Here is an 87,649-nt window from a genome sequence, read left to right as displayed (position 1 = left end):
GCCCAGCAAAGCCGCCGCACACGCCGCGATCTTCGAATGGGTCGAGAGCTGGTACAACCTCAAACGCCTGCACAGCAGCCTCGGCTACCGAACCCCCGCCGACTACGAAGCCGCCGCCACAACGGCCTGACCACCACACCGACGGTGTCCGTCAAAGCGGAACAAGCTCACACAGGTTCCACAAGGCCAGAAGCCACGCCTCGTGCCTGATGAAATAGCCTTGCTCGCACCACAGCTTGTCAGGGGCTGCGCTCAAGTGCTGGATTCCTGCTGCCGTCACCTCCAGGTGCCGATGTCGTCGCCCTCGAAGGTGATGCCCGGCACGATGCAGGGAAGGACGCCGTCGGTGTCGACCAGGTCGGCGAGCACTCGGTAGTGCCGTTGCCAGCTCAGCGGCCACAGGCAGCCCCTGTCCGGGTCGATCGCCGCCAGCTGCTCCGTACGATGTTGCGCACGCTTCGGGTCCTTCCCAGGTCCGCCCTTCCTACCACGGAGAGTGAGCCGTCAGGCCGAGCTTGTCGGCGAGCTCACGAGAAGCGACGGGAACACTGGCTCGGTATCCAGCGGCTCCGAATACAACCGCGGCGACGGACCGTCGCCGAAGCACACGCTCATATCGTGATCGATGTCAGCGAGCTCCGGTTCGGAGTCGAAGGTGGTGAGGTGTAGGCCCGTCGGTGCGACCGCGGCCTGCATGTTCCCCAGGCGCGGCACAAACCAGCTCTCGGCGACCGACGGCTGTACCGCGAAGCACACAGCACAACTGGTCGGCCCCCGCAGCCGGGACAACCGGGCCTCCAGGATGTCGAACATCTCGGTGACGCTCTGTTTCAAGAGCGGCCCGTCCCGCGTCGTCTGCGGTCGTTTGGTCTCCCGATCGCGGAGCGCGGTCCGCCACCAGCTTTCCAGGGCCTTCATCTGCTGGTACCACTGGTTGGGCATGCGGACCTCGGTAGTAGTGGCGGCGAAGCACCCGAGGCGGTCCACCAGTTCGAGAACGACAAAGCCCGCGGCCTGGCGCGCGGCCGCGAACAGGGTGCTTCACGTCGCAGAGGAGGGGCCCCACTCTGGAACGCTGGCATAATTCTCACTGCTCTCCGTGGATCTTCCCAAGACCAAGAGCTGGGTGGGAGCAGGACAGTGGAGGGTTTGTCGAGGCGAAGAGAGCGTGGCCAGTGGCCAACGGGGGCTTGTGTCCGGTGTGATGACCGCCTTACAAGGTTGCTGTACGGTGTGGAACCGTGGCTATAGGTATTCATGGCCCTTCGTACGGGGGGCCGCCGCCTCCGCCGAAGGTCCAGGCAAAGGACGTGCGGCCCCGGCGCATCTGGTACGTGATCGCCGCTGTGCTGGCGCTCGTGCTAGCCGGTATCGGGGCTTCCATCATCGTGATGACAGTAAAGAGCACGGTTCTTGAAACCAACCGTCGCTTTCCCAGCGGCGGCTCGCAGACGTTCAGCTTCACTCAGGGGGAAGCGAGGGCGATTTACGTCTCCCAGGCCGGTGAGGGTCGGATCAATTGCGAGATCCCGCAGATGCGGGCTGGGACGATGACCCGGCCGGACAGCACCTTTCAAATCACCGCTGGTTCCCGTGCATGGGCACGCGTCTTCGAGGTGAAGCCGGGCAGTAGCGGCGACTTCACGCTCACCTGCACTTCGGAGCGGCAGGCCGAGTTCACGGTAGGAGACAAACCACACGTGGGGGTCGCGGTGGGCGCTGTCCTCGCAGCGATTGCTTGCTTTGTCGGGGCACTGGCCTCAGCGGTGACTATCAGCGTGGTGACTGCCATCCGCCGCAGCCGCCACCGCCGCCGGCTTTCCGCCATGTGGGCTACTCAGCCGCAGTGGGGCCCTTCCTCTCCTCGCCCACGTCAAGGCCCCCCGACCGGTTCACTTCCATAGAAGTGTGGGTGCTCCGCTATCCGTGCGGGATGTTCATTGTGAGACTCCCACTACACGCTTGTCCTTGCATGTCAGCGCTTTGCTAGGGCGACGCTGTCTGAGTATCTGGCCGCACAGTGCGTACGAACTCTTGGAAATCGCCTAGAACTGCATCGTGCTGAGTTGCGGTGGCGGTCAAGACCAACCGGAGCACCATCCGCTCGCGCGGATCATTGATGTCATTCAGAGATAGGTACACCTGGGTTTGCATTAGTTCGCGTAGGCGGTCGTCAATGGCGGCGGCGAAGGCGAGCTTTTGGGTCAGGCCGGGCGCCGTGGGAGAACCGACCTCGCGGCGCGAGGAAACCACCAACGTCGAGTCAACCTCACGCAGTCGGTGCACTGATTCGTCTGCGATCTTCGTCAGCGGCGCTGAATCCGGCCGGTATCCACCGTCGACAGCGATGTTGGCGGTGTATCCCGCATCCGGCTGAGGGTGCAAGGCGAGAAAGACGACGCCCGACGCGGTCGCCTCTCTGCGGGACACCGGGCGCCAGCCTTCCGGCAACTGGAACTCGATGGGTACGGGAAGATTTGCGGTGATCTCGTCCGCCCTCCTTGAAAACAGCGAATCAGAACATGCCTGTGAATCCATCCTTGATGGACCCAACACCCTTTACTACGCCGTCGACCGTGTCGCCCGCCACATCGGCCGCGTCGTGTGCGGTATCGGTGACCTTCTGAGGATCAACCGTTATCTCGAGTCCAGCGCCACCGCCGATCCCCAACGTGCCATGCGCATCGGTGCCGAGGTGGAACTTCCCATCTTCTCCCACCCCGTAAATCACTTTCCCGTCAGCGCCCATACCGGCGGACACCTCGCCCGTCACACCAAAGCCGATCCCGCCGACATCCGCGCCTTGAGCAAAATTGGCTTTGGCCCCGGCGAACGCTGACGCGCCAGCATAGATTCCCTCTGGGCCAGCTCCGAAGTTGGCCGTACCCTCAACACCGACAAACCCGCCGGCGCGTTCGTAGTAACTCGCCGGACCTACACTGACACGTCCCTCGGCCAATGCCCTCAAACCCGAGGAGGCTTCGGCATCGAAAGCAGCCCCTTTGTCTGTTATTCCAGCGCTGCCCGCTAGACGGGAGCCCCCGTAAGCGTCCGTTACGCCGGAAAGCTCCAACGACCCTTTAGAGACCGTGCCATCCGCCTTCAAGTGGAAAGTCTCTGCGTAGGCTTTCAGCATGCCGAGCTTCCCGAAGCCCGGAGACACGTATTCCTTCGCCTTTTTCGGTCCGTTTGCGCTTGCATGGCCATCGGTCTCCCACCCGGTGACCGCCTCGAACATGATGCTCGCAGCATCTTTCCCAAGGGTTTTTGCACCAGTTACTGCGTGGGAGGTGACGGCATCCGGTCCCGCAATCGTCTTCACCGCGTCCTCGGCCGCCTCGGCAAGCTGAGTACGCGCCTCGTTGAGAAGGTGCTGGGCCAGTTCCCGTTGCTTTTCCCCGGGGTCAGAGAATGACGGGACTGCTGCGTCGTCAGGGAGGCCCGCGACAACTGTTGCGTGTGCCAATTTAGCGTCGCCCGTGGCTCTGTCACCCTCCTTCCACACTTCAATCGCCTCTCGAGCCTGAGCCTGAGCCCAGCGCAGCGTCGCGGCGTAGCGATCCAAAGCCCCGGCTGCGATGGTGATTGCGGCACTTGCTTTGATCCACTTCAGCGGCTGCTCAAAGAAACTTTCCGAGAATGCACTGCTCGCGGCACCGAACCAGGTGCCGACGTCCACGCGTTTGAGTCCTTCACCGATGCCTGCCATGCTTGAGCTCCACGTCGCCAGCGACTGGGCATCGGTCTCGACCGCTTCCGCAGAGCCGGGAATCAGCTGCTTCGGATCTGAGCTCTCACCGAGTTGCTTTGCCATCAGCGCTCTTCCCCAACGATGGATCCGAACCCCCGCCGCGTATCATCTTCCTGCACCTCGAAGAGTCCGGCCGTGTTGCCTACGCCGATGCCGTGTTCCTCGGCATTGCGGGTCAGTGCGCGCCTGGCAAGGTGAACCGCATCGGCGAACTCGGCTGCTACGCGTTGCAGTTGATGATGACCATAATCGGACGAGCCCACTCCGGCGGGGCTCCCCTCGCCCGCTTTGTTGAGCTCACGACCAATCATTGACTCAGTGGTACGCAGTCCGTCACTGTCAACGTTCAGCCCGAAGCCGTCCTTCACGTGACCCCCCTCTTTAGCGCCATCCGTAATATGCGTGTTGCTCAGCCCAGGTACCTCCCCGATACCTCAATAGCTGTTTAGCTTTTCAGTGGGACGCCGCGCCATGTCCAGCCATGTGCGAGAACAGCGTTCTGCAGAGGGCGTTTCAAATCCGAAGCCGAATAACGGAAGGTCTCCGTCGCCTTGAACCCTAGCTTTCCCTTTCGCTCGATCGTCCAGCGTCGAGAAGCGCTTTTTCTCACCTGGCCCTTGGTGTACTGTGATGACAAGGTGAGCCTGGGTGTCCCTCCGAACCAGTTGACCACCCACTGTCGATCCATCGAGTGGACCTCGGAATTCACGGCGTCGAAGCGCATCAGGACCTGGAGAGCGTGATGCACCTGGCTTCTCCCGAAGAGGGTTTGCCAAGCGGGCTCAAGAATGCGCCACTCCGCTACAACATCCACCCCCTCGGCAGCACCACCACGCACGAGGAACGGGACATGCGGTTGGTTAAGCGCAAGCAGCGCCGCTCGGACATCCTCGGCAGGGTATGCAGCCATGCCACTGGGGGGACGCCTTGTGCCAGTGAACTTGTCGAACAGACGCATTATTTCAGCCTATGCACTTCTTGCCGTCAGAGACAAGGAGACGAGACGCCACATCGGACAAGCAGTACCCGGACAAGCACGCCCAGCTATCGTCTCTCGCCTCAGCCGACGCTCCAGAACCGCGCGCCACTCTGCGCTCGTGCTCTGACCGCATAGACACCTCACGACCTCAAGTCGTCAAGCCGCAGCCGTCAAAGCTGTTGGGAATGCGGTGTTCTCATCGAACAGTTTGCGTCGCTGGAGGCAGTGGAACATCTGTCCAAGCATGCGGTTGAAGAGGTTGCGCTGGGCGGCAGCGTGCCAGTCGTCGTGCTCGTCGCGGCGGCGACGGTAGTGGGCCATGGCTCCGGGCGAGGCCCGGAGGGCGGAGAAGGCCCAGAGGTAGCCGGCGTGGTTGAGGCGGTCGTTCTTGACCCAGCGACGGGTGATGCTGGACTTCTTGCCGGAGGCCCGGGTGATGGGCGAGGCGCCGGCGTATGCCTTCAGGCCGCGGACGTCGGCGAAGCGGCTGCGGTCGTCCCCGATCTCAGCGAGCACCCGTGCGCCGAGCTGGACGCCGAGGCCGGGAAAGCTGAGGATGATCTCAGCGTCCGGATGCTGAGGGAAAGCTTCCTCCACTGCCTGGGCGAGGTCGTCGGCAGCCGTGCAGGCGGCCTGGAGCTGGACCAGGAGGGCGAGCATCTGCTTGCCGAGCGCGTCGTCGACGAGGGCAGGTTGGTGGGTGTAGTCGTCGCGGAAGACCTCACGGAGGCGTTCGGCCTCGGCTTCGATGCCGCGCTGGCGGCCGGCCCGCTTGAGGGCGGCTTGGAGCTGGGCCCGAGTCAGTCGAGCAGCTCGCGTGGGAGTTGGAGCCAGCTTGAGGACTTCGTGGGCTTCAGAGCGGCAGAGACCGTTCTTTCAGGATTCGAACGCCGTCAGGGCGGCTGGGTAGTACTCGCGCAGCAGGGAGCGAAGCTGGTTGGAAATCTGCTGGCGATTCCAGGTGGCGTCCTGCTGGGCGCGGGCGAGGACAGCGATGGCGCGGGCCAGGTCGCTGTCGTCGGGCATGACCCGGTGGGCGTGCATGTCGGTGCGCAGGATGTTCGCGAGCACCAGGGCGTCGCCCGGGTCGGACTTCTTGCGGGAGACGCTGTGCCGGTCGCGGTAGCGGGCGGCGGCCATCGGGTTGATCGCGAAGACCTTCCGCTTGCCCTGCCGCAGCACGGCGACCAGCAGACCCCGGGAGGTCTCGATCGCCACCGGGATCGGGTGTTCCTCGGTGTCGCCGTACTCGGCGAGCAGGTCTAACAAGACCTTGTAGCCGGCCGCATCATCCGTGATGTGGCGTTTGGCCAGCAGCTGGCCCGAGTCGTCGACCAGGGCGACGTCATGCGTCCTCTCGGCCCAGTCGATTCCGCAGTAGATCAAGGCATCCTCCCCATGACGTGGGTGTTCGCGCTGGTCACGAGCGCATGCGGGCCACGCAGCGACCTAATTCCAGGACTCGGCGACAGGCCGGTCCGCCACCTCACTAGCCGTTCGTGGCACCAGTACGTCACACGGGCCTCGGTCTCGACGGGAGCTCGCAAAGCTCAGGCATATCGAGAGGTCACCATGCAGCGGGCTCGCACCACCAACGTCAACGAGCAATCAAGACCCGGTGTGGCGGCGGTCACGCGGGCGCAAACGTTTCGCTCTTCACTCAAGGCTTCACAAGCCAGGCTTCGTGTAGGAATCCGTCCGACGCCCACGCAACCGCCATCACGAGCACGGGGACTGCACGCCGCTCTATGCGGAGGTCTCAATGAACCCGGTTCACCGGAGGCGTCGCAGCCCCGTACTCGAACAGCCCACTGGAGCGACAACCGCTCTGTATGGGCTGTTGAGAACGAATTAGGTTCGCCGGTTGGTAGTCGTGGCGGTTGGATGTGCGGTGACGTCCGATCCGACCGGCGGAGGTGCGGTCGCCGAGCCTGTCCGTGCGGGCAGACTGACCGACCAGGAGCGGCAGAAGCTGCAGCAGATCGTCCGCCGCTGCAGTAGCAACTCGGTGCGCTACCGGCGCGCGATGATGCTGCTGGAGTCGGCCGGCGGGAACAGCGTGCTGGTGATCGCCCCCCCTGTTGCAGGCCGACGAGGACACGGTGCGCGATGTGATCCACCGGTTCAACGAGATCGGCCTGACCTCCCTGGCCCCTCAGTGGGCGGGAGGCCGTCCCCAGCTGCTCAGTCGTGACGACGAGGACTTCGTCGTCCAGGCGGCCACCACCCGCCCCGCCAAGTTGGGCCAGCCCTTCACCCACTGGTCACTGCGCAAACTCGTCGCCTAGGGTGTGTCCGGTCGATCATGTGCGGAGCCAGATGACCAGGGTTGCTGCTATGGCTGTGCCGAGGAAGACGTATCCGCGCTTGTCGTAGCGTGTGGCGACTGCCCGGGACTGCTTCAGTCTGTTGATTGCCCGTTCGACGGTGTTGCGCTTCTTGTAGCGGTCTTCGTCGAAGCCGGGCGGTCGACCGCCGCGTGTGCCTTTGCGCAGGCGGGCGGCCTCGCTGTCGGCCTTCTCCGGGATCGTGTGGCGAATGCCCCTCCGTCGCAGGTATTCGCGGCAGGGTCCATTGCTGTAAGCCTTGTCGGCGGCCAGGCTGTCGGGCTTGTTGCGGGGTCTTCCCGAACCGGGCCTGGGGACGCGGATCTTCTCCAGGACCGGGCTGAACTGGGTGCAGTCCGCCCGCTGTCCACCGGTGACCACCAGGGACAGCGGACGGCAGCGGCCGTCCGCGCTCAGGTGGAGCTTGCTGGTGAACCCGCCCCGCGAACGCCCCAGGCCCTCACTTCCAGCACCACCTCCACCAGGCGGTCCACCAGGCTCTGCCACGGGGTTTCGTCCTGGTGTTCCACTTCTTCGGCCCCCTTTGACGCGGGTGCCGGCGGCGGCTCCGTCCGAGCGCCGGCCGCGTGCTGATGGGCGCGCACGATGGTGGAATCGACCGCGATGTCCCAGTCGATCTCGGATGCCGCGTCGGCCCCGGCCTGGACCTGCTGGAGCAGACGCTCCCATGTCCCATCGCCCGACCACAGTCGGTGGCGTTCATAGACGGTCTTCCACGGCCCGAACTGTTCGGGCAGGTCACGCCACTGCACGCCGGTCCGCACCCGGTGCAGAATCCCGTCGATCACCTGCCGGCGATCCCGCCACCGGCCACAACGTCCGTTGCTGACCGGCAGGAACGGCCGCAGCCGCTCCCACTCCGCATCAGTCAGATCACCCCGCCCCATGTCCACATCAACGACACGACCGCGAAGTAGTCACATGATCGCCCGGACAAGTCCTAGCCGGCGAGGAAGAGGTTGTCTCCTCTGACAGGCGGTGTTCGGCGTGAGCCTGCCTCGCGGCTACTGGTGCCGCATAGACCACTCCAACCCCGACGGTGCCCCTGTGTGTCTCCGCGGGACGACAACGCTTGATCCTGAGCAGGCGGTCGGCTGGATACGGGAGGCTGCGCGGGACGTCGCATGGATGCTCGATCGCCGCGTTTTCGCCAAGGTCTGGGCCTGGCTGGGGGACCACCCTGGTGCCGCCGCAGCCGTAGCGGAGCTTGGCTCCGGCAGGCCGTTCGACTTCCAGTTCGGCGCGGGCCAGTACTGGTGGACGCTTCTGGCCCGCCCCGTCTCTCTGCTTCATCTCACCGCCAGGTGCCACTGCTTAGAGCAGGTCGAAGAGGCTCCGATCAGGGGCTACCGCGCTGGCCTATGAGAAGCCCCCGCCACCGTCTCTCATGACGCCTTCGATTCGGAGAGATCATGACTGATCCACACATCAGCACCGAAGCTGCCCCCACCGCGCAGGTGGGTAACGAAGACCGCCTCACAGCAGTGCACGATTTGCGCGAAGCCATGCGACAGGCCGGCATCGGTAAAGCAGACCTGCTCGTTGATGGGAAGACGTGCGCGATCAGTGCTGACGACGCTGCGGGCCTGGCCGGGCTGGTCCGCAAAGGCATTGCGGAGACCTTCGAGGCGTGCACCGAACTGGCCACCTGTCTTCGCACCCACGGTCTCGAAATGGACGAACCGTACGTCACCGGCGACAAGATCAACCTTGGCACGGTCACCGTGCCCGTGGCCGCTGCGCTCGCGCTTCTGCTCGGCGCACCGCGAGAGGAGATCGAAGCCGAGTACGACGAATGTAAGGACTTGAGCCGCTGGGGCCTACGCCGGCCGTGTTGGTGATCTGCTCAGCGACGCGTTCCACCGCACCACCGGCGGAGTGCTGGTGGATCAGCTCTTCCACCCGGACTGCCTGCGGTGCAGGTCAGAGACCGCTATCGAACTGGGCCGTATCGAGGTGGAGGCTGCGCTACGCATGGCGAGCGTTCTCCAGTCCGGCCCGTGAGCCGGTCGCCGTTGCCGACGCGATCGCTGGGGCAACGGCGACCCCTCCAAGTGGGTCCTCTCTGTCTCCGCACGGCTGCCCCTACGGCCCCGGGACACCCCCGTGGAGAGGACGCGCCGCCACTCCCGGGTCCCGCGCGGGAGCAGGCGCCCCGGCTGCCGCCCGCCGCCCCGGACTTCGGCGAGCGGCAGCCGGCCACGCCCCCTCCCCTCTTTCACGAGCCGACCGCCGAGGAGACCGCTCCATGCCTCGCCCGTACAACCGCATTGCCCCCGCCGTCCGCGGCGTCCCCTGGATCGCCACGTGGGAGAGCGAGCGCGGCAGCACCGCCCTGCTGGAGAGCGTGCCAGGCAAGGGTCTGCGCTGGTTCAACGAAGGCCCCGACGACCGCGACACACGAGGCGGGCTGTGGGCGAGGAAGTCCCAGCGCATCGGACAGGGCAAGCCCGAGTACGCCGGAGTCCACCCCATGCGACAACGGCTTGCGATGGAGCTGCTGATGTGCCAGGTCTGCAGCAGTCCGTCTTCGGTAAGCCACCGCAAAGGCGTCTTGTGGATGGAGCCGGTGACGCCCGGGAAAACCCTGGTGCCGTACACCACCCACCCGCCGGTCTGCCTGCCCTGCGCCATAGTGTCCCGCGACCGCTGCAAGCGCATCCTGCGCACTGGCGCACATGCGCTTCGGGTCGCCAATCCGCGTCCCTGGGGCGTGGTCGGCATGCTCTATGAGCTCGGCCAGGGCGGGGTGCTCGCGCCCAAGCGGCCCGTCCAGGTCGGTTACGACGACCCGCAGGTCCGCTGGGTCCTGGCCAACCAGATGATCGCCCACCTCGACGGTGTGTGCCTGGTGGATCTGGACGAGGAGTACGCCCACTACCTCGCGACCGATCCGGATGCCCGCCCCGCGGCCTCACGCTCTTCCTCGCCGCGGCGCCGCCAAGCCGACGCCACTATCTCTGTCCGCCCCCCGGCGCCGTCCGGGTCCGAGTGCCCCGCAGCAAGGACTGCCATGTGCTCCCACACCCCGAAATGCCCGCCTGCCAACGCCTCGGACGCCGACGCCGCACGACCGACTGCCGTCTGCTTCGAGCAGGGCTGGAGCCTTCTTTGCAATGGCGTACCCCTGTTCGAAGACACTGGTGAGCTGCGCCCCGACCTACCGGTCGTTCCTCCACGCCGAGCCCATGACGCAACGGCAGGGCAGGTGGCAGCGTGAACTCCGCGAGTCTCCTTGAAGACCAGTCACTGGGGCTTGAGCACTTCGCCTACGCCCGATCGCCACGGGTATATGACCTGCTCCTCGGTGGCATTGAGAACTATCAGTGCGACCGAGAGGCCGCTTTCGCCGTCTACCAGGTCGCCGAGTGGCTCAGGACGGCTGCCGTCATCAACCGCGACTTCGCCCTTCGCTCGGTTCAGGCGTCCTCCGGTCTTGGCGTGCGCCAGTTCCTCGACCTGGGCTGCGGTCTGCCGAGCGAGTCCAACGTGCACGAGGTCGTCCGGGAGCTGCATCCGGCCTGTCCGACCGTGTACGTGGACCGAGACCCCGAGGTGTACGCGCACGCCAGGTGCCGTCTTGACGAATCCGCATCGCAGACCGTCATCCACGCCGACCTTCTCGCCATGGATCGACTCCTGGGCAGCGAAGCGGTGGTCGCGGCCTTCGACCTCACCAAGCCGGTAGCCGTCCTGGTCCACGACACGCTGCCGTGGTGCCACGATGACGTCGCTGTTCACAGCGCGATGGCCACCCTCCGCGCGTGGCTGCCGAGCGGAAGCACCCTTTCGATCACACATCTGACCGATCACTGGCACCGAGCCACGATGCCCGACGCCGTCAACGCCTACGCCGAGCGTGGACTGCGCGTGCGCCCCCGATGCCGCGAGGAGATCGAGGAGTTCTTCGGCGACTTCATACAGCAAGGCCCCGGCCTGACCGCGGCCGGCCGGTGGCACGAGCAGGGCCCCTACCTCCCCCACCCGGACGAGCACTCCGCCGCCTTCGCGGGCATCGCCGTAAAACCGCCGCACCGTTCAACAACCGGACCAACCTCGCACAAGTACTCACTGCTCTGAGTGCACCCCCGACCGCGCAACACCTCTGGCCCGCAGCTCTCACCTTCGGAGTGACACGTGAACCACGACGAGGTACGCCTCGGCTTGAAGCGCCTGGCTCAAGAGTTCCGCCACAAGAAGCACCACCGCATGAGCCCAAAAGAGCGAGCCGTCTTGGCCGGGGAGGTGGCGCCGCTCTACACAGCGGGTGCCACCATCCGAGAACTCAGCTCTGCCACGGCGTGTTCTTTCGGCTCTATACACCGCCTTCTGTCCACCACAGAAGGCGTCATGATGCGCGGTCGCGGCGGCACCAGGCGGCGCGACCGTCGGTAGGCGAGAACGAACCAGTCACCCGAACACGGCCGCGTCCGGTCCCCGAAACCAACGGAGAAAACATGGCACACGCCGACACCGACCTCACCAATCCGCCGCCCGTCCGGAACGGCTGTCTTGGCCTGCTCATCAACTACGCCGACGCGGTGCTCATGGTGCGCCCCACTTACAAGGACGACGGCCTCTACCAGTTGCCGGGCGGCGGTGCCAGGGAAAATGAGCCGCCGTGGGAGGCGGGCGACACGTCGAGAGGTACTGGAAGAAACTGGCCTGCACGTTCAGCCCCGTCGACTGTTGGTCCTCGATTGGATATCGGCCAAGCCGGAGAAAAACATCGCGGCCGGTGCAAACTACGTTTACTGGTGCGGGCGCGTACCAGACCACACGGCCGTCACCCTGCCTGAGCCCCGCAACGACCACGAGGACCCGGAGCTCGACCACTACCGCTGGCTTCGAGGGGCTGAGCTGGAGGGGTACTGCGCGCCGTACCAGGCCCGCAGGGTCCGAGCCGCCCTCCAGGCCCGAGTCCACGGCACCCTCATGGAGCTCCGCCACGGGCACCCGCTTTACGAGGAAGCTGTCTGATGCGCTTCGACTTCACTCGCCCATGGCAGAGCGAACACCACCAGGCAGAAGGGTCGACGAGTACGCCCCCGGCCGGAGGTGGCCCGGGCCGGCACCTGTCCGCTTGCACCCGCACGCTGCCCCACATCAACGACGCGTGCCGCACGCGGGTTCGCTGCAGGCTCCGGCCGGGAGTGGGTCGGGACGCCGCCTATACCGGGTCACGACGTCGGCGCCTACAACCGCCGGGGACCCGGAAGAGACTCCTGGGTCGGCGCCCCGCCGAAGGCAGGTTGGCACACCCTATCCATCTCATATTGGAGGTATCGGCATGGCCCCGACGAGCAACAGCACCGACCTTGACACCACCCAGCTGCGTTCACTGAGCGAGCAGTCGCCGACCCCGGTCGGCTTCGAGCTCGACGCGAGCCTGCTGGAGGTGGCCGACTCGGCAAGCCTGGTCAACATCACCAACGACAACTGTGGCAGCACCTGCGGTGCCTGCACCACCGGCGTCGCCTGAGCAGACCGCCTACGCCTGCTCAGCTCCCGAGTGCTGGTGCTGCCGCACGCCCCGCATGCGGCAGCACCAGCCCCGCCAGGCCCCTCGACCTTCTTGGAGGAGAGCGATGGCCGCTCCCGCTCGCGCCTTTCGATCCGGCAACACCGCCCTCGTCCGCGCGGTGGCACGTCCGACGCTGCCCATCCCCCCTGGCCCGACCTGACGACAGAACCCTCCATGCACACCGATCAAGCCCAGACAGGGTGGCTGCGGACCGTCCTCAGCATCGCTGACATAGAGGAAGGACTACAGCAGGCCAGCCCCGTCCTCGCAGCTCGGGCCCGAGCCCTGGGCGAATCCGCCCGGCCCCGCCGGCGCGACGTGAGGCGGGCGGTATTATCCGTCGCCCGCTACCTCTTGCGCGCCGCACACCGGCCGACTCCGTTCGGCCTGTTCGCCGGGGTCACAACCGCAGAGTTCGGCCCACGAGTACAGGCGTGTTGGGGCAGCGAGCCGGTGGCGGTCGTACGCGCGAGCGCTCCCTGGCTGGCAGACGTGATCACCTGCCTGGAGAGCTGCCCGGAACTGCTCTCCCATCTGACCGTCATCGCCAACAGCACCATGACGACCCGCGGGGACCGGCTAATCGTGCCGTACCAGCCGCGTCCCACGGGAAACGGGACCCGAGCCGTAGAGGTGTCACTGGCGCACACCGTGCCGGTGTCCACCGTCCTGGCCGCTGCCCGGGGCCCGGCTCGCATCGGGGACGTGAAGGACAAGCTCCTCGCCGACTTCCCCGAGGCCGGGCCAGACCATGTGGACGCCCTGCTCAAGGAACTGGTCGAACGGCATGCGCTGATCACCTGCCTCCACGCGCCGAGCACCGAAACCAACGCTCTGAGGTACCTCCTGGATCAGCTCGCGGCGGTCGAAGCCGACCGCGTGAAACCGGTCGCAGACCTGGTGGAGGCCCTGCGCGAGATCCACGCGAGCCTCCGCCGAGCCAACACGCGCTCACTGGCTCAGGCCCGTTCCGAGCGCGGGAGCGTGACCGAGAGGATGCGCGCCCTGATGCCGGGGCGCAAGCACCCGCTCGCCGTCGATCTACGTCTGACTGACGCGGACCTCACGCTGCCCACGGAGGTGGCGCGCGAAGCCGAGCGTGCGGCCTTCGTCCTGGCGCGCCTGAGCGCCGCGCCGTTCGGGGCAGCTGAGTGGAAGGCGCACCACATGCGGTTCTACGAGCGATTCGGGATTGGCTCGATGGTGCCGCTGAAGGATGTGGTCGCGGACAGCGGGGTCGGCTTCCCCGACGGCTACCCCGGCACCGTGCCGGCGGAGCGGCGGCCAATCTCCGAGCGGGACGAGGCTCTGGTACGTCTCGCGCAAGCTGCGGTGCTGGATGGCCGCGACGAGGTAATCCTCGATGAGTCCGTGATCGCTGACCTCGCTCAGGGGGAGGAGCCGGTCAGGCTCCCGCCGCATCTGGAACTGGCGGTGGGTGTGCACGCGGACAGCGTCAGAGGCCTTGAGCGCGGGGACTTCCGGTTGGAAGTGGTGAGCGTGTCTCGCGGGGCAGGTGTCAGCATGGGCCGCTTCCTCGACACACTTCCTGAACGGGAAGGCAGCCTGATCGCGGCCGAGTTGTCCGACCTACCCACGGCCGATCACAACACGGTGGCGGCGCAGTTGTCGTTCTCGCCGCTCGTCGCGGAGACGGCACACGTCGCCCGTTCCCCGCAGACCCTGCCCCACGTGATCAGCCTGGATGAATACCGCCCCCCGAGCGACACCGTGCTGACCGCCGATGATCTCGCGGTCGGCTGCGACGGTCGCCGCATGTACCTCGCTGTCCCGGACCAGGGGCGGCGCGTCGAAGCCGTTGGCATGCACGCGTTGAATCTCCACACCCACACGCCGCCCCTGGCCCGCTACCTGATCGAGCTGAGTCGCGCCCAGTGCGCCACCGTCACGGTCTTCGACTGGGGAGCAGCCCGGACCATGCCGTTCCTGCCCCGCCTGCGCTACGGGCGCGCCATCCTGGCAGCGGCTCGCTGGCGGCTGGAGCCCACCGAGCTGCCCCGCCAGCCGGCAGCGTGGGGTGCGTGGGACGAAGCGTTCGCTGACTGGCGCACCCGCCGGCGCCTGCCCGCACGGGTCTGCCTGACCGAAGGCGATCGGCGTCTCCTCCTGGACCTGAAACACAGCGGCCACCGCGTGCTGCTGCGCACCCATCTGAACCGCGGCACCCCCGCCGTACTCACCGAGCACCTGGCCGAGACCGGCTGGTGCCAGGGCCGCGCCCACGAGGTCGTCATCCCCCTCAAGGCGACCGAGCCGCCGGCGTGGCCGCGCCTGCCCGCCCCCACCCAGGCGAGGCTCATCGGCCGAGACCGTCACGATGCCCCCGCCGCCTCCGACGTGTTGCTCGCCAGCCTGTACGGGGACATCCGCCGCCAGGACACAATCCTTTCCCGCCATCTTCCCGACCTGCTCGACGGGCTCGACGGACCCCCGTGGTGGTACGTCCGCTTCCGCGACCCCGACCAACACCTGCGGCTACGCATCGCGCTACCCGAGCCGGACGCCTTCGGGGCGGTGGCCGCCAAAGTCAGCGCCTGGGCTGATGACCTGCACCGCGCAGGACTGCTGCGGGAAGTGCGCTACCCGACGTCCTACCCGGAGACCGGCCGGTGGGGCTCCGGGCCCGCGTGGCAGGCCGCCGAAGACGTCTTCCGCACCGACTCGCGCGCCCTGCTCGCCCAGTTGCGTCTGCCCAAGCGTCCTCCGCGCCGGGCCTTGGTCACCGCCCACACCGTGGCCATCGCCTCCGCCTTCCTCGGCAGCGCGTCGGCGGCAATGCAGTGGCTGATCGCCAACATCCCGGCGCGAGCACCCGAGCCCCTTCCCCGGCACGAGCTGACCGAGGCCGTACGACTGGCCGACCCCCGAGACCAGTGGCAGGCGCTGACCGCCGTCCCCGGAGGCACCGCGATCGTGCAAGCGTGGCGGGATCGCGACCGCGCGCTGTCCGTCTACCGCGAGCGTCTACACGGACCGCACGCCCAGGGCATTGGCCTCGACGATGTCCTCAGATCCCTGCTCCATGTGCACTTCGTACGTGCCGTCGCCGTCGACTTCCCCGAGGAAGCGATCTGCCTGTACCTGGCGCGCGCCGCCGCGCAGGCGTGGACGGCCCGCACCACCGGGAGGAAACCGTGACCCAGACCCTCTCGGGCCTCGCCGCACGCGTTGCCGATCTTCTCACCCACCCCGACCTCGCACCGCGCCAGTCGCACAGCGCACCGTGGTGGCGGCAATCTCTCGCGCACGGTATCCCCGGCGTCGCCCTGCTGCACATCGAGCTGGCCGCCGCCGAGGTGCGGCCGTGGCAGCGCGTCCACGACTGGCTGTCGGCCGCCACCAAGGCGCCGATCACCAGCGGCCCCGACAGCCACCCCTTCTACGGGGCCCCTGCCCTTGCTCATCCCCTGGCCTGCGTAGCCGAGCAATTTCCCGGGGCCTACAAGCGGACACTGGACGGCTTCGACCAGAGCATCAGGGCCGAAGCCCACCGCCGGGTCGCCGCCGCGCACCGCCGCATCGACAGCGGCGACCTTCCAGCACTGGCTGAGTTCGATGCCCTCCAAGAACTCACCGGCTACGGGGCCTACCTGCTGCGGCGCGATCCCGACGCGCCAGTGGTGGCTCACATCCTCACCTACCTGGTGCGCCTGACAGCCCCCATCTCCCACGGTGAAGACGAGGCGCCGGGCTGGTGGACCCTCTCGGGACCTTCCGGCAGGCCCGATGACCGTTTCCCAGACGGGCACGCCAACAACTCTCTCGCACACGGAATCGCCGGAGTGCTGAGCCTGCTCTCGCTCGCCGCCCGCCGCCGCCGTCGCGTGCGCGGCCAGCTCCACGCCATCCGTTCCATCTGCGCCTGGCTGGACCGCTGGCACGACGCGAGCGGCCGAGGTAGCGCCTGGCCGTACTGGGTCACCCGCGCTCAACTGCGCTCCGGACACTTGAAATCTGCTGGCGTGTCGCGCCCGTCCTGGTGCTATGGAACGGCGGGCCTGGCCCGAGCCCAGCAGCTCGCCGCCCTCGCTCTCGGCGACAGCGACCGTCAGCTCACCGCCGAGCGTGAACTCCTCGACGCGCTCACCGACCGCCGCCATCTCGCCGCGACCACCGACATCGCTCTGTGCCACGGCTTCGCCGGGCTCGCCCACGTCGCCGCCCGCACCGCCGACGACGCCCTTTCCGCGACCGCCGGTGAGCTGCGTGCGGTTCTCCCCGCTCTCCTCTCGGCCGTGCTGCCGCCCGGCACCGACCCGGAGAACACGGTCACCGAGCTGATGGAGGCGGACGACGGCGGGCCCGGCCTGCTCGACGGCACCGCCGGCGTCGCACTGGCCACACTTGCGCCCTCCACGGGCACCGCACCCCACTGCGCCTGGGACGCCTGCCTGCTGATCTCCTGACCGCCGCCCCACCGTGAGGACCCTGATGCCCGACTTCTGGTGCCAGCACAACATCGTCTTCCACGACCGCGACAGCGGCCAGCGCGTGATCAACAACCTCCTCGGCCCCGTGCTCCTTGCCGCCGACCGGGACGGGACTCTTCGCCGTTGGTGGTTCATGAACAAGCAGCCCTGGCCGCTGCGGTACCGGCACGACACCCGCGCCTGCGACACCGTCACCCGGCTCCTGGACCGACTCGCCGCCGAGGGACACATCAAGGACTGGACCGACGGCATATACGAGCCCGAGACTGCCGCCTTCGGCGGACAGACTGCCCTGCAAATCGCCCACGAGCTGTTCCACCACGACAGCCGACACCTGCTCACCTACCCCGTAGCCCCCGGCCATCTGGGAAGGAGAGAGACCGCCGTCGTACTGTGCAGCACCATGATGCGGGCAGCCGGTCTCGACTGGTACGAGCAGGGAGACGTCTGGGACAAGGTCTCCCACCTGCGTCCGGCCGAGTCGACTCCCGCGCAGACATGGAGCAGGGGCACGACGACTGCGATGCGCCGACTGATGACCGTCAACACCGCGACGCTGAGCAATCCGTCGAACAAGGGGCCGCTCACCGGGCACGCCGCCTGGGTGAGCGCCTTCGAGGGCGCCGGACGCGCTCTGGCCTACCTCGCTCAACGAGGCCAGCTCGAACGCGGTCTGCGGGCGGTCATCGCCCACCACTTCATCTTCCACGCCAACCGCGCTGGTCTCTCGATACAGGACCAAAGCTCCATGTCAGCACTAGCGAAAGAGATCGTCATGAGTTCGAGCGACCGTACTGAGACCACCCCGTCAGCGGCCGGTACGAGCACTAGCGTTACCGAGGTGAGCACCGACACCATCCAAGACAATGACGCCGTCGTCGAGCGCCTCCGCAACGCTCTGGTCGACCAGGTCGTCTCCGAGGGCCGGATCAAGACCCCGCCCATCATCCAGGCAATGCGTACAGTGCCCCGCCACCTGTTCGTACCCGAGGCATCGCTGGACGACGCCTACGCGAACACGACCGTCCACATCAAGTACGACGAGGGCGGCCAGTCGATCAGTTGCGCCTCGCAGCCGGGCATCGTCGGGCTGATGCTGGAACAGCTCCAGCCGCAGCCCGGCGAACGCATCCTGGAACTGGGTGCCGGGACCGGCTACAACGCCGCGCTGCTGGCCCACCTCGTGGGCGAGAACGGTCACGTCACCACCATCGACGTGGACGAGGACCTGGTGGAAGGAGCCCGCGCACACCTGGCTGCGGCAGAGGTCGACAACGTTACCGTCGTCCTCGGTGACGGTGCGGTCGGCTCAGCCGACGGCGCGCCCTACGACCGGATCATCGCGACCGTCAGAGCACACGGCATCCCGCACGCCTGGCTGGAGCAGCTTGCGCAGGGCGGACGCCTCCTCGTCCCCCAGCGACTGCGCGGCCGTCAACCGGTCGATCGCCTTCGAGCGCCGCGAAGACAAGTGCATCTCCGTCAGCAGCCAGATGAACACCTTCATGCCCCTGCGGCGCGGTGTCGCCGACGACGACCGGCCGCTCATCCCGGTCACCGGCACCGGGGCCGTTCACCTCCAGACCAACACGGACCAGGCGATCGACGCCGCCGCCCTGGCCGACGTCCTCGACCAGCCTTCCGTCCAGGAGTGGACCGGTGTCCTGGTACGGGGAGTCCCCGGAGTGGATGGAGCTGTGGCTGACCCTCGCCATGCCCAGCGGTCTGAACTGGATGTCCTTCGACAGGGCAAAGACGGCCGGGACGCTGCTGACTGACGACCCCTACCCGAGCTCTACCGCGGTTTTCGACAAGAGCGCGCTCACCTACCTCGCCCGCCGCGTGTCCGACCAGAAGACTCCAGAAGGCGGCAAGCTCTGGGAGTTCGGCGTCATCGGGCACGGGCCCGGCAGTGACGAGCTGGCCGCCCGCGTCGCTGAAGCGATCCGGGAGTGGGACCGCGGCTACCGGGGGCGCGAAGCGGACTTCGAGCTGCGTCCGCTTGGCGCGGCATCCGCCGAGCCCCAGCCCGGACAGTTCACCGTCGACACGCCGCTCAACCAGATCGTCATCAAGTGGCAGTAGACGGCCGATGGTTGCCTCGTGTTCCCGCCCGTGCCGGGCGGGAACACGCTCCCTCGTCTCTTGGCGGACGCATGGACCGCAACGTCCCGATAGCCCGGCACTTCCCTCTCATCGCACGCTTCAGGCCAGCATGCCTGCCTCTTCCGGAGCGTATCCAGGCTCTCACCGCCCTCGCTGACCAGTGCGAGCAGGACAACGACCAGGGCGTGGCCTCGTCCGTCCACAACTAGGCCGCGCTCCTCGCCTCCGACGTGGGCCTCTCTGACCTCGCCCGCGAGATGTGCCACGCTCACGCAGACGCTTACCTGCAAGCGTGCCCCCTTCCCGCGATGAGCGCCATCCGAGGACTGGAGCCACTGGTCAACCTCGCCCGCCTGGAGATCCGCGCCGGAAACGCCGATGCGGGCCGGGACAGACTCACCGCGCTGTTCGAAGCCGTCACCAACGGAACGAGCCTCGAATACGACGGCATCACCGTCCCGAATGAACTCGTCGCGACCCACCCATGACCGGCTCGAAGTGCGCGGCTGGCTGTGGCGCGTACTCCTCGCAGACGGCACACGAACGCTGACCTCCGCCGGACGCTGGAGCGAGGCTGAAGCCCACATTGAACGGCACCGCGGCGTGGGGAAGCGCATGCTCGACGGACGACAAGTCGCCGTCGTCGCCGCTCTCGTCAACGGCGATCACGAGCGGGCCGCCCGACTCGTTGCCGAAACGGCCCCCGGCGACCAGTGGGAGCACGAAGTCACCATGAGCCTCGCCACGGCGGGCAAGGCGTTGAGCGGGACGGCACGCAGAGCGGACCTCGCGGCGTTGACTACCGCCTACTTCCATTCCAGGCCGGAACCGGGCCGCACGGTCTTTGACACGCGCCTGGGTCTGACCATCCTGGACCTCGCCCAACTGACCGGACACCCTGCGGACGCCGTAGCTCACGAGTTGGCCTCTCGAGCGGTTGATTCCGCTGACGGCTACGCCGCGCGTGAACTTTTCGCCCACGGACCGTGCCTGCACCTCCTCAATGAACAGCAGGTCTCCCGTTGCCACGAACTCGTGGCGGTGTGCGGGCTCGCAGCGCAACGTCTCCCCGACCGCGTACTCGGGGAGCTCAAACACGCACTCCATAAGGCCGACCGTGTACTCCAGCAGGGCTTCGCGTAAGGACCTCTTCGACGGGGCTCGACACGTCCGACATCAGCCCTAGCGTCGGCTGAATGTCCCAGACGAACGACACGGCCGACGCCCGACGAGTGGGCATCTCCGTGCGAGGCGACCGGCCGATATCGCCCTCGATGGCAAGCGCTATCGAGGCGAGCACCACTCGGTCAGCCGCCTCAACCCGCGCGGGGCCGTACGCCTTACCACTGTCGCAGACCACGGGCGCGGCTGTCGGCGCACCCGCGGTCATCGCCAATCCGCAATGAGGCCGCAGGCTCAAGCCTACGGACGCGCCGGACACCGAGCATGGAGAAGAGTGCGCGGCCCTTTCACCGCACCGGGCCATCGGCGGTGGCGCACACCTGACGCGCGGCGGCCACGACGTTGTCGGGCTACTGCGGCGCGGTGGCCGGGATCAGACCTGTGACGCACTAGTAGCGGGAGCTGCCCAGCGAGTTCCCGGCCACCAGGGGCACCTCCCCGCACCCCATCAGGTCCAGCAGGTGCCGTGCGAAGCGAGTCCGTTCACCGTCCACATCGTCGCTGGTCACCGCCAGGGCGAGTTCCGGAACGGCGCGTGCAGCCGGGCCGCGTTGGCACAGCCGGACCCCTGGCCGGAAGACCTCAGCGCGAGCCCGCTGGTCATCGACACCGACATCGGCGGCGATGCAGACGAGGCGATGGCCGTGGCCGCCCCTGACCATTCACAGGACGCCAGACGGATGCTTGTCCGCCGTCACGCGGCTGGGTTCTCGCCGACCGCATCGCGTGGCCGTTGATCGTCGACTGGCGTGTCGTGTGGTGCCGTGGTGGTGTTCCGGCGGAATCGCTTCTTCTCCATGCCCCGTAAGGCAGCCCAGACGAGGAGGGCGACTGCTGTCAGTACCCATAGGCCGATCCAGAGTAGTCGCCACCAGGCTGCGCCCGGGTGGAGGAGTGCGTGCAGGGTGTTGATGAGCATGGCGGTGCCGAGGCTCCAACAGAGCGTTCTCCCTGCGGCGTTGGCGACGGGTGTCAGCTGGTTGGTGGGCTGCGGCGGCATCAGCGTCTCCTTCCGGCCCTGGCGGTCGAATGCGTGTCCGACTCTTGACTCGGAGTGAGCCTGGAAGGTTGTACCCGTTACGCGATGATCCCTGCCGTAGCGCTACTTCCGATCGGATAGCAACTCGTCAGTGACGGTTGTCCTCGCCTGACGGTTGTAGTGCAAGAGCACTCTGTTACCCGTTCGATACGGGTATCTGCCGTTCTCTTGCCAGAGGGAAAGAATTTTCGGACATGACGCGCTCACCCTCTGGATCTTTGTGGTGACCGTGTGAAAACGTGCAGCGGCTGCCGGTCATCGTGACCGGAGTGGTCTCTTCCGAGGGGGAAGATGCGCGACCGTGCCTCGGGCACGCCCGTTCGGCGTGCCCGCACGCAGTCCAGACGTACCGTTACCGCCACACTCGCCGTCCTGGCGGCCACCGCGACCGGAGCAGCCATGCTGCCGGCCACCGCGAGTGCCGCCCCAGCGAAGAAAACACCGTCCTCCGCATGGGGGAAGGGCAAGCCGGACGCAGAGGTTCCGCCGGTGAGGGTGGGGGAGACCAAGCCGGCCACCAGCAAGGAGGAGGCTGAGCCGTCTCCGGAGGTGGCGGCCTGGCGCAAGGCACAGAAGGAACGCGCGGGCAAGACGGCCGACGCCGCGGGGAAGAAGACGCTGCGCTCCGCAGCGGCCTCGACGACGGTGCCGAAGGGGCAGGGCGATGTGCCCTGGCACGAGATATCCGACTTCCGGATCACCGATGCGCTGGTGGCGCGGGTCAACTACTCGACCGGCAACCTGATGCTGGCGGCCACCGACTTCGACATCGCGGGCGTCGGCCAGAAGCTCCAGCTCACCCGTACCTACAACTCGCTCGACGCCCCTTGGGGGAGGGTCTCTCAGCGCTGGTGGCAGGGCTATGAGCGATACCTGCACGTCACCGCGGATGAGGTCGTCCTCTACGACAAGACCGGCGAGAGTCTCCGTTTCACCAAGGACGGCGATTCCTATACGACGCCCGAGGGCTACAGCAAGGATCTGAAGAAGAACTCGGACGGAACCTACACGCTCACCGACCGCAAGTCGGGGGTGAAGGACACCTACAACGAGTACGGCAGCCTGACCAAGGTCACCGACAAGAACCACGGCGCCATCACCGTCACCCAGCATGACAAGGGCGGCGAGAACAAGGGCTTCAAGCTCACCGACAAGCGCTCCGGGCGCTGGATCGACCTGGTCAAGACGGACGCCTCGCAGTGGCAGGCCACCGACCACACCGGCCGCACCGCCGTCTTCGATCTCAACAGCGCAGGCGACCTGGCCAAGACCACGGACACCGAGGGCAAGACCACCACCTTCGGCTACGACTCCTCCCGCCGGTTGACGAAGATCACCACCCCGGAAGGGCGGGTGACGGTCTTCACCTACGACGAGCACAACCGCCTCACCTCCATGCTGCGTGCCACCCACTTCAATGGCGACGAGCACGCGGGCCCCACCTATCGCTACAGCTACAGTGCCGACACTCCGGACACGGCGGGCACCACCACGGTCACCGACCCGCTGGGGGATGCGACCAAGTACGAGCACGACGCGGACGGCGAGGTCTCGAAGGTCACCGATCCGCTCGGACACAAGCGCTCGCGGTCGTACGACGCCAACCGCAACCTGGCCACCGCCACCGACGCCATGGGCACCGGCGGCAACCCCGGCAACGTGACGGCCTACGGGTGGGACGGGCGTAACAATCCGACCTCGGCCAAGCTGCCTACCGGGGCGACCAGCTCCCTGACCGGTTACCAGACCATCGCTGGCGCCGACCTGCCCGGCACGGTGAAGATGCCCGACGGCGAGGAGACGAAGTACTCCTACGACGCCAAGGGCAACACCACCTCGGTTGCGGTCTCCGGTGACGGCGGCGGCAAACGCACCACGGACTACAACGAGGCCGACCCCACCTGTGGTGGCTTCGAGGGCCAGGTGTGCTCGGTCAAGGACGAGCGGGGCAAGGAGACGAAGTTCTCCTACGACGATCACGGCAACCTGACCAAGGTCACCCCGCCCTCCCCGATGGGGAACACGACCTACACCTATGACGAGAAGGGCCGCCCGGCCACCGTCACCGACGGCCGCGGCACCAAGCTCACCTACACCTACGACCAGCGCGACCGCGTCACCAAGGTCGCCAGCCCCTCAAAGACCGTGGCCTACCACTACGACGGGGATGGCAACCTGCGACAGCGCGACGACAGCACCGGCGTGATCAAGTACGCCTTCGACCCGCTCTCCCGGGAGACCGTCCGTACGCTCCATGACGGGTCCCAGACGGTGCTGACCTACACCGCGGACGGCAACGTCGAAACGTACGAGGACCCGGGCGGCAAGACCCAGTACCGCTACGACGAAGCCAACCGGCTCACCGACCTGACCGCGCCAGGCGGCAAGAAGACCACCTACGCGTACAACAACAACGACACCCGCACCTCCACCACCTACCCGGGTGGCACCAAGCAGTCGGTGACGGTCGACAAGTCCGACCGGCCCACCAAGATCAAGGCCACCAACGGCGACACCACTTTGGTTGACCTGGCCTACACCTACAGCTACGCCTCGGGCGGCAAGACCGTTGACGGCACGAAGATTCGCACCGTCACTGACGCGGTCGAGGACCTCAAGCGCACGCACACCTACGACAGCGCGGGCCGCTTCTCCTACGCCAACGAGACCAAGAACGGCAAGCGGAACAACTCCTGGCAGTACTGCTACGACCCGGCCGGCAACCTCACCTCCCAGGGCATCACCGAAGGCTGCCCCCGCGGCACCACCTACGACTACAACGACGCCGGCCAGATCACCCAGAAAAACGACGACTCATCGGGCTGGTCCTACGACAAAGCAGGAAACGAAACCGCCGGCGCACCCACCCCCGAGACCGCCCGCACCAAGAGCACCTGGTCAGACTTCTCCCAGCTCACCTCCACCACCGTGCACGGCAAGACCTATGACGGCCAGTACGCCTCCACCGACAACAGCGAACGCGTCAAGGTCGGCGACACGTTCTTCCACCACGGCCCGCTCGGCCTCTCAGCCACCAGCACCGGCGGCCAGGACACAGGATTCGTCCGCGAAGCCGAGGGCACGCTCAACTCCGTGACACGAGGCGGGAAGAGCTACTACTACCTGACCGACGCACTCGGCTCCACCGTTGCCATGGTCGACGAGTCGGGGAAGAAGACCGCCTCGTACCACTACAGCCCCCGCGGCGTCACCGTCCCCACCGAAGACAACGGCACCAGCCAGCCCTACCGCTTCGCCGGCACCTACCAGGACCCCACGGCGATGTACCACATGGGAGCCCGCTACTACGACTCCCGCAACGGCCGCTTCACCCAACCCGACCCCTCCGGCCGGAAAAGAACCCCTACCTCTACACCGAAGGCGACCCCGTCAACCGCATCGACCCGACAGGGCTTGCCTCGTGCAGTGAGAACGTGGTGATAGGCGTCTTTTCGGCGGGTGGCGCAGTGGCTTCCACGATCGGCCTTTTCACGACTCCTCTCACCGGAGGTGCTTCCACATGGGCTGCTGTGGTGCGGTTTGAGACCTCAATCCCATCTCCGGTATACAGCGTCAGAGGAATCGTGAATGAGTGCTTCTAGAAAAGGGCAGATGGTCTGCCTGGCCGCACAGGCAGCAAAGACGGCCATTCAGCCAGCCCCCTGGAAGCTCGCACTACCTTTGGATGAGCGGGTAAGTCTCTTCGATCGTGACAAGCGCACCAGGCTTGTACGAGCGCTGCTGTTTCCCATCTACGTCGTGCCCTGCCACGGGCCCGGACTTGCGGCTACAGGGTGCGCACTTCCAGCACACCATCCGCCACCAGCGTGTGCGTATGGTTCAATACGCCCTCCCGACACGCACCAGCACCAATACGCACACGCGGCGGCAGCTCGTGGCGCATCCGTCACGGTCTGTCGTCGTTCGTCGTGTGGGAGGAACGGGCCCGCCGATGCGTAGAGCGGGCGCTTGTAATTGCCCGCCCGGCAGCGAGAGCGCGGAACCGTGCGGGTTGTGGGGCAGTCGTCGTTGGCCGGTCGCCTGCCGCCGTTGTCGATCCGGCAACGGCGAAGAAATCGTCGTCAGGCGGGAACCGGTGCCTGCCGCGGGGTCGTATCCTCCAACGAGTCATCGCAGGGAAACGGAAGCCGGACGGGGCGGCTGACCGCTGGTCCCGTCTCCCCGTGTTGCTCCTCTTCCTGGGTGCCCCGTACGAGTAAGGCCGTTTCACGGAGGAGTTCGTGCCTCAGCACCGCATCATGAGCCCGCTCGAAGGAAAGCATAGGAAGTGGGTCGCCGGGGTGGCGGCGGTGGTCGCCGTCGGTGCGGTGTCCACACCGCTGCTCTGGTCCGGTTCCGGCGATCGGGCAGAGGCCAAGGGGACCGCCCTGACCGGCCCCGCCGGGACCCGTCCGCAGGCCGACTTCGACAACGACGGGCGCGCCGATCAGGTGTCCGCCTCCCCGAACGCCGAGGTGTCCGGCACGAGGCAGGCCGGGTATCTCGCCGTCACCTACGGGTCGGACAGGCCCGGCGCGGGCCGCCACCAGTTGGTGGGCCAGGACAGCGAGGGCGTGCCCGGAAAGCCCTCCAGTGGCGCCGGATTCGGAGGAGACTCCACCGCTCGCGACTTCGACGCAGACGGGTACACCGACCTCGCGGTCACCTCCTCCGTCGGCGAGAAGTCCACGGTCATCGTGTTGTGGGGGTCCAAGGCGGGCCTGCACGGTGGGACATATCTCAAGGACGCCGCCGGGGAGGTCACAACGGCGGTCGGCGGTGACTTCGACGGCGACAAGAAAGCCGATCTTGTGACCGGTTTCGGCTCGGAGGGGCTGCTGAAGGGCCCGTTCACCAGGGACGGAACGGCTGCCGGCACCGGCGACGTTCCGGAGCCGCACGTCGACGACAAGGAGGGGGACGAGATTCCGGACCCGTCGCTGGAAGCCGCCGGCGACCTCAACGGCGACCACACCGACGACCTGGTCACCCTCAGCAGCAACGAGACCGACGACAACACCAACCACGTCGTGTGGGCCAGCCGTTACCTCCAGGGCGGCAAGGACGGCTTCGCCAAGCCGGCGAAGTCCCACATACCGGCGAACGGGGCGGCCACGGTCGGCGACGTCGACGACGACGGGTACGGCGACCTCGTCGTCAGCCGCCGCGGTGAGCAGCAGGAATGCGGTGTGCTGACGGTGGTCTACGGCACGTCCGAGGGCCCCGGCCCGCGCCGGACGACGCTCACCAAGGGCAGTGCGGACGTACCGGGCCAGTCGAGCGGGGCCTGCGACTACACCGCGCTCGACGCGGGCGACGTCGACGGCGACGGGCACGCCGACGTTCTCGGCGGCGCCGACTTGGACTCTCCCGGCAAGGAGCAGTCGGGCAGCGCCACGCTGGTGCGCGGTAGCAAGGACGGGCTGACGGGCGAGGGCGCCCAACGCTTCAGGGGGAAGTCGTTCTCCTCCGACGAGGGGTCCGCCGACTCGTTCGGCCTCTCGGTGAACCTGGCCGACCAGGACGGCGACGGCAAGAGCGACCTCGCCATCGGTCACCCTGGCAGGGAGGACAACGCGGGCGCCGTGTACGCGCTGCCGGGGGCCGAGGAGAAGCTCCCGACCGAGGCGGCGGTGACCCTCCGCCCGAAGGACTTCAGGCTGTCCGGCAGCCTCACCAAGCTGGGCTACACCGCCCCGGACCTTCTCAACTGACCAGCCGAGTACGACCGATACGAACGGGTCCACCGCGGTGCGCGCCGGCGCGCTCGCGTGGGGACTCGGCAACTGCCGCGGACACTGTCCGCTGACGAGGGAGGCAATCGTGGGGTTCAAGCGTGCCAAAGTGATCGGCGGTGCCGCCGTCTTGGCGGTGATAGCCGCTGCTGGAAGCGTGACAACCGTGTACGCGACGGAGGACGGGGCGAGCCCGGCAGATGGATCGGTGGGTGAGAAGGCCGGGACACCGGAGAAGATCGACTCTCACGTCGTCGACAAGGACGACAGCCACATACGCATTGAGCTCAAGGACAAGCGGCAGGTGTCCCTGACGTATGCGAAGGACAAAGGGCTGGTCGAGCGGCACAGGCCGGCCGAGGGGGGCACCTGGTCGTCGCCAAAGACGATCTACAAGACGAAGGCCGAGTCCTGCCAGGGCATTGATGCCAGGGCGCACGGCGATACGGTCGCCGTGACGGCCAACTGGGGCCTGTACTGCTCGGACGGGGAGCCGCCACAAGAATCCGTGGCGGCAATGGGGGCGGGTGAATTGACCGAGTGGGACACCGCCGAGAGCGAGAACTCCGACGGGTGGCCGCCCGCGCAGATCTATGACGGCGGTGACCGGGCCGAGTTCGTGGCCAAAGGGCCGCACAGCACCACCACACTGCCGTGGAAGAAGGGCTCCGGGTTCGGTGACGAAGCCACGGTGTATGAGCCGATACCCGGTCGCTTCGTCGGCAGTTGGCGCGCGGAGGACGGCAGTCATCGGGTGACGTTCCAACAGGCCGCCGCGGGGAAGCCGGCGACGGGGACCATCGAAACCCTCACGGGCCAGCGGTGCCTGGGGAGCGGTGTGGTGACCAAGAAGTCCGCCGACGGCGTCGAGTTGGGGAATTTCACGATCAAGGAGGGGAAGCAGGCGAAGAACTGTCCGCCCGAGGTGTTCGAGCACTTCTACCAGGTCGAGACCGCGGACGGTGACATGCAGCTGATGGAGCTGGGCAAGCCCCCGAAGCCCGTCGCCACCTACAAGCGAACGGGCGACTGACGCGCCGAAGGGGTGCGTACGGCGCGGCCTGCCAGGTGGGCAGCGGGGCGGTGACGCTGCTCTCCCCTGCGGTGGCAGGCCCGCCTCTCCCCTGCGGTGGCAGGCCCGCCTCTCCCCTGCGGTGGCAGGCCCGCCTCTCCCCTGCGGTGGCAGGCCCGCCGCTGACCAGGCCCGGTGCGGAGCCTGCTCAGTCCGCCCGGAAGACGGCTCACGACCCTCCCCATCAAAAAGCTCGCTGTCCGGCTCGCCTCCGCCTCTCAGAACCAGGAGGGCCGGAACCGGCGCAGCGCCGGTGGTTGAGAGAGTCGCCCGGCATCCGGAAACACATCCGGCCCCCTCAATGTCGTTGAGGGGGCCGGATTTGGTAGCGGGGACAGGATTTGAACCTGCGACCTCTGGGTTATGAGCCCAGCGAGCTACCGAGCTGCTCCACCCCGCGTCGTGCCGTCCACTCTACGGCATCGCGCAGGACCACGTGACCGGTGGGCAGGTGAGCGCGCTGGACGGCCGTCTGGCGGCCAGTTCACCTCCGGCAGGTGAGCCGGCGCTCTCGCCCACACCTCGCCGCCACGGCTCGATGAGGCACCGGCGTGGAGGCACCGGCGTGGTGGAAGGGGCCCGCGGGCGGCTCTTTCGGCAGGGACGTGTGCCCGGTGGGTACCGGTGCCGGCGAGTGCCAGTGCCCCGGAGGTGCCGGTGCCGCCTGGGCGGGTGCCAGTGCCCGGCGAGTTCCGGCGCCCGGCGGGTTCCGGTGCCCGGTGGGTGCCGGGTGCCGGGGTGCGCCAAGACGTGGAAGGAGTCCATCGCCGCCCCTTTCCGCCAAGTTCCCCTCAAGCGGACGGAACCCTGCGGACGGAACCCTGCGGACGGGGACTTCGAAGACGATCTCTCGACCGTTCTCCTCGTCCCACTGTTCTCCGACCTCGACGAATCCCAAGCCCGAGATCGTCGCCAGGGATGCCACGTTGTCGGGGCTCATCGTCGCCCGCACAGTCGTGACCGCGGTTTCGGCGCTTGCCCGGCGGAGCAGCTCGATCAGCGCGGATCGGGCATATCCCTGGCGCCGGAAGTCCGGAGCGATGCAGTAGCCGATCTCGACCATGCCGACCTCATCAGGCGGCCCGTGGAACCCGGCATGTCCGGCGACGGGACCGCTGTCGTCGACGACCGCTTGTCGCAGCATCCACCGCGCGTGGCCGGGATCGGCGGCCATCTGGGAGAGCCGGTACCGCCACAGCCACCGTGCTTCGTCGGTCACGAAGTATTCGGTCAGCGGTACACCGGCCACCCTGCCGGCTTCGGTCAGGCCGCCCTTGAGCAGAGCGGACATTGTCCCGCCGGACAGCTCGACAAAACGCACACGCTCCGGGCTCCGCATGAGCGGTCCCCAGTCATCGGCTTCACCTGCCACCTGCGGATGGTCGCCGACTCGTCCAAGAGCGTCCATCGTTTTCCAGGGCCCATGGTCCGTGGAGAGGAAGAATAGGCGTTCCGTCCAGCGATTGATCGGCCTCCGGCTCAGGTGCCGGGCCGTTCGACATACGCGCGCAGTATTCCGTTCACAGAGCAATCGCCCGTGGCGCGAGCTGCGCATTCGACTGGTTGACCCCGCAGCCCGCTCCTGCCAATCTTGCCGCCATGCCCACCGGTACGCGCTTTTTCGTACGGCGCCACGTGGACCTGGTCCGCGTGGCCAGCGCGTTGTGTCATCCCGGCCGCGCCTGACGACCGGACTCCACGACACACCCCTGTGAGGTATCGCCATGACCGCACCCCCGCGCGCCGGAACACGCCTGCTGACTGCCCCTCAGTTGGCGCAGACTGTGCGCCACTTCGCTTCGCATTCCTCTTCGCTGTGGACCGCCCTCGTGCGTTTCACCACGCCCGAACGCTTCTACACCCGTCTCGCCCACAGCGACACGCACGAGGTCTGGCTGCTGACCTGGCTGCCCGGCCAGGGCACCGACATCCACGACCACGGCGGCGCCTCCGGCGCCTTCGGCGTGGTCCAAGGAGAGCTCAGCGAGCGGACCTTCGCCCTCGGAGCCGCCGTGCCGCCGAGTCCACGGCGGCTCCCCACCGGCGGTGTCCGCTCCTTCGGCCCCCGCCACATCCACCAGGTGCACAACGACAGCGACAGCCCGGCGGTCAGCATCCACGCCTACTCCCCCGCGCTGGCCGCCATGACCTACTACAGGGAGTCGCCGGGCAGGGGAGGTATCGAGTTGATCCGTACGAGCGCCGTCGAGGGCACCGATGATTTCGACGAACTCGCCGACGCCCCCGGCCTGGTCAGCTCCGACGACCGTGACGGGCGGGCGTGATGGGCATCGACGACAGGCTCGCCGATGTGCGCCGCTCGTTCGAGAGGCTCCATCCCCACCAGGCGCAGGCGGCCGTGGCCGAGGGTGCGGTGCTGGTGGACACCCGCCCGGAATTCCAGCGGCGGGCGGCCGGGGCCATCCCCGGCGCGCTGATCGTGGAGCGCAACCACCTCGAATGGCGCCTCGACCCCGCCAGCTCCGGCGCCCTCCCCGAGGCCACGGACCGCGCAACCCGATGGATCGTGCTGTGCGATGAGGGGTACGCCTCCTCGCTCGCCGCGGCCTCACTGCGGTGGATCGGCCTGCCCCATGCGACGGATCTGATCGGCGGCTTCCAGGCGTGGCGCCGGGCAGGGCTTCCGGTGACGCCGGCGGTCGGCTGACCTCCCACACGGCCGGCCGCGCGAGGTCCCCGTCCCGGCGGGACGGGGACCTCGTTGCCGCGCGTCACGGGGACGGGTGGCTGTCCGCGACCGGGCGCGTAGGTGCAGCAGCTCCGGACGGACACCGCTGCCCCCTGCGCACGGCGGCCGACGTGGAGCCACCCTCGTCACCGCTGGGCGCGGCGAGGCGACGCAGGTCTGTGTCCCGTGGCGTCACCTGCCACCGGACTGTCGGCATCACAGGCTCCCCCGGGAGCCTTCCTCCCCATGAAGAGGAAAACGAAATGGCAGGATCGGACGATCACTACCGGCTGGTAGAGATCAGGGACAACAAGGATGTCCGCCTGATCGAAGGCCGCGTCAAGAATGCTCCTCCGGTCCCGCAGGGGGCCGAGTTCGGCATCTACGACACGAAGAGCAAGAACTTCTACATCACCAATGAGCACGACCAGATCGGCCGTTGGTCGCAGAGCAAGGGTAAGTGGGAGAGCGCCGAAGGCAAGTCCAACGCGGAAGGGGCGAAGAGGGCATTTCGCAGGGCAGCGAAGGCTGCTGCCCCTGTGGCCGAGTCGAGCAACGCGGTTCAGATGAACGACCTCTCCCAGCGGATGAGCAACGTGCGGACGGGCTCTCCGGGATCCCAGGCGAGCAACGAGTCATTCGCCAGCGCCTACAGCGCCGTAGCGCAGGACAAGCGTGGTCGGTACGTGCGAACGTCACAAGACAGCGTTCCGCCCTCTGCCCCGAGCCCCCCGAGGGCGCCATGCGGACTGCGTACGACGCGGAGAGGGGCGAAAACTACGCCGAGGTCCAGGGCAAGCTCACCCGCTTCGGCAACAACGCTTCCGAGTGGGTATCCAGCAAGGCGAGGGGCATGTTGGATGTCTTGCAGAAGCGGGGCAAGACCTTCGGGAAGGCCGGCTACAAGGCGGCTCTCCCCACCGGGACCGGCATGGCGAAGTTGATCTCGGACGACAACCCCGCGGTCAATCAGTGGGCGAACGTCGTATCGGCGGACGCGGGTAGCCTGGAAGCCGGGTATTCCCTGGTCGACAACGCCCGCCAAACGATGCAATCGGGCTCGGGGCAACGGCCGGCTGCCGACGGCGTCTCACCCGTTTTCCGACGTCCTTGGACGGAGGGCCCGTCGGGTCAGTAGCCCGCCCGCCAGCCCGGTTGCGGGCGTGCGCGCCAGGCGGCGGTCGGCGGGGAGGCGGTGGGGCGGGGCCACGGGGCGGGGCGGGGGGCTGTGGTGTCGGTCGGGACGGTGGGGGTGGAGCCGGCCAGGGCCATGAGGACGACGAGCAGGGCTGAGAGTTCCTCGGGGTCCGGCTCACCGCGCAGTATCCGGACGGTGGGGTCGTCGGCGCTCACTGCGGCTGGTTCCCGTGCTTGCGGGTGGGCAGGGAGGCGTGCTTGGCACGCAGCATCGCCAGCGCCGAGATCAGGCGGCCGCGGGTCTCCGCCGGGTCGATGACACTGTCGACGAGGCCACGCTCGGCGGCGTAGTAGGGGTGCATGAGTTCGGCGCGGTACTCCTTCACCAGGCGGGCGCGGGTCGCTTCGGGGTCGGTGGCGGCGGCGATCTCGCGGCGGAAGACGACGTTCGCCGCGCCCTCGGCGCCCATCACCGCGATCTCGTTGGCGGGCCAGGCCAGCGAGAGGTCCGCGCCGATGGAACGGGAGTCCATGACGATGTACGCCCCGCCGTAGGCCTTGCGGAGAATGAGCTGGACGCGTGGCACCGTCGCGTTGCAGTAGGCGTACAGCAGTTTGGCTCCGTGCCGGATGATGCCGCCGTGTTCCTGGTCGACGCCGGGCAGGAAGCCGGGGACGTCCACCAGCGTGACGAGCGGCACGTTGAAGGCGTCGCAGGTCTGGACGAAGCGGGCGGCCTTCTCGGAGGCGTGGATGTCCAGCACCCCGGCGAAGGAGGCGGGCTGGTTGGCGACCAGCCCGACGGTGTGCCCGTCCAGCCGTGCCAGCGCGCAGACGACGTTGGTCGCCCACGCCTCGTGGACCTCGAAGAAGTCGCCGTCGTCGACGATCTCGGCGAGCACCTCCCGCATGTCGTACGCCTGTCCCGGATCGGCCGGAACCATCTCCCACAGCGCTTCGGTGCGGCGGTCGGCCGGGTCGGCGGTGGGCTCGGCGGGCGGCAGCTCCCTGTTGTGCGGGGGCAGCAGGGACAGCAGGTGCCGTACGTCCTCGAGGCAGGCGCTCTCGTCGTCGTACGCGAAGTGGGCGACGCCGGAGAGGGAGGCGTGGGCGTCGGCACCGCCGAGGGCGTCGTGCGTGATGACCTCGCCGGTGACGGCCTGCACCACGTCGGGGCCCGTGATGAACATCTGGGACGTGCCGCGCACCATGAACACGAAGTCGGTCAGGGCCGGCGAGTAGGCGGCGCCGCCCGCGCAGGGGCCCATGATGACGCTGATCTGCGGGATGACGCCGGAGTTGCGGACGTTGCGGGAGAAGATCCCGCCGTAGCCGGCGAGGGCCGTCACACCCTCCTGGATACGGGCGCCCGCACCGTCGCACAGCCCGACCACGGGCCGGCCGGCGGACTCGGCCAGGTCCATCAGCTTGTGGATCTTCTCGGCGTGTGCCTCGCCGAGGGCTCCGCCGAAGATGCGGAAGTCGTGGGCGTAGGCGAAGACGGTGCGGCCGTGCACCTGCCCCCAGCCGGTGACCACACCGTCGGTGTGCGGGCGCCGGTCTTCCAGGCCGAAGCCCGTGGCTCGGTGCCGGCGCAACTCCTCGACCTCCGTGAAGGTCGAGTCGTCGAACAGCAGGGCGAGCCGCTCCCGTGCGGTCAGTTTGCCCTTGGCGTGCTGGGCCTCGGTCGCCCGCTCGCTGGGCCCGCGCCGCACCCTGTCGTGCAGCTCGGCGAGTTCGGCGGCACGGTCCCGCAGCCGGCCGTGAGCGGGAGCGGCCGAGTCCGGCCGCGTCCCCCCGGCGACGTTCACGGTGGCGGTGTCCGGAGGTATCCCTCCGGCGACGCTCACGGTGGCGGTGTCCGGGGACATCCCCCCGGCGACACTCACGGTGGCGGTGTCCGGAGGCGTTTCGTCGACAACGCTCATGACGGGCAGCGTGCGCGCGCCCGCTCAAGGCGGGCTCGACGGCCTCTGAACGCCGCGATGGAGTACCGCTCGACCCGCGGCGTCCACCCTCGCGCCATGACGCGTCCGCAGCACCGCTCCCTCGTTGTGATGTTCCCCGGAACAGGAGCCCAGCACGCACGGATGGCGGCCGGGCTCCACGGGCGTGAGCCGGTCTTCACCGAGGCCGTCGACGCCGTCTTGGACCTGCTCGGTCCCGAGGGCGGGGCCGCGCGGGCCGACTGGCTGTCCGACGCGCCCACCGAGCCGATGGACGCCGACACCCGTGCGGCTCCGCTGCTGTTCGCCGTGGACTACGCCATGGGGCGGCTGATCGAGAGCTGGGGGATACGGGTGTCCGCGTATCTGGGGCACAGCATGGGCGAGTTCGCGGCCGCGGCGCTCGCCGGGGTCTTCCGCCTGGAGGACGCGGTTCGGCTGCTGTGGGAGCGGGTGCGGTTGCAGCGTACGACGCCGGCCGGCGGCATGCTCGCGGTGGCTGCCGCCGAGCGGGAGCTGACCGGGTATCTCGGCGACGGCGTGGTGGTGGGTGCGGTGAACGCCCCGCGCCACACGGTGTTGTCGGGCCCCGAGGGGCCACTGCGGGCGGTCGCGGACGCGCTGGCCGCCGACGGCAGGACCTACCGCAGGTTGCCCTCCCGCACCCCCTACCACAGCCCCGCGCTGGCGCCACTGGTGCCGGCGACCCGGGGCCTGCTGGCTACGATGCCGCTGCGCGCGCCCCGTACGCCCCTCTTCTCCGCCTACACCACGCTGCCCCTGCGCGCGGCGGAGGCGGTCAGTCCGGCCTTCTGGGCGGTGCAGCCGACGGCTCCGGTGCTGTTCTGGCCGACGCTGGAGCGGGTGTTGGGCGAGAGGGACCGGCTGCTGGTCGAGGCGGGGCCCATGCAGTCCCTCACCGTGCTGGCGCGCGGGCATCCGGCGGTGCGCGCGGGGCGCAGCGCCGTGGTGCCCACGCTGCCGCCCCGGGCGCTGGGGCCCGAGGCGGATCTGCGCAGTGTGCGGGCGGCGCGCCAGGAGGTGCTCGCCCGGTCGGGGGCGCTCGAAGCGGTCCGCCCGTGAGCGGCGACGCTCCCTCCCTCCTGAGCGGCGGCTCCCGCGTGCGCGGCCGGCCCTTGTGAGCGGCGGGCCCCTGGTGTGCGGCGGCGGTCCGGCGGGGGCGGTCACTCCGGCTGGTTGCCGGTTTTGCTGCCCGTCTCGTACGGGCTGGTGACACCGTCGTACGCCAGGTGCAGCACCATGCCGTCGCGGGCGTGGTCGAGGTTGTGGCAGTGGTCCATCCACAGACCGGGGTTGTCGGCGCGGAAGGCCACCTCGTAGCGCTCGCCCGGGGCGACGTTGAGCGTGTCGGTCCACCACGGGCTCCCGGTCGCCTTCTTCCCGTCCTTGGACAGCACGAGCATGCGGTGACCGTGCAGGTGCATGGGGTGGTCGTCCAGGCTCCGGTTGAGGAACGTGGTGCGCACCAGGTCGCCCTTGTGTACCAGGAGGGCGGGGATGTCGGGGTAGACGGCGTTGTTGATGGTCCACAGCACCATCGGCCTGCCGTCGAAGAAGCCGAAGCTGTTGCCCAGTACGAGGGAGAAGTCACGGTCGAAGGAGGGCGAGGGGCCGAAGGGGGCGCGGGTGGGGGTGCCGTAGTGCAGCGGGTCGAACACCGGCCCGGTGACGGGTTCCGGGGTCTCCTTGGGGGTGACGGCTCCTGGTGCGAGCAGCAGTGACGCGGTCTCGGGCCGGCCCGCGCCGTAGGCGCCGTCCTCGCCGCAGCCTTCGAAACCGTGGCTCGCGCTGGAGGCGTTGGCGTCTCCGACGACGGTCAGCTGGACGGGCCCGGCGGGCTGGCGGAAGGTGACGTCGTAGCGGCCGCCGCCCGCGACGCGCAGCAGTCTGCCCCGCAGCGCGGTGGGGCGGTGTACGGGGTTGCCGTCGATCGCCGCGACCTCGAACGGGGTTCCGGCCAGCGAGTAGGTGCGAGGGCAGTTGTCGGCGTTGACCAGGCGCAGCCGTACCCGGGTGCCGGCCGGGACCTTCTCCTTCCGGGGTCCGGTGTCGTCGCCGAGTGCCGTGCGCAGCGGTGCGCCGGTTCCGTTGACGCCGCTGAGGGCTCCGCCGGCGCCGCCCGAGTCCCCGCCCGCACCGCCGCGCGGCGGTCCGCCCGCCGACGTGGCGCCGCCCACCGCCCAGGCGTGCGCCACGACGGTACGGTCCACGACGTCGGGGCCCGCTCCCCCGGCGTCCCCGGGTTTCTCAGGTTCCTCCACGATCAGCGCGCCGAACAGTCCGCGGGCCACCGCGGTACTGGACTGCTGGTGCGAGTGGTACCAGAAGGTGCCGGCGCGAGCGGGGCGGAAGCGGTACACGTGGCGCCTGCCGGGGCCGACGGCGTCCTGGGTGACTCCGGCCACGCCGTCCTCCGCGTTGGGCACCTCGACTCCGTGCCAGTGCAGGGTGACCCCGCCCTCGACGTCGCGGTTGACCAGGACGACCTCGACCAGTTCCCCGCGCCGCACCCGCAACTCCGGCCCGGGAAGCCGCCCGTTGAAGGCGAGCGCGGCCACCTTCTCCCCCGAGGCCAGGTGCCGCGTGCGGTCCGTGGCGGTCAGGGTGAAGCGCCGGTCGGGCTTCCCCTCGTGGTCGCCTTTCAGGTCGGCGACGTCGCGCGCGGGGCCGGAACCGGCTGAGGGGCCGCCACCCGTGTCGTAGGCGTGCGTGTGCGAGGAGCCGCCCATCCGGCCGGGCAGTCTGCTGTGTTCGGCCGCCATCGACCAGCCGCCGGCGCCCAGCACGGCCAGGCAGGTGAGCAGCGCCGAGGTCCGCAGCAGCCGCCTCGTTCTGGGGGCGGGCCGAAGGGCGCGGGCGGTCGGTGCGTCCAGGCGGCGCTGGTGGAACAGCGTCAGCGCTCCCGCGGCGAGTGCCAGCAGCGCGCCCTGGAGCAGGAACATGCCGGTGTAGGGGGGCGTGGGCGGGTGCAGCGTACAGGCGGCCCCCAGCAGGGCCGCGACGCAGCAGGCCCGCACGGGGACCACCAGCCGCGTGCGGGCGGCCAGCCCGCGCAGGGCGTCGGACGGCTCCCGCTGTGCCGCTGCCCCGCCAGGTGCCGCCACGGGTTCCGCGGCGGAAGCCGCGTCATACGCCGTACCGGGAGCCGCGTCAGGCACCGCGCCGCGAGCCGCGTCAGGCGCCGTGCCGGAAGCCGCGCCGGAAGCCGCGCCGGAAGCCGTATCAGACGCCGTACCGGAAGCCGCTTCAGGCGCCGCGACAGTAAGCGCACCCGGAGCCGCACCAGAGGCCATATCAAGTGAGCTGTCCGGCGCGGTGTCTCCCCGCGCGCCCCGCGCCGCCCGCGACACCCTCAGGTACGCGGGCAGGGTCAGCGCCGCGACGGCGAGCCCGCCCACGACCACGGGCACCGTGCCGAACAGCAGGTAGTCGGCCCCTCCCAGCCATCCGGCGGCGCCCACCAGGGCGAGCGCCACCGCGGCCCGGACGGCGGTCGCCACCAGTGCGCAGCACAGCAGGACGAGGCCGAGCCGGCTCCTGCGCCGCATCGACACCGCTGTGGGCCGGGCCGCGAGCCGCCGGGCGCCCCGGGCCGCGAAGACCCACAGGACGGCCGTCAGGACGGACCAGAGGACGGTCTGTTCGAAGAGGTTCTCCACCATGGCGGTCAGCCTGGCGTGGTGTCTTCGAGCCTGCCTCGAGGCGGCTGCACGATGCTCGCGCACGGCTGGAGCGACCGCTTTGGCCGTGCCGCGCACGTGGGAGGGACACGAGATGCAGCAGACGCGCAGTGCGCTGGTGACCGGCGGCTCGCGGGGTATCGGCAGGGCGGTCGCCGTCCGGTTGGCCCGCGCCGGGTACGACGTCGGTTTCTGCTCACGCTCCGCCGACGAGGCCGCCCTCGAGACGGCTCGGCTGGTCGGTGAAGCGGGCGGGCGGGCCCACCACGTGGTGTGTGACGTGACCGACGCGGAGGCCGTCGGCGCGTTCGTCGGGGAGGTGGAGGAGAAGCTCGGTCCCGCGTACGCGGTGGTCAACTCGGCCGGTGTGCTGCGGGACAAGCCCATGGCCCTGATGGCCGCGCGGGACTGGCGTGCGGTGGTCGGCACCAGTCTGGACGGCGCGTTCAACGTGTGCCGCGCCGTCACACGCGGGCTGCTGACGCGTCGGGCGGGCGTGCTGGTGAACGTCTCCTCGGTCATCGGTGTGTACGGCAACGCGGGCCAGAGCAACTACGCGGCGGCCAAGGGCGGACTCAACGGCCTCACCCGCGCCCTCGCCAAGGAGGTGGCCCCCTACGGGGTCCGGGTGAACGCCGTGGCGCCCGGGTTCATCGAGACCGACATGCTCGACGGCATGACGGACAAGGCCCGGGAGGCCGCCCTGGGGAAGATCGCCATGGGACGGTTCGGCAGCGCCGAGTCCGTGGCGGAGCTGGTCGCCTTCCTGGTCTCGGACGCCGCCGACTACATCACCGGCCAGGTGGTGCAGATCGACGGCGGCATCGCGCTGTGAGGAGGGCGTCATGACCTCCGCCGGCACCGCGGCCACCGGCCCGGCCATCCCCCAGGGCCCCGGCGCGGAGCGGCCGTTGCGCTCGATGTTCCGCGAGCGCTGGTTCTCCACGCTGTTCATGACCGACATGTGGGAGCGCTTCAGCTTCTACGGCATGCAGGCGCTGCTGTTCCTGTACGCGACGGCGCCGGTCTCCGAGGGGGGCCTGGGGCTCGGCGACGGCACGGCGGGCGCGCTGTTCGGCCTCTACATCTCGGCCTCGTTCCTGGCCGCCATGCCCGGCGGCTGGCTCGGGGACCGGGTGCTGGGCACGCACCGGGCGATGCTGAGCGGCGCTCTGGTCATCATGGCCGGGCATCTGTCGATGGCCGTGCCCGCGCACGCCACCTTCTACCTCGGTCTCGTACTGGTGGCCTGCGGAACCGGGCTGCTGAAGCCGAACCTGCCGGTGATGTTCGACCAGATGAACCCGGGGGCGAGCAGCAGCCGCCGGCAGGCGGCGTTCGCGCTGTTCTACATGAGCATCCAGGTCAGCGCCCTGGCGGGCCCGTTGGTGACCGGGGCGCTGGGAGAGCGCGTCAACTGGCATCTGGGGTTCGGCGCGGCGGCCGTGGGCATGGCCTTCGGCGTGCTGCGGTACCTGCGCGGGGCGCCCGCGCTGCGCGGCGCGGCGACCGGGCCCAGCCGGCCCCTGCCGCCCGGCGCGCTGCGCCGGCTGGTGCGCGGCGCGTGGGTGGCGCTCGGGGTCGCGTCGGCGCTGGGGGCCGCGCTGGCGCTGGCGGGCGGGGTGCCGCTGCGGCCCGCGCTGGCGCTGTGCGGGCTGGCCTCGCTGGTGGCGCCGGTCTGGTACTTCCGGCGGCTGCTGCGTGGCGGGGAGCTGGACGAGGCCGCGCGGGCCCGTGTCCGCGGCTACCTGCGGGTCTTCGTGCCGTCCGTGCTGTTCTGGGCCATGTACGGCCAGCTCGGCTCCGTCTTCAGCCTGTTCGCACGCGAGCACACCGACCGCTCGGTCGCCGGGTTCACCGTGCCCGCGAGCTGGTTCCAGTCCGCGCACCCGCTCTTCCTGCTCGCTCTCGCGCCGCTGTTCGCCTGGGTGCTGGTGCGGCTGGGGTCGCGGGCCGGGGTGGCGGCGAAGTACGTCTGGGGGCTGCTCTGCGCGTCCTGCGGGTTCGCCGTGCTGGGGGCCGGTGCCTGGCTCGCCTCCGGCGCGGGGGCGGGGGTGTCGCCGCTGTGGCTGCTCGCCGCGTTCCTGTGCATGACGTGCGGCGAGCTCGTGTTCGGCCCCGTGGGGCTGAGTACCACGGCCGAGTCGACCCCCGAGGGGCACGGCAGCCGGATGATGGGGCTGTTCTACCTGGGGGCCGCGCTGGGCTCGGGCGTCGGCGGTCAGCTCTCCCAGCTGGTGGGTGTGGTGCCGCTGTGGAGCTACCTGGCGGGGTTCGCCGCGGTCGCGCTCGTCACCGCGCTCGTACTGCGTCCCAGGCTCGCACGAACGTGACGTCGAGTTGGTCTGGACGCGCTCTCAAGCCCGGCGGACCAGCATCGCCTTCGGACAGCCGCCGACGGTCAGCCGACGGTCCGCAGCGCAGGCGCACACCGCCCGCGGGCACCGGCGCGGACCGCACTGGCAGGCCGCTCCGGTCCCTTGACCGAGAAGCTTCGGCCCCTCATCCGAGAAGGAGTTCCCATGGCGCACCGCACGCTCATCGTCGCGCGGATGGACCACGACGACGCGGAGAAGGTCGCCGCGCTCTTCGCCGAGTCCGACGCGACCGAGCTGCCGCACATGATCGGCGTCCAGCGGCGTACGCTCTTCCGCTTCCACGGCCTCTACTTCCACCTCGTCGAGGCCGGTGAGCCGATCAACGGCGAGCTGTACCAGGCCCGCAGCCACCCGCTCTACCAGGACATCAACACGCGGCTGCAGGAGTTCATGACGCCGTACGACCCCTCGTGGCGCGAGCCGAAGGACTCCATGGCCGAGCCCTTCTACAGCTGGACGCCCTGAGTCAGCGCGTCAGCACGTCCGCGAGTCAGCCAGTCCGCCGCGCCCCGTCCCCGGTTTCCGCGCGCAACCTCTGGAGCACCCATGCACACCTTCGACCTGTCCAAGGTCGCCATCGACGACGTGCCGCCCAACACCAAGCGCGGCGGCGACCTGCGCGTCCTGCTCAGCCCGAAGACCTGCGACGCGACCTCCGGCTTCATGGGAGTGGGCACGCTGGAGCCCGGAGAGTTCGTCTCCGAGCACTACCACCCCTTCTCGGAGGAGTTCTTCCACACCGTCCGCGGCCGGATCCTGCTGCGTGTCGAGGGGCAGGAGGTGGTGCTGGAGCCCGGCGAGTCCTTCATGGTTCCGATCGGCGTGCGGCACCGCATCGAGAACCCCGGTACCGAGCAGGCGTTCGTGACGTTCTTCCTCAGCCCCCTGGCGCCCCGCCCCGACCTGGGGCATGTGGACTGCGAACCGCTGCCGGGGGCCGGCACGCTGCCCGAAGTGGGAGACGTGCGATGAACCGCGCGGTGGTCACCGGCATCGGTGTCGTCGCCCCCGGCAGACCCGGCCGCGAGAACTTCTGGGAGATGATCGTCAAGGGGCGTACGGCGACCCGCCGCATCACCCTCTTCGACCCCGCGCCCTTCCGCAGCCGGATCGGCGCCGAATGCGACTTCGACCCCGAGCGGTGCGGCCTGTCGTACCAGGAGATCCGGCGCACCGACCGGGCCGGGCAGTTCGCCATCGCCGCGGCCCGCGAGGCCGTCGCCGACAGCGGCATCGCACTCGCGCAGGAGCGCCCGGAGCGGATCGGGGTCAGCGTCGGCAACGGCGTCGGCAACGCCATCTCCATGGAGCAGGAGTACCGCACCGTCAGCGACAACGGGCGCCGCTGGCTGGTGGACCCGGACTACATGGTGCCGCACCTGTACGGGTACGTGATGTCCAGCTCGCTGGCGACCGAGGTGGCCTGGGCCACCGGCGCGGAGGGTCCCGCGACCGTGGTCAGCTCCGGGTGCTGCGCGGGCATCGACGCGGTCGGGTACGCCGTCGACCTGATCCGCGAGGGTGCGGCCGAGGTGATGGTGGCCGGGGCGACCGACGCGCCGATCTACCCGATCACCGTCTCCTGTTTCGACACCCTGCGGGCCTCCTCCACCAGCAACGACGACCCGGAGCACGCCTGCCGCCCCTTCGACGAGCGGCGCAACGGCCTGGTGCTCGGCGAGGGTTCCGCGGTGTTCGTGATCGAGGAACTGGAGCACGCGCGGCGCCGCGGCGCACCCGTCTACTGCGAGGTGGCCGGCTATGCGGCCCGCGCCAACGGCTACCACATGACCGGACTGCGCCCGGACGGGCGGGAGATGGGCGAGGCGATCACCGCCGCGCTGGACGAGGCCCGGATCAACCCGGACGAGATCGACTACGCCAACGCCCACGGCTCGGGCACCAAGCAGAACGACCGGCACGAGACGGCCGCCTACAAGCGCAGCCTCGGCGAGCACGCCTACGGGCTGCCGGTCAGCTCGATCAAATCCATGGTCGGGCACTCCCTCGGTTCGATCGGGTCCATCGAGATCGCCGCCAGCGCGCTGGCCATCGACCGCGGCACGGTGCCGCCGACCGCCAACTACGAGCACCCCGACCCCGAGTGCGATCTCGACTACGTGCCGGGCACCGCGCGTGAGGGCACCTTGGACGTCGTCCTCAGCGTGGGCAGCGGTTTCGGCGGGTTCCAGAGCGCGGTGGTGCTCACCTCACCGAGGAGGCTGTGATGGAGGCCGTGAGGGAGGCTCAGAAGACAGCGTCCGTCATCACCGGCGTCGGCGTCGTCGCGCCCACAGGGTCCGACCGGGAGGCGTGGTGGCAGGCGACCCTCGACGGGAAGTCGGGGCTGGGCCGGATCAGCCGGTTTGACCCGTCCGGCTATCCGGTGCGGGTCGCGGGCGAGGTCACCGGGTTCGACCCGGCTGACCACGCCCCCCAACGGCTGGTCAGCGAGACCGACGCCATGACGCAGTACGCGTTCGCCGCCACCAACGAGGCGCTGGCCGACGCCGCGGTGGACCCGGCGCGGATGCCGGATCTGGAGCTGGCGGTCATCACCGCCAACTCCTCGGGCGGGGTGGAGTTCGGCCAGCGGGAGTTGCAGAAGCTCTACGCCGAGGGCCCGCAGGCCGTGGGCGCCTACATGTCCATCGCCTGGTTCTACGCGGCGACCACGGGCCAGCTCTCCATCCGGCACGGCATGCGCGGCCCCTGCGGTGTGCTGTGCTCGGAGCAGGCGGGCGGCCTGGACGCGCTGGCGCAGTCCAGGCGGGTCCTGGCGAAGGGCACCAGGCTGGTGGTCTCCGGCGGCACCGACGCCTCGCTGTCCCCCTACGGCCTGGTCTGCCAGCTCTCCAACGGCCGCCTCAGCCAGGTACCGCAGCCGGACGAGGCATATCTGCCCTTCTCCCCCGACGCGGCCGGATACGTGCCGGGAGAGGGCGGCGCGATCCTCGTCATGGAGAGCCTCGCCGCGGCGCGCGCCCGCGGCGCCGAGCGGGTCTACGGTGAGCTGGCGGGGTACGCGGCGACGTTCGATCCGCGTCCGGGATCCGGCCGGCCGCCCACCCTGCGGCGGGCGGCCGAACTGGCGCTGGCCGACGCGGGCGCCGAGCCCGGCGAGGTGGACGTCGTCTTCGCCGACGGGCACGGCGTGCCGGAACTCGACCGGCAGGAGGCGCAGGCCGTGGCGGCGCTGTTCGGGCCGCGCGGCGTTCCGGTCTCCGTCCCCAAGACGATGACCGGCAGGCTCTACGCGGGTGGCGCGCCGCTCGACGTGGCCGCGGCGCTGCTCGCCCTGCGCGACCAGGTGATCCCGCCCTCGGTCAACACCTGCCCTGACCCGGGTCACCTCCTCGACCTGGTCACCGACCGGCCGCGCGCGGCCCGTCTGAGGACCGTCCTGGTCCTGGCGCGGGGCTACGGGGGGTTCAACTCCGCCGTGGTCCTGCGCTCCGTCGACACGCCGGCACCGCTCACGCACCTGTCCGCCGGCACCTCTTCCCACATCCCCAGGAGGAACGGATGAGCAGCATCAGCTTCGACGACCTCAAGGCGATCATGAGCCGTTGCACCGGCGAGCTGGACGGGAGGGAGCTGACCGAGTCCGACCTGTCCACGTCGTTCACCGAGATCGGCTACGACTCCCTCGCCGTGCTGGAGATCGCCAGCCAGCTCCAGCGCGAGTACGGGCTTCAGATCCCGGACGAGGCCATCGAGGAGATGGACTCCCCGCAGGCCGTCATCGACTACGTCAACACCAACCTGGCGGCGGTCTGAGATGGCGGGCGCGACGGACAACGCGATCGTGATCGACGCCCCCATGGACCTGGTGTGGGACATGACGAACGACGTCGAGTCCTGGCCCGGGCTGTTCTCCGAGTACGCCAAGGCGGAGATCCTCAAGAGGGAGGGCGCCACGCTCACCTTCCGGCTCACCCTGCACCCGGACGAGGACGGCGCCGTGTGGTCCTGGGTCTCCGAGCGCACACCCGATCCGGCCACCAGGACCGTGCGGGCGCGGCGGATCGAGACCGGGCCCTTCGAGTTCATGAACCTGCTGTGGACGTACTCCCGCACCGACGCCGGGGTGGAGATGCGCTGGCGGCAGGAGTTCCAGGTCAGGGAGGGGCTGCCGTTCGGGAACGAGCAGATGACCGAACGGCTCAACCGCAACACCCGCAGGGAGATGTCCCGCATCAAGCAGCTGGTGGAAGAGGCGGCGGCCGAGAAGCGGGAGGTGCGCGGGTGACCTGCGGGCTGCGGGTGCTGTTGCGCATCCGCATCAGTCCCGGGCACGAGGCGGAGTTCGAGAAGCTGTGGGCCGAGCACGCCGAGACGGTCCGCGGCTTCCCCGACAACCACGGCCAGCAGCTGCTGCGCACCCGCGGCCGGCCGGGTGACTACACCGTGCTGACGGACTGGACGGACGAGCCGTCCTTCCGGGCCTTCGAACACAGTCCGCAGCAGCAGGCGTACCTGACCAGGCTCTGGGCGATCCGGGCCGGCGGCGAGATGCAGCTGCTCGACGTCGTCCGCGGGCTGTCACCGGCCACCACGAGCGAAGCCTGAGGAAGAGGGAGGACGGACATGAGCACGCAGCAGGACAAGGTGACCGAACTGACCGAGCTGGTCGAGTCGACGCCGCCCAGGGAGCTGGAGGCCGCGGTGGCCCGCCTGGAGGGCGGGGTGGACGCCGCGCTCGTGCTGGTCTTCGAGCTGCTGGTCTCGGAGTTCAACCCGGACAAGGCCAAGGGTCAAAAGGGCGTTTTCCAGTTCGACATCGCCTCGGCCGAGGGGCAGAAGCTCCACTACGTGCACGTCGAGGGCGGGACCTGCCGCACCGACAAGGGCCGGCATGAGAGCCCCGACATCACCATCGGGATCAAGCTCCCCGACATGCTGGCGATGGGCGTCGGCAAGCTCCCGGGCGCCAAGGCGTTCCTGACCGGCAAGCTGAAGCTGCGCGGCAGCCCGCTGATGGGCACGAAGCTCGGCGAGTGGTTCGACCACCCCGAGACCTGAGCCGGAGCCCGCACGAAGCCGCCGTCGCGCCCGGGGCGCGGCGGCGGCTTCGTGGTGTCGGGTTTCGAGGTGTCGGGCTTCGTGGTGCCCGGGCCGGTGGCCCGTCAGGGCCCGTCGCGGGCCCGGGGCGGCTCGCGGTCGCCCCGGGCGCGGATCAGCCGACCCCCAGGACGGACATGTGCGCGAGGGAGAGCATCGCCTGCTCATGGACGAGGGCCAGGTAGGCGTCCGGGTGCGCGGGCCGCTCGGGGGTCTCCAGGTACGGGGCCAGCCACGCCTCCGCGTCCTGCCCGAAGCAGCGGTCCGCGAGGTAGCCCACGACGTCGTAGGGGTGGCCGTCGTACTGCACCGAGCGCACCAGGATGTCGCCGTGCAGGAACAGCGCCGTGCGGACGATCGTCGGGTGCTGGTCCGACAGCCGCAGCGAGGCCTGCTCGTTGGCCGTGGCGCGGGCGGCGGCCAGCTCCTGACCGGCGCCCGCGCGCAGCGGGTAGCGCAGCGCGACCGTGCCGGCGGCGGGCCGCTCGGTCGGGCTGTGCTGCTCCAGCACGGTCATCAGGCTGCGGTGGAAGTGCTCCCTGAACCCCTCGGGGGTCTCGGTGTCCCGAGGTTCGGCGAGGTAGGGCAGGATGGCGCGCTCGGCTTCGTGCACCCCTTTCTGCACCGACATGTGCCGGGCTATCCGGGCGGCGCCCGCACCGTCGTGGTGGATCACCCGGACGACGGTGTCCCCCTGCACGAACAGGCCGGTGCCGAGCAGCATTCCGACGGTCTCGCCCGAACCGTCCTTGATGACCGGGGAATCGACCCGGGAGAAGTTGTGGGGCGAGAAGACCTCGGCCAACTCCTCCTCGTGGCCGGGGACGACACGGTAGGTGACGGCGTCCAGTGGCATGGCTGTCCTCCTTGTCAGCGGGCGGTGAGTACGGCGACGGTCCCCGCGGCCAGGGCCAGCGCGGCCAGCCCCGTACGCAGCCGGTGCCAGGCGCGCCACAGCGGCCGCGGGTCCACCCAGGGGCCGTCGGCGGCCAGGCTGCTCAACGAGCGGTTGATGGGGACGTTGCCGAGGTGGGAGACCGCCTGCACGCCGACGAGCAGCACCGAGACGAGCGGGAACAGCCATGACGCCGGCGGCTCGGCGAGGAAGGCGAGCGCGAACCCGCCGAGCGTGACGACGTTGACCAGTATCGGCATCAGCGGGTGGTAGCCCTTGCCCAGCAGGGCGTGGGCCCGCAGGTACTCGGCGCGCCCCATGGCCGACATGGCGGGCCCCACGCTGACCGCGACGGCCACGAAAACGCCCGTGACGGTCCCCGTACCGGCCAGCACGACCCCGCTCAGCACTTCCTCAAGCATCACGACTCCCGATCGAGAAGTGGGTGTGCCGGCCACCGTGCCGTGCCCGGCTCGACGCCCTGTGGAGGGCTGCTCGACAGCGGGAGCCCCGGGCGTCACGCCCCCCGGGGCGGGCGTGACGGGCACCGCGGCGCCGGGCACTGATCGTCGAGCCGTCTTCGAGTCCGCTTCGACCGGCGGCTTCGAGAGTCGTAGAAGCGGTCCGCCGCAGCAGGCGGCGGCCAGGGCGAGGAAGGTGCCTCGTGGCCGGGACGATCCAGGTACTCATGCCGTTGGCACTGCTCGCCGGCGGTCTCGCGGCCGGCGGGCTGGCGATCTCCGTGCTCGCCGCTCCCCTGTTCACCACGCTGCCCACCGCGATGTACGTGCCGGTGCACAAGGGGCTGGTCACGCGCTTCGACCCGTTCATGCCCGTCTCGCTGCTCAGCTGCCTGCTGTGCGACGTGGCGCTGGTGGTGGCCGCGGACGGCACAGCGCTGCGGCTGCTGGCGGGGGCGGCGGCGCTGCTGCTGGCCTGCGCCATGACGGTCTCACTCACCAAGAACGTGCCGATCAACCGGTGGCTGGAGACGCTCGATCCCCAGGCGCTGCCCCCCGACTTCGAGCAGACGGACCCCCGCGAGCGCTGGATCCGCTGGAACCGCGTGCGGGGGGCGTTCGCCGTCGCGGCGCTCGTGGCCAACGTCAGCGCCGCCGCGCTGCTGATCTGACGTCCTTGTGTCCCCCGTATCCCCTTCTCGGACCAGGAGAGCGTATGGACTCCATGACCGGCGTGGTCGGCCCCGCGATGGCCGCCGCGCTGCCACCCCACGTGCGGCTGTTGCTGCTGACGGACGGCAAACGGATATCCCGGGTGGTGCACGTGCTCGCCGAGTTGGGCATCGCCGACGAGCTCGCCGACGGTCCGCTCGCGGTGCCCGAGCTGGCGGAACGCACCGGCACGCACGCCGACTCGCTGGGGCGTGTGCTGCGTGTGGCGGCCGCGTTCGGCGTCTTCGAGGAGCGCGAGGACGGGCGCTACGCCCTCACCGACCTCAGCGAGGCCCTGCGGTCCGGTGTGCCGGGCAGCCAGCGGGACATGGTGCTCTACAACGGCAGTGAGCTGCTGTGGCGCACCTACGGCTCGCTGATGCACACGGTGCGCACCGGGCAGCCCGCCTTCGAGGAGGCGTACGGGCACGGCTTCTTCACGCATCTGGAGGAGAACCCCGAGGCCGGGGCGCTGTTCGACCGGGCGATGACGGGCATGAGCCGGGCCACCGCACGGATGCTGCTGGACGGCTTCGACTTCTCGCGGTTCGCGCGGATCGCGGATGTGGGCGGCGGGCGTGGCCTGTTCCTGTCCGAGGTGCTCGCACGCCACCCTCAGGTGCGCGGCACGCTCGTCGACCGTCCCGCCGTGATCGAGGAGGCCCCCAAGCTGTTCGACGAGGCCGGTGTCGCCGACCGCGTCGAGATCGTGCCGGGTGACTTCTTCGGGGAACTGCCCCCGGGCCGCGACGCCTACGTGCTCAAGGCCGTGCTGCACGACTGGGACGACGAGCGTGCCGCCGCCGTCCTCGGCCGCGTCCGCGACGCGCTGGCCGAGCGCCCCGACGGGCGCCTGCTGATCTGCGAGTTCCTGGTGGGTCCTGCCAACCAGTGGGACCGCGGCAAGCTGCTCGACCTGGACATGCTGGTCCGCTTCGGGGGGCGCGAGCGCAGCGCGGACCAGTGGCGGACCCTGCTGGCGGCCTCGGGATTCGCGCTGGTGGACGAGCCGGTCCCCGGCCGCTGGGCGGTGCTGGAGTGCCGCCCCGTCGCCACCGCCCGCTGAGGCGCCCGTACCTCACCCCCCGACCGCGCGCCGCGACCGCGACGCGCTCCGAGACGAAGGAGAAGACCATGGATCTGCGTCTGGAGGGCAAAAGCGCCCTCGTCACCGGCGGCACCCGCGGCATCGGCCGGGCCATCGTCCTGGCGCTGGCGGACGCCGGCGCGACGGTGGTCACCTGCTACCGCACCGAGGGCGAGGCGGCCGAGAGCCTGGCCCGTGAGCTCAAGGAGCGGAGCGGCGAGCACGCGGTGGTGCGCGCGGACGTCGGCACGGCGGAGGGCGTCGAGACGGTGCTGGCGGAGTGCCGGGACCGCTTCGAGACGCTCGACGTGCTGGTCAACAACGCGGGCGTGATCAGCCAGGTCCCGTTCGCGCAGCTGCCGTTCGAGGAGTGGGAGCGGATCGTCACCACCAACCTCACGGGGCCCTTCATGGTGATCAGCAAGTCGCTGCCGCTGCTGCGCGAGGGCTCCTCCGTCATCACCATCGGATCGCGCGGCGCGATGGCGGGCATCCCGCTGCGCGGCCACTACACGGCGTCGAAGGCGGGACTCGTCGGCCTGAACCGCACGCTGTGCAAGGAGCTGGGCGGCAAGGGGATCCGGTTCAACGTGGTGGCGCCCGGTGTCATCGACACCTCCGAGCCCGAGGAGCTGTCCGAGGAGCAGCGGGCCGCGTACAACGAGCGGTACCTGCGCATGATGGCCCTGGGCAGGTTCGGGCGCCCCGAGGAGATCGCCGGCGCCGTCCTCTTCCTCGCGTCCGACCTGTCCACGTACGTCACCGGCGAGACACTGCACGTCGACGGGGGTGTCTGAGATGCCGAAGGAGCGGGTGGGGACGTTCCGGGTCCTGCTGACCGTGCAGGTCAAACCCGGCATGGAAGCCGGCTTCGAGCAGGTGTGGAGACAGGGCAGCGCCCAGGTCACCGCGCAGCCGGCGAACCTCGGCCACACGCTGGCGCGCAGCGCGCACGAGGAGTCCGTCTACTACGTGGTGAGCGACTGGACCGACAAGGACTCCTTCCTGGCGTTCGAGTCGAGCCCCGAGCACGTCGCCCACCGCGAGCAGCTGCATCCGTACCGTACGGGCGGCTCGCTGGCGACGATGCACCTGGTGGAGGTGGTCTGATGGGCGGGGGTGCGGGGCGTGTCCGCGTCCTGCTGTACCTGCGGGCCGCGGAATCCGAGGTGGCGGCGGTGGAGGAGGCGTACCACCGCATCAGCAAGGATCTGGCGGGCACCCCGGGGCTGCTGGGCAACGAGCTGCTGCGCGAGACGTCCGACCCCGGCGCGTTCGCGGTGCTCAGCGAGTGGGAGAACCTGGCGGCCTTCCGGACCTGGGAGTCGGGCTCCGCGCACCGGGGGACGACCTCGCCGCTGCGCGCCTACCAGGACGGCGAACGCCCCCGCCCGTTCGCGCTGTACGAAGTGGCAGCGGAGTACTGACGGAGCGCGGACGGCCACGAGGAACGGCCGTGCCGCGGAGAGTGTCCACTCTCCGCGGCACGGCCGTTCGCGTGTCCGGGGGCCGGCGGTTCAGGGCAGCCTGACGACCTGCCCGGCGAAGACGAGCCCCGCGCCGAAGCCGATCAGCAGCGCGAGTCCGCCGCTGGGTGCCTTGCCGGCCGACAGCAGCTCCTCCATGGCCAGCGGGATGGAGGCGGCGGAGCTGTTGCCGCTGGTGACGATGTCCCGGGCGACGGCGGTGTGCGCGCTCAGGCCGAGCTGCTCGACGAGGTGGTCGGTGATGAGCATGTTGGCCTGGTGGGGGATGAACGCGTCGAGGTCGTCGACGGCCACCCCGGCCCGGCTCAGCATCTCCTGGGCGGCCGGCACCAGTTCGTTGGTGGCCCAGCGGTAGACCTTCCAGCCGGACATGGTGATGGCCGGCCGCTCGTCCGGGCGCAGGCCCGTGCCGTCGTGCCAGGGCGCGGTCATCTTCAGCGCCGCGTTCCGCGAGCCGTCCGCGCGCCAGACGACGGGTCCGATCGAGGGCGCGGGCGCGGGGCCGACGACGACGGCTCCGGCGCCGTCGGCGAAGAGGAAGGCGGTGTCACGGTCCTGGTGGTCGAGGATGTCGGTCATCCGTTCCGCGCCGATGACCAGGACGTGTTCGGCGCGTCCCAGCCGTACCTGGTCGCCGGCCAGGGCGACCGCGTGGCAGAACCCGGCGCAGGCGGCCGAGATGTCGAAGGCCGCGGCCCGCCGCGCCCCGAGGCGGTGCGCCACCTCGACGGCGAGGGCGGGCATCTGGTCCATGGAGGTGATCGTGGCGACGATGACCGTGTCGAGCTGGCCGGCGGAGACGCCGGCCGCGGCCAGCGCCTTCTCGGCCGCGGCCGTCGCCATCGTCGGCAGGGTCTCGCTCTCGGAGGCGTAGCGGCGCGAGCGGATACCCGAGCGGCGCTCGATCCAGTCGGGGTCGAGGCCGGTGCGCCCGGCGATCTCGGTGTTGTCCACGGACCGCTCGGGCCGGTAGGTGCCGACCCCCAGAAGGCGGCCGTGGTACAGGGATGCGGTGTCCCTGACAGCGGGCATGTTCGTCCTTTCCTGGCATGCGGACGGCCCGGCCTGCTTACCGGGGGCACGGGCCGGCGTGCGGAAGGCACGGGCGGCGCTGTGGCCCAGGGGCCGCCGCCCGTGCGGTGGGGAGGGTCAGCGGGCGGTCTTGGACGTGTGCCTGCGGCCCCAGCGGGTCGGGCCCCAGGGCTTGTAGGTGGAGACCGCCGTCATGAACACGAGAGAGCACAGGGCCAGGGCCGCCGAGCCTGCCATCGACCAGCCGACCCGGTTCAGTTCGGCGCCTCGCACCGCGGCGCCGGCCTCGACCAGCTCGTTGGCTTCGAGGATGTACTGGTGGATGACGCCGAAGCCGAGCATCATCACGCCCATCGTGACGAAGAACTTGACGGTCACCCACCGGCGGCGCATCAGCCCCCACTTGGTGCCGGCGCTGACCGTGATGCCGGTGATCAGGGCGAACATGCTGGTCATGCCGAGGAAGATCTCGTCGAGCAGCGACATGGTGCGGTACATCGCGGCCTGCTGCTCGGCGCTGCCGGTGGTGGCGCCGGCCACGGACATCGCGAACATGCCCGTCACCAGTCCCAGCCAGCCCACCGAGATGGCCACGTGCGTGGTCAGTACCGCCTTGCGCATCCGCTGCGGGATCGTCCTGGCCGTCCCGCGCACCTGGGCCATCCAGCGGTTCGCGGACGGGACGAAGAGCAGGACGAGACCGGCCACGGACGTCACCAGGCTGACGACGGCCAGGCCGCCCTGCAACGGCCCCACGAGCGGCCGCCCACCGATCTGGAGCAGTCCCGCGCCGGTGAAGGCGATGCCCAGGGAGGTGAAGATCGTCAACAGGACCCGGCCCCACTGCCGGCCGGCCCGCAGCATCTCGGCGAAGAACCCGAACAGCGCGCAGAACGCGATGGTCAGGACGAGGTCGCCGGTGGTGGCGGCGCCCGCCACACTGGTCTCCACCTGGTGGGCTATCTCGAAGACGTTGCTGGCGATGGCGGAGAGGGTCGCCACGATCACCATGAGGTAGGCCCAGCGCAGGGCGGTCGGCAGTCCGGCGGCCCGCGCGGCCGCGCCGGGGCCCGGAGGCCCGGCCGGTGCGGGGCGGCCCCGCCGGGATGCGGGTGCCGGCCGCCTCTCCGTCTGGTCAGTCGTACTCACCGTCGCGCCTCCTTGGGGCCGGGCGCGGGAGCCCGTCGCTCGGGGCCTTCGACGCGCCGTCGGTTAGCGGGTTGTGGCGCGGTCAGCCTCGCGGGGAGGGCTCGAAGGCCGCTCGAAGGCCGGTGGACGGGCGCGGGCGCGGGTGGCGCCTCGTCACTCGCCGGCGGCGTCGTCCAGTGAGCGCACGAACTTGGTGAGCAGGCGTGCGAACTCCCGCTGCTCGCCCGCGTCCCAGTCCCCCAGCACGTCGGAGTAGAAGAGCTGCCGCGTCCGGTGGGCGGCGGCCACGGCTTCCTCGCCCGTCGCGGTCAGCTCAAGGCAGCTTCTGCGGCCGTCCTCCTGCGAGGCCACCCGGCGTACGAACCCCGATCTGACGGCTTCGGCGACGATCCGGCTGGCCCGTGAGGGGTCGATGGCGAGCCGGTCGGCGACGAACCCGACCGTGACGTCGCGGCTGCTGTCGCCCGCGCCCTCGTCGACGGCGTCGATGACGGCGAGCGTGTTGAGCTCCACCGGTTCGTCGAGGTCGTTGACCACGGGCCGGGCGAGGCTGCGCCGGGACTGGCGGCGGCGAATCCGGATCATCGCCGCCTCGATGGCCGACAGCACGGTCTCGTCGACCTTCTCGTGGCTTCCGCCCGGCGCCGGGGCGTGCGGCTGGCTTCCTTCGTCCTTCGTCACGCTCCCGAGGCTACTGGCATCCGTGTAGCAGGCATATTGATGGGTGGCCATCGTAGGTGCTGTTGTCATTCATGTGCTTCTCACACATAATTGACGATGCCATGCGACGCGCCCCGCGTCCCCGTCCGAAGGAGAAGGAACGCCATGTCCGCATCCCACTCCGCCACCCGCACCGTCAGCCCCGTACGCACCCGCGCTCTCGCCGTGGTGGGCGCCGTGGTGCTCGCCGCACTCATCTGGGTGCTCGCCGACCCGGTCCTCGGCGTCGACCTGCGGACCCCCGACGGCCCCGGCTCCACCACCACCAGCGAGCTGGCCCTCCCCGTCGTGATCGTCTCGGTGGCCGTGCTCTCCCTCGTGGGCTGGGGCCTGCTCGCCCTCCTGGAGCGGCTGACCGGTCGGGCACGCACCGTGTGGAGTGCCATCGCCTGCGCCGTGGTGGTGCTCTCGCTGTTCGCGCCGCTGTTCTCCGCCGGCCTGTCGGGCGGCAACCGCGTCGCGCTCGTCTGCCTGCACCTGGCGGTCGGCGCCGTCCTCATCCCCGCGTACCGCAAGGACGCACGCCAGGGGTGAGGAGAGCCGCACCACGCAAGGACCAGCGCCTCTCCACGCCACTTCGAGCGGGCCGCACAACTCTTGACGCCCAGGCACCGCAAGGTCACGGAAGGAGATCGCCGCATGTGCGGAATCGCAGGTTGGGCCGTCCGCCAGGACGCCAGGACCCGTCAGGACCCGGGGGTCGCCGCGTCCATGGCGCACACGATGGCCTGCCGGGGGCCCGACGCCGCCGGAGCGTGGAGCCGCGGGCACGTCACGCTGGTCCACACCCGGATGGCCGTCATCGACCTGAGCGGCGGGCGCCAGCCCATGGCCTCCGACGAGAGCGAGGAGCCCGCGGCGACCCTCACCTACTGCGGAGAGGTCTACAACTTCCGCGAGTTGCGCGGCGAACTGAGCGGCCGGGGCCACCGCTTCCGCACCCGCAGCGACACCGAAGTGGTGCTGCGCGCGTACCTGGAGTGGGGCGAGAGATGCGTGGAGCACCTGGAGGGGATGTTCGCGTTCGCCGTCTGGGACGCGCGCGACCGTTCACTGTTCCTGGCCAGGGACCGGTTCGGCATCAAGCCGCTCTCCTACGCCCCCACCCGCGACGGACTGGTGTTCGGCTCCGAACCCAAGGCCCTGCTCGCCCACCCGGACGTCAGCCCCACCGTGGACCTCGAAGGACTGCGGGTCCTGTTCTCGATGGCGCGGGCGCCGGGCGAGAGCGTCCACCGCGACATCCGCGACCTCCCGCCAGGCCACACCCTGCGCTACGGCCCCGGGGGCGAGCTGTCGCTGCGGCGGTACTGGCAGCTGGAGGCCCGTCCGCACGAGGACGGCCTCGACCGGACGATCGGCCAGGTGCGCGAACTGCTGGAGAGCAGCGTCACCGAGCAGTTGGTCTCCGACGTGCCGCTGAGCGTCATGCTCTCCGGCGGCCTGGACTCCAGCAGCGTCGCCGCTCTGGCCGCGGGCGCCCTGGCCGTGCAGGGTTCGGGCCCCGTCCGCACCACGACCGTCACCTACAGCGGCTACAGCGACAACTTCCAGCCCGACCTCGTGCGCAGCGCCCCCGACTCCCCGTACGCGCGGGCCGTCGCCGAACACGTCGGCGCCGAACACCTGGAGATCGAGCTGACCACCGCCGACCTCCTCGATCCGGTCGCCCGCCGCACCGTGCTGCGCGCACAGGACGTGCCGGCCCCCTTCGGCGACATGGACACCTCCACCTACCAGGCGTTCGCCGGCGTACGGGGACACTCCAAGGTCGCGCTCACCGGGGAGAGCGCCGACGAGATCTTCGGCGGCTACAGCTGGGTGCACATCCCCGACCTGGCCTACGAGGAGCAGTTCCCCTGGGTCGCGTTCGAACAGTGGCACCCGGGCACCCGCCAGGGGCTGGGGCAGGGGCTCCTGTCCCCCGCCTTCAAGAAACGGCTCGACATGGGCACCTACTACGCGGAGCGCTACGCGCAGGCGATGGCCCACATACCCAGGCTGCCCGGCGAGGAGGCGGAGGAGCGGCGCGCCCGCGAGGTCTGCCATCTGCACCTGACGCACTGGCTGCCGCGGCTGCTGGAGCGCAACGACCGGCTCAGCATGATCTCCGGGCTGGAGGTGCGCGTGCCCTTCTGCGACCGCAGGATCGTCCAGTACGCCTACAACATCCCCTGGGAGTTGAAGACCTACGACGGGCGCGAGAAGAGCCTGCTGCGCGCGGCCGTCCGCGACCTGCTGCCCGAGATGGTCCTCGACCGTCCCAAGGCGCCCTTCCCGGTCAGTCAGGACCTGACCTACACCAAAGCGCTGCACCAGGAGTTCGCGGACGTGCTGGCCGACCCCGCCTCGCCGGTGCTGCCCATGCTGGACACCGAGGCGGCCCGTGCCGTGGTCGCGCACGGCGGGGCCGAGGTGCAGGACTGGCTGCACCGGATGAACATCGAGATGGTGCTCCAGGTCAACTCCTGGCTCCTGACGCTCGGGGACGACCTGGACCTGTGACCGACCCGGCCGTCCCCGCGCACGCCGCGTCCCAGGGTGGCGCCGTAGGGCACCCCCTGCGACGCGGGCGCTCAGACGCAGGTGTCGGCGGGCTGCATGGCGCGCAGCGCCATACGGACCAACGGCGCCATGCGGTACTGGAAGAACCGCTCCGTGTGCGGGTCGGTCGCCCGGTCCACGCCCAGGATGAAGAACTCGACCAGCTCCTCGAGGAGTTCCTCGGTCTCGTCGGCGCCCTTGCCCAGCGCCCTGGCCGCCGCCTCCACGGTGAGATCGCCGGTTAACGCCCACGCCAGCGCGGCCAGAGCGTCCCTGAGCCGGGGTTCGAGCCGGCCGCAGCGGCGCAGCACGTGGTGGAAGGGGTGCGGTCTCTGCTGGGCGACGACAGCGGGACGCTCGCGGCTCAGCCAGTCGATGAGCCGGCGGACCGACCAGTGCGGCCGCAGGGCCAGCAGCCCCGCCGCCTCCAGCATCGGCCCCGGCAGGTCCCCGCACAGGTCGAGCATCATGCGGACACCGGGCGCGTCGGCCAGCGCACGCTCCCGGCCGAGCGCCGACCAGAACAGCTCCTGCGCCCGCTGGCGCCCCAGCGGCGGAAGGTCCATGCGGGCCCGGAACTGGCTGCCGTACAGACGCCGGTAGCCGGCCACCAGCACGGCGGACCCCGAGCCGACCGGCAGCAGGTCGGCGACCTGGCTGGTGGCCGCCACATCGTCCACGACCAGCAGCACGCGGCGCTCGGCGGTCCACGCGTGGAACACGCGGGCGCGGTCGGCACGGTGGGGCGGCAGCTCCGAGCGCCGGTAGCCGACCGCCTCCAGGAGGCGGGCCAGCACCTCCTCGACGGGCAGGGGGTCCGCCGGGTCGCCGAACGAGACGTAGAGCTGCCCGTCGGGGAACGCGTCGGCCAGCCGGTGGGCGAGGTGGACGGTGAAGGCCGTGGTGCCCGCGCCGGGCGCGCCGGAGACGGCGACGCACCGCGGCCCGTCCGGCTCCTGCGGCTCGGCGAGCATCTGGCGTACGTGCAGCAGGTCGGCCTCCCGACCCACCAGCGGGGTGTCGGCGGGGAGGTTCACCGGCGGGTCGCCCGCGGGCGCGCCCCGCACGGCCGTCCGCTCGGCGGGCAGGTCGAGCCCCCGGTCCCCGGCCAGTACCTGCTGGTGCAGCCGCTGGAGCTCCGAGCACGGCTCCAGGCCCAGCTCCCGGGTGAGGACGCGGCGGATGCGCTGGAACACCTCGAGGGCCTCGGGACGCCGTCCCGCCCGGTAGAGCGAGAGCATCAGCTTGGCGTGCAGCCCCTCGCGGGTGGGGTTGTCGGCGGCGAGCGCGGTCAGCTCGCTGATCAGGTGGTGGTGGCGGCCCAGAAGCAGGTCGGCGTTGATCCGCTCCTCCAGGACCTCGTAGCGCTTCTCCTCGAAACGCAGCGCGTCGATGCCCACGATCGGTCCCGGGGCCAGATCGCTGAGAGCGGGCCCCCGCCAGACGGCCAGGGCCCGCTCCAACAGGTCGGCGGCTTCCGCCACCACGCCTCTCTCCATGGCCTCCCGGCCGCGCGCGGCCAGTTCCCCGAACTCGTGGGCGTCCAGACATCCGGTGGGCAGCGCGAGGCGGTAGCCGCCGGGCGTGGTGAGCAGGCCCCGGGGTGACGCGCCGGCGCCGGGGAGCTGGGGATCGCACAGCCCGGGCAGTTTGCGCAGTTGGTAGATGTAGGTCTGGAGCGTGGTCGCCGCGCTGGAGGGGGGGCGCTCCTCCCACAGCTCGTCGACGAGTTGGTGCAGTGCGACCGTCGTGTTGGCCCGCAGGGCCAACAGCGCGAGAACTTGTCGGACCTTCGGTGCGGATGGCGTGATGTGAACGCCGGCGTGGACGACTTGCAGAGTTCCGAGCAACCCGATCTGCAGCACTGGCCCTCCCGTTGGTTTGCATCATTCGTACGGCCTGATGCACTTCGTGAGCCTGCGGTCGATCACTTGACTTCCGCTTGAGTGCTGCTCGACAGCAGGCACGCGACATTCGCGGCTCCACCCCCCGGTTGAACACCGCCCCCTGACACCCAATGCTACAGACACTTACATGCGAATGACATACAATTGCCAAGAGTCCATACATGACCTTCAGCGGGTGGTGGAGCCACGTGGAGGCCGACCGATCGCGCCGGGAGCGTCGACGCACCGTCGCCCCGCCCCCGCCCGAACCCCGTCGGCCGCCGCGCCCGGGCCTGGCCACCGACCGACGACGGACGGAGAGAGCCCGATGACCGACACCGGACCAGGCCGGTCCCCCAGACCTGCGGACACCGCACCGCCGCCCCCGCGCTCCCTGCCGCCCAGGTTCCCGCTGCTCCTCGCCGCCCTGCTGCTGACCAGCGCGATGTCGATGCTCGACCAGTCGATCGTCGCCACCGCGGGGCCCAGCCTGACCGGCGATCTGGGCGCCCTGGACCTCTACAGCTGGACCTTCACCGCGTACATGCTGACCTTCAGCGTGGCCATGCCCGTGTACGGAAAGCTCGGCGACCTCTTCGGCCGCCGCGCGGTCTACCTGACCGCCATCGTGCTCTTCCTCGCGGGTTCGGTGGCCTGCGGCGCGGCCGGTTCCATGGGCCAGCTCATCGTCTTCCGCGCCCTCCAAGGGCTCGGCGGCGGAGGGCTCCAGGTCAGCGCGTTCTCCGTCCTCGGCGACCTGATGCCACCGCGCCAACGGGCCAAATACCAGGGGTGGTTCGCCGGTGTCATGGTCATCGCCAACCTCGCGGGCCCGCTGGCCGGCGGCTTCCTGACCGACCAGCTCGGCTGGCGGTGGATCTTCCTCATCAACGTGCCGCTGGGCCTGCTCGCCATGGCGGGCATCAGGATCCTGCTGCCCACGACCGCCCGCAAGGCGGCCCGGCCCCGCATCGACCACGCCGGTACGGCGCTGCTGACCGGAGTCATCGTCTGCCTCGTCCTGGTGACGGACCTGGCCGGCCGCTACGGCTGGGGCCACCCCGCCGTCTGGAGCCTGGCCGCGGGCGCCGTCGCGCTGGGCGCGGTGTGGGTACGCCACGAGCGGCGCGCGGCCGAACCGATCGTCCCGCTCGGGCTCTTCGGCGACCGGACGTTCACCATCTGCGTGGTGGTCGCCTTCGCCGTCAGCTTCGCCTTCTTCGGCTGCGTCAACTTCGTACCCCTCCTCTTCCAGACCGTCGAAGGCGTGAGCGCCACCCGCACCGGACTCCTCTTCCTGCCCGCGATGATCGGCATGGCCGTGGCGACGGTCGTGGCAGGACAGGTGATCGGCAAGACCGGGCGCTACAAGTGGTTCCCGGTCGCCAGCACAGCGCTGGCGACCGGCGCCGCGGGCCTGATGTCGCTGACCTCCGCGGACACGGGCACAGCGACGTTCAGCCTCCTGCTGGCCGTCATGGGCATCGGGGTCGGACTCTCCTCGCAGGTGACGACACTCGTCGCCCAGAGCACCGCGCCGCGCGCCCACATAGGCGTCAGCACCTCCACGGTCGGCCTCGCCCGCAACCTCGGTGTCGCCTTCGGCGCCACCGTCTTCGGCTCCCTGCTCAACGCACGCCTGGCCGGCGAAGCGGCACGCCTGCTCCCCTCGGACGTGGCCGACCAGGTGGTGGGCGGCTCCCTCGAACCCCGGAAGATCGACACCCTCGACCCGCAGACGGCCTCCGCGGTGGCCGACGTCTACAGCAGCGCCCTGTCGACCGTCTTCCTCTCGGCCGTACCGGTCCTCCTGATCGGCCTGGTGCTCGCGCTGCTGCTCAAGGACGTCAGGCTGGAGGCACGCGGCCCGGGAGGGTCCGGGGGGCACGGGGGTCCGGAGGTCTCCGACGGCGCCTCGGCGGGCGGCGCGGGCGCGGGCGGCGCTACGGGCACCGACGCCCCCGAAGGACCGGCGAGGGCCTGACCGCGGCCCGCGCCGCGCCTCGCCTCGCTCGCGACGTTCTCGAGCGGGCGTCGAGCCGGCCGTGCCAGCCTCGCCCGCATGCCTGACGACGAGACGCGCGGGACGAGTCCGCGCAGCGGGTTTCTGCGGGGCCGGCGGGGCTGGGGGTTCGGCACCTGGCTGACCTGGCTCCTCCCGTACCCACTCACCCTCCTCCCCGAGGCCCCGCACGCCCCGGCGGAACCGGTCCCGGGGCCGGGACCGGGACCGGAGCCGGGACCGGCAACAACGCCGGAACTCGGACCGGAACCGCACATCGTCGGTGTCGGGATCGACGTGGCGGGGATAGCACGGTTCGGTCTGGCACTCCAGCGCAGCCCGGGCCTCGCCGACCGGCTGTTCACCCCGCGGGAACGGGCGCTGCCCTCGGGAACCCCGCGCGGTACGGCCTCCCTGGCGGCACGCTTCGCGGCCAAGGAGGCGCTCGCCAAGGCACTCGGCGCACCGAGCGGCCTGCGCTGGCACGACGCGGAGGTCCGTACGGGCCCGACGGGCCGCCCGAGCCTGCGCGTGACCGGAACCGTCGCCGCAGCGGCGGCACGGCACGGCATCGGCGCATGGCACCTGTCCCTCACCCACGACGCCGACGTCGCCTCTGCCGTGGTGCTCGCGACCGCCTGACCAGAGGCGCTCCAGCGTGAGTCGAGAGATTCTCGAGCCGGCCCCGGCACAGTGCATGACGGGGCGCGGCGCCTGCGGCCTGGCGCGCGCCCTCGACGGCGGGAGGGACGCGGCGTTTCCCCGTGGCGCAGTGTCCCACCCGCCCCTTCGGCCAGCCTCGCTCCCGGCCGCAGAGAGCGTCACCGGGATCGCCGGCGCCGGGCCGCTGGCCACGCCCTCACAGACCCCGGTCGGCACCACCCCGCCCCGGCGACCACCAGCAGCAGCCACACACCGCCGGATCCACCACCACGTGCGGCGTGAACCCCCTCTCGCAACCCCGTGGTTCGAAGGCCGCGCTCTTGCACTGACGGTTCCCGGACCGCGAGGGGCGACCGGCCTGGCGGGCCGTGGAGCGGGCGGGCCCGCTCCGACCACCACGGCGACCGAGAGAGCCGGTCCCGCTCGGGCCGTCAGGACGCCCGGGGGGCCTCCAGGTCGTAGACGAGCAGGCCGTCCTCGCGTAGGCGGGCGCCGGGGGTGGGCGGGTGGTCGGTGAGGCGGCCGTCGTGGGCGAGGTGGCGGACGGGGTGGCCGCGGGCCAGGACGGCGAAGTCGGCGATGAGCCGGCGGTGGCAGCGCCACCAGACCGACTCGCCGCACATGACGGCCGTGGTGGCCTGCGACGCCTCGTCGAGCAGGTCGTCCATGGCGGCGAGGAAGTCGGGGTCGCGGGTGTGGCCCGCGTAGCCGCGGAAGGACGCGTTGCGCCAGAAGGTGTCGGGCGAGTCGGGGGCGGCCCGTCGGAAGCCGCCGAGCCGCTTGTCCCAGCGGTAGCCGATCCCTTCGGCGGGCAGCCAGTCGCTCAGCGCGTCACGGTGCACGTCGGGGTTGCGGCGGCTGCCGGGCGCGGTGCGTACGTCCACGAGGCGCCGCACCCCGGCACCGTGCAGCAGCCGGGTCAGCTCCTCGCGCCCCGCGGTGCCGTGCCCCAGGGTCAGCAGCGGTGGTACGTGCTCCACGGCTCCCAGGATGGCACCCGGGGCCGGCCGGCGCCTCACGACGCACCTGACCCGAGCCCCGTGCCCCCGCGCCAGACCGCCCCGCACCCTTTCGGCATGCGGGGCGGGACGGCTTGACCAAGCCTCGGGCAAGGCGTCTAACGGCCCCTCCGGCGGATTCGAGTACAGCCTTTGGCAGCCGCTTCCCCTGCCGCGAACGGTCCGGTCTCGGCACACGACGCCCGCGGTATGGCCGGGAGCACCTACCGGCCCCCGCCGTGTAGGGCGGCGGGGAGTGGCTGCTCGGCCCACGCGAAAAGCCGGACCCTCTCAATCGCCCGGTGTCGGGTCGACGCGGTCGATGTCGGCGCGGCGGACGACCGCGCGCCCGACCTCTCCCGCGCGCCTGACCAGCGCGGGGCCGTCCCAGTGCGGGGGCCAGCCGCGCCACAGGCGCAGGCGGCCCGCGACGACGACGGCGGTGAGCTGGTCGCGGCCGGCGAGCCGCACCAGTTCCCACTCCAGGTCCCAGGAGGGGGTGAGCTCGGGGACGTCGAGGTCGACGAGGAGGAAGTCGGCGGCCTTGCCGACGGCGATCTGGCCCGTCTTCTTCTTCAGTCCGACCGCGTCGGCGCTGCCCGAGGTGGCGTGGTCGATCCAGAGCCGTCCGGCGCCGCAGACGGAGTCGCCGGTCGCCAGGCCCGAGGTGAGGCGCTGGCCGCTCTCGGCGGCGTCCACCATGCGGAAGCCGTCGCCTCGGGTGCCGTCGGTGCCGGTGCCGAACCGCACGTCCCAGGCGGCCATCGTCGTGGCCTGGGCGACGGCGTTGCCCTTCCACGCGCTGGCGACGGGGTTGTAGCTGATCGCGGCGCCCGTGTCGGCGAGCAGCTTGATCTCGTGGGGGCTGAGCAGCGTGGCGTGTGCGCCGAGCGTGGCCGGGCCGAGGGCGCCGACGTGGTGGAGGTGGGCGAGGGGGCGCCGGCCCACGGACTTGAGGGAGCGTTCGACGGCGGCCAGGTGCTCGTTGACGTGGGTCTGGAAGACGGCGCCCGCCTCCTCGCACATCCGCGCCGTCGCCTTGAGCACCTTCGCGGTGGCGTCCTCGGGCACCGGTATGGCCAGCGAGGGGTGGATGAGTTCGTGCCCGTCCCAGCGCTCCAGGTGTTCCTTGCCGCCCTTGCCGTCGGAGACGACCTTGCTGAGCACGCAGCGGATGCCGGCCTCTTCCGCGCCCTTGGCCACCACCTTCACGTCTACGGGGGCGCGGGTGCCGGCGTCGGCGACGGTGGTGAAGCCGCCGCGCAGCGACTCCAGCGCGGCCAGCTTCGCCGCCAGGTAGGCGCTCTCCTCGTCGAGCGCGTGCTCCAGCGGTTCCCAGACGGTCTTGAAGATCTCGGACGGCTGCCCGAACGCCTGTGCCTTGCCGAAGCTCTGCGTCAGATGGTGGTGGGCGTCCACGAACCCGGGCATGAGCAGGTGCCCTTCGAGCCGGACGGGTTCGAGGTGGGAGTGTCTGGCGGTGAGCTCGTCCGCGGGGCCGATCTCGCGGAAGACGCCCTTCTTCACGAGCACGGCGTGGCCCTTGACGACACCCTCGGGCAGCAGCACCCGATCGGGTACGAGCAGCAGCGTGTCCGCGTCGAAGACCTTGGGCCCGAGCTTCTCGCCCCCGCCCTCCGTGTCACGGTCCCGGGCGTGGGCCGGTGCCGCCGACGCACCGGCGAACAGGCCCGCGGCTCCGGTCGCCCCCGCACCGGCGAGAAACCTGCGCCGGGCGAGGTCGTCGCGCCTTCCCTCCGGGTGCTCTGGCCCGCCCGTTTCCGGCTCGGCCGCGCCGGGGGCCGCCGCACCGCCCGTGCCCGGGGCACGCTCTCCGCCAAGACCTCGGGCACCCTCGTCGCCAAGACCTCGGGTCCGCTGCTCGCCCCCGCCCCGGGCCCGCTCCTCGCCCCAGTCCCGGCCCCGTTCGTCGCTCGTTTCCGGGGCACGGTCCGTCGCCGTCCGCCGTTCCGGTATCGCCTCGTCCGCCACCGCACACCCCTTCGGCTGATCTTGCTCCGGGAAGGCCACGACCCTAGAGGAGCTCACGGTGCGGAACAAGGCTTCCGGGATACGGGATACGTGGGGTACAGCGGTGTCAGTCAGTGAGAACGACGCCGAAGGTGTCGGCCAGCCCCGCGCGGCCCGCCTCGGTGAGGTGGACGGCGCGGCTGGCGGGTGCGCGGGTGAGCCAGCCGAGCGTGAGCAGCCGGTCGTGCAGGCCGCGTCCGAGGGCGCCGGAGAGGTGGTGGCGCTGCTCGCTCCAGTCGACGCAGTAGCGGACGGCCGCGCGGCGCGGGGGCCAGGTCACGCCGAAAGCGGCCAGGAAGGTTTCGCCCTGGGGCGTCAGCCGGTAGTCGATGTCGTGTCCGGAGCCGGAGAGCCGGTCGCGTTCGGCCACCGAGGGGTCGAAGAGGCCGTCACCGCCGACGAGGTGGCCCTTCTCCAGCAGGACGCGCATCAGCTCCACGCCGAGCCGTCCTGCCAGGTGGTCGTAGCAGGTGCGGGCCCTGCGCAGCGCCTGGGCGCGGGTGTGCCGGCGCAGCGAGCGGACGGGCTGGGCGGGCGAGAGCTGGGCGAGCGTCTCCAGCAGCCGGGCGACGTGCTCCCCGGCGAGCCGGTAGTAGCGGTGCCTTCCGTGCCGCTCCACGGTCAGCATCCCCGCGTCGACCAGCTTGCGCAGATGGCCGCTGGCGGTGGACGGCGCGACCCCGGCCTCGGCGGCGAGCAGCGTCGCGGGCAGCGCCCTGCCGTCGTCGAGCGCCAGCAGCACCCGGCACCGCCCCGGATCGGCCAGCAGCGCGCCGACGGCGGCGAGGTCGGCGTCGCCCCGGTGGGCAGCCACCGCATTGTGCGTTTCCTCGTGCGGCGCGCCGCCGGACGAGGGGCGGGCGGCCGTGCCGGTCGTCGCGGGGCGGGGAGCCGCGCCGGAGCGCTCCCTGGGGGAGGTCTTCACCCGTCCAGGGTAGGGACCCCGCATTTCGGCGTACGGCGAAGCGTCGCGGCGTACGACGAAGCGGCTCGACGCGCACCGGAGCATCGCGCCGTACGGCGAAGCGGCTCGACGCGCACCGGAGCATCGCGCCGTACGGCGAAGCGGCTCGACGCGCCCGAGCGACCGTGCGGTCGGCCGCACACAGGCCGAAGGCGCACACAAGCGGCGGCCGCACGGAGGCCGCGGCCGCACAGTGCGCCGGCGCCTGGACCGCACGGGGCCGGCCCGTGGCACCGGTGGGGACGGTGACACGGGCCGGCGTCTGGGGCGGGCGGAGGGAGGAGGGGGTCAGCCCAGGCGGCCGACGTTCAGCAGGGCGTTGGGCGAACCGGAGCCGGGGTTGCCGACCACGCCGGTCTCCGCGTTGCCGACGAGGGCGTCCCCTACCTGGCCCGGCGAGGCGCTCTGGTGCGCGGACAGGTAGAGCGCCGCGGCGCCCGCGGCGTGCGGGGTGGCCATGGAGGTTCCGCTCATGGTCGTGGAACCGCCGCCGTTGCGGGTGGAGGTGATGCTGCCGCCCGGCGCGAACAGGTCGAGGCAGCGGCCGTAGTTGGAGAAGGACGACCTGCCGTCGCCGCGGTCGGTCGAGCCGAGGGTGAGGGCTTCCGGCACCCGTGCCGGGCTGGTGTTGCAGGCGTCGCTGGAGTCGTTGCCTGCCGCCACGGCGAAGGTGACGCCGCTGTCGATGGCGCCCTGGACGGCGTTGTCCACGGACGTGCTGGCGCCGCCGCCCAGGCTCATGTTGGCGACGGAGGGGCCGCTGTGGTTCCGCGCCACCCAGTCGATGCCGCCGATGACCTGCGACCACTCGCCCGAGCCCTGGCAGTTGAGCACCCGCACCGCGACCAGGTCGACGTTCTTGGCCACGCCGTAGGAGCGGCTGCCGACCGTGCCGGCGACGTGGGTGCCGTGGCCCTGGCAGTCGCTGGCGTCGCTGTCGTTGTCGATGAAGTCGTAGCCGCTGCCGGCGCGGCCGCCGAACTCCGTGTGCGTCATGTCGATGCCGGTGTCGACGATGTAGGCGGTCACACCCGAGCCGTCGTTCGGGTAGCTGTAGGAGTCGTCGAGTGCGCCGTCGACCCGGTCGATGCCCCAGGAGGGCGGACTGGGCTGTGTCCCGGTGGTGTGCGCCCTGCCGTCGGCCTCGACGTACTTGACGCCCGGCGCCGCCGCGAGCTTCTCGGCCTGTGCCTCGGTGGCGCGGAAGGAGAAGCCGCGGAAGGCCGCCGAGTACACCTGGCCGACCGTGCCGCCGTAGGCGTCGGTGAGCCGTTCGGCGGTGGCGCGGGCCTGGGTGCGCGCGGTGGCGGACACCGATGCCTGGCCGTCGAGCGCAACGATGTACTGGCCGGATATCGCGCCGGGCGCGGAGGCGCCGCGGATGGTGCCCTGCTGTGCGTCGGGGGTGGACGCGCCGGCGGTGGCGGCTCCGCTCAGCCCCAGCGCCGTCGCGGTCAGCGCGCCGATGCCCAGGGCTGTGAGGCGTCTGCTGCGCGTACGAGTACCCATGGATACTGCTCCTCGTCGTGGGGGTCGGGGCGGGCGGGGGGCGCCCGTCCGTCTGGCCCACACCCTCGGTCCGCCGCCGGAGCGAAACAATCCGGAACGTCATAGGTAGGGGTACGTATTCGCACGGTGAACGCACGCCGTGGAACGGCGGGTTCAGGCCACGGCGTCGCTCAGCCGTGCGCAGCGCCCTCGCCCCGCGTGGACGGCCCACCGCCCTCGAACGGCACGCCGCCCTCCGGTGACTCCTCCCACGCCGGGCGCGTCGTGGCCACCTGCGCGCGCGAGGCCACGTTCAGCTTGCGCAGCACCCGCGCCACGTGCTGCTCGACGGTGCGCGGGGACAGGAACAGCACCTCGGCGATCTCGCGGTTGGTGCGGCCGAGCGCGACCAGCCGCGCCACCTCCGCCTCCCGCGGGGAGAGTGCGCCCCCGTAGCCGCGCCGCCCCCGGCGCGAGGGCACCACCCGCCCGTTCTGCCGCAGAGCGCGGCGGCAGCGCGCCGCGTCCCGGATCGCGCCGAGCGCCCCGAACTCCTCCGCCACCTCCGCCAGCGCGCTGCTGCCGGAACCCTCGCCCGCGGCCAGCAGGTTGCGCGCGGCGGCCTCCCCCGTGCGGGCGGCGGAGTAGGGCTGCGGCAGCGCGGCGTAGGCGGCGCGTGCCGCGGTGAACGCCTCGACGGCCTCCTTGTGGCGCTCTTGCGCGGTGGCGAGGATGCCCTGGCAGGCCCGGTGCGCCGCGGCGGCCAGCGGAGCGTCGCGCCCGGCGAGCCGCTCGCCGAACTCCACGGTCAGCGCCGCCGCCTCCGCGTGCCGCGCCCGGCGCACGAGCGCGGCGACCGCCATCGGCGTCAGGTCGGCCGCCCACGTCCAGATGCCCTTCTTGCGGATGCGCGCCACCGCGCGCAGCGCCTCGGCGCAGCCGGCCTCCGTGTCGCCGCACGCCATCCTGAGCCTGGCCAGGGCCGCTGAGGCGGCGGCCAGTATGGTGGCCGGCGCGTTGGCGGGGTCGGCCGGGCCCGCGTCCCGCAGCCTGGCCTCGGCCTCCTCCCACTCGCCGCGCGCCGACGCCAGCAGGCCCAGCACCAGGTGGGCGTCGGCGGCGATACCGGAGACCCCGCCGACCAGTCCCAGCGCGTTGCGGGCCCGCTCGGCGAGCCCGTCCCAGTGGCCGGTGTACCAGGCCAGGCGCAGCGCGGTGCCCTCGACGATGCTCTCCAGGTACGGGGCTCCGCACTCGGCGGCGAGACGGCGGCCCTCCAGCCGGTAGCGGCGGGCGGCCTCGTAGTGGCCCAGGCAGGTGGCCGCGTCCGCGATGTTGCCGCAGGCGCGGGCGACCTCGCGGCGCTCGGCGACGGTCCTGCACTGGCCCAGCAGCGCTTCGGCCTGCTCCCACGCGGTGGGCGATCCCGTGGACAGCCGCAGGGAGAGGTGGTTGCCGCGCACGGCGATGCGCAGCGCGCCGTCCGTGCGGGCGGCGACCAGTTCCTCGGCCCGCTCGATCCACCGCTCGTGGACGTGGAGCGGTTCGTCTCCCCAGCTGGGCATGGCCAGTGCGGCCATGCCGCGGGCGGCGAGGGCGGGCCGCTCGCGCAGCTCGGCGACCGCTGTGGCGGTGTCGGCGCGCCCTTCCTGGTAGCGGCCGGCCTGGTTGTTGAGCAGCAGTCCGAGGTTGAGCCGGATCTCGCCGCGCAGCCCCTCGGGGAGCCCTGCGTCGCGCAGGACGCGGCGCAGCAGTCCGGTGGCACGGCGGTGGGCCAGGCCGACGGCGGCCTCCGTGGAGAGCCGGGCGGCGAGCCGGCCGCGTTCCCGCGTCGGCAACCGGTCGTCGCACAGCAGTTCCTCCAGCAGCTCCACCACGAGCGCGGTGTCTCCCATGGCGTGCGCGGCGTCGACGGCCTGCTCGCAGTACCGGTACCAGGCGCTCCAGTCGCCGCACAGCCGGGCGTGGTAGGCCAGCCGCACCAGCGGCTGCGGGTCCCTGCGGGCCAGCGCGGTCAGGGCCTGTCTGTGCAGCAGGTGGCGGTCGGGGCCCGGGAGTGTGGAGTAGACCGCCTGCTGGGCGAGGGTGTGCCGGAAGCCGTACCGTCCGCCGTCCTCCTCGTGGAGCATGCCCGCTTGCAGGGCCTCGCGGAGGGCGGCGCCCGCCGCGGGGGCGCGCCCGCCGGCACGCGGGTCAGGCCCGAAGGCGCCCATCACGTCCGCGATCAGGTCCTCCTCGGCCGGTACGCGTACCACCGCCGCGGCACGTACCGCGTCGGCGGCGGCGGTCGAGAGCTGCGCCATGCGGTCAGCGGTCGCCTCCAGGAGGAGCGCGGGGACGCGCATGTGCGCGAGCCCGTCCCAGTCGAGACGCTGCCCGCCGCGGGAGCCGGCCGACAGCACCCGCACCGTCTCCTCCAGCACGAAGGGGATGCCGGCCGTGGTGCGGTGCAGCTCGGCCGCCAGTTCCTCGGTCACGGGACGGCCGCCGGTCATGGCGGCCGTCAGCGCGGACACGGCCGCCGGATCCAGCGGGTGCAGGGGCACGCGGATCTCGGTGGTGCCGGGCGGGCAGCGGTGTGCCCGCCCCAACGGCAGCCCGCCCGCGGGCAGGTCCTCACGCCGGTAGCTGAGCACCAGCGAGAGTCCGGGCGGCGGGGCGTCGACGAGGAACCGCAGCAGGTCGCGCGTCCCGTCGTCCGCCCAGTGCACGTCCTCCACCACGACCACGGTGTCGCCGAGTGCCTCCAGCAGCGCGCGCACGGCGCGGAAGAGCCGGTGCTGGGTGGCCCGGTGGTCGGCCGGCGGATCGGGCGCGGGCGGCAGGACGGCGGCCAGCTCGGGCATGTAGGCGCGCAGCGCGCCGCAGACGGGGTTCAGCCGGGAGGGCAGGTCCTCGCCCAGTCCGCGCAGCAGGTCGACGACCGGGCCGTAGGGGAACGGCTCGCGCAGCGGCAGACAGCTGCCCGCCAGTACCCGCCGTCGCGGGGCACCGGGGCGCCCGGCGGCCCCGCGGAGCGCCTCGTGGATGAGCCGGGTCTTGCCGATGCCGGCCTCGCCCTCGACGAAGGCCACGGAGGGTGCGGTGGCGAGCGCCTCGCTCAGGGCGCCGAGTTCGTCCCGGCGGCCGACGAACCGGGAGGTCTGCGGGGATCTGAGAACCGCGTACGGCACGTGGCCACCTCCACCGCCACGATCGGTCCAAAGCGACGAAACGCGCGGACCGCGTGGGCGTTCAGGATTCGGACAGGGATCGGCGGTCAGCATCTTCCGTGTGTTGCCCGCCGACAACAAGCCCCACGGGCCTGAGCGCACCGGGTGGCCTCCCTCTCCGCCCGGCCATTCCCCGCGCCCGGTCCGTACGTTTCGCGGCGTTCGCGGTGGTAACTCCCGGATCGAGACGGTGACAGGACGGTGAGGGAGGCGGGAGGGTGGCGTGGGCAAGGACCGGAAGGTACGCAAGGGCGACCGGGTGTCCTGGGCGAGCCATGGGAGCCGCGCGGTCGGAACGGTGAAGCAGAAGATCACCGAGCGGAGGCGCGCGGCGGGGCGCACGGTGGACGCCTCGCCCGAGGAACCGCAGTACGAGGTGGAGAGCGAGAAGTCAGGCCGCCGGGCCGTGCACAAGCCCGGCTCGCTGCGGAAGAGGGACGGTGACTAGGCGTGGCCGTCTCGGACGACACGGTGATCGCTGAGTTCAACGAGGCCGTGAACATGACCCCCGCCCAGCTGGAGCGCTGGCTGGAGCGCGAGGAGTCCCGCCAGGTGGGGCAGAAGGACGGGGGCGGCGAGAGCACCGGGCACGCCTCGGGGCGGTACATCGTCGAGCTGCAACGGAAGAAGAAGGGCGAACTGACCGACGAGGACGTGGCCCACATGCGCAAGGTGGTCGGCTACGTCCGCCGTCACCTCGCCCAGCGCCCCTCGGGGGACGTGCGGGAGTCCCCGTGGCGCTACTCGCTGATGAACTGGGGCCACGACCCGTGCGGCGACGGCGGGAGCACCGGGTGAACGGGCTGCCCGCGCACAGCGACGTCGTCATCGTGGGGGCGGGCCTGGCCGGCCTGGCGGTGGCGCGGCGGCTGCGGGCGCGCGGGGTGGACGTGCTGGTCCTCGAAGCGGGCGACGGGGTGGGCGGGCGGATCCGCACCGACGCGGTGGACGGCTTCTTGCTGGACCGCGGGTTCCAGGTGGTCAACACCGCCTACCCGCAGCTCGCCCGGCACCTGGACGTCGGCCGGCTCGACCTGCGCGCGTTCGACAGGGCGCTGCGGGTGCACACCGGCGGCCGACAGGTGGAGCTGGGTGACCCGCGCCGTGATCCGCGCGCGGTACTCGAAGCGCTGGCCGCGCCGATCGGCTCGCCCGTGGCGAAGGCGGCGCTGGCCGCGCACGCCGCCGCCGTCGCCTACCTGCCGGCCCGCGTGCTGCTGCGCCGCCCAGACGTGCCCTCGGTGGCGGCGTGGCGGCGGCGCGGGATGGGCGGGACGCTCACCGAGACGGTGCTGCGCCCGTTCTTCACCGGTCTGACGTGCGACCCCGCACAGGTGACCTCCAGCCGGTTCACCGACCTGATGCTGCGGATGTTCGTGCGCGGTGAGGCCGGCGTGCCGGACGCCGGCATGCAGGAGATCCCCGAGCAGCTCGCCCGTCAGCTGCCCGAGGGGACGGTGCGGCTGCACACCGAGGTGCGGGAGGCCGGCCCCGGGCGGGTCGTGACCGACCAGGGCCCTGTCACCGCGCGTGCCGTGGTCGTCGCCACGGACGCGGCGAGCGCGGCCCACTTGGTGCCCACGCTCACACCCCCACGCTGGCGCGGCCTGACCACCTTCTACCACCGCCTGGACGGCGGCGCGGAGCGGGACGCGACCCTGCTGGTGGACGCCGACCCCTCGCCGGTGACCAACACCGTGCCCGTCAGCGCGGCCGCCCCCTCCTACGCGCCTTCGGGGGTGACCCTGCTGGCCACCACCACCGTCCACGAGGAGGGGAGTGCCGTGGCCGACGAGAGCCGCGTCCGCGCACGCCTCGCACGGCTGTACGACACCGAAAGCGGCGAGCTCGACCACGTGGCCACCTACACGGTGCCCCGCGCGCTGCCCGCCATGACCGCGCCGCACCGCTTCCGCCGCCCGCCCGTGGTCGGCGGCGTCGTGGTGTGCGGCGACCACCGGGCCACCAGCTCGCTGCAAGGCACCCTCGCCTCGGCGGAGCGGGCGGCGGACGCCGTCACGACCCGCCTGCGAGGCGGCACCGGATAGCGGAAGCCCCGGGGCCGCGGCCCCGGGCAGCGGCGGCCGCCGCCTTCGCGGCCATCCGGGTGACGCCGCCGCGCCGCCCAGCCCCGCGCCGCCCGGCCGCCCCCGCCGGTACGCACACTGGGGCGGGCCGACGGGACGGAGACGGGACACGGTGGGCTACCACGGGCAAGGGGCACGCGCGACGGACGTCGCCATCGTGGGGGCGGGCGCCTCGGGGCTGTCGCTCGCCTGGCGGCTGTGCGGCCTGCCGGCGGCGGTACGCCCGCACGTCACCCTCCTCGACGCACCGGCAGGGCCGCACCGGCCGCCGGAGCGCACCTGGTGCTACTGGGAGGAGCCGGGCGGCGAGTTCGACAGCGCCCTCACCACCTCGTGGGGGCGGCTGCGGGTACGCGCCCACGACGGCGCCACCGTGCCGGTCCACCCCGCGCCGCTGCGGTACAAGATGCTGCGCTCGCCCGCCTTCGCCGCGTTCGTGCGCCCCCGCCTCGAGAGCCACCCCGGGCTGCGGCGCCTGGTCGCCGACGTCGGCGAGGTGACCGACGTGCCCGGTGGCGCGCTCGTGCGCGGGATCGCCGAGGACGGCCGCGCGCTCGCCGTCCGCGCGCGCTGGGTGTTCGACTCGCGGCCGCCCCCGCGCCCGCCCCGCGCGCGGACACGGCTGGTGCAGCACTTCCGGGGTCTGCTGGTGCGCACCCCGGCCGCCGTCTTCGATCCGGGCGTGGCCGACCTGATGGACTTCCGCACGCCCCAGCCCGCGACCGGCCTCTCGTTCGGCTACCTGCTGCCGTGCAGCCGCACCGAAGCCCTCGTGGAGTACACCGAGTTCTCCCCCGCCGTGCTGGACGACGCCGGCTACCAGGCGGCCCTCACCGGATACGCGCGGGACGTCCTGGGGCTGCGCGCGTACGAGGTGACCGGCGCCGAGGAGGGTGTGATCCCCATGACGGACGGGCACTTCCCCCGCCGGGCGGGCGCCTCCGTCTTCCGGATCGGCACGGCGGGCGGGGCGACCAGGCCCTCCACGGGGTACACCTTCGCCGCGATCCAGCGCCAGACCCGGCACATCGCGGCAGCCCTCGCCCGGGGCCGCACGCCGCTCCCGCCGCGCGCCTACCCGCGCCGGGCGCTGGCGATGGACGCGGTATTGCTGCGGGCCCTGCACAGCGGGCGGCTGGACGGACCCGCGTTCTTCACCGGGCTGTTCGGCGCCGTGCCGGGGCGGCGGCTGCTGCGCTTCCTCGACGGTTCCAGCACCCCCGCCGAGGAGGTGGCTCTCGGACTGCGCACCCCCGTACGCCCCATGCTGCACACCGTCGCGGAGCTGCCGCTGCTGCGCCGCACGCCGACCTGACCCCCCGCCGGAAGGCTCCCATGACGCTCTTGCGCGACCAGGCGCTGTCCGCCGCGTTCGACCACGCGGCCCCCACCTACGACCGGCTGGTCGGGGCCAATCCGGGCTACCACGCCCAACTGCGCCGCTCGGCCCGGCGCCTGGCGCTCCCCTGGGACGGGCTGGGGATGCGGCTGCTGGACCTGGGGTGCGGGACCGGTGCCTCCACCGCGGCGCTGGCGACGGCGGCCCCGCTGGCGGAGATCGTGGCGGTGGACGCGTCACCCGGAATGCTGGAGCGGGCGGCGGCCAAGCGGTGGAGCGCCGGCGTCTCCTTCGTCCACGCCCGTGCCGAAGAGCTCGAAGCGGCCGGGATCACCGGACCTTTCGACGCGGTGTTCGCCGCCTACCTCTTCCGCAACGTCACGGATCCCGACGCGGTGCTGCGCACGGTGCGGGACCTCCTGCTGCCCGGGGGCCGGCTGGCGGTGCACGAGTACGCGCTCGGTGAGAGTCCGGCCCACCGCGCGGTGTGGCGGACCGTGTGCGACGGGATCGTCCGCCCGCTCGGCGCCCTGTGCGGCGACTCACCGCTCTACCGTCACCTGTCGCTGTCCGTCCGCACGTTCGACTCCGCACAGGCGTTCGCCGGGCGGATGGCCCGCCAGTGCTTCCGCGGCGTACGGGTGCTGCCGGTGCCCGGATGGCAGACGGGCATCGTGCACACGTTCGTGGGCTCGGTGCCCATGCCCACGACCCTCCCCGCGGTGGCCCGGTGACCGCCCGGAGCGCACGCGGCGCGGGGGCGCGGCGCGGCCTGGACCGGCGCGCGTGCGTGCTGCGCCCCGCACCCGGCCGGTCGCGCTGTGCGGAGCCCGCGCCCCGGGTGGCCGTCGTCGGCGGCGGCATCGCCGGGCTCGCGGCCGCGACAGGACTGGCCGAGCGGGGCGTGCGCGTCACGGTGTACGAGAGGGAACAGGCACTGGGCGGACGGCTGGCGGGCCGCGCCGTGCGGCTGCGCGACGGCTCCGGCGCGACGATGAGCCGCGGCTTCCACGCCTTCTTCCGCCAGTACTACAACCTGCGGGGGCTGCTGCGGCGGGCCGACCCGGGGCTGACGACGCTGCGCGGACTGCCCGACTATCCGCTGCGGCACAGCGACGGGCTGTCCGACAGCTTCAGCCGCGTCCCGCGCACCCCGCCCTGGAGCGCGCTCGGCTTCGCGGCGCTCAGCCCCACGTTCGGCGCGCGGGACCTGGCCAGGATGCGCCCCCGCGCCGCGCTCCCCCTGCTGGACGTGCGGGTGCCCGAGGTCTACGAGCGCCTCGACGGCACCAGCGCCCGCGAACTGCTGGCCGCCATCCGGTTCCCCGAGGCGGCACACCACCTGGCGTTCGAGGTCTTCTCCCGCAGCTTCTTCGCCGACCCGGGCGAGCTGTCGGCGGCCGAGATGGCGCTGATGTTCCACATCTACTTCCTCGGCTCCAGCGAGGGCCTGCTCTTCGACGTACCCCAGGAGCCCTACCCGCAGGCGCTGTGGGAGCCGCTGGGGCGCTACCTGGAGAAGCTGGGCGTCGAGCTGCGGACGGGCGAGGACGTCGGCGAGGTACGCCCCTCGGGCGGCGGCCTGGCGGTGGCCGCGGGCGGCGGCGAGGAGGCGTACGAGGCGACCGTGCTGGCGCTGGACCCCGCCGGGCTGCGCGCACTGGCCGGCGCCTCAGGGCAGCTGGCCGACCCCGGCTGGCGGGCGCGGGTGGGGCGGCTGCGCACGGCGCCGCCGTTCCTGGTCTCACGGCTGTGGCTGGACCGACCCGTGGCGGGTGAGCGGCCCGGCTTCCTGGGCACGAGCGGCTACGGGCCGCTGGACAACGTCAGTGTGCTGGAGCGCTGGGAGGGCGAGGCGGCGCGCTGGGCCGCGCGCACCGGCGGCTCCGTGGTGGAGCTGCACGCCTACGCCCTCGACCCGGCCGCAGACCGCGGGCGGACGCAGGAGCGGCTGCGCGCCGAGCTGGCCCGCGTCTATCCGGAGACGGGAGCGGCCCGGGCCGTGGACGCGCTGCACGAGTGGCGTGAAGACTGTCCCCTCTTTCCGGTGGGCGGCTACCGCGACCGGCCCACCGTCCGCACCGGCGACCCGCGGGTGGTGGTCGCGGGGGACATGGTGCGCACCGGGCTGCCCGTGGCGCTGATGGAGCGCGCGGCGACCAGCGGATTCCTCGCCGCCAACGCGCTGTTGGAGGGGTGGGGTGTACGCGGCCATACGCTGTGGACGGTGCCACGGCGTGGCCGCTCTGCGCCGCTGCGGGCGCTGGCCAGGCTGGGCTGAGGGCCCGTCACGCGCGCCGCCTCTCTCACCCGGGGAAGCGGCGGGTGCTGCGCAGGTGCCAGCGGCGTTCGGCGTAGGCGAGGTCGTCGAGCCACAGCCGCCTGGCGCCCGTCCGCAGCAGGGTCCGCAGCACCGGCGCGCAGGCGCGGGCGAGGGCGAACCCGGCGCGGGGCGAGTGCGCCACGACCGCCTCGGTCACCAGGGTGCGGGGCTCGCCTGACGCCTCGGACTCCAGCGGGGTCGCGTGCGTCTCGACGACGGAGCCGCGGCCCTCCCCCGCGGTGATGTGCATGACGACGGTGCGCGGTTCCGGCGCGGTGAACACGGCCCGCACCGGCACCACCGCCCGCCCCGCCACCTTGAAGGAGACGTCGACCACGAAGCCGTCAAACACCTCGCCGCCCTGCGCCCCGCCGCCCGGTGCCTCGTCGGGGGTGCTGACCACCGTCAGGTCGACGAAGGAGTAGGGGTGGAACCAGGCGCCGTGCCAGGGGTCGAGGCGGTTGGCGACGATGTCGTCGGGCGTGCACCGGCCGACGGCGGTGTGCACGGCCTCGACGGAACGCCCTGGCCGCGGCCGGGTGGGCACGACGGGCCGCTCGGTGGGCTCCTCACCGCCCGCCCCGTCGAGCCGCACCCAGGCCAGTACCCCGTCGTCGTAGGCCGGGTACGGCTCCCAGCCGGGTTTCGGCCGCCCGTCGAAGGCCATGCCGTGCCAGTGGCAGACCAGTTGCCCGCAGCGCACCGGGCTGTCCTTCAGCGGCGCCCCCAGGTGCGGGCAGGCGCCGGCTCCCGCGCGGATCCTGCCCTGCGCGTCGTACCAGGCGACGACCTCCACTCCGGCGACGGTCCGGCCCAGCGGCCGCCCCCGGGTCATCTCGCGCGCCGCACCGAGCACGTACCAGTTGCCCGAGGGCCGCTTGCCCGCGCGGCGCAGCGCGTCCTCGATGAGCCCCGCCCGTGCGGCACGCCAGGTGGGCCGCTGGCGCTCCCAGGGGACCGCGCGCCGGCGCAGGGCCAGCGGGGTCCGGCGGGTGCGTGGGGGCGCGGGCGGCGCACCGTCGGTCATGGTGCCTCCATCAGCTGGGGGTGCGGGGCGGGGGCGGCCGGGTGGTGGCGCGCGAGGCGGTGGGGGCCGGGGCGGCCGTCACGGCCCGCGTGCCGGGTAGCGGGGTGCGGGTCGCCGCAGGCGGCGCGCAGCCGCACGGCGGCGACCCGGGCCACGCCGTCCAGCGCGAGGACGGCACGGCGGCGGCGCGGCACGACGGCTCTGCGGTGCAGCACGTCGAAGCCGTTGTCCGCGAGGGTCTCGAGGATCGCGCCGTAGAGGACGAACGCGGTCCTGATGCAGGGCCTGGCACGCGGGTCGAGCATGTCGAGGCCGGGGCGGGCCCGGCGGTAGACGCCGCGGGTGAGGTCGAGCGCCGCGGCGAGGGCCGCCGTGATGCGGGGGTCGGCGCGCCCGGTCTCGCGGCTCCAGCGCAGCAGCGCGCGGTCGACGCCGAAGGAGCCCAGCAGGTCCTCGGGCAGGTAGACACGGCCCCGGTCGAGGTCCTCGCCCACGTCGCGCAGGAAGTTGGTCAGCTGGAAGGCGACACCGAGGGCGGCGGCGTGCGGTGCGGCCTCCTCGCGGGGGACGACGGTGCCGAGGACCGGCAGCATTTGCAGTCCGATGACGGCGGCCGAGCCGTGCATGTAGCGGTGCAGGTCGGCGTAGGTGGGGTAGCGGGTGACGGTCAGGTCGCTGCGCATGGACGCCATGAAGTCGGCGAAGTGCCGGTGGTCGATGGCGTAGCGGGCCGCGGTGTGCGCCAGAGCGCGGACGACGGGCGGCGCCGCCGTGCCCGTGCCCGCGTCTGTGCTCCCGCCGGTGCCGGCGCCGGTGCCGGTGCGCAGGGCTGAGGCCAGGTGGCTGTCCATCGCGTCGAGGGCGGCCAGGCGCCGGTCCGCGTCCACGGGATCGCCGGGGCCGACCGGATCGCCGGGGTCGTCGACGATGTCGTCGGCCCAGCGGGCGAAGCCGTAGAGGGCGTGGACGGCCGGACGGCGGTCGAGGGGCAGCAGCCGGGTGGCGAGGAAGTAGGTCCTGCCGTGGCGGGCGTTGAGCCGGCGGCTGAGCCGGTAGGCGTCGCGGAGGGCGGAGTCGGTGATGCCCGCGGCGTCGAGTTCACGTTCCGTCATGGGCGAGGGGCCTTCCTGCGGTGGGGGTCCTGGCCGCGGTGCGTGACGCTCGGCCGGTCGTTCCCGAGGGGGCGCCTGTGATGCGGGCGGCGGCGAGCTTGCCCGAGAGCAGCACAGTGGGCACGCCGACCCCGGGTGTGGTGCCGCAGCCGGCCAGGACGGCGTTGTCGGTGCCGCGCACGAGGTTGCGGGGCCGGAAGGGGCCGGTCTGGGCGAAGGTGTGGGCGAGGGAGAACGGTGTGCCCGCGGCCAGGCCCTGGGCGCTCCAGTCGGCGGGGGTCACCATCAGCTCGTCGCGCACGGAGCCGGCGATGCCGCTCAGGCCCCGCCGCTCCAGGTGGCCCAGCAGCACGTCGCGGTAGCCGGGGGCCAGGTCGCGCCACTGCCGGGCGCTGGGACCGATGGCGGTGTTGGGGCAGGGGGCGAGGACGTAGTGCAGGTGCCGCCCCGGCGGAGCCAGCGCGGGGTCCGTGGCGGTCGGGCGGCTGATCAGCAGGGAGGGGTCGCTCATCAGGCGGCCCTGGCGGGTCAGTTCGCGGAAGGTGCGCTGCCAGGACGCGCCGAACGAGAGGGTGTGGTGCGCCAGTTGCGGCCAGGTGCGGTCGGTCCCCAGGTGCAGCACCACCGCTGAGGGCGCGTGCCGCAGGGCCAGCGGCCGGCGCGGCCGGTGTCCGAGCAGATGGTAGGACGTCGGCAGGTCGGGGGTGAGGACGACGGCGTCACAGGGGACGCGCTCGTCGTCGGTGAGGACGGCGGTCACCCGCTGCCCCGACCGCTCCAGGCTCCGCACGCGCCGCCCGTAGCGCAGGTCGGCCCCCGCGTCCCGCGCCGCGGCCGCCATGGCGCGGGGCAGGGCGTGCATGCCGCCGCGGGGGAAGAAGACACCGGCGACGGTGTCCATGTAGGAGATGACGGCGTAGGCCGCCAGCGCCCGCTGGGGCGGGACGCCCGCGTACAGCGCCTGGAAGGTGAAGACGCGCCGCAGCCTCTCGTCGGAGACGAAGCGGGCGATGCGGGCGTCGAGCCTGCCGAAGCCGCCCAGCGCGGCCAGGCGCGCGAGGTCGGGGTGGAGGAGCTGGAGCGGGGTGTCGAAGTTCGCGTCGATGAAGCGCCGCATCTGGATCCTGTAGAGCCGTCGCAGCCAGTCGCGGAGCCGCAGGTAGCCGTCGGCGGCCTCGGGGGAGGCGAAGCGGGCGACCTCGGCCGCCATGGCCTCGGGGTCGCTGTGGACGTCCAGGCGGCTGCCGTCGGCGAACCTCGCGCGGTAGGCGGGGTGCAGGGGGACGAGGTCGATCCTGTCGCCGAGGCGGTCGCCGACGGCGGCGAAGGCGTCAGCCACCAACTCGGGCATCGTCAAGACGGTGGGTCCGGTGTCGATCAGGTGGCCGGAGCGTTCGGCGCGTCCCGCCCTGCCTCCAGGACCCTGCGCGCTCTCCAGGACCGTCACCCGGCGGCCGGCGCCGAGCAGGTGCAGCGCCGCGGAAAGACCGGCCAGTCCGGCGCCGACCACGACGACGTGGTCGCAGCGGCCCGGGACGCCGTTCACCGCCCGGCCCCGGCCCGCCGGTGCGCTCGCGCGGCTCGTCCCCGCGGGTGGCGCTTCGTCGCGCTGCGGCGCATCGCGGCCCTTCCCTCGTGTGTTCGGCGGCGCCGTCGCACACGGGGTGTGCGGCACCGTCTGCCAGTCGACCACGTGAGCGGGGCGCCCGCGCCGTGACCGCTCCGGCGGGCGGAGCCCGGCAGCCGAGGGCTACCCGAACGGCCGTACGCCCGGGCGGGGGGCACGTCTGGGATGCTGGGGCGGCCCCGCAGCAGGCGGGCCGGTGGGCCCGCCGCGCGGGGCAGCCACTCCGTTCAGCGGCCGCCGTGGCTCGCACCGGCCGCCGCGCTGACGACGAGGACTGCTCACATCCGTGTATGACATATCGTTCACGGCGGTCGCGATGCTGTGCGTGGCCGCCGCCCTGGCCGGCTGGATCGACGCCGTCGTCGGCGGCGGCGGGCTGCTCCAGCTGCCCGCCCTGCTGATCGCGCTTCCGCATCTCCCACCCGCCTGGGCGCTGGGCACCAACAAGGCGGCCGCCGTGGTGGGTACCTCGGCAGCGGCGGTGACATACGCCCGCAAGACCCCGCTCGACCTGCGGCTCGCGGCCCGGCTCGGCCTCGTCGCGGCGCTCGCCTCGCTCGGCGGCGCGTTCTTCGCCGCCGGGGTGGACAGCGCGGTACTCCGTCCGCTGATCATCGTGCTGCTGCTGGCGGTCGCCGCCTTCGTGGTGCTGCGGCCCCACTTCGGGCACGCCTCGGGCGGACCGGCCACCCGGGGCCGGGTGCTGAGCGCCTTCGCCGTCGCGGGGGTCGGCATCGGCTTCTACGACGGGCTGCTGGGGCCCGGCACCGGCACCTTCCTGGTGATCGCCCTGGTGGCGCTCCTCAACATGGACATGGTCAGCGCCTCGGCCACTACGAAGGTCGTCAACGTCTGCACCAACGTCGGCGCGCTGGCCGTGTTCACCTGGCAGGGCACCGTGCTGTGGGGCCTCGCGCCCGTCATGGCCCTGTGCAACATGGCCGGCGCGTTCGTCGGCGCGCACATGGCGCTCAAGCGGGGCAGCGGCTTCGTACGCGGCGTGCTCCTGGTGACGGTCGTCGCCCTGGTGGGGAAGCTCGCCCACGACCAGTGGTGGGCGAGCTGACCGCGGCCACCACCGGATCCGCGACGGCTCAGCCGTGCCGCAGGTGGTCCCGCAGCTCGCGGGCCACCTGCGCCATGAGGGCCTCGGCCCCCGGCTGGCTGGCGGCCGGGACGCGGGACTCCGTCAGGGCCGCGACGGCGTAGACGGCGCCGTCGGCGTGCTGGACGACCCCCACCTCGTGACGGAGGTTGAGCAGCGTGGCCGTCTTGGACGACCAGGACGAGGAGTCGGAGCTGAAGTCGGGCGCGAGCCGGTGGCGCATCACGTTGTCCCCCATCAGCGTGCGCAGGCGCGCGGTCACCTCGGGGTGCACGGCCGAGGGGGTCCACACGGCCTGGAGGAGATCGGTGAAGGCCCGGGCCGTGCCGGTGTTGGCGCGGGTGACGTCGAGCTGCGGCAGCCGGTGGCCGCGCCCGAGGGTGCCCGCGTCGATGGCCAGCGAATGGGCCAGGTGCGCCTCCTGGGTGCGCAGACGCTCGACGGGGGTGTCGGTCAGTTCGTCCATCGTGTGGCGGACGGCGATGCCGGTGAGCCCCAGCTCTCCCAGCAGGGCGTCCACGCGCGCCGGCGGGGTGAGGCCGAACAGCGCGTCGGCTGCGGTGTTGTCGCTGAGGGAGGTGGCCAGGTAGAGCAGGTCGTCGACCGCGACCCGGGCCGGGTGCCGGAACCGTGTCAGCCCTGTCGGCCCCGGCCGGGTGATCCGCCCGGGGCTCACCTCCAGCGCCCTGTCCCCCTCCAGTTCGCCGCGCCGGACGCGTTCGAGCGTCGCTATCGCGAGCGGCAGCTTCACCAGGGAGGCGACGGGCAGTTCGGTGTCGGGCTCGATACCGACCTCGTCACCGGTGCGGAGATCGCGCACGAGGAACGAGCCGGACAGGCCGCCGTCGCGCAGATCCTGGCGCAGCGTGCGGAGCAGTCCCTCGGCCGTCATGTGCGCGTCGTCCCTTCGTCCTTCGGCTCGGTTGTCGCCGTGTCGGTTGCTGCTGTGGTGGTTGTCGCTTCATGTGTTGCCGCTGTGTCGGTGTCGGTTGCCCGGCCCGTCACGCGCTCGGGGTCCCGCGGGAGTGCGACGGTCCCCCTCGCCGCGTGCGGTCGGCGCCCGGTCGCGGGCCGGCCGCTCGCGCCTCGGCGGGTTCGGCCCCCGCGCCCAGGCAGTGGGCGAGAGCGTCACCGAGGCGGTCGCCGAGCCGTTCGGCGTCGCCCTCCTCCGCGGCGAGCAGACCGTACGTGCGCTCCATGTCGAGTTCACCGAGCGGCCGCCAGTGCAGAGCGAACTCCTGCGCCTGCACGGGTGAGCACAGCAGCAGGTCGTCGCCCGAGAGGACCTGGGCCGCCGCCTGGGTGAGGCTCGTGGCGACGGACACCTGCGCGGGCAGCAGGCCCACACAGTCGCCCAGGCGCGTGAGGCGGTCACGGACGTGCGGTACGTCGTCCTCGGGCTGGACCCACACACGCCGGGGCCGCCCGCGCCGGGTGCGGCGGGGGCGCAGGGCCTCCAGGAACAGGCGACGGGCCGCGGGCTCCGCGACCGTGGCGAGGCCGAGCGGTACCGACCAGCGTGCCTGGTCGGGCGGCACCGCGACGAGCGCTGCCCGCACCTGCTGGGAGCGGACCAGGTGCGGGCGCTCGGCAGGCGCCGCCGTACGCGGGTCGAGGACCATGCCCAGGCCGCGGGCGGCCGCGGCGAGGCGGGCCAGCCCCGGCGTGGGGCAGGTGTCGGGCACGGCCAGGGACACGGGCCGCTGGTGGGCGGTGGCCGCCTCGTGCTCCAGTTCCTCCGCGGCGAGCACCAGGCGGCGGGCCGCAGGGAGCAGGGAGCGTCCGAACGGGGTCAGCCGCGCCCTGCGCGCGCTGCGCTCGAACAGCCGCTCACCGAGATGCTGTTCGAGCGCGGCGACGCGACGGCTGGCGACCGACTGCGACATGCGCGCGGCCGCCGCCCCGGCCGTAAAGCTGCCGCGCTCGCTCACCTGCACGAACGCTCGGCACGCACCCACCAGATCCACGCCCGCCACTCTATGCCGCCACCGCTGCCATGCCGATTGCGCATGGGGTGGCGCGATTGCGTCTTGGACGGCATGACCGGCGCCGGGTGAGGCTGGGCGGGCCCGTCACTCACGGACCCTCCGGAGGCATCGACACCCATGCGAACGACCACAGCCCGACGCACCTCCTCCGCGGCGCTCGGCGCGCTGGCGCTCGTCCTGCCGCTGACCGCGTGCGGCCAGAGCGCCACGACCGCCTCCGCCGCGACCTCCACCACCGCACCGTCCTCCGCGGACCCGTCGTCCTCCGCTTCCGTACAGGGCGGGGACGACGCGGCTGCCGCGGCGTTCAAGAAGCTGGAAGCGCAGTACGGGGCGCGGCTCGGCGTCCATGCCTTCGACACCGGCTCGGGACGCGCGGTCTCCTACCACGCGGACGAGCGGTTCGCGTACGCGTCCACGCACAAGGTGTTCACGGCCGCCGCCGTTCTGGACAAGTACTCGCTGAAGGGGCTCGGCGACAAGTCGCTCACCGTCGGCAAGGACGTGCCCGTCGGCCACTCCCCCGTCACCAGCGCACACGTCGGCCAGCAGCTGACCCTGCGCGAGCTGTGCGAGGCAGCCGTCCGCCAGAGCGACAACGGCGCGGACAATCTGCTGGTCCGCGACCTGGGCGGCCCCGAGAAGCTCGACGCCTACCTCGAAGACCTCGGCGACGACGTCACGCAGATGAACCGCTACGAGACCGCGCTGACCGAGGCCACCCCGGGCGACAAGCGGGACACCACGACCCCGCGCGCCTTCGCCGAGGACCTGCGCGCCGTCACCCTCGGTGACGCCCTCCCGAAGCCTGAGCGTGCCCAGTTGGACGACTGGCTGGACGAGAGCCCGACCGGCACCGAGCTCATCAGGGCCGGAGTCCCGAAGGAGTGGGGCGTCGGCGACAAGAGCGGGGCCGCCAGGTACGGCACCCGCAACGACATCGCCGTCGTCCGCCCGCCGGGGAAGGCGCCCCTGATCGTGACCGTCATGTCGAAGCGGAAGAAGGAGGACGCCGACTACGACGACAAGCTCGTCGCCGAGGCCGCCTCCGTCGTGTCCGACAAGCTCTCCTGACGCGTTCGCCGGCAGACAAGCGGAACGGGGCTCGTGCCACGGCAGGCGCACGCGCTCCGTTCACGCGCTCCGTTCACGCGCTCCACTCACGCGCTCCGCTCACAGGAGACCGAGAACGCCCAGACCGAGCATGCCGTCGCGGTTGCCGAGCTTGACGAGCCGCTGGTCGGAGGCGGCGTTGCCGTCCTGGTCGCCGCCTGACGGCGCGGGTGCCGCGGCGGCGGGGGCCGCCGCCGCGTGGGACGGGGCGGCGGCCTGCGCGACACCGCACAGGGGCACGAGTGCGGTGACCGTCAGGGCGGCGATGGCGGTCGCGATACGCGATGAGCGGGAAAGGCGACGCATGGGGACTCCTTGTCGTCTTGTCGTCTTCTCGTCGCTCCGGCCTGCTCCCGCCGTTCCACGCGCCTCGGCGGCGCGAGCCGGCTGTCGACTGGTCGGGGACGCTGCTTCCACGCTGCACCGGGTGAAGGACCGCTGCGCGCGGTGGTGGGCCGGACAGGTCACCTGAGCCCCCGCCCCCCTCCCCTGCTCTCCCGCCTGTCTCTCCCTGTCTCCCGTCACCGCCGCGCCACCGCCGCGTCCGGTCGCCGCTCACTGGGCGGGGCCCGACGGGAACCGGGGCACGTCCTGGGGTGCGAACCCAGGGCGCCTCCTGCGGGCCTGGACGGGATGGCGCCAGCGGCCCTCGTCGAAGGCCACGTCCGCCTCGAACTCGACCACGTGCTCGGGAACGACGCAGCGGTGCGCGAGGAGATCGCGGCTGCCCCATCCCGAGCGGAACCGGGCGTCGGTCCAGGGGTGTTCGGGCCCGGCGGAGGTCAGCAGGGGGCCGAGTTCACGGCGCAGCGCGGTGGTGACCGGGGCGCTCTGGGCCACCATGCGCAGTTCACCGCCCTCGTCCCAACGCCCCAGCAGGAGCACGTCCGGGGAGGCGAGAGGACCGGTGACGGCGCCGACGACGGCCTCCGCCGTGGCGCGGGCGCGCAGCTTGCGCCAGCCGCGCTCGCCGGGCCTGTAGGGCTGGCCGAGGCCCTTGACGACCATGCCCTCGATGCCGACACGGCCCCACGCGGCGTCGAGCCACTCCTGCGCGCGCGCCGGGTCGGTGGTCATGGGACACAGGGCCCAGGGCGGCTGGAGGTCGCGGCGGGTGAAGACCTCCTCCAGCAGGGCGCGGCGCTCCCTGTAGGGGCGGCCCATGGTGGTCTCGTCGCCGAGTTGGAGCAGGTCGAAGGCGATGAAGTGGGCCGGGTGGGCGGCCGCGGCCGCCTCGGCGCCGGGTCCGGTGCGCTGGGCTCGCGACTGGAGCCGGCCGAAGCTGACCGCCCCTTCCTCGATCACGACCAGTTCTCCGTCGAGGACGGCCTCCTCGCCCAGCGCGGCGGCGGCGCGCAGGATGTCGGGGAAGCCGGGGCCCAGGTCGGTGCCGCGGCGCGACTGGAGGCGTGGGGCGTCGGGGCGCGCGTACACCAGCGCCCGGTAGCCGTCCCACTTGGCCTCGTACGCCAGCCCGTCCGCGCGGGGCGTCGTGTCGACCGTCCTGGCGGCCATCGGGGGGATGGGCGGGACGAGCCGTTTATCGCCCATATGCCACGTATAGCGCGGAACGCCGGAGTGTGCGACCGCAGGCCGCGGACCGCAGCCGCCGCGGGGCCGGGCCCCGGTGCCCGGTGGGCGCCCCGGAGTGTCCGGCGGGGCCGCCGGTGTGAAGGCAGGCTGCGGGCGCGGTTAAGAAAGTCTCGATGGACCCCGCGGCCCGCCGTGCGGCAGATTCGTGCCGGCGGCGCACCCTCGCCGCCGCCCCCTTTCCCTCGCAGGGCCTAGGGCCGGGCCGCCGTCACGCGGCCCGGCTTCGCCCTGCCGTGGCGCGCGAGACGACAGGAGCCGTGACGTGAAGGCGCTGGTCAAGCAGAAGGCCGAACCCGGACTGTGGCTGGCCGATGTTCCCGAGCCCCAGGCAGGGCCCGGCGATGTGCTGATCAAGGTGGAGCGGACCGGCATCTGCGGCACCGACCTGCACATCCGCGCCTGGGACGGCTGGGCGCAGCAGGCGGTGGCCGCTCCGCTGGTGGTGGGGCACGAGTTCACGGGCGTGGTCGTGGAGACCGGCCGGGACGTGACCGACATCGAGCCGGGCGACCGGGTCAGCGGCGAGGGCCACCTGGTGTGCGGCAAGTGCCGCAACTGCCTGGCGGGGCGGCGGCACCTGTGCCGCGCCACGGTGGGGCTCGGGGTGGGCCGCGACGGCGCGTTCGCCGAGTACGTGGCGCTGCCCTCGCAGAACGTGTGGGTGCACCGCGGCCGTGTCGATCCCGACATCGCGGCGATCTTCGACCCGTTCGGCAACGCCGTGCACACCGCGCTGTCCTTCCCGCTGGTCGGCGAGGACGTGCTGATCACGGGCGCGGGTCCGATCGGTCTGATGGCGGTGGCGGTGGCCAAGCACGCGGGCGCCCGCAACGTCGTCGTCACCGATGTGAGCGAGGAGCGGCTGGAGCTGGCCCGCAAGGTCGGTGCCTCGCTCGCGCTGGACGTCTCGGGCGCGGACATCGCCGAGGGGCAGCGGGCGCTGGGGCTGCGCGAGGGCTTCGACGTCGGGCTGGAGATGTCGGGGAACCCGGCGGCGCTGCGGGACATGCTCGCGAACATGACCCACGGCGGGAAGATCGCGATGCTCGGGCTGCCCGCCGAGGACTTCGCCGTGGACTGGGCCCGGATCGTCACCTCGATGATCACTCTCAAGGGCATCTACGGGCGGGAGATGTTCGAGACCTGGTACGCGATGTCGGTGCTGCTGGAAGGCGGCCTGGACCTCGGCCCGGTGATCACCGGCAGGTACGGCTACCGCGACTTCGACGCCGCGTTCGACGACGCGGCCGGTGGCCGCGGCGGCAAGGTCGTCCTGGACTGGACCCGCTGAGCCGCCGCCCCGGCCCCGCACCGGCCGCCGCCCGGTGCGGCCGAACGACCACCGTCCCCGTTCCCTCCCGACCTCTGGAGAGCTGACACCATGTTCGACTCCGTACGCGACGAGCTGCGCGCCACCCTCGAGGAGATCAGCGCCGCCGGGCTGCACAAGCCCGAGCGGGTCATCGGCACCCCGCAGTCCGCGACCGTCGAGGTGACAGGCGGCGGGCGCCCGGGCGAGGTCATCAACTTCTGCGCCAACAACTACCTGGGCCTGGCCGACCACCCCAAGGTGATCGCGGCGGCCCACGAGGCGCTGGACCGCTGGGGCTACGGCATGGCCTCGGTCCGCTTCATCTGCGGCACGCAGGAGGTCCACAAGGAGCTGGAGGCGCGGCTTTCGGCCTTCCTCGGCCAGGAGGACACCGTCTTGTACTCCTCCTGCTTCGACGCGAACGGCGGCGTGTTCGAGACGCTGCTGGGCGAGCAGGACGCCGTGATCTCCGACGCCCTCAACCACGCCTCGATCATCGACGGCATCCGGCTCTCGAAGGCCCGCCGCTTCCGCTACGCCAACCGCGACATGGCCGACCTGGAGCAGCAGCTGGAGAAGGCCCGGGACGCGCGGCGGCGGCTCGTCGTCACCGACGGCGTCTTCTCCATGGACGGCTATCTGGCGCCGCTGCCCGAGATCTGCGACCTGGCGGAGCGGTACGACGCGATGGTGATGGTCGACGACTCGCACGCGGTGGGCTTCGTGGGCGAGGGCGGGCGCGGCACCCCCGAGCTGCACGGCGTCATGGACCGGGTGGACGTCGTCACCGGTACTCTCGGCAAGGCGCTGGGCGGCGCCTCGGGCGGTTACGTGGCGGCCCGCGCCGAGATCGCCGCGCTGCTGCGGCAGCGCTCGCGCCCCTACCTGTTCTCCAACAGTCTGGCGCCGGTGATCGCGGCGGCTTCGCTGAAGGTGCTCGACCTGCTGGAGTCGGCCGGGGACCTGCGCCGGAAGCTGGCGGCCAACACCGAGCTGTTCCGCCGCCGGATGGCCGAGGAGGGCTTCACCCTGCTGCCGGGCGAGCACGCCATCGCGCCCGTCATGATCGGGGACGCCGCCGAGGCGGGCCGGATGGCGGAGCTGCTGCTGGAGCGCGGGGTGTACGTGATCGGCTTCTCCTACCCGGTGGTGCCGCAGGGACAGGCCCGCATCCGGGTGCAGCTGTCGGCGGCGCACTCCACCGAGGACGTGAACCGGGCGGTCGACGCGTTCGTCGCGTCCCGGGCGCAGCTCGCGCGGTGACTGGGGGAGAATCGGTCAGGTGATCGAGGCGCGGCGGCTGCACATCCTCCGTGCGGTGGCGGACCACCGCACGGTGACCGCCGCTGCCGCCGCGCTCTACCTCACCCCCTCGGCCGTCTCCCAGCAGCTGACCGCGCTGGAACAGGAGACAGGACACCGGCTGGTCGAGCGCGGCACCAAAGGCGTGCGGCTCACCCCGGCAGGGGAGATCCTGCTGACCCACACCAACCTGGTCCTCGCCCAGTTGGAGCGCGCCGAGGCCGAGCTGGCCGCCTACGGCTCGGGCGCCGCCGGGCAGGTGGACCTGGCCTCGTTCGCCACCGGCATCGGACTGGTGGTCGCCCCCGCGCTCTCCCGGCTGGGCCGCACGGCGCCCGGCATCCGGGTGCGGGTCAAGGACACCGAGGGCGATGCCAGCCTGCCCATGGTGCTGGACCGGGAGACCGACGTGGCGGTGGCCGTCGAGTACCGGGGCGCGCCCGGCGAGGACGATCCGCGCCTGACCCGGGTGCCGCTGTACGCGGAGCCGTTCGACGCCGTGCTGCCGGAGGGGCACCGGCTGGCCGGGGCCGATCGGGTGCCGCTGGCCGAGCTGGCCAAGGACACCTGGATCGGCCCCTTTCCCGGCAATCCGTGCCACGACGTGGTCGTCCTCGCCTGCGAACACGCGGGCTTCGAGCCGCGGATGCGGCACTTCTCCGACGACTTCCGCGCGGTCCTCGCCCTCGCTTCCGCCGGGGTGGGTGTCGCCCTGGTGCCGCGTTCCGCGCTGCTGGGCACGGACGTGGGAAACAGCGAGGGCGTCGCGGTCCATCCGGTCGAGGGCGTCGCCCCCACCCGCCGGGTCTTCGCCGCCGTGCGGCGGGGCGCGGAGGACCATCCGCTGATCAGCCCGGTGCTGGCGGCGCTCACGGAAGCGGCCCGCCGGCCCACCGAAACCGCCGCGTGAGGCCGCGAACCGCGAGCGTGAGGCCGGGAACCGCCGCGTGAGGCCGGGCCGCGGCCCGTCGCCTCGGCACGCCTTCGGGGGAGTTCTCGAAGATTGTCCCGCCGCCAGGGTGGTATGCGGATCTCCGACTCCAGTCGGGAGGATGTTGCCTCCCCCGCCTGAGTACGCGACGATACGGACCTATCCGTACGAATATGTAGCAATATGTGCGAATCGGCAAGGTGACACATCGTATGGCTGAGACGGCATCGAACGCGCCGACCCCCTCCTCCTCGGGCCCCCACGGCAAGGCGATCGGCATCTCCATCGCCGCGGCCGTCGGCGGTTTCCTCTTCGGCTTCGACTCCTCCGTCATCAACGGCGCGGTGGACGCGCTGTC

Annotated in this window: 79 protein-coding genes, 1 tRNA gene and 4 pseudogenes (1 of these 84 running past the window's edge); 53 read left to right on the top strand and 31 right to left on the bottom strand. The window is 71.5% G+C overall.

The annotated features are described in order from the left end of the window. A partial coding sequence (locus tag DQ392_RS02005) for an integrase core domain-containing protein (RefSeq protein WP_114013677.1) occupies positions 1 to 130 on the top strand: 130 nt, incomplete at its 5' end. 374 nt (positions 131 to 504) lie between these two features. On the opposite strand, the gene DQ392_RS01995 is transcribed toward DQ392_RS02005, so the two are convergent. After that, on the bottom strand, positions 505 to 942 hold the full coding sequence (locus tag DQ392_RS01995; protein ID WP_147266472.1) for a LysR family transcriptional regulator: 438 nt from the start codon (positions 940 to 942) through the stop codon (positions 505 to 507). A gap of 392 nt (positions 943 to 1,334) precedes the next feature. On the opposite strand from DQ392_RS01995, the gene DQ392_RS01990 reads away from it, so the two are divergent. Continuing rightward, positions 1,335 to 1,904 carry a serine/arginine repetitive matrix protein 2 gene (locus DQ392_RS01990; protein ID WP_245981052.1) on the top strand — a complete coding sequence of 190 codons (570 nt, stop codon included), beginning with the start codon at positions 1,335 to 1,337 and terminating at the stop codon, positions 1,902 to 1,904. A gap of 82 nt (positions 1,905 to 1,986) precedes the next feature. Here DQ392_RS01990 and DQ392_RS01985 read toward each other — a convergent pair whose 3' ends face one another. The 5 genes and pseudogenes from DQ392_RS01985 to DQ392_RS01975 form a co-directional block, all read right to left on the bottom strand. Continuing rightward, positions 1,987 to 2,538: a hypothetical protein gene (locus tag DQ392_RS01985; RefSeq protein WP_245981051.1), complete on the bottom strand. Its 552-nt coding sequence runs from the start codon at positions 2,536 to 2,538 to the stop codon at positions 1,987 to 1,989. Further along, on the bottom strand, positions 2,516 to 3,814 hold the full coding sequence (locus DQ392_RS33960) for a putative T7SS-secreted protein (protein WP_147266471.1): 1,299 nt from the start codon (positions 3,812 to 3,814) through the stop codon (positions 2,516 to 2,518). Before DQ392_RS33960 ends, DQ392_RS01985 begins: the two co-directional genes overlap by 23 nt. After that, on the bottom strand, positions 3,814 to 4,119 hold the full coding sequence (locus tag DQ392_RS33955; RefSeq protein ID WP_147266470.1) for a hypothetical protein: 306 nt from the start codon (positions 4,117 to 4,119) through the stop codon (positions 3,814 to 3,816). The genes DQ392_RS33960 and DQ392_RS33955 overlap by 1 nt, the downstream gene beginning before the upstream one ends. 77 nt (positions 4,120 to 4,196) lie before the next feature. Further along, positions 4,197 to 4,709, bottom strand: a complete 513-nt coding sequence (locus DQ392_RS33950) for a hypothetical protein (RefSeq protein ID WP_147266469.1) — start codon at positions 4,707 to 4,709, stop codon at positions 4,197 to 4,199. Positions 4,710 to 4,886: 177 nt separating this feature from the next. Then, a pseudogene (locus tag DQ392_RS01975) lies at positions 4,887 to 6,116 on the bottom strand (IS110 family RNA-guided transposase). Between the two features lie 505 nt (positions 6,117 to 6,621). Here DQ392_RS01975 and DQ392_RS01970 point away from each other — a divergent pair. Beyond that, positions 6,622 to 7,015: pseudogene (locus DQ392_RS01970) on the top strand (helix-turn-helix domain-containing protein); the annotation flags it as partial. 18 nt (positions 7,016 to 7,033) lie between these two features. Here the strand turns inward: DQ392_RS01970 and DQ392_RS01965 are convergent. Further along, positions 7,034 to 7,965 (bottom strand): IS5 family transposase gene (locus DQ392_RS01965; protein WP_425470463.1). Its coding sequence is split into 2 segments (ribosomal slippage): positions 7,034 to 7,593 and positions 7,593 to 7,965, totalling 933 coding nucleotides; the frame shifts between segments, so codons are not numbered across the junction. A 525-nt stretch (positions 7,966 to 8,490) separates the two neighbouring features. On the opposite strand from DQ392_RS01965, the gene DQ392_RS01955 reads away from it, so the two are divergent. The 11 genes and pseudogenes from DQ392_RS01955 to DQ392_RS35935 all read left to right on the top strand — a co-directional run bounded on the left by DQ392_RS01955 (position 8,491) and on the right by DQ392_RS35935 (position 20,302). Continuing rightward, positions 8,491 to 8,919 carry a hypothetical protein gene (locus DQ392_RS01955; RefSeq protein WP_147266468.1) on the top strand — a complete coding sequence of 143 codons (429 nt, stop codon included), beginning with the start codon at positions 8,491 to 8,493 and terminating at the stop codon, positions 8,917 to 8,919. Between the two features lie 407 nt (positions 8,920 to 9,326). Further along, positions 9,327 to 10,298 (top strand): DUF5999 family protein, encoded by a 972-nt coding sequence (locus DQ392_RS35945; RefSeq protein ID WP_245981048.1) that lies wholly within the window; start codon positions 9,327 to 9,329, stop codon positions 10,296 to 10,298. Further along, positions 10,295 to 11,158, top strand: coding sequence for an SAM-dependent methyltransferase (locus tag DQ392_RS01945; RefSeq protein WP_114013671.1), 864 nt, complete (start codon positions 10,295 to 10,297; stop codon positions 11,156 to 11,158). The genes DQ392_RS35945 and DQ392_RS01945 overlap by 4 nt, the downstream gene beginning before the upstream one ends. A gap of 57 nt (positions 11,159 to 11,215) precedes the next feature. Next, positions 11,216 to 11,473 carry a helix-turn-helix domain-containing protein gene (locus tag DQ392_RS34740; protein WP_281272941.1) on the top strand — a complete coding sequence of 86 codons (258 nt, stop codon included), beginning with the start codon at positions 11,216 to 11,218 and terminating at the stop codon, positions 11,471 to 11,473. Positions 11,474 to 11,535: 62 nt separating this feature from the next. Next, positions 11,536 to 11,877, top strand: coding sequence for an NUDIX hydrolase (locus DQ392_RS33945; RefSeq protein WP_147266467.1), 342 nt, complete (start codon positions 11,536 to 11,538; stop codon positions 11,875 to 11,877). A 491-nt stretch (positions 11,878 to 12,368) separates the two neighbouring features. Continuing rightward, entirely contained in the window at positions 12,369 to 12,560 is a 192-nt protein-coding gene (gene fxlA, locus DQ392_RS01930; RefSeq protein ID WP_114013669.1) for an FxLD family lanthipeptide, read from the top strand. A gap of 216 nt (positions 12,561 to 12,776) precedes the next feature. After that, a complete protein-coding gene (locus DQ392_RS01925; RefSeq protein WP_114013668.1) occupies positions 12,777 to 15,761 on the top strand; it encodes a lantibiotic dehydratase in 2,985 nt (994 codons plus the stop codon). Next, positions 15,758 to 17,029, top strand: coding sequence for a lanthionine synthetase C family protein (locus tag DQ392_RS01920; protein ID WP_114013713.1), 1,272 nt, complete (start codon positions 15,758 to 15,760; stop codon positions 17,027 to 17,029). Before DQ392_RS01925 ends, DQ392_RS01920 begins: the two co-directional genes overlap by 4 nt. A 25-nt stretch (positions 17,030 to 17,054) precedes the next feature. Next, a pseudogene (gene fxlM, locus DQ392_RS01915) lies at positions 17,055 to 19,138 on the top strand (methyltransferase, FxLD system). Between the two features lie 329 nt (positions 19,139 to 19,467). After that, a complete protein-coding gene (locus DQ392_RS35940; RefSeq protein WP_342774895.1) occupies positions 19,468 to 19,647 on the top strand; it encodes a hypothetical protein in 180 nt (59 codons plus the stop codon). Next, complete coding sequence (locus DQ392_RS35935; protein ID WP_342774894.1) at positions 19,622 to 20,302, top strand: hypothetical protein; 681 nt, start codon at positions 19,622 to 19,624, stop codon at positions 20,300 to 20,302. The genes DQ392_RS35940 and DQ392_RS35935 overlap by 26 nt, the downstream gene beginning before the upstream one ends. Positions 20,303 to 21,035: 733 nt before the next feature. Here DQ392_RS35935 and DQ392_RS34255 read toward each other — a convergent pair. After that, positions 21,036 to 21,341, bottom strand: coding sequence for a hypothetical protein (locus DQ392_RS34255; RefSeq protein WP_181856231.1), 306 nt, complete (start codon positions 21,339 to 21,341; stop codon positions 21,036 to 21,038). A gap of 528 nt (positions 21,342 to 21,869) precedes the next feature. On the opposite strand from DQ392_RS34255, the pseudogene DQ392_RS01900 reads away from it, so the two are divergent. The 3 genes and pseudogenes from DQ392_RS01900 to DQ392_RS01890 all read left to right on the top strand — a co-directional run bounded on the left by DQ392_RS01900 (position 21,870) and on the right by DQ392_RS01890 (position 28,148). Next, positions 21,870 to 24,982 (top strand): annotated as a pseudogene (locus DQ392_RS01900) (RHS repeat-associated core domain-containing protein). A 639-nt stretch (positions 24,983 to 25,621) separates the two neighbouring features. Next, positions 25,622 to 27,094 (top strand): FG-GAP repeat domain-containing protein, encoded by a 1,473-nt coding sequence (locus DQ392_RS01895; protein WP_147266465.1) that lies wholly within the window; start codon positions 25,622 to 25,624, stop codon positions 27,092 to 27,094. Between the two features lie 109 nt (positions 27,095 to 27,203). Next, positions 27,204 to 28,148 carry a hypothetical protein gene (locus DQ392_RS01890; protein WP_114013665.1) on the top strand — a complete coding sequence of 315 codons (945 nt, stop codon included), beginning with the start codon at positions 27,204 to 27,206 and terminating at the stop codon, positions 28,146 to 28,148. A gap of 362 nt (positions 28,149 to 28,510) precedes the next feature. Here DQ392_RS01890 and DQ392_RS01885 read toward each other — a convergent pair. Both DQ392_RS01885 and DQ392_RS35930 read right to left on the bottom strand, forming a co-directional pair. Then, positions 28,511 to 28,587, bottom strand: a tRNA-Met gene (locus tag DQ392_RS01885). A gap of 84 nt (positions 28,588 to 28,671) precedes the next feature. Continuing rightward, positions 28,672 to 29,361, bottom strand: a complete 690-nt coding sequence (locus DQ392_RS35930; protein WP_425470462.1) for a GNAT family N-acetyltransferase — start codon at positions 29,359 to 29,361, stop codon at positions 28,672 to 28,674. A gap of 425 nt (positions 29,362 to 29,786) precedes the next feature. On the opposite strand from DQ392_RS35930, the gene DQ392_RS36115 reads away from it, so the two are divergent. The 4 genes from DQ392_RS36115 to DQ392_RS01865 all read left to right on the top strand — a co-directional run bounded on the left by DQ392_RS36115 (position 29,787) and on the right by DQ392_RS01865 (position 32,014). Continuing rightward, positions 29,787 to 29,873 (top strand): putative leader peptide, encoded by an 87-nt coding sequence (locus DQ392_RS36115; protein WP_425470461.1) that lies wholly within the window; start codon positions 29,787 to 29,789, stop codon positions 29,871 to 29,873. A 38-nt stretch (positions 29,874 to 29,911) separates the two neighbouring features. Beyond that, complete coding sequence (locus tag DQ392_RS01875) at positions 29,912 to 30,472, top strand: cysteine dioxygenase (RefSeq protein ID WP_114013663.1); 561 nt, start codon at positions 29,912 to 29,914, stop codon at positions 30,470 to 30,472. After that, positions 30,472 to 30,855 carry a rhodanese-like domain-containing protein gene (locus DQ392_RS01870; protein WP_114013662.1) on the top strand — a complete coding sequence of 128 codons (384 nt, stop codon included), beginning with the start codon at positions 30,472 to 30,474 and terminating at the stop codon, positions 30,853 to 30,855. Before DQ392_RS01875 ends, DQ392_RS01870 begins: the two co-directional genes overlap by 1 nt. 763 nt (positions 30,856 to 31,618) lie before the next feature. Next, positions 31,619 to 32,014, top strand: a complete 396-nt coding sequence (locus tag DQ392_RS01865; RefSeq protein ID WP_114013661.1) for a hypothetical protein — start codon at positions 31,619 to 31,621, stop codon at positions 32,012 to 32,014. On the opposite strand, the gene DQ392_RS01860 is transcribed toward DQ392_RS01865, so the two are convergent. Both DQ392_RS01860 and DQ392_RS01855 read right to left on the bottom strand, forming a co-directional pair. Continuing rightward, positions 32,008 to 32,229 (bottom strand): acyl-CoA carboxylase subunit epsilon, encoded by a 222-nt coding sequence (locus DQ392_RS01860; RefSeq protein ID WP_114013660.1) that lies wholly within the window; start codon positions 32,227 to 32,229, stop codon positions 32,008 to 32,010. The genes DQ392_RS01865 and DQ392_RS01860 overlap by 7 nt on opposite strands. Further along, a complete protein-coding gene (locus DQ392_RS01855; RefSeq protein WP_245981044.1) occupies positions 32,226 to 33,941 on the bottom strand; it encodes an acyl-CoA carboxylase subunit beta in 1,716 nt (571 codons plus the stop codon). The genes DQ392_RS01860 and DQ392_RS01855 overlap by 4 nt, the downstream gene beginning before the upstream one ends. A 96-nt stretch (positions 33,942 to 34,037) precedes the next feature. Here DQ392_RS01855 and DQ392_RS01850 point away from each other — a divergent pair, with 96 nt between their 5' ends. Beyond that, a complete protein-coding gene (locus DQ392_RS01850) occupies positions 34,038 to 35,042 on the top strand; it encodes an acyltransferase domain-containing protein (protein ID WP_245981042.1) in 1,005 nt (334 codons plus the stop codon). A gap of 101 nt (positions 35,043 to 35,143) precedes the next feature. Here the strand turns inward: DQ392_RS01850 and DQ392_RS01845 are convergent, their stop codons facing one another. Continuing rightward, a complete protein-coding gene (locus tag DQ392_RS01845; protein WP_114013658.1) occupies positions 35,144 to 37,642 on the bottom strand; it encodes a multicopper oxidase family protein in 2,499 nt (832 codons plus the stop codon). A 112-nt stretch (positions 37,643 to 37,754) separates the two neighbouring features. Between DQ392_RS01845 and fabG the strand changes: the two genes are divergently transcribed. The 10 genes from fabG (at position 37,755) to DQ392_RS01795 (ending at position 45,063) form a co-directional block, all read left to right on the top strand. Then, the gene (fabG, locus tag DQ392_RS01840) at positions 37,755 to 38,495 is read left to right on the top strand and encodes a 3-oxoacyl-ACP reductase FabG (RefSeq protein ID WP_114013711.1); all 741 of its coding nucleotides are present in this window, start codon (positions 37,755 to 37,757) and stop codon (positions 38,493 to 38,495) included. Between the two features lie 10 nt (positions 38,496 to 38,505). Further along, entirely contained in the window at positions 38,506 to 39,993 is a 1,488-nt protein-coding gene (locus tag DQ392_RS01835) for a peptide MFS transporter (protein WP_114013657.1), read from the top strand. 189 nt (positions 39,994 to 40,182) lie between these two features. Then, entirely contained in the window at positions 40,183 to 40,503 is a 321-nt protein-coding gene (locus DQ392_RS01830) for a TcmI family type II polyketide cyclase (protein ID WP_114013656.1), read from the top strand. Positions 40,504 to 40,584: 81 nt separating this feature from the next. Then, positions 40,585 to 41,010, top strand: a complete 426-nt coding sequence (locus DQ392_RS01825; RefSeq protein ID WP_114013655.1) for a cupin domain-containing protein — start codon at positions 40,585 to 40,587, stop codon at positions 41,008 to 41,010. Continuing rightward, complete coding sequence (locus tag DQ392_RS01820; protein ID WP_114013654.1) at positions 41,007 to 42,266, top strand: beta-ketoacyl-[acyl-carrier-protein] synthase family protein; 1,260 nt, start codon at positions 41,007 to 41,009, stop codon at positions 42,264 to 42,266. The genes DQ392_RS01825 and DQ392_RS01820 overlap by 4 nt, the downstream gene beginning before the upstream one ends. Then, positions 42,266 to 43,567 (top strand): ketosynthase chain-length factor, encoded by a 1,302-nt coding sequence (locus DQ392_RS01815; protein WP_114013653.1) that lies wholly within the window; start codon positions 42,266 to 42,268, stop codon positions 43,565 to 43,567. Before DQ392_RS01820 ends, DQ392_RS01815 begins: the two co-directional genes overlap by 1 nt. Further along, complete coding sequence (locus DQ392_RS01810; RefSeq protein WP_114013652.1) at positions 43,564 to 43,818, top strand: acyl carrier protein; 255 nt, start codon at positions 43,564 to 43,566, stop codon at positions 43,816 to 43,818. Before DQ392_RS01815 ends, DQ392_RS01810 begins: the two co-directional genes overlap by 4 nt. 1 nt (position 43,819) lies before the next feature. Then, positions 43,820 to 44,290: an SRPBCC family protein gene (locus DQ392_RS01805; RefSeq protein ID WP_114013651.1), complete on the top strand. Its 471-nt coding sequence runs from the start codon at positions 43,820 to 43,822 to the stop codon at positions 44,288 to 44,290. Then, complete coding sequence (locus tag DQ392_RS01800) at positions 44,287 to 44,610, top strand: antibiotic biosynthesis monooxygenase family protein (RefSeq protein ID WP_245981040.1); 324 nt, start codon at positions 44,287 to 44,289, stop codon at positions 44,608 to 44,610. Before DQ392_RS01805 ends, DQ392_RS01800 begins: the two co-directional genes overlap by 4 nt. Positions 44,611 to 44,628: 18 nt before the next feature. After that, on the top strand, positions 44,629 to 45,063 hold the full coding sequence (locus DQ392_RS01795) for an SCP2 sterol-binding domain-containing protein (protein ID WP_114013650.1): 435 nt from the start codon (positions 44,629 to 44,631) through the stop codon (positions 45,061 to 45,063). Positions 45,064 to 45,217: 154 nt separating this feature from the next. On the opposite strand, the gene DQ392_RS01790 is transcribed toward DQ392_RS01795, so the two are convergent. Both DQ392_RS01790 and DQ392_RS01785 read right to left on the bottom strand, forming a co-directional pair. Beyond that, positions 45,218 to 45,958 (bottom strand): SchA/CurD-like domain-containing protein, encoded by a 741-nt coding sequence (locus DQ392_RS01790; protein WP_114013649.1) that lies wholly within the window; start codon positions 45,956 to 45,958, stop codon positions 45,218 to 45,220. Between the two features lie 14 nt (positions 45,959 to 45,972). Next, positions 45,973 to 46,419, bottom strand: coding sequence for an anthrone oxygenase family protein (locus DQ392_RS01785; protein ID WP_114013648.1), 447 nt, complete (start codon positions 46,417 to 46,419; stop codon positions 45,973 to 45,975). A gap of 242 nt (positions 46,420 to 46,661) precedes the next feature. Between DQ392_RS01785 and DQ392_RS01780 the strand changes: the two genes are divergently transcribed. The 5 genes from DQ392_RS01780 (at position 46,662) to DQ392_RS01760 (ending at position 49,683) form a co-directional block, all read left to right on the top strand. Continuing rightward, the gene (locus DQ392_RS01780; protein WP_245981038.1) at positions 46,662 to 47,129 is read left to right on the top strand and encodes an anthrone oxygenase family protein; all 468 of its coding nucleotides are present in this window, start codon (positions 46,662 to 46,664) and stop codon (positions 47,127 to 47,129) included. Positions 47,130 to 47,173: 44 nt separating this feature from the next. Continuing rightward, positions 47,174 to 48,235, top strand: coding sequence for a methyltransferase (locus tag DQ392_RS01775; RefSeq protein WP_114013647.1), 1,062 nt, complete (start codon positions 47,174 to 47,176; stop codon positions 48,233 to 48,235). Positions 48,236 to 48,303: 68 nt separating this feature from the next. After that, positions 48,304 to 49,053, top strand: a complete 750-nt coding sequence (locus DQ392_RS01770; protein WP_114013708.1) for an SDR family NAD(P)-dependent oxidoreductase — start codon at positions 48,304 to 48,306, stop codon at positions 49,051 to 49,053. Position 49,054: 1 nt separating this feature from the next. Further along, on the top strand, positions 49,055 to 49,366 hold the full coding sequence (locus tag DQ392_RS01765; RefSeq protein WP_181856230.1) for an antibiotic biosynthesis monooxygenase family protein: 312 nt from the start codon (positions 49,055 to 49,057) through the stop codon (positions 49,364 to 49,366). Next, on the top strand, positions 49,366 to 49,683 hold the full coding sequence (locus DQ392_RS01760; protein ID WP_114013646.1) for an antibiotic biosynthesis monooxygenase family protein: 318 nt from the start codon (positions 49,366 to 49,368) through the stop codon (positions 49,681 to 49,683). Before DQ392_RS01765 ends, DQ392_RS01760 begins: the two co-directional genes overlap by 1 nt. 90 nt (positions 49,684 to 49,773) lie before the next feature. Here DQ392_RS01760 and DQ392_RS01755 read toward each other — a convergent pair whose 3' ends face one another. From DQ392_RS01755 to DQ392_RS01745, 3 genes are all read right to left on the bottom strand, one after another. Next, complete coding sequence (locus DQ392_RS01755) at positions 49,774 to 50,775, bottom strand: beta-ketoacyl-ACP synthase 3 (RefSeq protein WP_114013645.1); 1,002 nt, start codon at positions 50,773 to 50,775, stop codon at positions 49,774 to 49,776. Positions 50,776 to 50,892: 117 nt separating this feature from the next. Beyond that, complete coding sequence (locus DQ392_RS01750) at positions 50,893 to 51,924, bottom strand: hypothetical protein (protein ID WP_245981037.1); 1,032 nt, start codon at positions 51,922 to 51,924, stop codon at positions 50,893 to 50,895. Positions 51,925 to 52,077: 153 nt separating this feature from the next. Continuing rightward, positions 52,078 to 52,533 (bottom strand): MarR family winged helix-turn-helix transcriptional regulator, encoded by a 456-nt coding sequence (locus DQ392_RS01745; protein WP_245981068.1) that lies wholly within the window; start codon positions 52,531 to 52,533, stop codon positions 52,078 to 52,080. A 216-nt stretch (positions 52,534 to 52,749) separates the two neighbouring features. Between DQ392_RS01745 and DQ392_RS01740 the strand changes: the two genes are divergently transcribed. Together DQ392_RS01740 and asnB are read left to right on the top strand one after the other, a co-directional pair. Then, positions 52,750 to 53,178, top strand: a complete 429-nt coding sequence (locus DQ392_RS01740) for a DUF6069 family protein (RefSeq protein ID WP_114013643.1) — start codon at positions 52,750 to 52,752, stop codon at positions 53,176 to 53,178. 105 nt (positions 53,179 to 53,283) lie between these two features. Next, positions 53,284 to 55,149, top strand: coding sequence for an asparagine synthase (glutamine-hydrolyzing) (gene asnB, locus DQ392_RS01735; protein ID WP_114013642.1), 1,866 nt, complete (start codon positions 53,284 to 53,286; stop codon positions 55,147 to 55,149). Positions 55,150 to 55,220: 71 nt separating this feature from the next. Here asnB and DQ392_RS01730 read toward each other — a convergent pair whose 3' ends face one another. Continuing rightward, positions 55,221 to 57,053 carry an AfsR/SARP family transcriptional regulator gene (locus tag DQ392_RS01730; RefSeq protein WP_114013641.1) on the bottom strand — a complete coding sequence of 611 codons (1,833 nt, stop codon included), beginning with the start codon at positions 57,051 to 57,053 and terminating at the stop codon, positions 55,221 to 55,223. Positions 57,054 to 57,402: 349 nt separating this feature from the next. Between DQ392_RS01730 and DQ392_RS01725 the strand changes: the two genes are divergently transcribed. Both DQ392_RS01725 and DQ392_RS34960 read left to right on the top strand, forming a co-directional pair. Continuing rightward, positions 57,403 to 59,058, top strand: coding sequence for an MDR family MFS transporter (locus tag DQ392_RS01725; RefSeq protein WP_114013640.1), 1,656 nt, complete (start codon positions 57,403 to 57,405; stop codon positions 59,056 to 59,058). A gap of 294 nt (positions 59,059 to 59,352) precedes the next feature. After that, on the top strand, positions 59,353 to 59,718 hold the full coding sequence (locus DQ392_RS34960) for a holo-ACP synthase (RefSeq protein WP_245981067.1): 366 nt from the start codon (positions 59,353 to 59,355) through the stop codon (positions 59,716 to 59,718). 452 nt (positions 59,719 to 60,170) lie between these two features. Here the strand turns inward: DQ392_RS34960 and DQ392_RS01715 are convergent, their stop codons facing one another. The 5 genes from DQ392_RS01715 to DQ392_RS01695 all read right to left on the bottom strand — a co-directional run bounded on the left by DQ392_RS01715 (position 60,171) and on the right by DQ392_RS01695 (position 68,393). Next, the gene (locus DQ392_RS01715) at positions 60,171 to 60,719 is read right to left on the bottom strand and encodes a DUF488 domain-containing protein (protein WP_245981035.1); all 549 of its coding nucleotides are present in this window, start codon (positions 60,717 to 60,719) and stop codon (positions 60,171 to 60,173) included. A gap of 309 nt (positions 60,720 to 61,028) precedes the next feature. Continuing rightward, entirely contained in the window at positions 61,029 to 62,327 is a 1,299-nt protein-coding gene (locus tag DQ392_RS01710; protein ID WP_114013704.1) for an amidohydrolase family protein, read from the bottom strand. Between the two features lie 508 nt (positions 62,328 to 62,835). Next, the gene (locus DQ392_RS01705; protein ID WP_342774893.1) at positions 62,836 to 63,693 is read right to left on the bottom strand and encodes an ArsR/SmtB family transcription factor; all 858 of its coding nucleotides are present in this window, start codon (positions 63,691 to 63,693) and stop codon (positions 62,836 to 62,838) included. A gap of 327 nt (positions 63,694 to 64,020) precedes the next feature. Beyond that, on the bottom strand, positions 64,021 to 65,241 hold the full coding sequence (locus DQ392_RS01700; RefSeq protein WP_181856229.1) for a S8 family peptidase: 1,221 nt from the start codon (positions 65,239 to 65,241) through the stop codon (positions 64,021 to 64,023). 170 nt (positions 65,242 to 65,411) lie between these two features. Beyond that, positions 65,412 to 68,393: an ATP-binding protein gene (locus tag DQ392_RS01695; RefSeq protein ID WP_114013638.1), complete on the bottom strand. Its 2,982-nt coding sequence runs from the start codon at positions 68,391 to 68,393 to the stop codon at positions 65,412 to 65,414. 262 nt (positions 68,394 to 68,655) lie between these two features. On the opposite strand from DQ392_RS01695, the gene DQ392_RS01690 reads away from it, so the two are divergent. From DQ392_RS01690 to DQ392_RS01665, 6 genes are all read left to right on the top strand, one after another. Next, positions 68,656 to 68,880: a hypervirulence associated TUDOR domain-containing protein gene (locus DQ392_RS01690; protein WP_114013637.1), complete on the top strand. Its 225-nt coding sequence runs from the start codon at positions 68,656 to 68,658 to the stop codon at positions 68,878 to 68,880. A gap of 2 nt (positions 68,881 to 68,882) precedes the next feature. After that, the gene (locus DQ392_RS01685; RefSeq protein ID WP_281272940.1) at positions 68,883 to 69,230 is read left to right on the top strand and encodes a DUF3140 domain-containing protein; all 348 of its coding nucleotides are present in this window, start codon (positions 68,883 to 68,885) and stop codon (positions 69,228 to 69,230) included. Then, positions 69,227 to 70,480 carry an NAD(P)/FAD-dependent oxidoreductase gene (locus DQ392_RS01680; RefSeq protein ID WP_114013636.1) on the top strand — a complete coding sequence of 418 codons (1,254 nt, stop codon included), beginning with the start codon at positions 69,227 to 69,229 and terminating at the stop codon, positions 70,478 to 70,480. Before DQ392_RS01685 ends, DQ392_RS01680 begins: the two co-directional genes overlap by 4 nt. A 151-nt stretch (positions 70,481 to 70,631) precedes the next feature. Further along, positions 70,632 to 71,834 (top strand): lycopene cyclase family protein, encoded by a 1,203-nt coding sequence (locus DQ392_RS01675; protein ID WP_114013635.1) that lies wholly within the window; start codon positions 70,632 to 70,634, stop codon positions 71,832 to 71,834. Between the two features lie 20 nt (positions 71,835 to 71,854). Further along, positions 71,855 to 72,592: a class I SAM-dependent methyltransferase gene (locus DQ392_RS01670; RefSeq protein WP_114013634.1), complete on the top strand. Its 738-nt coding sequence runs from the start codon at positions 71,855 to 71,857 to the stop codon at positions 72,590 to 72,592. Next, positions 72,589 to 74,139: an FAD-dependent oxidoreductase gene (locus tag DQ392_RS01665; protein ID WP_245981033.1), complete on the top strand. Its 1,551-nt coding sequence runs from the start codon at positions 72,589 to 72,591 to the stop codon at positions 74,137 to 74,139. Before DQ392_RS01670 ends, DQ392_RS01665 begins: the two co-directional genes overlap by 4 nt. Positions 74,140 to 74,164: 25 nt before the next feature. Here DQ392_RS01665 and DQ392_RS01660 read toward each other — a convergent pair whose 3' ends face one another. From DQ392_RS01660 to crtI, 3 genes are read right to left on the bottom strand one after another with little or no spacing between them, the layout of a single operon-like run. Further along, entirely contained in the window at positions 74,165 to 75,208 is a 1,044-nt protein-coding gene (locus DQ392_RS01660) for a Rieske (2Fe-2S) protein (protein WP_114013632.1), read from the bottom strand. After that, positions 75,205 to 76,320 (bottom strand): phytoene/squalene synthase family protein, encoded by a 1,116-nt coding sequence (locus tag DQ392_RS01655; RefSeq protein WP_114013631.1) that lies wholly within the window; start codon positions 76,318 to 76,320, stop codon positions 75,205 to 75,207. Before DQ392_RS01655 ends, DQ392_RS01660 begins: the two co-directional genes overlap by 4 nt. Further along, positions 76,307 to 77,866, bottom strand: a complete 1,560-nt coding sequence (gene crtI / locus DQ392_RS01650) for a phytoene desaturase family protein (protein ID WP_114013630.1) — start codon at positions 77,864 to 77,866, stop codon at positions 76,307 to 76,309. Before crtI ends, DQ392_RS01655 begins: the two co-directional genes overlap by 14 nt. A 397-nt stretch (positions 77,867 to 78,263) precedes the next feature. On the opposite strand from crtI, the gene DQ392_RS01645 reads away from it, so the two are divergent. Then, positions 78,264 to 79,013 (top strand): sulfite exporter TauE/SafE family protein, encoded by a 750-nt coding sequence (locus tag DQ392_RS01645; RefSeq protein ID WP_114013700.1) that lies wholly within the window; start codon positions 78,264 to 78,266, stop codon positions 79,011 to 79,013. 28 nt (positions 79,014 to 79,041) lie between these two features. Here the strand turns inward: DQ392_RS01645 and DQ392_RS01640 are convergent, their stop codons facing one another. Continuing rightward, positions 79,042 to 79,944: a serine hydrolase gene (locus tag DQ392_RS01640; protein WP_114013629.1), complete on the bottom strand. Its 903-nt coding sequence runs from the start codon at positions 79,942 to 79,944 to the stop codon at positions 79,042 to 79,044. A gap of 109 nt (positions 79,945 to 80,053) precedes the next feature. Continuing rightward, positions 80,054 to 81,019, bottom strand: a complete 966-nt coding sequence (locus DQ392_RS01635) for a LysR family transcriptional regulator (protein ID WP_114013699.1) — start codon at positions 81,017 to 81,019, stop codon at positions 80,054 to 80,056. A gap of 138 nt (positions 81,020 to 81,157) precedes the next feature. Here DQ392_RS01635 and bla point away from each other — a divergent pair, with 138 nt between their 5' ends. Then, positions 81,158 to 82,114: a class A beta-lactamase gene (bla, locus tag DQ392_RS01630; protein WP_114013628.1), complete on the top strand. Its 957-nt coding sequence runs from the start codon at positions 81,158 to 81,160 to the stop codon at positions 82,112 to 82,114. Positions 82,115 to 82,213: 99 nt separating this feature from the next. Here the strand turns inward: bla and DQ392_RS01625 are convergent, their stop codons facing one another. Together DQ392_RS01625 and DQ392_RS01620 are read right to left on the bottom strand one after the other, a co-directional pair. Next, entirely contained in the window at positions 82,214 to 82,459 is a 246-nt protein-coding gene (locus tag DQ392_RS01625) for a hypothetical protein (protein ID WP_114013627.1), read from the bottom strand. 249 nt (positions 82,460 to 82,708) lie between these two features. After that, a complete protein-coding gene (locus DQ392_RS01620; protein ID WP_245981031.1) occupies positions 82,709 to 83,668 on the bottom strand; it encodes an ATP-dependent DNA ligase in 960 nt (319 codons plus the stop codon). Between the two features lie 340 nt (positions 83,669 to 84,008). Here DQ392_RS01620 and tdh point away from each other — a divergent pair, with 340 nt between their 5' ends. The 4 genes from tdh to DQ392_RS01600 form a co-directional block, all read left to right on the top strand. Next, positions 84,009 to 85,037 carry an L-threonine 3-dehydrogenase gene (gene tdh / locus DQ392_RS01615; protein WP_114013625.1) on the top strand — a complete coding sequence of 343 codons (1,029 nt, stop codon included), beginning with the start codon at positions 84,009 to 84,011 and terminating at the stop codon, positions 85,035 to 85,037. A gap of 90 nt (positions 85,038 to 85,127) precedes the next feature. Continuing rightward, the gene (locus tag DQ392_RS01610) at positions 85,128 to 86,321 is read left to right on the top strand and encodes a glycine C-acetyltransferase (RefSeq protein ID WP_114013624.1); all 1,194 of its coding nucleotides are present in this window, start codon (positions 85,128 to 85,130) and stop codon (positions 86,319 to 86,321) included. Positions 86,322 to 86,340: 19 nt separating this feature from the next. Continuing rightward, complete coding sequence (locus DQ392_RS01605; RefSeq protein WP_114013623.1) at positions 86,341 to 87,270, top strand: LysR family transcriptional regulator; 930 nt, start codon at positions 86,341 to 86,343, stop codon at positions 87,268 to 87,270. A 233-nt stretch (positions 87,271 to 87,503) separates the two neighbouring features. Beyond that, positions 87,504 to 87,649: the start of a sugar porter family MFS transporter gene (locus tag DQ392_RS01600; RefSeq protein WP_181856228.1), read on the top strand. It continues 1,297 nt past the right edge of the window; the window shows 146 of its 1,443 coding nt (coding positions 1-146); it begins with the start codon at positions 87,504 to 87,506; the stop codon falls past the right edge of the window.

Origin of the sequence: Streptomyces reniochalinae (genome assembly GCF_003323735.1) — a bacterium.
GTDB classification, from domain to species: domain Bacteria; phylum Actinomycetota; class Actinomycetes; order Streptomycetales; family Streptomycetaceae; genus Streptomyces; species Streptomyces reniochalinae.
The sequence above is the reverse complement of the archived record's forward strand: the minus strand, read 5'-3'. Positions and strand labels throughout refer to the sequence as shown.

Bases quoted from the DNA above. Each gene is read 5' to 3' on its own strand.
- DQ392_RS01995 (WP_147266472.1), bottom strand. From the start codon at position 942: ATGCCCAACCAGTGGTACCAGCAGATGAAGGCCCTGGAAAGCTGGTGG.
- DQ392_RS01985 (WP_245981051.1), bottom strand. From the start codon at position 2,538: ATGGATTCACAGGCATGTTCTGATTCGCTGTTTTCAAGGAGGGCGGAC.
- DQ392_RS33960 (WP_147266471.1), bottom strand. From the start codon at position 3,814: ATGGCAAAGCAACTCGGTGAGAGCTCAGATCCGAAGCAGCTGATTCCC.
- DQ392_RS33950 (WP_147266469.1), bottom strand. From the start codon at position 4,709: ATGCGTCTGTTCGACAAGTTCACTGGCACAAGGCGTCCCCCCAGTGGC.
- DQ392_RS01955 (WP_147266468.1), top strand. From the start codon at position 8,491: ATGACTGATCCACACATCAGCACCGAAGCTGCCCCCACCGCGCAGGTG.
- DQ392_RS35945 (WP_245981048.1), top strand. From the start codon at position 9,327: ATGCCTCGCCCGTACAACCGCATTGCCCCCGCCGTCCGCGGCGTCCCC.
- DQ392_RS33945 (WP_147266467.1), top strand. From the start codon at position 11,536: ATGGCACACGCCGACACCGACCTCACCAATCCGCCGCCCGTCCGGAAC.
- fxlA (WP_114013669.1), top strand. From the start codon at position 12,369: ATGGCCCCGACGAGCAACAGCACCGACCTTGACACCACCCAGCTGCGT.
- DQ392_RS01925 (WP_114013668.1), top strand. From the start codon at position 12,777: ATGCACACCGATCAAGCCCAGACAGGGTGGCTGCGGACCGTCCTCAGC.
- DQ392_RS35940 (WP_342774895.1), top strand. From the start codon at position 19,468: ATGAGCGCCATCCGAGGACTGGAGCCACTGGTCAACCTCGCCCGCCTG.
- DQ392_RS35935 (WP_342774894.1), top strand. From the start codon at position 19,622: ATGAACTCGTCGCGACCCACCCATGACCGGCTCGAAGTGCGCGGCTGG.
- DQ392_RS34255 (WP_181856231.1), bottom strand. From the start codon at position 21,341: ATGCCGCCGCAGCCCACCAACCAGCTGACACCCGTCGCCAACGCCGCA.
- DQ392_RS35930 (WP_425470462.1), bottom strand. From the start codon at position 29,361: ATGGCCGCCGATCCCGGCCACGCGCGGTGGATGCTGCGACAAGCGGTC.
- DQ392_RS36115 (WP_425470461.1), top strand. From the start codon at position 29,787: ATGCCCACCGGTACGCGCTTTTTCGTACGGCGCCACGTGGACCTGGTC.
- DQ392_RS01875 (WP_114013663.1), top strand. From the start codon at position 29,912: ATGACCGCACCCCCGCGCGCCGGAACACGCCTGCTGACTGCCCCTCAG.
- DQ392_RS01870 (WP_114013662.1), top strand. From the start codon at position 30,472: ATGGGCATCGACGACAGGCTCGCCGATGTGCGCCGCTCGTTCGAGAGG.
- DQ392_RS01865 (WP_114013661.1), top strand. From the start codon at position 31,619: ATGCGGACTGCGTACGACGCGGAGAGGGGCGAAAACTACGCCGAGGTC.
- DQ392_RS01855 (WP_245981044.1), bottom strand. From the start codon at position 33,941: ATGAGCGTTGTCGACGAAACGCCTCCGGACACCGCCACCGTGAGTGTC.
- DQ392_RS01850 (WP_245981042.1), top strand. From the start codon at position 34,038: ATGACGCGTCCGCAGCACCGCTCCCTCGTTGTGATGTTCCCCGGAACA.
- DQ392_RS01845 (WP_114013658.1), bottom strand. From the start codon at position 37,642: ATGGTGGAGAACCTCTTCGAACAGACCGTCCTCTGGTCCGTCCTGACG.
- fabG (WP_114013711.1), top strand. From the start codon at position 37,755: ATGCAGCAGACGCGCAGTGCGCTGGTGACCGGCGGCTCGCGGGGTATC.
- DQ392_RS01835 (WP_114013657.1), top strand. From the start codon at position 38,506: ATGACCTCCGCCGGCACCGCGGCCACCGGCCCGGCCATCCCCCAGGGC.
- DQ392_RS01830 (WP_114013656.1), top strand. From the start codon at position 40,183: ATGGCGCACCGCACGCTCATCGTCGCGCGGATGGACCACGACGACGCG.
- DQ392_RS01825 (WP_114013655.1), top strand. From the start codon at position 40,585: ATGCACACCTTCGACCTGTCCAAGGTCGCCATCGACGACGTGCCGCCC.
- DQ392_RS01820 (WP_114013654.1), top strand. From the start codon at position 41,007: ATGAACCGCGCGGTGGTCACCGGCATCGGTGTCGTCGCCCCCGGCAGA.
- DQ392_RS01815 (WP_114013653.1), top strand. From the start codon at position 42,266: ATGGAGGCCGTGAGGGAGGCTCAGAAGACAGCGTCCGTCATCACCGGC.
- DQ392_RS01810 (WP_114013652.1), top strand. From the start codon at position 43,564: ATGAGCAGCATCAGCTTCGACGACCTCAAGGCGATCATGAGCCGTTGC.
- DQ392_RS01805 (WP_114013651.1), top strand. From the start codon at position 43,820: ATGGCGGGCGCGACGGACAACGCGATCGTGATCGACGCCCCCATGGAC.
- DQ392_RS01795 (WP_114013650.1), top strand. From the start codon at position 44,629: ATGAGCACGCAGCAGGACAAGGTGACCGAACTGACCGAGCTGGTCGAG.
- DQ392_RS01790 (WP_114013649.1), bottom strand. From the start codon at position 45,958: ATGCCACTGGACGCCGTCACCTACCGTGTCGTCCCCGGCCACGAGGAG.
- DQ392_RS01785 (WP_114013648.1), bottom strand. From the start codon at position 46,419: ATGCTTGAGGAAGTGCTGAGCGGGGTCGTGCTGGCCGGTACGGGGACC.
- DQ392_RS01775 (WP_114013647.1), top strand. From the start codon at position 47,174: ATGGACTCCATGACCGGCGTGGTCGGCCCCGCGATGGCCGCCGCGCTG.
- DQ392_RS01770 (WP_114013708.1), top strand. From the start codon at position 48,304: ATGGATCTGCGTCTGGAGGGCAAAAGCGCCCTCGTCACCGGCGGCACC.
- DQ392_RS01765 (WP_181856230.1), top strand. From the start codon at position 49,055: ATGCCGAAGGAGCGGGTGGGGACGTTCCGGGTCCTGCTGACCGTGCAG.
- DQ392_RS01760 (WP_114013646.1), top strand. From the start codon at position 49,366: ATGGGCGGGGGTGCGGGGCGTGTCCGCGTCCTGCTGTACCTGCGGGCC.
- DQ392_RS01755 (WP_114013645.1), bottom strand. From the start codon at position 50,775: ATGCCCGCTGTCAGGGACACCGCATCCCTGTACCACGGCCGCCTTCTG.
- DQ392_RS01740 (WP_114013643.1), top strand. From the start codon at position 52,750: ATGTCCGCATCCCACTCCGCCACCCGCACCGTCAGCCCCGTACGCACC.
- asnB (WP_114013642.1), top strand. From the start codon at position 53,284: ATGTGCGGAATCGCAGGTTGGGCCGTCCGCCAGGACGCCAGGACCCGT.
- DQ392_RS01725 (WP_114013640.1), top strand. From the start codon at position 57,403: ATGACCGACACCGGACCAGGCCGGTCCCCCAGACCTGCGGACACCGCA.
- DQ392_RS01700 (WP_181856229.1), bottom strand. From the start codon at position 65,241: ATGGGTACTCGTACGCGCAGCAGACGCCTCACAGCCCTGGGCATCGGC.
- DQ392_RS01670 (WP_114013634.1), top strand. From the start codon at position 71,855: ATGACGCTCTTGCGCGACCAGGCGCTGTCCGCCGCGTTCGACCACGCG.
- DQ392_RS01660 (WP_114013632.1), bottom strand. From the start codon at position 75,208: ATGACCGACGGTGCGCCGCCCGCGCCCCCACGCACCCGCCGGACCCCG.
- DQ392_RS01655 (WP_114013631.1), bottom strand. From the start codon at position 76,320: ATGACGGAACGTGAACTCGACGCCGCGGGCATCACCGACTCCGCCCTC.
- DQ392_RS01645 (WP_114013700.1), top strand. From the start codon at position 78,264: ATGCTGTGCGTGGCCGCCGCCCTGGCCGGCTGGATCGACGCCGTCGTC.
- DQ392_RS01640 (WP_114013629.1), bottom strand. From the start codon at position 79,944: ATGACGGCCGAGGGACTGCTCCGCACGCTGCGCCAGGATCTGCGCGAC.
- bla (WP_114013628.1), top strand. From the start codon at position 81,158: ATGCGAACGACCACAGCCCGACGCACCTCCTCCGCGGCGCTCGGCGCG.
- DQ392_RS01625 (WP_114013627.1), bottom strand. From the start codon at position 82,459: ATGCGTCGCCTTTCCCGCTCATCGCGTATCGCGACCGCCATCGCCGCC.
- DQ392_RS01620 (WP_245981031.1), bottom strand. From the start codon at position 83,668: ATGGCCGCCAGGACGGTCGACACGACGCCCCGCGCGGACGGGCTGGCG.
- DQ392_RS01610 (WP_114013624.1), top strand. From the start codon at position 85,128: ATGTTCGACTCCGTACGCGACGAGCTGCGCGCCACCCTCGAGGAGATC.